The following is a 115,343-nucleotide window of genomic DNA, read 5'->3' on the forward strand; positions in this document are numbered from 1 at the left end:
GAAGGTGCTGATGAAATATTTGGTGGTTATTTGTATTTTCATAAAGCGCCAAATGCTGAAGAGTTTCATAACGAATTATTGCGTAAACTTGATAAATTGCACATGTTTGATTGTCTACGTGCAAACAAATCTATGTCGGCTTGGGGCATTGAAGCACGCGTACCATTCTTAGATAAGAACTTTATGGATGTGGCTATGCGCATTAATCCAGAAGATAAAATGTGTGGCAATGGCAAAATGGAAAAAGCTATTTTACGCTCATCTTTTGAAGGTTACTTGCCGAAAGAAATATTGTGGCGTCAAAAAGAGCAATTTTCTGATGGTGTTGGCTATTCGTGGATCGATGGTTTAAAGCAACATGTTGAAGCGCAAGTAAGCGACCAACAATTAGCGAGTGCAGAGTTTAAATTCCCATTTAATACACCAGATACTAAAGAAGCCTACTATTATCGTTGTATTTTTGAAGAAAACTTTCCGTTAGCATCTGCTGCTGAATGTGTACCTGGCGGAAAATCAGTCGCCTGTAGTACACCAGAAGCACTAGCATGGGATGCGAGCTTCGCTAACATGGCGGATCCATCAGGCCGAGCTGTGCAAAGTGTTCATAATGATAGTTACTAACACTCTATAATTAAGATACTTTATTGCACCAGAAGAAAAACCGACTTATTAGTCGGTTTTTTTGTACAAAATATACGAAATATTATAAAGTTACTGTTAACTGTAACTTATATCTAGACGATTAATTTTAATTCAATAGATAATATCCCATTGTTAGTAGGACGCTCTCTTGTCAAAACGTGAAGAACCTGAAATTCCAACGATTAATATCGACCAAGATCAAGTTAAAATAGTGCGTGAACCTGTGACTAAAACACAGAAAGCCGATAATGTCCGCACAACACCAAAAGCGACAAAGTCATCTGCTACTTTGCCAAAAACATTATTAATCTTAATGCCTTATATTGCGTTAGCGGGCACGGCTTGGTATTTCTATCAACAGCAGGTTAACGTTAACCATGTATTAGAAACAAGCGCGGGACGAATTCAACAGCTAGAAAACCAATTATCAGCTACCGGTGAAGAAATGGGTGAGTCTACCATTGCTTTAAAAGTTAAGTTAGAAGCGATCAGTGAAAAAACAGAACTGTTATTATCTGAGATGGATAAGCTTTGGGCGTCAGCTTGGCGAAAAAATCAACAAGAAATTAAAGCGCTGAATTCACAGAGTATAAAAATATCTCAACAACAAGATAAATTCGAAAATACCGTTAGCTTACAAAATAATTCAATCAGTGATTTAAAAGATAAGATCACCGCAACTGAGTTTTCAATTAACGCGGTCTCCGAACAAATGATTGCTGTGAGTAGTTTAAAAGCAGAACTCAAAAAATTATCATCAGAACTTAATACCTTAGAAGCTAATTCAAAAAGCCGTGATAAACAGCAGATGTTTACCGCAACTACAGTCAATGAATTTGATACGAGCTTGCAGTTACTCTTAGAGCGCATGGAGCGTCTAGAAGCGATATTAGCGAGTAAGTCTTAGCTTATACCTCCCCTCTGCTGATAATAGAAACGCCAAATCAATATCAAAAAGGCCGTCCACTGAAATAAGTAGACGGCCTTTTAGTTTTAAATAATTTTTATTACTAGGTGCTATTTTAAAGCCTGTGCAATATCTTTAATCAATTGCGGACCTTGATATATAAAACCGGTATACACTTGTACTAAGTTAGCCCCTGCATCCATTTTTTCTTTAGCATCAGCACCCGAAGCAATACCGCCAACACCAATAATGGGTAATTTATTATCAAGTGCTTTTGCCAGTAATTGAATTACTTCAGTACTTTTTTCTTTCACCGGTGCTCCACTTAAACCACCTTGCTCATTCCCAAAAGGTAAGTGTGATACTTGGTCTCGAGCTAATGTAGTATTGGTGGCAATGACCCCGTCAATATTATTGGCAATTAAACATTCTGCAATAGAGTTTACTTCTTCTGCATTTAAATCTGGGGCAATTTTTACTGCAACAGGTACGTATTTACCATATTGTTCTGCAAGTGCCGTTTGTTCAGCTTTTAACGCTGATAACAATTCGTTGAGTGCATCACCATATTGTAACGAGCGTAAACCAGGTGTGTTTGGTGATGAAATATTTACCGTAATGTAGGTGGCAAAGTTATAAACCTTACGCATACAATGAATGTAATCATCCTTAGCTTGCTCATCAGGTGTATCTTTATTTTTACCTATATTGATACCTAAAACACCGCTGTACTTAGCTTTTATAACTTGGTCAACGAGGTAATCAACGCCTTTATTATTAAATCCCATTCGGTTAATAATAGCATTAGCTTCCGGTAATCTAAAAATTCGTGGTTTATCATTACCCGCTTGTGGTCGCGGTGTTACTGTCCCTACTTCAATAAAGCCAAACCCCATGGCTTCAAAAGCTTTAATACATTCACCATTTTTATCAAGCCCTGCAGCTAAACCAACTGGGTTAGGAAAATTGATCCCCATAACTTCAACAGGTTTATTTGGTATGGTTTGCTTATAAAGTCTATTGAGCGGCGAAGCGCCGGTTGTTTTAAAGCCTTTAATCGTTAACTCGTGAATTACTTCTGGGTCAAATTTAAAAAATACTTTACGAATAGCTGAGTAGAACATAATACCTCTTTAATTAAACTTAATATTGCCCGTGCGAGAAACCGAACTAAACTTGGTGACAAAAAAATCCCCGCTCATGGCGGGGATCTTAACACTTATTTCACTGGGTCACAGTGCAAACTTAACAACATTAACTCTCGTAAGGCAACCGAGAACTTAGCAAACTCATGCGTTTTGCCAATTCTAAAGTCAGCCAAAATATGCTGCCAGCGCTCAAGCGGTTGAGCGCTTTCTACTAGCCAAGTTTCCAGCATTTTGTCAACGTCAGTAGAGTCTTTATTGCCACGCAAGATCACAGAAGTCAGTGAACGTTGCTGCCAATCTAGCTCTTCTCTGAATGACGCTCTTGCAAGCGCTTGCCAGTGGTTAGAAACCGGTTGAGAAGTTATTTGGTCTAAGAACCAATGTAAATCTAATCTAGCACCGAGTTTGAAGTAAAGGTCTGTGGCTAATTCAGTCGATATAGCTTCAGATTTTGAAATTTCAGCAATGTCCATTACAGAGAACAAGGTGCTCAATAATGATATTCTTAATGCAACCGAATCAGGCACACCAGCTTTCACTAAATCACTTTCCACTCGTTTAATCTGCGCAGCTTCTTTTTCAATCATGTAGCTCGTAATATTGCTTGAAAGCTCTGCAAATGTTTCATGATAAAACGCAATAGATTGTGCAATATTAAACGACTTATTACGATGACGAAGGAACCAACGCGTAGCCCGACGGACCGTTCTTCGTAATTGAAAGAGCATTTCTGTTTGAATAGAAGTAGATATTTTATTATCTAAGTCGCTGATTTGTTTCCAAACATCTGAAAGTTCAAATACCGCACTCGCCATGGTATAACAATTGGCGATTTCTGAAGTAGTTGCACCTGTTTCTTCTTTCATACGGTGCACAAAATTAAAGCCCATATCGTTACCAATGTTATTGGCTAATTGTGTCGCTATAATCTCTGCACGAAGCGGATGATCTTGCATTTGAGCACTGTAACTAGCTTGTAACTGCTTTGGAAACGCTTCAATGAGTAAACTTTGATGATATTCGTTGTCGGTAATTTCAGGACAAACAAGCTCTTCTTTAAGGACCATTTTACTGTAAGCAAGTAGCACGGCAAGTTCAGGACGTGTTAGACCTTTACCTAATGCTAAACGCTCAGCAATTTCTTCATCTGTTGGGATAAATTCTAACGCTCTAACTAGCTTGCCAGAACGGTCTAATTCACTAATAAATTGCGCTTGTTCTTTTAACTGCCCGCCGCCACGTAATTCAGTGATAGACAATGAGTGAGTTTGACGATAACAATCATCAATAACGATTTCACCTACTTCGTCAGTCATGTCATAAAGAATTTTATTACGCTGCTTAACAGTTAAATCACCGTTTTGTACTAAGCCATTTAATAGAATTTTAATGTTCACTTCGTTATCTGAACAATCAACACCGCCAGCATTATCAATCGCATCAGTATTAATTCGGCCACCTTTAGCGCCAAATTCAATACGGCCTAACTGTGTAAAACCTAAGTTACCGCCTTCACCCACGATTTTAGCTTTAAGTTCTGCACCATTAATACGTAAGGCATCGTTTGCTCTATCGCCCACTTCTAAGTGTGTTTCTTTCGAACCCTTCACGTAAGTACCAATGCCACCATTCCATAACAGATCAACCTGCATTTTTAATATGGCTTGCATTAACTCAAGTGGTGACATGGTTTGCTTTTGCGTGCCAAGCATTTTTTTAATTTGTGGTGTTAACTTAATTGATTTTGATTGGCGACTGAAAATAGCACCACCTTCAGAAATTAAGTCTTTATTATAATCATCCCACGTACAACCTGGTAAATTAAATAAACGTTCACGTTCAACGTATGAACTGGCTGCATCAGGTGTTGGATCAATAAATATATGCATATGGTTGAACGCAGCTTGCAAACGAGTATGCTTCGATAACAACATACCATTACCAAATACATCACCCGCCATATCACCTATAGCAATACAGGTGAAATCAGTTGTTTGACAGTCAACATCCATTTCGCGGAAGTGCCGTTTAACCGATTCCCATGCACCTTTTGCCGTAATACCCATAGCTTTATGGTCATAGCCGACGCTACCACCTGAGGCAAAGGCATCACCCATCCAGAAGTTATATTCGTCAGAAATAGCATTCGCGACATCTGAAAAAGTGGCCGTACCTTTATCGGCTGCTACCACTAAATAAGGGTCATCTTCATCTAAACGAACAACATTAACAGGAGGTACAATTTCACCGTCAATAATATTATCGGTAATATCTAATAAACCACGAATAAAGGTACGGTAACATTCCTTACCAGCTTCAAAAATTTCTTTTCTATCTCCGTCAGGTAATTGCTTACAAACAAAACCGCCTTTTGCGCCTACAGGTACAATAACCGAGTTTTTAACTTGTTGTGCTTTCACCAAGCCTAACACTTCTGTACGGAAATCTTCACGACGGTCTGACCAACGCAAACCACCACGAGCAACTTTACCACCACGTAAATGCACACCTTCAACTTGAGGTGAGTATACAAAAATCTCGAATGCTGGCACAGGTTGTGGAACATCAGAAATTTGTGAAGGTAATATTTTAAATGAAATGTATGACTTTTCACCTGTTACTGGGTGTGGCTGAAAATAGTTAGTACGAATCGTGGCATTAACCATTTCGACAAAGCGACGGATAATACGGTCATCATCTAAACTAGCAACACTGTCTAAAGAAGCCTCAAGGCTCGTATGAACTTTCTCAAGCGCCTTTTCATTTGACTTTTTACTTGGTGTAAAACGTAATTTAAAAAGCTTAATCAATAGTTTTGCGATACTTGGATAGCGCGCAAAGGTATCTTCAATGTAACTTTGACTAAAAGTACCACCAATTTGACGTTCATATTTGGCATAAGCACGTACAATTGATACTTCACGTCCGCCCAATTCAGCACCTAAAATTAAACGGTTAAAACCATCGTCTTCTAACTCTCGTGACCATACTTTTGCAAAGGCGTCTTGGAATAAGCTTTGAACAATTTCTAGATTGAATTTACCTTTGCCAGTTAGTAGCATTGAGAAGTCTAAAATCCAAAAAACTTCTCCGTTTTCGGCTTTTACTGCATATGGGCTTTCACCGATAACACGTAAACCAAAATTTTCTAACATAGGTAAAACATCAGACAAATGTAATGGTTCGCCCGAATGGAATAACTTTAATTTTACAAAGCGGCTGTTAGCGTCTTCTTCTTGCGGTTGATAAAACAACATTTCAAGTTGATTATCTTCAGATAAAGCTTCAAATTTTTCGATATCTACGATTGCAGTACCAGGTAAAACTTCATCTTTATAAGCTTGTGGAAAGCTAGCATATTTTCTACTTAATGCTTTACCTTTAGCTTCGCCTTTATGCGAGTTTAATGCATCGGCTAAATTATCATCCCAGCTGCGTGCAGCATGGTTTAAATTCTTTTCAATTTCTTTCACATTAATGTCTGCTTTTGTCGAATTAACTCTAACGATATAGTGCGTTCGCGCTTGTGCGGATTCTGAGAAGTAAGTCGTAAACTCAACTTCTTCATCGCTGCCTAATGCTTCTTGTAGCAATTTTTGAGTGTTAACACGTAACGCGGTGTTGTAACGTTCACGTGGCACATAAACCATACAAGAGTAAAAGCGGTTGAAAGCATCGCGGCGCATAAACAAGCCGGAATAGTCACGCTCTTGCATTTGAAAAATACCCATAACATTTTTCAATAATTCAGCAGGTGAACTTTGTAAAATTTCATCTCTTGGATATGTTTCAAGGATATTGATCAATGCTTTATAAGCATGGGTGCCAATGGCAAAACCTGAATCGTTACAAACACCCATAACTTTAGATTTAATTAAGGGTAAATCCAAAGCGCTATTAGTATAGTAAGCCGAACCAAATAAACCAACAAAACGCTCTTCGCCAATAACATTACCTTTGTTGTCAAAGCGCTTAACACCAATATAATCTAAGTGAGCTGGGCGATGTACACGCGATTTAGCATTAGTTTTTGTTAAAACTAATAGGTTTTTACCTAAGGCAATTTCCCGCGCTGACTCACTTAAACCAGACATAAGACGTTCTTTGGTACCGTCATACTGGTTCATTAAGCCTAAGCTAGATTCAACATCAGCCGATAGGGCCATATCGCCTTCTAATGTTTTAACATGATAAGCGCGGTAACCTAATAACGTAAAGTTATCTGCTAACATCCATTCTAAAAAGCTAACACTGTCTTTGTGCTCTGCTTCAGAGCAAGGTAATTTAGCCTTTTTCACCTCGTCAATAACACTACGCAAGCGTGCTTGCATTGGTTGCCAATCGCTTACCGTTATGGCTATATCGCTGACGACAGAGTGTAATTCTTTAGCGATATTTGTTAATACTTTCGCGTCATTCTGACGATCAATTTCAATAAAAAATACTGTTTCGACCGACGTTGACTTGAACGACTGATCAACAGAAGAAGAAAGCTTAGTGATATTTTGACTTTTATCACGAACTATTTTTATTGGTGAGTTCAACATTAAATGCGGTGTTAGGTTTAATCGACTTAAAGCAATACGCACAGAGTCGACTAAAAACGGCATATCTCTCACAATAATTTCGATGATGGTATGGCTAGATTTCCAACCATTTTTTGAAACCTGTGGATTAAACACTTTAATCACAGGTTTATCATCTTGATGGTCGTTTAATGTATTCCAAAGACTTAGCGTGGCACCATACATGTCACTATCATTTCTATGATCAAGATCTAAGGTTGAAATATTTTTATAAAGCAACTCTGCAAATTGCTTCACAAGCGGAGCTGTTGCCGCTGGAACTTTTTTTTGTATTAACTGTGCTACGTTCGAAAGTATCACTGAAGGTAAACCGTCTACTAACGCCATGCCTTTTTCCTTTTTGGATAAAACGCTTGAATAATTACTAATTTTTGAGTCTTGTAAAAGAATAGACTATAAACTTGATCTTATTGATAAACTCGGGCGATTGCGAGCACTATTTTAGATGCATTACTTTAAAAAGAGCTTATTTATGTAACAGACATGAAAACATTCAATTGTTTATTCATAAGTTATAAATAGAAAATGACCTTTCGGCCATTTTCTTGTTTATTTATGCATATTTATACGATCAATTAATTACAATTTATTTTCGCTCAGGCCATAGAAACGCTGCAATAGCTGGTAATACCAGCACTGCTGCAATCATATTAACTAAAAACATGAAGGTTAATAATATGCCCATATCAACTTGGAATTTTAAATCAGAGAAAAACCAGGTTGAAACACCTATAGCTAAAGTTACTCCGGTAATTAAAACTGCACTACCACGCTCTTTAAGTGCGTCAAAATAAGCACTTTGTACCGTAGCACCATTTCTCAGCTTAACACTCATAGTAGACAGGATATAAATACCGTAATCGACACCTATACCCACACCTAATGCAATAACAGGTAGCGTTGATACCGTGAGCCCTATATCGAGCGCTGTCATCAACCATTGTGCAAGCGTTGATACCACATAAAGTGGCACAACCACGGCAATTGTTGCTCTTAAGCTTCTAAAGCTCAATAAACATAAAATGATTACCGCACCATAAACATAAAGCATCATAGGGATTTGCGCTGCTTCTACCGCTTCATTGGTTGCTGCCATAACGCCGACTGGGCCTGATGCAAGCTTGAAAGTTAAATTGTCATTGCCCAACTCGCTAGCAAGCACTTTAACTTCATCAACTACTCTAGTGATTGTTTCGGCTTTGTGGTCTTCTAAAAATAAAATAACCGGCATTGCACTACAGTCACTATTGAGCAACCCACTTGAAGAAGGTACTCGAGCAATTGATTGCACTAAGGTTTGTGGATTACGCGATAAAACACGCCATTTCGGGTTACCTTCGTTATAGCCCGCGTTAACTATTTTTGCGATAGACGCCAAACTAACAGCTGACTGTACACCTGGCACATTTTCCATCCGCCATTGAAATCTATCAATAGTGTCCATACGGTCGTAGTAGGTACAGGCATCTGCGGTCGTTTCGACGATAATAGACATATAATCGACGCTAATGGCATATTTATCAGTAATTAAGAAGGTATCCTGATTGTATCGTGACTCTTCATGTAACGACGGTGCACCTGCATGTAACTCCCCTATTTTCATATTTTGGGCATTAATATATCCAACAATATAAAGTACGGCTGTTAACGCTAAGATAACCATGGCGACCTTACGTGTCGCAAATGTAGACATAAGATGCCAAATGCCATCGGCACCAGAGGACTTTTTATCTGGTGTAGTTTCTTTACTTTTTGGCACTTTCATATAAGAAACTAACAGTGGTAATAACACCAAGTTAGTTAATATGATCATAGCAACACCCAGAGATGCCGTTATGGCGAGCTCGCGAATAATGCCTATATCTATAGACAACAAGGTCATAAAACCTACGGTATCTGAAAGTAATGCTATACCGCCTGGAACTAACAAAACTCTGAAGCTTAATTGTGCTGCTTCCTTACTGGTTTTGCCACTGTTGACCATTTTGGAGACGGAGTTAATCATTTGCACGCCATGACTAACACCAATGGCAAAGACTAAAAAGGGTACCAATATCGACATAGGGTCTAAGCCAAAGCCGAGTGTCGATAACATACCTAACTGCCAAACAACGGCAATCAAGGAACATGTAATAGGTAAAATAGTTAAAGCAAGTGACCGACAAAACCAAAAAACCATCAAAGTCGTGATGGCAATAGCGATCGCGAAAAAGGTAACTACCCCTTTTGCACCTTGGGCTACATCACCCACCATTTTGGTAAAACCAATAATGTGTATTGATATTTTACCATTTTCAAATTCACCACGAATTTCATTTTCCAATTGTCCGGCGAGTACGATGCTATCGAGTTTTTCTCCGGTATTGGGGTCAATTTCCATCAACGAGGTTTTCACCATGGAGCAACTATAATCGTCAGCAACAATGCTACCAACTATGCCAGCTTTTTCAATATTGCCCTTTACAATCGCTAGACCTGCTTCATCGGGTTGAAAGTTGGCAGGAATTACCGGCCCTCCCGCGAAGCCATCTTCTACAATTTCAACAAATCGCGTACTGGGTGAAAATAAAGATTTGACCTGAATTCTGTCAACACCCGGAATAAAAAACAGTTTGTCATGCACGCCTTTTAAGGCCTTAAAGAATTCAGGGTTGAAAATATCATCACTGGTATCACACACTGAAATTAAAACGTTATTTGCACCACCAAAATTCTCCCTATGCTCAAGATAGGTCTTCATATAACTGTGGTTCAGTGGAATATGTTTGGTAAAGGCGGCATCAAGTTTAATTTGTGTTGCTTGAAACAACAGAAATATACTGGTCAGAAGAAAAAATACCAGTACAGCTAATCGACGGCGAAAGAGTGTTGCTTCTACAACATTAATAATAGAATTAAATTTCATGACAGTTACTTCGTTACGTTAATAGTTTTGATGCCAACATCAGAGACGGCAATAATCTTATTCTTATACCAAACACCTGCAATAAGTGCTTTACCATCTTTTATAATATGTTTGTGAAACGAAGCACCATCATCTCGGCTTTCTAACAATACCCCGTTATTTCCTAGTACAAATATACGGTCATCATCAGTAAGTACAATAGCACTTAATAGTGCCGTTACATGGCTATCAGTTTCCTGCCATGGCGTACCATTACGTAAACTGCGAAAAATATGCCCGCGTAAACCAACCACAAGTAAGTTGCCTATTTGCGTTCGGTTTATATCGTAAAATGACCCTGGATATATCTCATCAAGCTTCTCCCAGTTCACCCCAAAGTCATTGCTTTTAGCAATCAGGCCAATTTCCCCAGCCAGATATAAAGTACGACCATCGGCCACCACGCGATTAAAATGTGGCAAAATACTACTTTGTTCATCTAAATATGCTTTTTCGTCTTGCAGTTTAAGTTCTGCTAAGTACGCTTGATCTTCAGGGAAAAGAAATTCGTTATGATATTCAACTTCCCAATGTTTTCCGCCGTCAAGCGTTCGATAAAACAGCCCGTAAGCGCCAATGGCAATGCCACTATTTTCGTCCAAAAATAGTACATCCAATAATGGTTTCTCTACGTTTGGTAGATGCTGCTGTATTTGCCAAGATCTACCAGCATCTTTTGAAGATAAAATAGTTGCATCATGACCTACCGCCCAACCATTAAATTCATCGATAAAATAGACCGCGGTTAATGTCACTTGTAACGGTACTTTAGCTTGTTGCCACTGAACACCATCAGTGGACACTAGAATATGACCGCGTTCACCAACAGCGACTAATGTGGACTCATTAACTTTTGTAATATCAAGTAAAAGTGATTTGCTCGCCAAAGGTGCAATTATCGCGTCTTGCGGTTGCGCATTGAGAATAGGAATAGTAAGAAAACTGAGTAAAATAACGAGAAGACGCATAATTAACTATATTAGCTCCATTTATTTGGACTAAGAGGCCTACATGCCTCAAATTGATATATTAAGAAGAGTTAGCCAGAATAATATCCAGCACGTTCAAATTCTCCTCCATCTTTAGTTTAGCTAAAATCAAGAGGAATTAAAATTAAATAACCGATTGTAAACTTTAAAACAAAAACGGCTAGCACCAGCCAGCCGTTTTATCAAAGTATTGACTTATCTTCGCCCTTCACGACGTAATGCTGAGGACGTAAAATCAACGTCTTGTAAATCAGCAGAGAAGTCATACATACTTGCTTCATTATCTAGTCCCATCGCAATATAACGACGAGATTGCAAGTCATGAAATACTTCTAAAGTTGACCATTGGGTAGGTACTTCATAGTAATTAATGCCATGAGCAACACCAACACGATATAATTCATCTCGGTTATCATAAATATCGGTAACCGCTACTTGCCAGCTATCTTCATCGATATAAAATACACGTTTTTTATACGTATGTCGCGTATCAGATTTTAAGTTAGCTTCAACCACCCATACACGATGCTTTTCATAGCGCACGAGTTCAGGATTAATATGACCCGGTTGTAAAATTTGATCATATTTCAAATTATCGCTGTGTAAACGATAGTCGTTATATGGGATCAACAACTCTTGCTTGCCTTTTAATGTCCAGTTGTAACGGTTAGGTGCACCATTAAACATATCAAAGTCATCAGTTGTTCTTAAACCATCTGACGCTGTACCTGGTGCATCATATGCAACATTTGGCGCACGGCGAACACGTCGTTGACCCGTGTTATAGGTCCATGCTTGGCGAGGTGTTTTTATTTGGTCCATCGTTTCATGAACTAATAAAGCTGTACCAGCTAAACGTGCTGGCTCAGTAACTTTTTGCTTAAATTTGAACAAAATATTAGTTTTTTGAAGCTCTTCAGCTTTAACACCTTTAACGCCATACGGTATAAGTAATTGGTCGTCAAACCCCATGTAGGTATAATCACCTGACGCCGTTGGTGCAGCTTGACCACCTTCACGAACAATTTTTTCACCGCGATAGCGTAATATATGGTTCCAAATAGCTTCTAAGCCATCTTTTGGTACTGGAAATGGAATACCAACAGCTGCTTGAATAATACCATTACCGCCTTCAACTAATTCTGTTCTCGTCGCATTGTCCAAAGTCGCTTGATAAACATGCTCTGGATACGAAGCCGAACGACGAGATTGGTAAACACTCATCTTGTATGTATCAGGATAAGTTTCAAATAACTTAATTTGGCCTGGCGTTAATATACTTTTATATTCTGCAAGATTCTTAGCCGTAATGGTATACATCGCTTTATCGGCAGCAAAAGGGTCAATATGATGGTCGCCTACTTTATAGCCTGCTGGTGCTGACTTAATGCCACCGGTCCAAGCTGGAATAGAGCCGTCAGCATTCGCTGCACGTACCGCACCAAAAGGGGTTAACTCTTTTTCTAATTTAGCAGCGTCTTGCTGACTAATTTTTGCAGCAGCACCGCTTGATGCTAAAGCAACGGTTACCGCCATTGATACTAGCGTTACCTTTTTAAAGGTATTTTTAAAAATATTTCTCATGAAAGTAATCCTCATACAACTTTAAATTGAATACTTGACGTTAAATGATACGTAATCTCGATCTTCCATTTGGTTAGTAGTACCTACGCCACCAAAGAAACTGTTAAAGCTCAAGTCAGCAGACCATCGGCTTTGGTAGTCGAAACCTAAACCTAGCGATACTGACTTCCTATCTTCAACAAACAAGAATAATGGATCCGGTGTAATACCGTTAACATCATGTGAAAACACAATTTTTGGTGAAACGTTTATACCGGCAAAGACATTGTTATAATCTAGTTTACCAACAAAGCGATAACCCCATGCAAACGCAGTAGGAAATGGGTTCGTTTCTACACCGTCTTGTAAGGCCATTTCTAGGCCTTCTTTACCTGCAACACCACCATTTCTAGCAGTACCAGGACCATTTAAACGTAAAACATCTTCATCAGGCATGTCCTGAATATCGATGGCGCCCACTTCAAGTAAAGTTACAAATTGGCTTGCACCTAATGTTGGCCCCCAAAGATGAGTTAACGTCATTTGCGCTTGTAGTGTGTCAGACAAAATATAACCATTTGCACGCGTACCACCCGCAAAAACCGGCATTTGTGAAATACCATCTAGCTCATCACGACCTAAGTCATTCGCTAACTGTTGTGGCATAGCAGCAAATAGCAATTCAACATCATCTATTTGTAATGGTTCGTCTTGACGGAAAGTGACTTCACCGGCTACAGAGGTTGTACCTATAGCGGTATTAAAGCTCAAAGCATAAAGCTTAATATCTTCAATATAATCAAGTTCAACGCGAGAGAACGCTTTTAAATCTGTGTAATTGTCATGAGTAATTTCAGTTGAAACTAACATACCAACATCATGCGCTAAAGCAGCACCGGTAAAGTCAGCTGTAATACCCGAAAATACAGGACGACGACTATGGTAATTCATGTGATACAAGCTAATTTCAGTATCGTTTAAAGCCGGTAAATACCAAGAAAGTCGTAAACCATATTGGCCACCGTCTTCTGGATCATTCTCGGCGCCAGCTTCACGTAATGTTAACTTAGTTGGAAAACCGCCAACATAGGCGCCACCAGCATTAGCTATCGGTACATTACCGTTTAATATTTGTGCTCTTAAGCCATTTAAATTAGTAATTACTGAATCAAGATCCATATCTGGATTACTAGCAAAATTTAATTGTACATTGTTAAAATGACCGCCGTCACCAGCAAAGTCATTGGTTGAGAAGTAACTACCTGGTGCAGGTAAAACTGTTTTTTCCCAGCTATATTGATAAAACATTTCAACGTTAAAGGTTTCTGTGACCCCTAGTGACGCCCAAACAGCACCAAAAGGAATAAAAGCTTCTTTTAACTCAGCACCTGGCGCTTTCAAACGTGCAATATCCACCGGGTTCAGTTCACTGATACCGTGGGATATTAACGTACTTTCACCCCAACTGATCACCTGTTGACCAACACGAACAGAAAAAGGCATTTCACCAAGATCAAAATCACCGTAGACAAAAGCATCTAACAAACGAACATCGCGACACACTTGGTCACGTGCTTCATCGTCGCGACAAGGGTCATTAACTACGCCAGAAGTTGGGTTAGTCCACGCTCTATCGCCGTCCATCATTTCAAAATCGTAAAAATACATCGCGCGACCAAAAAAACCTAAGTTTTCATAACGCACGTCAAGATCATGTGAGCCTTTGATCAGTTTTGAAAAGCTGTCACCCGAGTTATAATTTAGATTACCGTTATCGCCGTTGGTTGAATACCCACCGGCGCCATCCCAGACTGTAGAAGCACTTGGATTAGCATTTAGAATTGGATGATATTGGCTAAAATCAAAGCCATTGTTTGCGTTATTAGATTTACCAACGTTATCATTCCAGTTTCTGTCTTCTACGCGCCAGCTTGTACCTGCTGAAAATGTAGAATCAAAACTGATATCGAAGTTACCTAACTGAAAGTTTTTTGCCTGAACATTAGCACTTGCTAGTGTTATCAAGGCGGCAGCTATACTCAAAGCTAATGGTTTTTTTTGTAAAACGTTGCGAAGGTTTTGTTTCATATTTTATCTCCCCAGATGTGATTCTGCATTTTTATTTTTATATGCCATTTACATGGTATGAAACAATAATTACATCATTTTGACCCAGTGGCAAGTGCTAAAACCTTTGTTAAAGCCCTTTATATTAAAGACTTGAAACAAATCAATTAGCAATAACAATAAGGCGTTTAAAACACTTGTTTTAAACGCCTTATCTTAATATGCTGCAATCTTCAAATAGTGAACAGAAATGGCAGCCGTCATACTATATGTAACTAGCTTACGACATCTTTAAATGGTCAGACCACTGTTTAAAGCAAAAACTCTAATCAAGATATTTTATCTAAAGACAAAAACTTATTGTTTTGCGTTTGTAAACAAAAATGGCCTTTTATGCCATTGCTCGTTAAATATTTTCGCAAATGCATTGCAGGAAACTCTACTTTTATCCCCTGCTCTGACCGCACAATAATAGATTGAATTTGCCCCTGATAATAGGGGAGATATTCTTGGCTAGTAATAGTCAAATTAAAATAGTACTTCATACTTTCCCTACGGTGCTAACGCAGCATCAAGCTTTTCTTTTAAATCCTTAGAAAGCTTAACTTGCTTAGAAAATTGTACAAGTTTGGTTTTAATCATTGTTTGTCTGTGCTTATCAAAAGACTTAAATTGTATCAGTGGCGTAATTAATCGCGACGCTACTTGTGGGTTAATATCGTTTAGCAGAATTAATTGGTCAATTAAAAACTGATAACCACGGCCACTCGCACAATGGAAATAACGAGGATTGTTGGCAGTAAAAGCGCCAACCAATGATCGAGCTCTATTAGGATTTTTCAAACTAAATAAAGGATGTGCGATAAGCTGAGTTAAATTTTCATAGATAGACTCATTATTAACACTGGCTTGAATCGCAAACCATTTATCCATGACCAATGAGGTATCACGCCATTTCTGTTCAAAACCTGCCATCATATCGCTAAAGTTTTCATGATGATGTTTTGCGGCACAATTAAGCACGGCGAGGCTATCTGTCATATTATTTGAGCGCTGGAACTGTGTCGTTAATAACGCTTGTTGATCACTGAGTGTGCTCAAATAAGATAAACAAATGTTTTTTAATGCTCGCTTGCCAATCGCAATACCATCACTCGCATAATCAACTTGTATATTTTGCTGATACTGCTTCAAAAATAACGGTGCTAGGGCCTGCGCTATACTTTGCTTAACGCTATCAATGGCGTCAAGTAAAGCGATAGGGTCAACTTCCTCAATGTTATCAGCTAACTCACTAAAGCTCGGCAGTGTTAATTGCTCTGCTTTAAATGCCGCAGATATATCGGCAGTTAATATTTCTCTAAACGCCTGATAGAGGTTTTCAGGTAAACTTGAGCTCGGTTGTTGCATTAACTGTGTGATATATCTTGTCAGCAATTTTTGTCCAGCATCCCAACGACAAAACTCATCATTGGCGCGGGTCATAATACATTGAAGCTCTTCATCCGACTGCACAAACTGTGTTTTAACTGGCGCAGAAAAATTCGTCAATAAAGCCAAAACAGGTTTCTGGCTATAACCTTTAAAAGTCCATGTTTGTGATTGTTCAGTCAATTGTAATAACGGCGATTGAATTTGCTGCTCGTCTAACGATATTAATTCAACGCCAACGGGTATATGTAATGTAGGTTTTTCACCATTAGTTTGGACTAAGGTTAATTTATATTCAGACAAGTTCGCATCGAAGCTTTCGCTAATATTCAATAGTGGTGTGCCTGCTTGTGTATACCAGTGTTTAAACTGACTAAGATCAACCCCTGAAGCATCTGCCATGGCGTTGATAAAGTCGTCGCATGTCACCGCCATACCGTCAAAGCGTTTAAAATATAAATCTAAACCTTGTCGAAACTTTTCAACACCTAGCAATGTATGGATCATACGAATAACTTCAGCACCTTTTTCATAAACCGTTAAGGTGTAAAAATTATTCATTTCAATTACTTTTTCAGGTCGTATAGGATGTGCCATAGGGCCAGCATCCTCGGCAAACTGCAGCGAACGTAATACACGCACATTTTGAATACGAGTGACGGCAGCAGAATGCATATCAGCACTAAATTGCTGATCTCTAAATACCGTTAGCCCTTCTTTCAAGCTCAGTTGAAACCAATCTCGGCAAGTCACCCGATTACCTGTCCAGTTATGAAAATATTCGTGGGCAATAACCGCTTCAACATTAAAATAATCAATATCGGTTGCACTGGTTTCATCAGCTAAAACAAATTTACTATTAAAAACATTGAGGCCTTTATTCTCCATAGCCCCCATATTGAAAAAGTCGACGGCTACAATCATGTAAATGTCCAGATCGTATTCGAGACCGAAGGTATCTTCATCCCATTTCATCGAATGTTTTAACGATGCCATCGCATGATGTGCTTTATTAACATTGCCTTTATCTACAAATATTTCCAAGGCAACATTACGTCCAGAGCTAGTGTTATAACTATCCTTTAACACATCAAAATCACCAGCAACTAAAGCGAATAAATAACAAGGTTTAGGAAAGGGGTCATGCCATTGCACAAAATGCTGACCGTCAGCTAAATCGCCTGCAGCAATTTTGTTACCATTTGACAATAAATACGGAAATTGCGCTTTATTGGCAATAACTTTGGTCGTAAATGTTGCCATAATATCGGGACGATCAAGATAGTAGCTTATACGCCTAAATCCTTCCGCTTCACATTGAGTGCAATAGGCATCACCTGACTTAAACAAACCTTCAAGTGCGCTATTTTCAATAGGATTAATTTCGGTAACAATTTCTAAGGTGAATACTTCCTTTTCTATCGCAATCGATAGACTAGAATCGTCAACTTTGTATTGTTCAGTTGAAAGTACTTGCTCATCTATAGCAACTGATATTAACGTTAAATGCTCTCCGTCTAACACCAATGGTTGCTCATTCGCCACGACGCGCGACATTTGCATGCGATTAGTCACACGTGTTTTAGTCTCATCAAGCTCGAAAGTGAGTGCTACGGTAGAAATAGAAAAGTTTGCTACGCTATAATCAGCTAAATAGCGTGGAAGAAAATCATTCATGCGTATCCTTAATAATTCACATTTTATCTTTACTAGTAATAGACATTAAAAAGCCTGTAGTAAACAGGCTTTATGAATATATATTAACTTTTGTTAATTTTACTCTGGTGTGGTTAATTTTTTTATCTTAAAGCCCATATAACCATATGTTATCGCTACCACAGGATTAATTAAATTAAAGAAGCAATAAAAAATATAATCATAAGATGTTAATGCCATGGCAGCAAACATAAATGCGCCACAAGTATTCCAAGGTATTAAAGGCGACGTTATCGTACCAGAGTCTTCAAGGGTACGACTTAATACAACCGGATGTAAGCCCCGCTTTTTGTATTCTTCTTTATACATTCTACCTGGCATAACAATCGAAATATATTGGTCTGCAGTGATCAAATTGGTACCAATACAGGTCGCAGCCGTACTCGCAATCAGGCTACCCGTAGTTTTTGCCCCCGCCAGTATTGCTTCGACAAATTTTCTTAACATACCTAAGTGTTCTAAAACGGCGCCAAAGCTTAATGCCGTAATTACCAGCCAAATCGTATTTAGCATACCTGACATGCCACCTCGACTTAACAATTGGTCTATTTCAGTATTGCCGGTTTCAACCACTACACCATCAAAAAAAGCAGTCCAAACCACCATAATGGTCGCTCTAGTTGACTCAATACCGTCTTGAGCCATTGATGTAATTAATTCTTGCTGAAACACTAATGCCCAAATTGCACCGATAATTGCGCCAATAGCCACAGCGGGAAACGCTGGCATTTTGTTGTAAGCTAAAACTAATAATATCACTAACGGTATTAAGTTTAATGCCGATATGTTGTAGGTGTCTTCCAACGTATTGGTTAATGACATAATACTATCCGTGTTACCAATATCTCCTGAAGAGTGATTAAAGCCAATAATGAGGAAAAGTATTAATGCGATGGTGATTGAAGGAACAGTCGTCCATAACATGTATTTAATATGTTCAAATAATTCACTTCCGGCTACAGCAGGCGCTAAGTTAGTTGTTTCGGAAAGTGGTGAAAGTTTATCGCCAAAATAGGCGCCTGATATAACGGCACCCGCAGTAACCGATGCTGATAAATCAAAACCACCTGCAATACCAATAAAGGCGACACCAACGGTCGCGGCTGTCGTCCAAGAACTACCAATACTCATGGCAACAATGCCACAAACTAAACAAGTTGCAGCATAAAACCAGCTAGGGTCAATAATTTTCAAACCATAGTAAATCATTGTAGGCACTGTGCCTGACAGTAGCCATGTACCAATTAAAGACCCGACAGCCAATAGAATGAGTACAGCGCCTAGAGATATTGAAATGCCATGGATTATCGCTTTCTCCATTGCATGCCATTTATGGCCGTTTTTTAGTCCTATCAACGCAGCGACACCAGTAGCTAAAAGTAATGCTATTTGGTTAGGTCCTGATGATGAGCTATCACCAAAAAAGGTAACACCTGTGATTAATAAACAAATAAGGACAACAATTGGAATTAAAGAGTCCAACATAGAAGGTTGTCGAATTGATTGAGGATCAGACATAGATAAATTTACACCTTATTATCTTAGTTATTATAGTGGTTAAATTATTTGTGTTAGTAAGATGCCGACAGTTCACAAAGAGTGCAAGTGTTTTCTGACAATTAGTTATTAACTAGCCCTTTGTTTATAAGGATTTAAAGAATAATTATGCAATTATTTCAGGTAAAAATTAACCATATTCTCTACTATTAAAAAGCCACCTAATAGGTGGCTTTTTATTCGCGGCAGAAAAAACAGCTATTTTTTCGCGACTTTACCCAATGAAACTAAGTCAAAAGTAATTTTTGCAGTTTCATCTAGAAATGGGTCTAGTGTTTCTAAATCTTCTGGTAAGTCATCTAAATCAGTAACTTTTTCTTTACCTAAGCTAGCAAGTCGTTCGTTAGCGCGTATTAATTGCTTAGCTTTACGGCTTTCTCTTTTTTCTTTGCGTTTAGCTAAGTTTAGCGAAATAGTTTTATCATCTTTTTCTGCTTTATATTCTGCAATATCAGAAAGCAAATAATTAAACTCTTGGTTTTGCGCTATGCGTGAACTATGCAAAGAACTTAAGTAAGTTACATCTTGGCTGATGTCATTAAGTTTGTTATAGCGTGCTTTAGGAATTTGGTCCCAAGGCAAGGCATTTTCTTCTTTACTTTCGCCCCAGTCAGCTGGATCTATCGCCGACGGAAATTCAATATCAGGTAATACGCCACGATGTTGTGTGCTACCACCATTAATACGATAAAACTTGGCAATAGTGAATTGAATGCTACCAAATGGGTTCTCGTACAAATCATACACTCGGCCTAAACCTCTATGCTGTTGCACGGTGCCTTTTCCGAATGTGTGTTCACCAACAACAACACCACGTCCATAATCCTGAATAGCTGCTGAAAATATTTCAGACGCCGATGCACTGTAACGATCAACCATAACGGTTAACGGTCCGTCATAAAAACTGATGCCGTCTTTATCACTGTTAACTTGTACTCGATTCGCGCCATCACGCACTTGTACTACTGGTCCTTTATCGATAAATAGCCCGGTCAGTAAAGTTGCTTCTGTTAACGAACCGCCGCCATTGCCACGAAGGTCAACAATGATGCCAGAAACATTTTCGTCTTTAAGCTTAGCAATTTCTAGCTTAACATCACGTGATAAATGATTGTAAAAACTAGGGATAGTGATAACACCAAGTTTTTTAGAGTTTTCATCACCCTCTTTTTCAAAATATACTTCTGATTTTGCCGCCCGATCTTCAAGTTTAATCGTATCTCGAACAATAGAGACGACTTTAATGCTACTATCATCTTCCGATTCAGCACCTAAAACTTGCAGTCTTACCTTTGTGCCCTTTGGACCTTTGATAAGTTCAACAACATCATCTAAACGCCAGCCAATAACATCAACAAACTCTTTGTCATCTTGCGATACGCCAACAATACGATCTTTAGGTTTTAATTCTTTTGACTTATCTGCTGGACCACCTACCACAACACTTTGAATAACGGTGTAATCTTCTTCTGCCCGTAAAACCGCACCAATACCTTCCAGTGATAAATTCATTTCCATTTGAAAGCGTTCAGCATTTCGTGGAGATAAATACGATGTATGCGGTTCAACGACGCGTGCAAAGCTGTTCATAACAACTTGGAATACATCTTCACTTTCACTTTGCTTTAAGCGTTTAATGGCATAACGATAGCGTTTACCTAAAACTTCTTGAATTTTTTCCCACTCTTTACCCGCTAAGGTTAAATTAAGCGCATCGTATTTAACTTTTTTACGCCATAACTCGTTTAGCTCTTCAACAGAGTTGGCCCATTCAGCATCTTCACGATCGAAATTGTAGGTTTCATCAAGGTCAAAATTAAAAGGTTTTTCGCTAGTCAGTAGGCTTAATGCATATTCATAACGCTCTAGTCTTCGCTGTAAATTAAGATTATAGATTTGATAAGCGATATCGAGTTTGCCGCGGGAAATAACGGTATCAAACTCATCGCGGTATTGCTCAAAGCTCTTAACATCAGAGGCTAGAAAGACGTTACGAGCGAAATCTAATTGCTTAATGTAACGGGCAAAAATTTGCTCTGATAATATGTCATCAATTTTTATTTGCTTGTAATGTGCTCGCGTAAACTGTGCCGTAATGCGCTTTGTTGATGTAGCATGTTGGCTTTCAGGTACTAATATCGGTAAGCTTTCATTGTCTTTACTACTTTCAGCCAGTACTGAAATACTGGCCAGTGACAATGATACCGCAACAGCTATACGACAAAATTTATGCATTCACATACTCCAAATTTATTCTGTAAAAATATTTTTAACTTGAGTTTTAACAACCATACCTGAGTTTAATTGAACACTAACATCTTTACCGGAAACTTCTGTAATAACAGCATCCATTGACGATTGTCCTAACTGCACTTTGATATTTTTGCCAACAACAACATTACTAGTTTCAACAGGTTTAAGCTTCACGGCTGTTTTTTCAACAACGCGTTTAGTTGACTTAACCGAATTAAACTTTTCTTTGCGGCTATTATCTGTAGAGTCTTTACTTACAGGTTTAGTTCCCTTAGCAGCACTACCTTTGTAAGGTTTTTTCGCTACTTTGTCTTTCGGTTTTTTGTTACCAAATTTTTCTTGGCTTTCTTTCAATGTTTTGCTGGCATAATCGGCTTGTTCTTGATCGATTTCAGCGGCATCATTTCCATCGATATCAACACGAAAAACACCCATTTTAATGGCTTTCAAATAGCGCCAGCTACTTGTGTAATGTCTAAGCGCTTGTCGTAAACGGGTTTTACTTACCGTTTCATCGCCAGTTAGCTTTTCAGCTAAATCTTGAAAAATACCAATTTTTAATGGTTTTGCAGCACCTTCAATAGAGAAGCATGCTGGAAATTTTTCAGCCAAATAGGCGATAATTTCTTTTGTGCTAATACGCTTAACTTCAGTATCAACACTTGGCGTTGCTTCAACATTGGTTGTTGCTTCAACGACTTCGTCTGCTACCACTTTTATTTCACTTTCTGTTTTATTTTCCATAAATACAACTTTTCAAAATTTTAATTCTGCTCTGCTAGATATTGTTCACGATTTTCCAACAGATGTCGGCACCAATCATAAATATCTTCACTTTCGATTTCAGCTAAGGCTTCTTGCCCTATCCACGTATCCCACACCAAAGACAACAACTGCTCTAAAATCTCTGGTGCAATATCTTCTTCTGCTAAGTCATAAACGGTATGATAAATTTCGTTAATACGCTCAGCTACTTCTTCTTCATCACCATCCCAGTCGCCTACAACAGCTTCTGAAACTAGATAGTCATGAATATCAATAAATTCTTTCATCAGTTTATCACGCCATGCTTGATCATAACATTTTCAAATAAACTAATTAACTTTTCTAAACCGATTTGATCATCAGCACTGAAACGATTAAATGCCATACTGTCGATATCAAGTACAGCAATTACCTTACCGTTTAACATTAAAGGTAATACTATTTCCGAGTTAGTGCTAGCATCACAGGCAATGTGACCGTCAAATTCATGAACATCGGCAACACGTTGTACTTTATTTTCAATCGCTGCTGTTCCACAAACGCCACGTCCAAGTGGAATGCGAATGCATGCTACTTTACCTTGAAATGGGCCAAGTACAAGTTCATCATTAATCATACGATAAAAGCCAACCCAATTAACCTCAGTTAATTGTTCAAATAACAAAGCGCTGACATTAGCCATATTAGCAATGACATCTGATTCATCAGTGATCAAGGCTTCAACTTGTGTATATAAGTCCCGATAAAAGGTATTTTTGGTCATTAATTATGATGCCTACAATAAAAAACGCATAACATACCCTGATAGCGCCTTAAATTAAAGCGCTATCAGCATCAATTAGCAATTATCTATCAATTTATTGTGCTTTAATGCTAAAAAGTAGCCTTAGCAACAAATTTTCGGACTTTTTCTGTAAAAATATCTCAATATATTTAAATAATGAGGAATACATATTCGAATAAAATTTTACATACTTTCTATGTTTGTCGTTAAAAGTTTGACGTTAAAAGTTCACGTTAGTCTGTATTAACTGTGAAGACTCCGATAAGCCATGGTTATTTTGAATTTAAATAACTTCAAGCCTCAAGCCTTAAACAAAAAAACAGCTGTATGCTAAACAACGTTATGCTCAAGTTTTGTTTTATCAACTTTACCTTACCGACTGTTTATTTCTCACGGTAAAACAAGCAAAACGGCGTTAACTATTGATCCGGCACCGTATCAAATGCCGGTATTGTTGCTATTTCGTTGATCCATGGCACCGCAGAGCGGCACCAAATTTGGCTTTTTGGCACCAGCAAGTCACGTTGTTCGATACAACCGACTCTAATGCCATAGACTCGATTCAGCGTATCAACAGATGTCGCGTAAATTGCACTGCCACAGTGTTGACAAAAGCCCTGTGCGCGTTGATTACCGTTCTCGGCCACTTTAACGTATTCTTTGGTTTTTCCTTTGGTAAAAATGAAGCTATTAGGCTCAGAAACGGCCACACTTCTAAATGCAGTACCTGATAATTTTTGACAATCATTACAGTGACATATCTTCACTTTGTTTTCATCAACTTCGGCTTCAAATGTTATTTCGCCACAATGGCAACTACCATTAATATGCATCATTATATACTTCCTATTTATTTGTACTAATATCACTCGATAGCTGAGCAATTTTATGAATTAAAACCCGTCACTCAGTTATTTATTTGAACTTTTTTACCAAACATTGAAGTAGACCACTTTATGACTACAATTTGTATGATAATTCTGTCATCGTTTATGCGTAATTAAGACAAAAACTTCCACCACAAAAAGAATAAACTAAACAGTGTTAAAACCGTCAAGCAAAACAAGGTGTAGACTTTAAACCAACCCTGCGGCTTTTGGTCATCGTCAACATCAGCGCCCATCATAACTTTATAGTTTAGCCAAGCGTATATTGGCGCACTGACAAAAGAAACGGTGGTAACAAAGTCAAGTAACGCTTTAATATCTGAGCTAAAGTCACTAATAATCCACCAACTTCCGACCACTAGTAATGCTAGCGATACAATGTAAGCTTTATTGGCTTTGTTTTTTGTCTGCTCATTTGGTTCATCACTGGCAAGCAAAACTGCACGTTTCCAGACCTGTGGAAAACCATCAGCCACCGCAAAGGTGGTAGAAAATAAGGCAATAAATGTCACCAAAGCCATAAGCAACCAGCTCCATTCACCTAAAGCTTGGCTATAAATCCCGACTAATTGTCCTGCAAATGCTGCAGCTGAATCGGCAAAACCTTCGCCTTGGCCAAACATTAATAGCGCACCTAACCATAAGAAAATAACGGCTAATAAGAAGCTGGTGAAATAACCGATATTAAAATCTAATGTGGCGTTTTTAGCTGATATTACACCTGGTTTATCCACCCGAGAGGTAGTCCAAATAGAATGCCAAACAGAAACTTCGATAGCCGTGGGCATCCAGCCGATAAGAGCAACAATAAAAGCGATACTCGCCGCTGACGTTAATGAAATAACAGGTGCTTGACCAGAGGGAGTAAAACCAAGCCGATTAACGGCAGCAAACCAAGCTATGATGCTTGATATCACTAAAATTAGCATCATCCATTTGAGTAAATTACTCAGTAATTTGTAATGCCCAATAATTAATACCGCGCAGACAATCACCAGTATCAATGCCGCCCATTGTGATAAAGATAAAATATCACCAAATAAATTCATCGCTAATGCAGCGGTAACAATAGTTACGCCTGATTGCACAAAAAACATCGTGGTAAAAGTTAACAATAAAAACAAATAGAATGCCCAGTTCCCTACCCGTTTATAACCATCAAGCAAGCTTTTACCTGTTAATCCGGCATATTTAGGGCCAAACAAAAAGAAGGGATATTTAATAACATGAGCGAGAATAATAAAACCTAGAAGTGCAAAACCAAAGTCTGCACCAGCACGTGTTGCCTGCACAATATGGGAAACACCAATGCTGGTTGCCGCCCAAACAATTCCGGGTCCTAATAGAGCGAATATTTTAGTCAATTTCATAAAAATATATAAGTAAATGTAAATTCACAATAATTTAATGTCTAAGGACGTAATGTGCAAACTATTTTTAGGGTTAAATGACGGCAATACTATTTATGATGGCTCATGCGTAGATCATCTTTTACATATACACACCAAAAACCTGTGTTGTAACGATCTGAGTTGAACTGAAATATTAATAGGATGGATGCACTCGTTAATATAACCAATTGTGATAGTCTTTTGGGTAATTATAATAACAACTGACAACAGGCTTTCATTATGTTTATTCGACTTAATAAACCCAAGCATATTGCGTTTACTCCATCATTGAAATCTTTCCAGATAAAGCACTTGGGGATGTTGTGTGCATTAAGCACCTTTTTGCCTGCTTGCGCTTCAACCATTGTAGTCCCTCCGAATGAACAATTAGTACTACGTGAGATACAGCAACAAGTCAGCGCCGAAAGACTGAAAAAAGATGTCACTACGTTAGTTGGCTTTGGTACACGTCATACCTTGTCAGAAACAGAATCAGAGACTCAAGGCATTGGCGCTTCACGTCGTTGGATTAAAGCAGAATTTGATAAAATTTCCGCCCAATGTGGTGGTTGCTTGGAAGTTATCTATCAAAAAGAAACATTTTCAGGGGAAAAGCGCATTCCCGAGCCTACCGAAGTGATTAATGTTATCGCTATTCAGCGTGGTCAACTCGATCCAAATCGTTACATTATTATGTCTGGCGATATAGATTCTCGGGTATCAGACCCGCTTGACTATACCAGTGCATCTCCAGGCGCCAATGATAATGCTTCTGGCGTTGCCGGTGTTATCGAAACAGCTAGAGTACTCTCACAACATAAATTTGCCGGTACAGTTGTATATGCGGCTTTATCAGGTGAAGAACAGGGCCTTTTTGGAGGCAAAATTATGGCCGGTATTGCTAAAAAAGAAGGTTGGCGAGTAGAAGCGGTAATTAATAATGACATGATCGGGAATATCTCCGGTATTAATGGTGTCATTAACAATACAACCGCCAGGGTATTTTCTGAAGGTGTTCGGTTTGTTGAAACACCTGAAGAAGCTCGAAAACGTCGATTTACAGGCGGTGAAGTCGACTCTCCGTCACGAAATATTGCGCGTTATATTGACCAAATTGCCGATCAATACATTCCTAATTTAGACGTTATGATGGTCTACAGATTAGATAGATTTGGCAGAGGTGGACATCACCGCCCCTTTAATGCAGTCGGTTACCCTGCTGTACGTATTATGGAAACGAATGAGCATTACGACCGCCAACATCAAGATTTGCGCACTGAAAATGGCCGAGCGTTTGGCGACGTACTTTCCGGCGTAGATTTTGATTTTAATGCAAAATTAACTTCACTAAATGCCGTCACTATGGCTGCAATGGCTTGGGCGCCACCACCACCAGCAAACACTGAAATCTCCGGTGCAGTAAAAGCGTCAACCACCTTAAAGTGGCAAAAACCAGAAGGCAAGATGGCAAGAAATTTAGCGGGCTATCGTGTACATTGGCGACTCACGACTGAGCCAACATGGACACATAGTCAATACGTTGGTGATGTGAGTGAATTTGAATTAAAGAATATTGTTATCGACAACTACTTCTTTGGCGTTAGTAGTGTTGCAAAAGATGGTTTTGAAAGCCCGGTAGTCTTTCCTGGCCCTGCAGGTTCTTTTGGTGGTTATGCCAATTGAATTAAGTAAACCTTCAAGTATTCTGCTCCATAAGCTACAAGCTTAGGTTTCTCTCTTACGAAAACGCTGTTAGCAACATTGTTCCTAACAGCGTTTTTTCAATTTTACCTTAGTAAAAAACTATGGCTTAGTTAAAACGAATCACCAGGGATACGCACCCAACCTTCCATTAAAACGCGAGCACTTCGGCTCATAATCGCTTTATTTACCGTCCACAGTGCATTAACTTTCGTTGCTTGAGCACCCACTTTAAGCGTACCTGATGGGTGACCAAAAACTACCGCTTCACGATCACCACCGCCAGCGGCTAAATTGACTAACGTACCTGGAATTGCCGCCGCAGCGCCTATGGCAACTGCCGCTGTGCCCATCATGGCATGATGTAGCTTACCCATAGATAAAGCACGTACATGTAAATCTATATCTGCTGCAGACACGGCTTTACCACTTGAGGTTACATAATCTTTAGCACCACTGACAAAAGCCACTTTTGGTGTATGTTGTCGAGCAACCGCTTCTGAAACATCATTAATCAAGCCCATTTTAATCGCGCCAGCCGCACGAATAGTTTCAAAACGTGCTAATGCTGCATCGTCATTATTTATGGCGTCTTGCAACTCTGTACCGGTATAGCCCAAATCTTCTGCATTTAAGAAAATAGTTGGAATACCCGCGCTGATCATAGTTACTTTGTATTTAGCGGCTTTAAAAGTACCAATAGCTGGCACATCAAGCTCATCAACGACATTACCGGTTGGAAACATAGCTTCTGATGGATCAACGGGCGCGATAAATTCTACCGGCACTTCTGCCGCAGGAAAGGTAACACCATCGAGTTCAAAATCACCCGTTTCTTGTACTTCGCCGTTGGTTATAGGCACACGAGCGATAATGGTTTTAGCAATGTTTTTCTGCCAAATACGCACAATACAAACGCCATTCTTTGGAATACGTGACGGGTCAACTAAGCCAGCATTTATCGCAAAAGAGCCAACAGCAGCGGTTAAGTTACCGCAATTACCAGACCAATCAACAAAGGCTTTATCTATAGCAACTTGGCCAAATAAGTAATCTACATCGTGATCCACCACGTCGCTTTTAGCTAAAATAACCGTTTTACTGGTACTTGATGTTGCACCACCCATACCGTCGGTTTGTTTTCCGTATGGATCAGGACTACCAATCACACGCAGTAGCATATTATCGCGCGCTTCTCCTGGCACTTGGCAACGCGCTGGTAAATCGGCTAGATTAAAAAAAACACCTTTTGATGTGCCGCCGCGCATATAGGTAGCAGGAACTTTCACTTGAGGTACGTGCACTTGAGGAACCTGAGACATAACAATCTCCTTTATTATTTATTTTTTATAAAAAAAGCAGTAAATAGTCGCTATTTACTGCTAATAAATCATACCCTTAAAAGCAGGACTCTGTCCCGCGTTCAAATCGGTAGCCTGGTCATGCCTATACTTCTACATAACCAAGCCCGCTATTATCAAAAATAAAGCTTTAGGTAGTAGACTCCAAGAAGTCGTTAGCAAATTTTTGTAATACGCCACCAGCAGCGTAAACAGACACTTCTTCACCCGTATCTAATCGACACTTAACCGGTATAGTCACGACTTCACCATTACGACGTGTCATCACGACTGACATCGCTGCGCCCGGTGATGTTGTACCTTCCACATCAAAGGTTTCAGTACCATCAATATTATAGGTATGACGTGTTTCACCTTTAATAAATTCAAGCGGTAAAACACCCATTCCGACTAAGTTTGTCCGGTGAATACGTTCAAAACCTTCAGAAACAATGACTTCAACACCCGCTAAACGAACGCCTTTTGCCGCCCAATCTCTTGATGAGCCTTGACCGTAATCAGCACCGGCGATAATAATCAGCGGTTGTTTACGTTCCATGTAAGTTTCAATTGCTTCCCACATGCGTGATTCAGTGCCTTCAGGCTCGATACGCGCTAATGAACCTTGCTTAACTTCACCCTTGTCATCACGGCACATTTCGTTAAACAATTTAGGATTAGCAAAGGTTGCACGTTGTGCGGTTAAGTGATCACCGCGATGCGTTGCGTATGAGTTAAAATCGGCTTCTGGCAAGCCCATTTTATGCAAATATGCGCCGGCAGCACTGTCTAATTGAATCGCATTTGAAGGTGATAAATGATCGGTGGTAATGTTATCGCCTAACACCGCTAATGGACGCATACCTTTCATGGTACGCTCACCCGCTAATGCACCTTCCCAGTATGGCGGGCGACGAATATAAGTACTGGTTTCGTCCCAAGCATATAATGGACTTTCAGCAGGCTCAAACGCACCTAAATCGAACATCGGCGTATAGATTTTTTTGAACTGCTCTGGCTTAACACATGAAGCAACGATAGCATCAATTTCTTCATCACTTGGCCAAATGTCTTTTAGCGTAATGTCATTACCGTTTTGATCTTGGCCTAAAATATCTTTTTCAATATCAAAACGAATAGTACCGGCAATGGCATAAGCGACCACTAACGGTGGTGACGCTAAAAACGCTTGTTTTGCATAAGGGTGAATTCGGCCATCGAAGTTACGGTTACCTGACAATACCGCGGTTGCGTATAAATCGCGGTCTATAACTTCTTGTTGAATTTTAGGGTCTAACGCGCCAGACATACCATTACAAGTTGTACAAGCATAACCAACGATACCAAAACCTAATTTTTCCATTTCAGAAAGCAAACCGGCTTCTTCTAAATAAAGCTTGGCGACTTTTGAACCTGGGGCAAACGATGATTTAACCCAAGGCTTACGCACTAAGCCAAGCTCATTGGCTCTTTTGGCTATCAAACCCGCCGCAACAACATTACGAGGATTAGAGGTATTGGTACAAGACGTTATAGCGGCAATAATAACTGCGCCATCAGGCATTTGACCATTGGCTTCTTGTTCTTTACAAGCGGCTAAGTCTTTAGCAATGTCTTTCGACGCTAAATCAGCTGTCGCTAAACGACGATGTGGATTAGAAGGTCCCGCTAAGTTACGCCCTACCGATGATAAATCAAATTCGATAACACGCGGATATTGCGCTTCAACTAAGTCGTCAGCCCATAAACCTGTATGTTTCGCGTAAGTTTCAACTAGCGCGACTTGTTCAGGCTCACGACCAGTAATTTTTAAATAATCAATGGTTTGTTCATCAATGTAAAACATACCGGCAGACGCACCATACTCTGGTGTCATGTTTGAGATAGTTGCACGATCACCAATGGTTAAACTTTTAGTGCCTTCACCGAAGAACTCTAAATAAGCTGATACAACTTTTTGATTACGCAAAAATTCAGTTATCGCTAAAACAATATCGGTTGCGGTAATGCCAGGTTGGCGTTTACCCGTTAGCTTTACACCAATAATATCAGGCAAACGCATCATAGATGGACGACCTAGCATAACGGTTTCAGCTTCTAAGCCACCAACACCAATTGCGATAACACCTAAAGCATCAATGTGCGGCGTATGAGAGTCTGTACCAACACAAGTATCAGGGAAAGCGACACCGTCCCGCGCTTGTATAACAGGCGACATTTTTTCTAAGTTGATTTGATGCATAATGCCGTTACCGGCAGGGATAACATCAACGTTTTTAAAAGCCGTTTTAGTCCATTCGATAAAATGAAAACGCTGTTCATTACGACGGTCTTCAATCGCTCGGTTTTTCTCAAATGCTTCGGGATCAAAACCCGGAGCTTCTACCGCTAATGAATGGTCAACGATTAACTGTGTTGGTACCACAGGATTCACTTTTGAAGGGTCGCCACCTTGCTCAGCAATAGCATCTCGCAGGCCGGCTAAATCAACTAATGCGGTTTGACCTAAAATATCGTGACAAACAACACGTGCAGGATACCAAGGGAAATCAAGGTCTTGTTTACCTTCGATAATTTGCTTTAACGCGTCCGTTAGCGCAGCTGGGTCACAGCGTCGAACCAATTGCTCAGCGAGAACACGCGAAGTGTAAGGCAATGTTTTATAAGCGCCGGGCTTAATGGTATCGATGGCTTCTCGCGTATCGAAAAAATCTATGGTTAGGCCATTATTTTTATAACCGGGTAAAGGTTTGCGGTAATCATAATTCATAATTTAATCCACATATTTGCAAAAGAGTACAACAGACTCTTTTTGAGTGATTTAATGAGTGATAAAGCCTTATCTAGTCAGATAAGGCTTTATAGGTTAGTTGCTAGAGCAGCTTACCTTTGTGCTATGGGTTGCACTTTACGTGGTTCGGCGCCAATATAATCTGCAGAAGGACGAATAATACGGTTATTTGAGCGTTGCTCCATAACATGAGCAGCCCAACCTGTTAAACGCGAACAAACAAAAATCGGGGTAAATAATTTCGTTGGAATACCCATATAGTTATAAGTAGAGGCATGGAAAAAATCAGCATTACAAAATAATTTTTTGCTGTCCCACATAAACTCTTCACAAGCCACTGAAATATCATACAAAGATGTATCACCGTTTTCTGCCGCTAACTTTTCAGACCATGCCTTAATAATAACGTTACGTGGATCTGAAGTACTATATACCGCATGACCAAAGCCCATAATTTTTTCTTTACGCTCAAGCATACCAGCCATTTGTTCTTTAGCATCGGCAGGAGACTTGAACTTTTCAATCATGTCCATTGCCGCTTCGTTTGCGCCGCCATGTAGTGGGCCACGTAAAGTACCAATAGCACCTGTAACACATGAGTACATATCAGATAACGTTGAAGCACAAACACGCGCTGTAAACGTAGAAGCATTAAATTCATGTTCAGCATAGAGAATTAATGAAACATCCATCACACGTTCATGCTGCGCTGACGGACTTTTACCACTTAATAGACGTAAAAAGTGCCCACCAAGAGAAGCTTCATCTGACGTACAGTCAATTTCTACCCCTTCATGTGAAAACTTATACCAATAACACATGATGGCAGGAAAAGCGGCTAGCAAACGGTTAGCAGCTTTATTTTGCTCGCTAAAATCATTTTCTGGCTCTAAGTTACCTAAAAATGAACAACCTGTGCGCATAACATCCATAGGATGAGCTTCTTTTGGAATAAGCTTAAGCACTTCTTTTAACGCTTGCGGTAAATCACGCATCGCAAATAAATCAGCTTTATATGTCGCTAACGCTTTTGCATTAGGTAGTTCACCATTGAAAAGTAAGTAAGCGACTTCTTCAAAAGTAGCATTTTCAGCTAAATCGGCAACATCGTAACCACAGTAAGTTAAGCCCGAGCCTGATTTTCCTACCGTACATAACGCAGTTTCGCCTGCACTTTGACCACGTAAGCCAGCACCTGATAATTTTTTCTCTGTCATCATTCTTTCCTCTTGTCCTTTAACCGTAATGAATTTACCGTTAATGGTTAAAAATTAGTTTCTTATTAATCTAGCTATTTTATTTACTTGTTTTTACCTTCAGTAAACAAGGCATCAAGTTTTTGTTCGTAATCGTGGTAACCAAGATAATCATACAAATCCATACGTGTTTGCATATTGTCAATTTCTGCTTTTTGGTCGCCATCAGCAAGTAACGTTTTATAAACCGACTCTGCCGCCTTATTCATCGCTCTAAAAGCTGATAACGGATAAAGCACCATCGCACATCCCCATTCACCCAACTGGGCTTTATTCCAAAGCTCGGTTTGGCCAAACTCGGTAATATTAGCTAATACTGGTACATCAAGTGCTTCAGTAAAAGCGCGGTAATGTTCTTCGGTTTTAACTGCCTCAGCAAAAATACCGTCAGCGCCAGCTGCCGCATAAGCTTTTGCTCGTTCTAGTGCCGCTGCTAAGCCTTCTTGAGCAAATGCATCCGTTCGCGCCATAATAAAAAAGTCTTTATCGGTACGAGCATCAACAGCAGCTTTAATTCGGTCAACCATTTCTTCGGTCGAAACAATTTCTTTATTTGGACGATGACCACAACGTTTTTGCGCTACTTGATCTTCTATATGGACAGCGGCTGCACCGGCTTTTTCCATATCACGAATGGTTTTGGCAATATTAAATGCCCCGCCCCAACCGGTATCAATATCAACTAACAAAGGTAAAGAAGATGCACTAGTAATGCGTTGTACATCAGCAATAACATCATTTAACGATGTCATGCCTAAATCGGGTAAACCATAAGAAGCATTGGCAACACCGCCACCAGACAAATAAATAGCTTGATGACCTAATTCTTCAGCCATCATTGCACAATAGGCATTGATAGTACCGACAACTTGCAGTGGTTTATTATTCACTATAGCTTGGCGAAACTTAGCACCGGGAGATAGTTGTGTAGACATTGCTTTATCCTTCTTAGTCAAGTGTATGTTGTATAAGGTAGCTTAAAATAAGCTTACCGCTATTGTTGCTGAGCAATTTTGTTTTCAATATTTTTACGCGAAGCGGCAATATGACGCCTCATTAGCATTTCGGCTAATTCACCATCACGATCGGCAATCGCTTCAATTATGCGAGAATGTTCATCAAAAGCTTTAGTGGCTCGGGGACTGTTCATGCCAAACTGGCAACGATACATTCGAACAAGGTGATATAATTGACCACACAATATATTGATCAATTGTTGATTATGGCTGCCCAAAATAACTTTATAGTGAAAGTCTAAGTCACCTTCTTCTTGATAATATGAAACACCGTCACGCAATGCCTTAGCACTTGCATGCTGCTTGAGCATAGCCCGCATTTCAGTAATTTCATCGTCAGTCATATTTAGCGCCGCTTGGCGGCATGCCATACCTTCGAGTGCTTCACGTACAACATAAATTTCTAATAGCCCAGCGATTGAGCATTCAACTACCCGAGAACCCACATTGGCTTTTCGTTCAATTAAATGACATTTTTCCAGGCGATTTAGTGCTTCACGTAAAGTAGAACGACTTATTTGGTAGTTTCTGGCCAATTCTGGCTCGCTAATTTTACTACCCGCTTTAATGGTGCCTTCAACAATAGCATGTAACATTTGCTCAAATACTTTATCTGCAGTCGTTACTGCGGCTTGTGTTGTAGGATTATCTAACGCCATTATTGTCGACACTTTTTAAAAACATTGGGCTAATAATAGCTATATATTTTAATTAGTCAATGCCAAAACATAAAATTGTCGACAATAATTATTTTTTATTCAGGGGGAATTTATAGTAATACAGTCGTAAGATGTGGAGTAATCGCCCATAAAAGTCACTGTATGAGCGCCTATTAAAGGTAAATATTGAAAACCATGATAGTATTTTGCAAGCGCCAGCTTGGCAGAAGTGAAGCGAGATAACTGTCGACAATTTTGTTGTTTAGCCAAAAAACCAATAACATACTCCGATAGCTGCTGTTATACCGGCAACATCAGCAATCAAACCACAGGCCAAAGCATGGCGACTATAGCGAATACCCACTGAGCCAAAATAGACAGCTAAAACATAGAATGTTGTTTCAGTTGAACCTTGAACAATGGAAGCTAAACGACCGGCAAATGAGTCAGCACCATGTGTATTCATGGTTTCTATCATCATCGCTCGTGCGCCAGAGCCACTTAAAGGCTTCATAAAAGCGGTAGGTAAAGCATCTACAAAGCGAGTATCACCATTAAAAAATAAAACTAGCTGTCTAATACCATCAACCAAAATATCTAATGCACCACTGGCTCTAAATACGCCAATAGCACACAGCATAGCTAACAAGTACGGAATAAGCTTAATACTGGTTTCAAAGCCCTGTTTCGCCCCTTCAATAAAGCTGTCATAAACATTGACCTGACGTTTTAAAGCAAAGAAGATGAAGCTGATCAGGGTAGTAAATATTAACAAATTCCCCATTAATGATGACTGTTGCGCTAATAACTCGGCGCTTAAGGTACTAAAATAAACCGCAATACCGCCAATAAGAGCAATACCGGCGGCTAAATATATAAAAATAACCTGCTGATATAGTTTTATTTTTTGTACAAACGCAACGACAAACAAGCCGACCAAGGTTGAGGCAAATGTTGCCAGTAAAATAGGGATAAATACATCGGTAGGATTTATCGCCCCTTGTTGGGCACGATACACAAATACTGTCACTGGAAATAAAGTAACCGAGGAAGTATTCAAAACTAAAAATAGAATTTGTGCGTTAGAGGCGGTTTCTTTTTTTGGATTCAGTAATTGTAAATCTTGCATAGCTTTTAAGCCGAGTGGAGTAGCAGCGTTATCTAAACCTAAAAAATTAGCCGACAAGTTCATCGTCATAGAGCCAATTGCTGGATGCCCTTTGGGTACCTCTGGCATAAGACGAGTAAAAAGCGGTGAAATAAGTTGTGCAAGTTTATCGATAATCCCAGCATGTTCGGCAATTTTCATCATACCTAACCAAAAGCTTAAAATGCCGATCAGGCCAATAGCAATTTCTACCGTTACTCTCGACATATCGAAAATAGCGTTTACAATTTCTTCAAAAATTAAAATTTGATCGAATACTAGCCATTGAATCATGGCAGAAATAAATGCGACGAAAAAGAATCCGCTCCAAATACGATTTAACAAATCCAGCTCTTTTAATTTTTATTATTGGAAGAAAATATCATGACATAAAAAGTGATGATTACCTAGTAATTCAACCAGTAATCAGCCGTGTGTATACGCTCTACAACCAAAAAATCCGTTTAATAAATAAATAACAAAAAACCAATAAATAAGATTAAAATCAATAGAATAACTATTTATAAAATAATTTTGCATTTATAATATCTTCCACTACACTTAACCTTGTCAACCAGTTACTCGCTTCCGTCTTAGATAGAGTGCAGATTTCCCTCTTAGATAGAGTATAGATAGTTATAACATGAGATTTTATTGTTAATTTGTATGTGGATTTTAAGGCTTTGAAGATAGTTTTATTAGTAATGAATTCGCTTACTTTCATGGTTTATTAGCGTAGGTTCAACGTAATTGAGCCATCCCCCTGAGCCCAAAACTAGCAGTAGTTTTGGGCATTTTTTTATCGACTAAAGCGAAACGGGTGCTGTTTGAGGGAACAAGCGATGAAAGTTTTCACTTGATTGCTTGGCAATTTCAGCAACAGAAGTACCACGAATACTCGCAAGATGCTTCGCAACTTCTACTACATAAGCAGGCTGATTTTGTTTACCACGATGTGGCACCGGCGCTAAATAAGGTGCATCAGTTTCAATTAAAAATCGATCAGCGGGGACCTTTTTTGCGACTTCTCTAAGCGCTGCGGCATTTTTAAAAGTGACAATGCCGGAAAAGGAAATATAAAAACCCATAGCTATCGCTTGCTCAGCCATTTCCCAACTCTCGGTAAAACAATGTAATATTCCACCCACATTTTCTGCCTGCTCAGCTCTTAAAATAGCTAAGGTGTCTTCTTGCGCATCACGCGTATGGATGATCAAAGGCTTATTCAACTGATTGGCAACACGTATATGCTTTCGAAAAGAATCTAGCTGAACGGGCTTTGTTTCTGGCGCATAAAAGTAATCAAGGCCGGTTTCACCAATAGCGATAACCCGTGGGTGTGTTGCTAAACCCTTGAGTTGCTCAGGATCTATTTCATCATCTTGATTCAACGGATGCGCACCACAGGTTATCCAAACATTGTCATATTTAGCGGTTTGCTCGGCCATGGCTGGAAAGTCTTGTAAAGTAACGCTAACACACAATAACGTATCCACTTTTTCAGCAAGTGCGGCATCAATTACATTATCTAAATTATGGTCAAATTCTTCAAGTTTAAGTCGGTCTAAATGGCAATGCGAATCTATAAACACTGGGTTACTCCGTGCGAATGTGCTTTAAATTAATATGGGAAGAATGATGTAGGTGTCTACTGTTCAACAAGAAAAATCAGCAGTATACCTGCTAATTTTCTCACATACTAAATAGTGCTTGTTAAGTTCAGCGACACCGTTTTATTTACATTGATAAAGTGGGCTCAGAAGAATTTAATAGCCGCCCTATTGATTTATCAATTTGATTACGAATATTGTCAGGGTCTTCTACAAAGCTGACACCTATACCCGCTGGCGTACCATTTTGCGCACCAATAGGTGTGATCCAAGAAACTTTGCCTACGATTTTAGACGGCTCTAATGAGTCAGGTAAACTCACGTTTAATATCACATCGGCGGCTAATTCAAAGTGCTCAGTTGTGCGAACAAATAAGCCCCCATTTTTCATAAATGGCATATATGACTGATATAAATCGCGATCTGAAATAAATTCAAGTGTAATGTGTTCCAAAATCATTCCTCTACTGTTTGCGCGTTATCTTGTAAAACAACACTAATATCTGCGAGTAGTTTTTCACTTAAAAACTGTCGATTAACTTGCACTAAGGTCTTTAACTGACCATTGGCAACTTGTACTAAATTATATACTTGCCATAACTGCTGTTTATTAATGACATTCTCTGGCTCATTAATGCTTCCCGCAGTAGGCCATCCCCACTGTTGGCGCATTAAGTTGACGAGAATCTTCTCTAGCCATCGAAAACCATCATGATGATCAACCAATATTGCAAGTATATCTGCGCGATGTTGATGAGCAAATAAATAAGCTTTGACCTTATCACGAAACGTTACAAATGCAACGCCGGTAGCTTCATCTGATAATTCACTCAGGTGACTAAGATTTACAAAAGCATCATCGCCGTGCTGACCATATTCAGCTAAAAGTGCTTTACCAACAGGTGGACGTATTTCAAATTCATGGCAACGACTAATAATAGTCGGTAGCAGTAAATCACTACTATGCGTTGTTAGAACAATAAAACTATCCGCCGTTGGCTCTTCTAAGGTTTTTAATAAAGCATTAGCCGCTGATATTGTCATGGTATCGGCATGGTTAACCAACGCTGTTTTTACTAACCCAATATGCGCCGTCTTCTCAAAAAAGTGACTGAGATTGCGAATCAACTCGACACCTATGGTCTTTTTATCTGAAACAATAGTGAGGTGATCAGGATAACTATCTTTCGCATATAACTTACAGGTTTTGCAAATACCACAAGGTTGAAGAATCAACGGTGTTGCGGCACTTTCATTTTCAGTTGCCTGGCTGGCATTATTAGGATTTCTGTCTTGTTTTACACCATGTTTTAACGCTTGTTCCAAGTCATGGCATAACAGCACTTTAATAAGCCACTGTGCAATATCTTGCTGCCCTGCACCATCAACACCCGAAATAAGTAAGGCATGAGGGAGTTTTTTTTCGCGTATTTGCCGCGATAATTGTTGTTGAAGAGCAAGTAACCAAGTTTTCATCTAATCGCCTTTGTTGGCATAAATAACAGCGTCGTGTGCTTTATTATTTTCATTTTATTGCACCGGCTATATTGAATAGCATTTATTATATCGTGTCTTATACCAAATGTAATAAGTTATTGACCAATTTTAAGCGAGGATAAATTGTTCAAGAACACATGTTTATTGTTCCAGACTAAACATAAGTACCTGCATCCCTGCAGGCAAGGCGTTTGATTGATTAGGGCATGGATGCCCGTAAGTAGAACAATGCAGGAGCAATTGTCGAGTAATAGCGGGCGTGTGTGATTGAAAACAACGCAGTTATTGACGATTTAAACCGCCTTAAAATGATCGATTATTTATTTCAATTGGTATTACTGTCGCTTTCACTAAACCAGTGAAATTGCTATTTTAAACGGCGTAACGGCAATTAATATCAAACTAAATATTAGCCATCTACAAAAATATAATTGTCAGCGTAGTCATGAAAATAAACGCTTAACAGAGCATAATTAGCGCTTAATTAGCGCTTAATTAGCGCTTAAGCATTCGATATTAAAAATAAAATGTGAGTAACAATTAACTTTGTTTAATAATTAAAGCGTCAATAACCTTAATTACATCGCTCAACACTGCATCTTTAGATTGTGATGCATCAATAATAACAAAACGCTCAGGCTGAGCTTTTGCCTGCGTTAAATAGCCATTTCTAGCCTTAATAAGAAAGTCTAATTTTTCATCTTCTAAGCGGTCTAGCCCTTCGCCGCGACTCTTTACTCTTTTTAAGCCTTCAATAGGATCTAAATCTAAAATAATATTCATATCAGGTTGAAAACCGGCTAATGCTAAATCGTTAATTTTCATAATGCTGGCGAGGTCAATGCCTCTAGCATAATGTTGAAAACTAAACGTTGCCGCGTCAAATCTATCTGAAATTACTATTTTTCCTGCTTGTAATGCGGGTTTTATTTTTTCTTGAATATGTTGTGAACGTCCAGCGCCAAATAACATTAACTCTGTCATATCACACATTTCTGGTGTTGAGGGATCAAGAATAATATGCCTGATTTTTTCACCAATTCTTGTACCACCTGGCTCTCTTGTTAAAACAACATCTAAACCTTTTGATGAGATATATTTTTCTACTTCATTAATAACCGTTGTTTTCCCAGCACCATTACTGCCATCAAAAACAACCATAAAACCTTTGTTCATACAATTTCTCAATTTCTCATTACTAAAGTAAAGCTTACAGTAGTTACAAATTTATTAAAATATTTTGAAGACTTATCCGCAGATTCTTCTGAAAATAAACATATTGTGTAATGTTTTCTTAAAACACGAATACACTTAAGTAACAAACTATTATATTTGGATTATTAAATTTTATCAGATAATTTAGTGACTATACCTAAATGAATTGCCTCACTGGTGTCGATAGCTCTCCAACAAAGCCAGTAAATACAAATCAATTAACTTGAATCGATTAACTTGAGTCAATAACGTTAGGCGTAGCATTTAATTTTTTTCATACTTTAAAATAGCTATAAACACGACAATAAAATGCGCGCCAGCCTCTCTATTCTCACTTGTAATCAGTAGCTTATCAATATTATCCCAACTACTCCCATTAACAAACTCGTTATTTTTAAATGATAGAAATAGCAACTTTAGCTGTTTACTAATTAACTGAAATCAATATAATAAAATTATGGTTATTAAAAATAAGTAACTTCTAAATGTCGAAAGTGAGTAGAGAAACAAGGAAGATTACCACTGAAGAAGCTGAAGCTTGCGCAGCGGAACCCATTCATTTAATTGGTAATATACAACCGCATGGATTCCAACTGGTTCTTGACCCCAAGACCTTACAAGTTGTGCAATACTCAGACAATATTATTAGTCTGCTCAATCAATACACTCATGATTCGCTGACCTTAAGTACTAAAATACTAGATACTACTATCTCTGATTGGCTAACATTTTCTGAGCCAGAGCTGCTAAATAAGCTCAAATATGACCGCACAATTAAGTTAGAATTAGACTCTCACGCTGTTATTGCCGGTGATATTTGGGAATGTGTTGCCTACATGGCTGGCCATTGGATTTCTTTAGAGTTCATACCATGCTCTGCTGATACTTACAGCTCCTCTATTCTTATTTCGCAAATGAATTATATGCTTGAAACTTTGCGCAAGGCACAAAACACCAAAGAAATATTTGACACTATTACCAGCCAATTTCAAGAACATACAAATTTTGATCGCGTAATGCTTTATCGATTTTTACCCGACTGGTCAGGTGAAATAGTATCCGAAGCTGTTTCAGTGCGAGAAAAGCAAAAATATATACATATGCGCTTTCCAGCTGAAGACATTCCAAAACAAGCTAGAGCTTTATATACACTGAACAAAGTTCGAGTGTTTGCCAATATCGATGCCGCCCCTTCATCGCTAATACCGGCTAAATTGCCAAACGAACAATACTTAGATCAAAGCTACTCTTTACTGCGTAACATCTCTGATATGCATAGAATTTATCTCAAGAATATGGGCGTAAAAGCGACTATCTCTCTCTCTATTTTAGTGGATAATAAATTATGGGGCTTAGTTTCTTTTCATCATAATGAGCCTAAAACGCCACCTAATCACATCGTTGCTCAGCTTAAAATCACCTGTGAATTGTTTAGCGAGATTATCTCTACGTATTTAATGCCCTCTATAAAAATGAATCAAATCACTCATTTAATGACGGTGAAGGCATGTATAGAAAACACTTTCCACAATGCTAAAATGGTGCCTGTATCACAGAGTTTATTTGAAAATTCTTTAAGAGCCATAAATCAACTCGCTGATTATGACTATCTCGGTGTTATCTACGGAGATAATTGCTACACCTTGCAACACGACGAATTTATAGTTTTAGAACGCAGAAGTATTGATGCCATAACCGCATTATTTGATGGACAAAGTGGCACTGAATATCAATCTTTTGAGCTTCACAGCGAGCATAAGAAAATACCTGGGCTTGAAAATATGGTCGGTATTTATGTTATGCGTTCAAAAATTCCAGCTGATTTTTATGTGTTTATTGGTCGTAAAGAAGTCGTCAAAACTATTATATGGGGCGGTGCTCCCAAAACGGTTGATATCGTAGTTAAAAACAACCAACGTCATCTAGAACCTCGTAGCTCGTTTGCCTTTTGGCGAGAAAAAGTAAAAGGCCAATGTGATTATTGGACCGAAAAAGACACAAAAATATTAGAGTATTTTTTTACAAATTGTAAAGATTACACCAGTGTAAAAAGTAATGAATTACTGAAAAATAAATTAGAGAAAAACGCCCACTATGACTGCCTAACTGATCTAGCAAACCGCACTTACTTAAAATGTTATATTGAAAACCTCAGCCCGATTAATTCATTCAAATACATATCACTGCTGTTTATTAATTTAGATAACTTTAAAGATGTTAACGATTTTATGGGCCATGAAACTGGCGATCGTATTCTGATCAACGTGGCTAAACGCTTAAAAGGTTGCTCTCGACCTGACGATTTAGTAGTTAGACTCGGTGGCGATGAATTCGTTATCGTGTTCACACATGATAAAGAACAAGAGTTGACATATTTAGCAGAGAAAGTGGTTAAGCGCATTGGCGAACCAATTTTCGATCATGAACACACTTATGTTATCACGCCCAGTGTTGGAGTGCTCACCAGCGATGTGCATGATATTGATTTTAACGAAATGCTTAAACGCGCTGATATTGCGATGTTTTCTGCGAAGCACAAAGGAAAAAATTGTTACCATATTTTTGATAGCAGCGATCAAGATGCTTTTAATAAAAAGGCCATATTGACCATAGACTTGCGTAAACATATCGCCAATGGGGAAATGGAAGTACATTTTCAAGCGCAATGTGATTACAATAAAAATATCACGGGAGCGGAAGTATTAGCCCGTTGGAATCATCCTAAATTTGGTTATATCAGCCCCGAAGTTTTTATTCAGATTGCGGAAGCGAATAATTTAATCAAACCGCTAACGTTAAAAATCATTAAAAAAGCCTGCCAAGACTTTTCGAAATGGCAGCTATTTGACTTAATGGCCTCTTTTGAAACGCTGTCGATTAATATCAGTCCAAGCCTGTTATTAGACCCACAGTTTCAACAAGATATACTTTATGTCTTTGCCGCTTTCCCAAGCATAAAACCACATAATATTAGACTAGAAATCACTGAGTCTATTTTCATGAAAAACCACGATTTAGCGATAGAAAACCTACAAGCCCTTCGAGATAAAGGCTTTTCTATTTCGTTAGATGACTTTGGCACCGGCTACTCTTCACTTAATTATTTATGGAAACTGCCGATTGATGAAATAAAAATTGATAAATCTTTTATCTCTAATATGACCCAAGACAATAGCCTGTTTACTATGGTCGAAAGTATTATCGAATTGTGTAAAAAACTTAAGCTTGAAGTCGTCGCAGAAGGCGTTGAAACCAACGTAGAATTTAATATATTAAAGGGCCTAGAGTGTGATACTTGCCAAGGTTTCTTTTTCTCCAAACCTATGCCTAGTGAACAATTTATAGAGACTTATATCAGCCATGCTATTACCACTAAGTGAACAATTAAAACAAGCGACAAGCCCATATCACCGTGAGCTGGATAAACTGCCTGTACTCAGAAATTTAATGTCTGCGTCGCTAAGTGCTGAGCAATATGAAGCCGCTATGCTGTATTTCTACCAGTGTTTTAATGCTTGGCAGCCCACTTTAGATGCTGCAGTAAAGCTTTTAACTCCCCCAGCCTTTTCAATTATAGACAACCAATTATCCGCCTTGAGCACAGAAACTGACAGCTTTAGCTATCAATTTAACGCAACCATTGCAGTGCCAAAACCGATCATTAGCTCTGTCGATGAATATTTAGGTTATAGCTATGTGTTAACCGGCGCTCAACTTGGCGCACGTTTTATTCTTAGAAAATTACAAAAGTCACCATTGGCTGAGCATTATGGTTTTAATTATTATGCTAATGTCAGTCAAAACACTATTGATATTAATCACTGGAAGCTTAATCTAGACGCACTTGTCAAGCAAGGTAACTGTGAACAACAAGCAGTAATAGATGCCGCTACCACCTGTTTCACACAACTCATAACATGGTTTGCTCAAGAGGCAAAAATTAGCAATAAGCAGAGTTTATCCTTGGCACACAATTAACATTTTTGTGGTTTGTGGTTTTCAGCTTACGCCATATCAACATGTGTTATGACGAAATTTGTTATGACGGTATTAAGCTTAATAGTATGAAAATAAATGATGCAATGAATGGCTTTTCAATAGAAGATTAGTCTGTATATTCCCTCCCAAAAAAAACATGCCTCGCTAAAAGCGCTGAATTAACGAGTTAAAGATCAAATGTGAGTGTTATCTACGCTGATACTTTGTTACTGCACGGTTATGATCGCCTAAATTCGTCGAAAATATATGCTCTCCGGCGCCATTACTTACAAAATATAGGTAATTGCTCGACTCTGGATGTAAAGCCGCTTGTAATGCTTGAGCACCCGGTAAAGCGATAGGCGTAGGCGGCAAGCCATTTATTTTGTAGGTATTATAAGCCGTTTTCTCACGTAAATGTGCATAGGTAATATCACCTTGGTAACGATCTCCTAAACCATAAATTACCGTAGGATCGGTTTGCAAACGCATTCTTTTATTCAAACGGTTAACAAACACAGATGAGATACGCGGATGTTCAGCGTGTTTACCACTTTCTTTTTCAATAATTGACGCCATGATCAGCGCTTGATATGGTGATTTATAGGGTAAATTTTCTGCTCTATTATCCCACTGCTCTTCAAGCAACTTTTGCATTTTTTCATGTGCACGCTTAATAATGCTGAAATCAGCCGTATTTTGGGTAAAAGCATAGGTATCTGGAAACAGCCATCCCTCGGGATTATCTTGCTCAATTGATAATTTTTTCGCTACCTCTGCGACCGATAGATTAGCAAGTTGATGAGTAATATGTTGGTGCTCTGCTAACTGCGCTAAAACTTCCTTGAATGTACTACCTTCAATAAAAGTAATAGAAAACTGATGCTCTTTACCTGATACCACCAGATTAAGTAGCTCTATCGTGCGGGTGTTCATCTTTATTTGATATGTACCAGATTTTATTTTGCTATGTTCAGCATTGAATCTAGCATAGCTACGTAACCAAAAACTATTGTCCATCCAGCCTTTATTAACCAGTTGTTTTGTGAAGGCATTAAATGAGGTGCCTGGTTTTATGGTGATAAACTCGGTTTGCTTGATGGTTAATGGTTGCTGCACTTTCATTTGTGACATTAACATCACAATAATAACGGCCAATGTACTGAGAAACACAGCGGCTGCTAAAGTATATATTGTTCGTTTAACCAACACGGGTAAGCTGAGAAATTGTTTTTTCATCTTTTTATGTTAACTTTTAGTATTTATGTGCTGGTTTTGCATGCGGGTAACCAGTGAAATATCTAATTTTTGACCGTTAAAAACCTTAACAGGCACTATACCTAAAATAGCGTTAGTTATAAACATTGCCTCAATATTATTCAATGCTTTAAGTTGATAATTACCTGGGGTAATGTCGGCATGATTTAATAATATTTTTTCACGCATTAAACCCGCGACACCGGCAGTAGTTAATTTAGGTGTTTGCCATTGCCCTGCTGCTAACCAAAATACATTAGCGCTACAACATTCAATCACATGGCCATTAACATCAGTCGCAAGCAGATCATCTTCAGGGCGTTTATCGAGCTCTGCTCTTAACATTACTTGCTCTAAACGATTTAAATGCTTTAAACCCGCAAGCATCGGATTAATACCAAGCTTTTGATCGCTAATACCAACAGATATACCGTGTTTTTGCCATTGAGGGTAGTGTGTTGGATAATCATGGACTGAAACAATCACTTTTGCTTGTTCAGCACCAATACGAGAATAACCTCTTCCACCACTACCGCAAGTAATAATAACTTTTACAATGCCAATATTAATATCGGCGCTGATGTGCGCTATGGTTTCTTTTAATGCAGATAAATCAAAACTAGGTAAGCCAAGCTGCTGGCTTTGCTGCACCAAGCGGTTAAGGTGCTGCGCCAACATAGCCACTTCGCCATTAATCACTAATGCTGTGGTAAAACAACCATCGCCATAGGCTAATCCACGATCATCAATTGAAATCGAATCAGCTACTTGTCCATCTACAAAACTTAACGCCATACTTGTCATCATTGCCATAAAAAAAGCCTGAACACTCAGTATTCAGGCTTAAGCATATGAATTCAAGCTGTATTAACATTTACAGAACATTAAATTTAATAAAGTTGTCGAACGTTAGCTAACGAATTAAACTTTTTTAAAGATTAGTGAACCGTTAGTACCGCCAAAACCAAATGAATTACACAGCACGTAATCTAAATTTGCATCTCGTGCGGTATGGGCTACATAATCCAAATCACAGCCTTCATCCGGGTTATCTAAATTAATCGTCGGCGGCACAGCACCATTAACCAAGGCTTGAATACTAAAAATAGCTTCAACAGCGCCCGCAGCACCTAATAAATGACCGGTCATTGATTTTGTTGACCCAACCATTACATCATAGGCTAAATTGCCAAATACTGATTTAACCGCATTGGTTTCAGCAATGTCACCTGCTGGTGTCGATGTGCCGTGGGCATTAATATAACCAATATCGGCGATATCAACTTTTGCATCGTTAATCGCATTTTGCATCGCTAACGCAGCACCAGCGCCATCGGCAGGGGGTGATGTCATATGATAAGCATCGCCACTCATACCAAAACCTGCGAGTTCTGCGTAAATTTTAGCGCCACGTGCTTTTGCATGTTCATACTCTTCAAGTACAAGTACACCCGCGCCATCGCCTAGCACAAAACCATCACGGTCTTTATCCCACGGGCGTGAAGCTTGTTCAGGGGCATCATTGCGCGTAGACATAGCACGCGCAGCACCAAAGCCACCCATGCCCATGGTAGTTGAAGCTTTCTCTGCTCCACCAGCAACCATAGCGTCAGCGTCACCATAAGCAATCATACGGGCCGCATGACCAATATTGTGTACACCACTGGTACAAGCGGTAACGATTGAAATATTGGGCCCTTTCATGCCAAACATTATCGATAAGTGACCAGAAATCATATTGATGATAGTAGAAGGGACAAAAAATGGTGACAACTTACGCGGTCCATTTTTTAACAGTTTAATATGATTATCTTCAATAAGGCCTAAACCACCAATGCCAGAACCCACAGCAACACCGATTCGCTGAGCATTCTCTTCATTGATCTCTATACCAGAGTCCTTGATAGCTTGCACACCAGCAGCAACGCCATATTGAATAAATAAATCCATTTTTTTGGCTTCTTTTCTAGCCATATAGTCTTGTGCATCAAAATCTTTAACTAAGCCAGCAAACCGCGTTGGATACTCTGCAGTATCGAAATGCGTAATGTTAGAAATACCACTTTTACCAAGTAGTAGGTTTTGCCAGGTTGATTCAGGGCTGTTGCCTAATGGGCTAAGCATGCCAAGACCGGTAACTACAACGCGTCTCATAAGATGTGCTGCCTCCGATAGAGTTGAATATGGTACCAATTAGACTAATTAAGTGTTTTACTTTTTTATGAGAAAAATGAATAAATACAAAGCATAAATCTAGTCAGTAGTTATTCTACTAATAAAATTAATAACGCCGTAGTTTTTTATTTTAATCATTAAAAATGTGCAGATAATTAATCAACTTGATATTAGTCGGTAATATAATTAACTGATTCAAAAACAGTGTGTCTGATTTTTGAAATGGGTTGTAATATTTTTCAAACGATAAAAACAAATCAGGCGGTAATTAAACCGCCTGAAATTAATCACATTCGTTTGTTATTACTGGTTAGCAGTAACGTAATCGATTGCTGCTTGAACTGTTGTAATTTTTTCAGCTTCTTCATCAGGAATTTCAGTATCAAATTCTTCTTCTAACGCCATTACTAATTCAACAGTGTCTAAAGAATCTGCACCTAAGTCATCAACAAATGAAGCTTCAACTTTAACTTCGTCTTCGCTTACACCAAGTTGCTCAATAGTAATTTTTTTAACGCGTTCTTCGATAGTACTCATTTTTCTTCCTTTACTAGAAAATACAATTTTTCAAAATTGTGTGTAGTTTATTCGTCAAAAGCCAACCATGCAAGCTTCTAATTTTACTTTTTTGCTGGTCTAACCTGTTGACTGTGTATAATTTATTCGAATTTAACATAAAGTAACCAAAAAAGGAGCTTATGTTAAACCATGTACATGCCGCCATTTACGTGCAATGTTTCACCCGTAATATACGCTGCTGAATCAGATGCTAAGAAAGCAACAGCGTTAGCAATTTCTTCCGGCTTACCTAAACGATTTGCCGGTACTTGTGCAAAAATGCCTTCTTTTTGCTCGTCAGTCAATGTTTGTGTCATATCAGTATCAATAAAACCTGGCGATACTGTGTTAACAGTAATGCCACGAGAAGCAACTTCTCGAGCTAAAGACTTAGTAAAACCAATTAAACCAGCTTTCGCTGTTGCATAGTTTACCTGACCCGCGTTACCCATTGTACCAACAACTGAACCAATATTGATAATACGACCATTACGTTTCTTCATCATCGCGCGCAATACCGCTTTACTGATTTTGAAGACTGACGTTAGGTTTGTATTAATAATATCATTCCATTCATCATCTTTCATACGCATCATCAAATTATCACGCGTAATACCTGCATTATTAACTAAAATATCAACCGCGCCATGTTTTTCTTTAATTAAATCAAACATAGCGCTAATTGAGGCATCATCAGTAACATTTAATACTAAGCCTTGCCCTTCACCTAAATACTCGCTGATATTAGCTGCACCGTGCTCAGATGTTGCCGTACCAATAACATTACCGCCCATCGCTTTAAGTTGTGTTGCAATAGCTTTACCAATACCACGACTTGCGCCTGTCACTAAAATGACTTTACCTTCGAATGAAAACATATAATTTTACTCTACTGATTCTAATGCTTTAGCTAACGACGCACTGTCATTAACTGATTGACATACAATGGCTTTATCAATGCGTTTTAGCAAGCCTTGTAACACTTTACCTGGGCCTGCTTCAATTGCAACTTCAATACCCTGCTGAGCTAAATACTGAATAGTTTCCGTCCAACGAACGGGACTATATAATTGTTTAATGAGTGCTAATTTAATGGCTTCAACTGAGCTTTCTGTTGCAACATCAACATTATTAACCACTGGGATTGTTGGCTCATTAAAAGTAACATTGTTAAATTCTTCAGCTAGCTTATCTGCGGCGTCTTTCATTAATGCGCAATGTGATGGCACGCTTACAGGTAATGGAAGTACACGCTTAGCGCCCGCTTCTTTACATAACACTCCAGCGCGTTCAACCGCAGCTTTATGACCAGCAATAACCACTTGGCCAGGAGAATTAAAATTAACCGCTGAAACAACCTCATTATTAGCTGCTTTTGCGCAAGCATCAATAATAATTTTATCATCTAGGCCAATAATGGCAGCCATAGCACCAACACCTTCAGGCACAGACGCTTGCATAAACTCACCGCGCTTTTCAACTAACTTAACCGCATCAGCTAAAGATAACACGCCTGCGCAAACTAACGCAGAATATTCACCTAAACTATGACCCGCTAAAAGTTTAGGGGTTGCTGATGAACTAGCATGCCATACACGCCAAATAGCAACACTTGCTGTTAATAGCGCAGGTTGAGTAAAGTTTGTTTGGTTTAATTTTTCAACCGGCCCTTGTTGAACCAGTTGCCATAAATTGTAACCTAGTGCTTCAGATGCTTCAGAAAAAGTACTTTGTACCACTTCATGTTCAGCAAAGTCAGCTAACATAGCTAAAGATTGTGAACCTTGACCGGGAAAGACAAACGCTAAATTATTTTGCATTATTTGACCTAATTATATTTAATTTACCACTGTAACCGCGTAAATCTTGTTCTGATCTGCGCCGCTGTAATTTATTAAGCTTTAATCTACCTATTTTAGGTATAACACTGCACCATCAACATTACTTATGGCACAAGCTATGTTCAAGCTTATCTTTAATTTTTGTTGGTACTTGCCGTTCAACTTCAGTAATCGCTTCAATAATAGCCGTATAAAAAGCTGTTATATTGGCATTACCATGACTTTTCACCACAATACCGCGCAATCCTATCAAACTTGCGCCGTTATACTGGTCGGGGTTCATGGGTTTAAACAGTTTTTTTAAGGTCCGAGACAACAATTTGCCCATAATTTTCGCTAAAAAGTGTTTTTTAATGATTTCTTGCAGTTGGGTATAGACCATTCTTGCCACACCTTCACAAGTTTTCAAGGCAACATTACCGACAAAGCCATCACAAACAATCACATCGGCTTTATTAGTAAAAATATCATTACCTTCTATAAAACCAATATAGTTTATATCATCATTGGCCTGTAAATAGCTGGCAGCTTGTTTAATATGATCACTGCCTTTGTTGTCTTCCTCACCCATGTTCAATAAAGCGACTTTCGGGTTTTCAATGCCGTCTACCTCTTTCGCCATGACAGAGCCCATAATCGCAAATTGGTATAAAACACTAGAATCACAAAAAACATTCGCGCCTAAGTCCAACATAAACACATGTTGATCAGGCTTATTACTCGGCAATGCAGAGATTAACGCGGGGCGTTCTACACCAGGTAATGTTTTTAAAACGAAATGCGCCATTGAAAAAAGCGCGCCAGTATTTCCCGCACTAACACAAGCTTGTGCTTGGCCGTCATGAACTAAATCTAAGGTTTTGCGCATTGAAGATTGTTTTTTATTACGCAGGGCAAAAATAGGTTTGTCATCCATTTCAACAACTTGAGTTGTCGGGAATAGGGTTATTCTTGGATGTGGATAAAATTTATTTTTTGTCAGTTCTTCAACTATGACAGATTCGTCACCGCACAGTAATAAGTGAAGATTGGGGAAGTTTTCTATTGCGAGCATTGCCGCAGGAAGTGTTACGTGGGGGCCTTGGTCGCCCCCCATAACATCTAACGCTATGGTTAGATTAATCAAGGTAATCGTTACAGATTACTTATTGATTACTTTAACACCTTTGTAAAAGCCATCAGCTGTTACATGGTGACGACGGTGAGTTTCACCAGATACTGGATCTGTTGATAAATGCGTTGTCGTTATTGCGTCATGTGAACGGCGCATGCCACGTCTTGAACGAGACTTTTTGCTCTTTTGAACTGCCATTGCCTACTCCTAAAATCGGTTATTAGCTAAATTTAACTATTTAATTTTCTTTAATATATCAAATGGATTTGGTTTTTCTAGCTCTTCAGGCAATTCCCCCCAAGTACTATCAGACGGAGCCTGACAATCTTTGATTGGATGCCTTGGAATTAATGGAATCTCGAGTAAAAACTCATCCTCCACCAACTCTCGCAAGTTAACTTCACCATTTTCATCTAATTCAATTGCGTCATAATATGACGGCAACTCTGCTGCGGCTTCAGCGTCTTTCACCGGACTAAAAGTAAAATCTACTTCTAATACCGAGTCAAACTCTTCAGTACATCGCTGACAAGTTAATGTAACCGTTGCCGATGAGTTGCCTGATATTACTACCAAACCAACTTCATCCACACTAAAATTAGCATTTACTTGTACTTGCTCACCTTGTGCATCACACACAGCAAGCAATCTATTCATCCCAGATACTTCAAAGTATCCTTCACACACTAACTTTCGCTGTGCGCTTCTGGATGGGTCTATCGTTATCGGGAGTTTAAGATTCTTCATAAGGCGCGCATAATAAAGTGCCTACCGGCTTGTGTCAAAAGAAAAATAGCTTAATTTGTTTAAAAACTCAAGATAGGCCATATATTAACAATAATCTGTTTATATTTTGAGTGATATTAATGAAAAAACTTGTTTTAGGCTCCACCTCCCCTTTTCGTAAAGAAATTTTAGCAAAACTTAACATTCCCTTTGCTTGCGCTAAACCTAATATAGATGAAACCGCGTTTGAAAACGAATCGCCTGTCGCATTGGTGCAACGTTTAGCCGTTGAAAAGGCGAAGGCCGTTGCTAACGAATTTCCTGATGCCTTAATCATAGGCTCAGATCAAGTAGCGATGTGCGACGGAGAAATTCTAGGAAAACCGCATAATTTTGAAAATGCAGTTAAGCAACTAGAAAAATTTAGTAATAAAACTGTCGCCTTTTATACCGGGCTTTGTGTCTACGATAGCGGTTTAGACTTTACAACGTCTTTAATAGAGCCCTTTTTGGTTCATTTTAATGAGCTTTCACTCAGCGACATTGAAAACTACCTACACGCAGAGCAACCTTATAATTGTGCTGGTAGCTTCAAAAGTGAAGGACTAGGTATTTGTTTATTTAAAAAACTTGAAGGTGAAGACCCAAACAGTTTAATCGGTTTACCGCTGATAAAGCTGGTTGAGTTATTAAAGCAACATGGTGTTGACGTTTTAGCTGAGCAGGCTAAACAGCGTTAAATTAGCTGTTATTAAATTGACGTCTACTATATAAGAAGTACTCTGGATAAGAATTACTCTGGTTTTTTAGCAGATAAAATAAACTGACCTAATTTACTTAAGTTACTTTAGTTACTTTAGTTACTAAAGGGATAAATAAAACTTCATCGTTTTATTTATCCCTTTAAACTTGAATTCAAATTATTCCACTCCATAATATTAAGTATGATGCCAAATAATATTAATTTAAAACGTAGCTGCTGATGTTTAAACTCTTTTTCATATTAACTGTTTTACTTACCACTGTTTCAGTAAATGAAATAGCAGTTGTAACGTTAAGTGATTTAAGTTTTAACGAAGCAAACATTGTTGAACTTGAGACTACAGAAGATGTAGATTCTGATAATCCTGCACTATTAACCCACACAGCAAATTATCTTCGTTCTTATACCTACATTAGTATTGGTTACCGCAACCCTGACATTATAGAACCCTACTTTAATAACTTTCACTCTAGAGCCCCACCATTTACTTCTTAATCAACCAAATCACATGAAAATAAGGTTTTTTGTACATTTAAAACTTGTTTAAATTAAGTGTCAGGATATTAATAAATACCCAGCGTATTCGTATATCGTCAAACTTTTTTAATAAAAAGTACAAATAGCCGACATTTTAATTCAGTAAAGATGCTCAATTCATTTTTCAACATCTGTGTATACAGTGTTAGCTATGATCAGTTTAAAAATGGTCAGTAATGACGAAATTGAGAAAGTTCGATTTAAAATGATAAAAACCAAAATATCATTCGAAAAAATACTGAATTTGGCGAGAGCATATATCCGTCGTAAAAAACTTGTTCGACCTATGCTGAAAGAAATTTTGAGGTAAATATGAAAAAATTACATTTAGTTAATTTAGAAGCAACAGACAACATTATAACACCAGAGCAATTTGAAGAAATTAACTTAGCATCACCAGCAGTAGAAATATTCACTGATTTTAAAGTCCATAAAGCGCTGATGATTGATGGCGATACGATGGCCGTAACGGCATTACAATTAATGCTAAAAACCCACGTTAGAATGAATATAGTGGTTGCTGAAAACGATGATTTTATTGGTATTATCAGTACAAACGAATTATCAGAACAGCACATTGTCGCAAAACTCTCTAAAGGTATTGCGCGCGAAGACATATTAGTTAAAGATTTGATGATCCCAAAGGCAGACTTTCATGCGTTTGATTATAGTGAATTGTTACGCGCCTCCGTTGGTGATGTTGTATCAACTTTAGAGAACTATCAGCTTCGTCACTGCTTAGTACTGGATAGAGAGAGTCATCATATACGAGGCGTTATCTCAACGAGTGATATAGCAAGAAAACTCCATATGGATTTGGATCTGAATGTTAAACAATCCTTTGGGTCAGTTTATGACGTAGTACATCAAAAAGCCAGTTCAATGTAAGTCAGCAGATTTTTCATCAGCACGGTGGGATACTAGAAAAAATAAGGCACAGTAAATGGATGATCCGATCATCCAACAACTGTGCCTTTTTAGTTTTTACGTTTATTGCTTAAACTGTTAATACTGTTTACAAAGCTAATACCGGTTTTGTCTAATGCACATCCGCTTTAGTCAATTTCTTTAACAGTTTTTCTAGCGAAGGCTCTAAAGGTGCTTCAATTTTAATTGGCTCATTACTTAACGGATGAATAAATTCAATACTAGCCGCATGTAAAAACAAACGTTTTAATCCCAAGGTTTTCATTTCTAGGTCAAAATCTTCATGACCATATTTTGCGTCACAGGCAATTGAATGCCCCTTGGTTTGACAATGCACACGAATTTGATGTGTACGTCCAGTAACAGGGAAAGCTCTAACGAGTGTGGCGTTTTTATAATGCTGAATAACTTTAAAGCGCGTTTCCGACTCTTTACCGTTGATATTGTCAACGACCACAACCCGTTCGCCTGATTTTAAATCGTTTTTCTTCAAACCTTCTGCAACACGCGTTAATTTAGTCGACCAACGACCTTTAACTAAAGCATGGTAAAATTTCTGTACGGTTTTATTTCTTAGCTGCTCGTGTAAATGACGTAATGCAGAACGTTTTTTTGCTACCACTAAACAACCAGAAGTATCTCGGTCTAGTCGATGTACAAGTTCCAGCATTCGCGCATCTGGTCGCAAAGCTCGCAATGCTTCAATCAAACCAAAACTTAAACCACTACCACCATGCACAGCCATGCCAGACGGTTTATTAATAACAATTAAGCGGTCATCTTCAAATAATATTTGCTTCTCTAAATTCGCCACTACATTTAATTGTGTAGACACCGTATTAGTGTTTTCAGAAACACGAATAGGCGCCACGCGAATAATATCTTCGTCAACTAGCTTGTATTCAGGTTTTGTGCGTTTTTTATTGACCCGAATTTCGCCTTTTCGTAAAAGACGATACAGCATACTTTTTGGTACACCTTTGAGTGTTTTCACTAAAAAATTATCAATACGTTGACCCGCATCTTCACTGTCTACGGTAATAAATCTTACTTGAGGTCTTGGGCTATCTGTCATATCTGTTTTACTAGGAACCATAATTGCCCGCAGTTTAACATATTTTTTTAAAATAACAGGCAATTAAAACGAGGATTTTATTGCCTTATCGATAAATAAAGTGTGATAATAGGATGGTTACCGCTGCATTTCAGCCGTAACAAGTAAAAAGGATGCTTTAAGCGAGACGTAAGAGGCAAATATGCGGCCACGTTAGTATTAGATAATTTTATCAAACATCATTATCGAGATACTAAAAGTAAGGCCTATTGTGAATTTGACGCGTGTAACTTGTCAAAAACAACCACATAAACATATTGTCCCGCGCAATAAAGCGATTATGTAATTAAACAGAAAGAATAAGTCACATTTCCAATCGTTAAAACATTAGAAAAACACGATAGAATTATCGAACTAACATTAACGATGCACTTTTTTTTCTGTTGCGCACAGCACACAGGCTGGGCACATAAAGAATCAATTTTACTGTGGTGTTCAACACCTCAGTTATAAAGACAATCAGAATTTTTAACAGCTTGCTGCGTAATATGGCGTAGTAAGATTGACACCCGTGAGGCTGACAAGTTGCTGTTACCATAGCGATAGATTACTTTGTGTTCTAAGCAATGGTGTGTTGTGACTAAAATGAGTCACACAAACTATGAAACGTATGTTAATTAATGCTACACAATCAGAAGAATTGCGTGTAGCACTTGTAGATGGTCAACAACTTTATGATTTAGATATCGAAAGTCCTGGTCACGAACAAAAAAAATCAAATATATATAAAGCTAAAATCACCCGTATTGAACCGTCGTTAGAAGCGGCGTTTGTTGATTACGGTGCTGACCGTCACGGTTTCTTACCGATGAAAGAAATCGCTCGCGAATACTTCCCTAAAGGTTACAGCTTCCAAGGCCGTCCTAATATCAAAGAAGTACTGCGTGAAGGTCAAGAAGTTATCGTGCAAATTGATAAAGAAGAGCGTGGCCAAAAAGGCGCAGCGTTAACTACTTTTATCAGTCTTGCTGGCAGCTACTTAGTTCTTATGCCAAACAACCCACGTGCCGGCGGTATTTCACGTCGCATCGAAGGTGACGAGCGCACCGATCTTAAAACATCACTTAGCAAACTTACACTGCCTAAAGGCATGGGCTTAATTGTTCGTACCGCTGGTGTTGGTAAAGAATATGAAGAGCTTGAGTGGGATTTAAATGTTTTAACACATCATTGGAACGCCATTTCAGAAGCCGCTGCTAGTCGCCCTGCTCCATTTTTAATTCATCAAGAAACCAACGTTATTTTACGTGCTATTCGTGACTATTTACGTCGTGACATCGGCGAAGTGTTGATTGATCGTCCTAAAATATTTGAAAGCGTTAAAAAACACATTGAAATCGTGCGTCCTGACTTTTTAAGTAAAGTTAAACTATATAGTAACGACGTACCTTTGTTCACGCATTATCAAATTGAAACGCAAATAGAAACAGCATTTCAACGTGAAGTACGCTTACCTTCAGGTGGTTCAATTGTTATTGACCCTACAGAAGCACTAACATCAATCGACATTAACTCTGCCCGTGCAACAAAAGGCGGAGACATCGAAGAAACAGCATTTAATACCAACTTAGAAGCCGCTGAAGAAATTGCTCGTCAATTACGCTTACGCGATTTAGGTGGTTTAGTGGTTATCGATTTCATCGATATGACCCCTGTTCGCCATCAACGTGAAGTTGAAAACAGAATGCGTGATGCGGTCAAACAAGACAGAGCGCGTATTCAACTAGGTCGAATTTCTCGTTTTGGTCTACTTGAAATGTCACGTCAACGTTTACGTCCTTCTATTGGTGAAACTAGCCAAGGCGTTTGTCCACGTTGTAGTGGTACAGGTCATGTTCGTGGCGTTGAGTCATTAGCATTATCGGTTTTACGTTTAATGGAAGAAGAAGCCATTAAAGACAATACACAGCAAGTACAAGCGCAAGTGCCCGTACCTGTTGCTACGTATTTATTAAACGAAAAACGTCGCTCTGTATTTCATATTGAAAAGCACCACAACGTTAACATTCTCATCATTCCTAATCCGAATATGGTAACGCCGCAATATGAAGTTATCCGAGTAAGAAAAGACGAAGGTATCGAAGAAGCCAGCTACGACATGGCTATTAAGCAAGCAGTGCCTGAAGAAGCTGTCATGCCTAAATTTGATAAAGAAGTTAATAAGCGTGATGAACCTTTACTACAAGGTATGTCTTCACCTAAACAAGCACCTAAAAAGCAAGAGCCTGTGCCTGTTGTTGAAGCAAAACCGGAAGAAAAAAGCTTAATCACGGGTGTTGTAGCTTGGGTTAAGTCACTTTTTGCTACAGAAGAAAAAGTAGAAGTTAAACCAGCGCCTGTTAAGCCACAAGAAAGCAATACTAGAAATGGTGAACGTCGTCCTCAAAGAGGCCGTCAAGGTCAACGTCGTAATAATCGTAACGACACACGTAACGAAGGTCGTAATGACTCACGTAACGAGAACCGTAATGACAAGCGTAAGCCACAAGCTGCTACTGCAGATGAAAATGCGAATAAGCAAACTACTGCTTCGCCTGCAACTGCAACAGCTAAGCCTCAAAAAGAACGAGTGCATAAGCCTAAAGAAGAAAAAGTAGCTGAGCGTCGTCAACGTCGTAATAACCGTAAAAAGGTACGCGTTAACAGTGATGTTAAAAACAATACGCATGCTGAAACTAAAAAAGTTGAAACTAACAAAGTTGAAAATATTGAAGCTCAAGCCGTTTTACCTGAGAATAATGTTGTAGAGACTAGCCAAGTTAAAACAAGTCAGGTTGAAAACACAGCGCCAGTAGAGACAATGAGTCATGTTGATAACACAACTATTGATAACGCTACGGTTGAACCTACAGCTAACACAGCGAAAGATGAACAACGCCCAAGAAGCCGTCGTTCTCCTCGCCATATGCGTGCTCACGGCCAACGTCGTAGACAGAATGCTGAAGCAAGCGAAGTTAAAAGTGAAGTGACTGAAGATCCTGTAACAGCTCGTTACCCAGAGCAAAGTACAACGTCAACTGATAACGCTTTAAATCAAGCGAATACAGCTAATGAAGTTACTGAGCCAACGCCGACTGTTGAAGACGTGCAAAAAGTTCAAGCTGACGCATTAACTGAAGTCATTAACAACCCTGAGAATGAAGTTCAACAAAACTTACCATTTGATGAGCCTCAACCATCCGTTAATACAGCTACTGAAGAAGTTAATAGCCAAGTAACTGAAACAGCAACAAGTGAAGCAGTATCATCAACAGTTGAAGCAGAAAAACCTTCAGTTGAAGAAGTTACAGCACCGGTTGCAAATGAAGTCGCAGTGAAAGTTGATAATGCAGAAAATGTAGTTAGCCAACAATCAGAAGCACCTGAAGCAGCAGAGAATGTTGAAGCACAAGTTGAAACTCAAGTAGAAGCACAAGTTTCAACCGAGCAACCTGTAACTACAGCACCAACACCTTCAGTAGAAACAGCTAAAGTAGCAGCACCGGCTATCGAAGAAATACCAGCCAATGTAGAAGCTGTTTCAGAAACAGTTGCAGAAAAACCAGCAACCGTTGATGAAAAACCGAAAAAAGTACGTGCTAAAGTTAAAAATATTAAACGTAAAGTTAGAGCTGCAGCAAATAAAACATCAGGTAAAGCATCGGCACCAATGACCAAGCCGGAAACCATTGTGAGCAATGGCGCTATTCCTCGTGATTTCGTAGCAGCTGAGCATAGAACATTACATGCCACGTCTGGTAAAACAGCCTTGGTTGCAAATGTAACTAGTCGTACTTCAGCAGGACCAACTAAACCAACACTTGTTTAAGTTGTCTCGCTACTCTTCAATATAAGTACTTGAAGAGCTTAAAAACAAAAGCCAATTGCAGAGCGCAATTGGCTTTTTTATTTCTATTGTATTCACATTACTAAAAAAGATTATTTCATAAATAAGTGATCTATTTTATACGCAGGGAAAATGGTCAGCTATAAGGCATTTATTTAATACCTATTTATAAATTATAGTGCTAAGCCCTAATTCATAACCTCAGTTTACGAAGCTAATGACTACTAGCGAGACGTTTAATTAAACCATCACTTGCATCTTCAACTAAATCTAAAACAAACTGAAATCCTTTAGCACCACCATAATAAGGGTCAGGCACTTCAGTATCATCAAAGTTTTCGGCATAATCTAAAAATAGCTCTACCTTATATTGCAAAGATTCTGGCGCCACCTTCATTAAGTCTTTCACATTGCGTTCATCCATCGCTAAAATCATATCAAATTTGTCAAAGTCTTCTACTGTGACTTTACGCGCTTTAATTTTATCGAATGAATATCCACGCGCGATGCCTGCTTTTTGCGCTCGATGATCAGGCTTTTCACGAGCATGTGAGCCAACGGTACCTGCTGAGTCTATTATTAATGACAACGCTTGTGCTTTCTGTCGAAAAACCGCTTCTGCACTTGGTGATCTACATATATTGCCCATGCACACGAACAGTATAGATTTCACCGTTGATAAATCAGTTTTATTGGTCACAGAGACATCCTTATTTTCCTTTTAAAAATTTGATAAATAATAGACTACGTAATCATTATTAAATGGCGTTTGATATAATTCAAGTATAGAAAGATTTTAACTGGCCGTTAAATGGCCAGTTTTAACCCAAATCAAGGTGTCTTCTTCAACAAAAGGCTGATGCTGGCTCAAATGTGGACTCCTGATCCAACTTCCCGCTGGATAACGGCCTAATTCATCGATTAATTCACCGCTAATAACATATATTTCTTCACCACTAAAATGGCTATGTAATATAAACTTTTCTCCAGCTGGCCAAAATACTAAAGCAACCGATTCAGTTTCAAAGTTATGCAACGGTTTTACTTTTAAATTGCCATATCCGGCTTGCCATTTTTGTTGATTGGTATCTATGCATATACGTTGATTATCTAACGGCGACATTTGATGTAATTTAACCAGTAGCTCACAGCCGTTAACACTAAATGGCGCATGCACAAACCCTTTCGGATTACGGAAGTAGCTACCGGCGGGGAAATCTCCGGTTTCATCAGAAAAAATGCCAGAAAGAACAAATATTTCCTCACCTAATGGATGATTGTGAGCGCTAAAGCTTGCACCCGCGTCATATTTCACCACACTGGTTGCGTGGCCACTTTCACTATTTTCACGCGCTAAGGGTTTACGCCACACACCAGGTAAAGGGCTTGCTTGCCAGGGTTGTTGTTCCGTGTCAATAACAACACGTTTGGTAAAATCCATATTGATCATATTGGTCTCTGCTACAGCTTGTTATTTACTAACCTAACGTTACATAAATTAATTGTAGACTATTAATCGTCTCTGTTAATGTGTGGCATTTTATGCCCTAAACTATGAATTACTTACTAAAAATAATTTTCATTACAACTAAAAACATAACTTAATGGCGATATTTCTGCTACATTATTAATAGCGTAATATTAATTATTTTTCAGAGCTATAATCTTACAAGTATTTGACAGTTTTTCTGGGCTACTAGTACAATATGGCCTCAGTCGTATAAAAATCAAGGCAATATGCAATCAGTGTCGGCTGAAATTTAACTATACCTTGTTCAACAAACAATGTTTGTCGACACTATAATACGTGAACATTAAAAATTAACGAATAAGGGACAATATCCCCTGCCATTATTATTCACTTAAATGAGTATTTATTTTTGATATTTTTTCAATTAAGCAAACAGTTTTTCACGGCGTTAATTACCGTTATCTTGCTTGCCATCTTAGTCAGTTTTGCCTGCCTAATTTATGATATTGACCAAAAAAACATAAGCGAGCTAAACAGCGCTTATACTATTAACAGCAGTTATTACATCGATGAATCTAATAATGCTGATCTTAATAATATATTAGATGATGCTAAATTTACCGACAGTAATTTAAATAATATTCCTTATGCATTAGCTCAGCAAAGTTATTGGATTAAACTTTCTCTACATTACCCTATTGGTAAAAATTCGATCACGGCCAACGCACAAAAAAGTTTTATTCAAGATAATGGTAACGAACAACTCATATTGATGGCCGAGCACAGTATGCTTGACACCTTTATCGTTTATGAACTTAGTGCCTTAAATCCACCTAAAAAAGTTCACCAAAAACTCTCAAGTCCCATTGAGAAAAGCCAAAATGTTTACCCTTATGCGAGATTACAACTCAACCAGTTCGGTCACAGTGAATACCTAATAAAAGTTAAAAACTCTGGGCCGCCAAATATCCCTTTACAGCTTTTTACCCCAAAAGACTTCGAACAACGATTACTGTTATCACAGATAATATATGGCGCATTTATCGGTATATTGATCATTATTGCCATATATAACCTAGTATTGTATTTTGCTGGCAGAGATAAAGTTTACTTATTATATATTGGTTACTTAATATCTGCTTTTACCGTACTTTCTTCATTGACAGGTTACGGTTACTTTCTTTTTTCTGTTCAGACAATGCAATGGCTCAATCACTATTTAATTTTTATCGATTTCTTACTGATTATATTTCTGCTGTTATTTACCATTTATTTTTTACGCTATGATCAGTTAAAGCATTGGGCTTACAAAGCTTCAATGATATTTGCAGTCATTGTTGGCGTACTCACGCTGTATTCACTTTCACTCAATGAATTATCGCAAACTAAGCTGTTTTTCTCATTACAGCCCTTATTTTATATCGTTGCGCTTTTCTTAATTTTTAACCGTCTAAAGCGTGACTTTTCCTGGGCACGTTTTTACTTCTTATCTTGGGTCCCCTTATTAGTTGGTGCTGTTATACAACCTATGGTGCTACTTAATCAGCTTGAATATAGCTTTTTAACAGGTCATGCATTCTTATTTGCCATTATGATTGAAGTCACCTTTATGGCATTTGCGCTCGCTGAACGTATTCGTCGCAACGAACAAGAAAAGCTAACAATGATTGCCTACCACCAAAGTAATCATTTGCCTAGACAGACCAACTTAGAACACAAAATCAGCCAGATGTTGAAAGAAGATAGCCAAGACTTTACAGTTATTGTGATAAAACCGGAACAGTTTCAACGTATCGAACTTTACATTGATGAACCAACACGTGTCTGCTTTATTCAAGACTTAAACCATAAGCTTTCCTCTTTATTTAGGTTTAATGATGCGGTGCTTGATATCACGGATCAATATGAGAAAATCTGTTACTTAGAAAACTGTAGCTTAGCTTTAGTGATCGATAATGCTAAAAATGATCAAGATATAGAATTGTTTATTACCTCAATTCAACAAGCGGCTAGTGATGCTTTTTACATTAAAAACCTTAAACTCCCCTTATCAGCTTACGTCGGCTTAGCCCAATTCCCTGCTCATGGTAGCTCAAGTTCGATCTTAATCAGCAATGCCTCAATTGCAGCAAATAATGCCGAAATCTGTCAAAGTAAGTGGGCTTTTTATGCGATGAAAGACAGCGAAAACAGCCCCTCTTCCATACAATTGGCCATTGATCTAGAAAAAGCTATAAAAAACCAAGGCTTTGAGTTGTTCCATCAACCACAAATAGATTTAAAAACCAATAAAGTCTGCAGCAGCGAATGCTTAATTCGCTGGCATCATCCTGTGCTTGGCGCAATATCTCCCGATATATTTATTTCAGTCGCCGAAGATTTTGGTTTAATGCCATCGTTAACATTATGGGTAGTAGAAACGGCATTAAGCCAGCAAGCTGCGCTAACTGAGCGCACGGGTCTTAATCATATGGTCTCTATCAACATCAGTGGTAAAGACCTTATTCAAGTAAACTTTATTGATGACATAGCCGCTATAATTGACCGCGGAGATATCAAAGCAGAAAAAATTATTTTTGAATTAACAGAATCCATTTCATTCGCTCAAAACACCATTGCCATTGGAACAATAGAAAAGCTTATTGCACTGGGTATTACCATTAGTATTGATGATTTTGGTACTGGTTATTCATCACTTTCGCAAATTAATCAATTGCCCTTCCAAGAATTGAAAATAGATCGAGAGTTTGTAGAGAATGTTTGTAGCGACAATAAGCGTAAAGTTATTGCTGAAACAGCTGTAAAAATGGCCAAAGGCTTAGGCTTAGAAGTGGTGGCCGAAGGTATCAATAGCACCTTAGACGAAGAAACTCTCCGCGGTTTTGGCTGCGATATTGGCCAAGGTTATTACTATGCTAAACCTATGTCTTTTGAGCATTATCTCGCTTGGCTTCAAGATTTATCTAATGGCCAAATACCGCCGAGTTTAGAAGGTGAATACCTTCCTGTCGAAAAGTAGCCTAACGTTTAACTTTTAAAACAGTTGGTTCTCGAGTGTTTTGCCATTAATAAGCTGGGTGTAAGCCCAATTATTTTTGGCTAAAAGTGTTAGCAACGCTACCTCAATATTTATCTGGCCTTGCTGAGTATCAATGGCCAGTAGATATTCTCTATCTTGTGTCATATCAACTTGGCTAACCCCTGGCATTTGCTTGAGTACCGACAGAATTTCGTCCTGGTGCTGTTTCATTCTCAGCGTTATAAAGCGAACATCCTCATTATTACCATGCGTTTGATGCTGCTTTAAATGACCGTTTTCGAGATAAAGTACCTGATCACATAAACGTTCAAGCTCACTAAGATCATGAGAGCTTAAAATAAAGTTAACCTCGCTTGCATGTTCCGCAACTATGGCGCGTATCTCTCTTGCATTAGCAGGGTCAAGTCCTGCGGTGGCTTCATCTAACATCACAATTTCAGGGTTGCCTAATAAAGCTTGCGCAATGGTTGCGCGTTTACGCATACCGTGCGATAACTCGCTAGGCAAACTATTAACCGCATCCGATAACCCGACCATCTCAAGCACTCTAACCGTATCGCTCTTAGCCAATTTATGACTCATCCCTTGTAAACGCGCATAAAAACTTAATTGCGTCGCAATGGTAAATCTAGGATCTAATTGCGCGTCTTGCGGTAGCGCTGACAAACGCCCGAAAAGCCCAGCATGTCCGGGTGAATGGCCTAAAATACTAATCTTGCCTGACGACGGTCGAATATAGCCACATAACAAACTAAACAAAGTCGTTTTACCCGCACCATTAGGTCCAACCAACGCAACCGGTGCGCCTTTTTCTAATGAAAAATCGACCTTATTCAATGCCGTGTTTTGACCATAATTTTTTGTGACTTGTTGAACATCGATAATTAAACTCATAATGATGCTCGCTTCATAATTAAATGGCTTGTGATAAGCAATACAACAGTCTGTATTAAAGGTAATAGGTATTGGCTAACACCGACACTGCTTTGAGACAAAACACTGCTTATTTTCTCACCTGGGAATAATAAATTGAGATAAAAGGTTTGGCCAAATTGATATTCAATAAAAGTCACCATTAAAGGCCCTAACGCAAAGAATAATGTGGCGACTACTATCGCAAGTCTTGCTGAAGTCACAAAAGTATTTAGCAGCGACATTAGCGCAATAAATGGCATAACCACGATCAATATTTCTAAAGATAACTTACTGCCAAGCAATATACTGTCAGATAACAAGCTTATATCTCGCACGCTGGCTAATATTGTGGTCGCAACCGAAGTCAATAATATTAATATCGCCATAATCAGCAATTGGCCTAAATAACGCCCCAGTACTAACTCAGCTCGGGTTGTGCGTAACGTTATAAATCTTAATGTGCCCCGTTGCTTATCTGAGCAAAATTGGTCGCTACAGACCAGCAAAGCAAAACTTGGGAAAAAATATATCGCCACCAACCAATAAATAGCGTATTCAGCTACCGGCCAATCTAACAAGGCTGAAAGTCCTAACGCACCAAATAATTTTTCCGCCATACTTTCAAATGAATGCGAAGTAACCGTCGCTGACGCTGAGCTAACAAAGTAGTAAAGAATAATAAACCAGATGGTGGCAAAGGCTAATAACGCCAATAAACCACGTTTAGTTTTAAACAAACGTACTAGTTCAAAGGTAATAATAGTAGAGATTCTAGATAGGTTGATATTCATCTGCACCGATAATTTTATAGGTTAAATACATTAAAATGAAAGCTGATAAGTTGTGAGTTTTACCCCATTAATCAATTCGGTATTATCACAACTTAAGTGAGTATTATGGTCAGTGCTAACAACTAAGTGCTAACGAGTATGTGCTAAGTATTAATTCGTTAGCACTGACCATGTTGGTTTAACAAATCACAACGCTGTAATTTATTTTAAATAACGAATTTTATCCGTGATTTAGCCCCTTTTGAGGTATCTATTTGCGGTTTACAAAATAATAGCCGCGCTGAAGGCACTTTTAATTGCTCGACCAAATGCGCTTTAAATAAATCGACACGCTGTTGTGATATTTTGCTTAAACGAGCAATATTTTCTGGTAGATGTGCTTGTGTAGCATCCTCTAATTCAATATCACTCGCGGTTGCTACAGCACAAAGCTTCACATTAATAGTATCTCTATCTTCAAGCATCACTGACATTTGGCGACTAAATTCAAGTTGCTCAGCATTTAACTCGATGGCAGTTGCCGGATAAATTAAGTCGTTAATTCTCAATTTAAGGGCAAACTCACCAGCCGCCATAGCAACTTTCATTACACTGGCATAAGGTACAAATGTTGTGATTAAGTAATCTTTTGCAGCTGACATTGTCGCTTGTTTCACAAGTAAGGTCAGTAAACCCGATAAGCCAAAAGAAGGTGAATTCGTATCACCTTTTAATGGCAATGACAGTTCAACGTTACCATCGGAATCTTTTAACATACCTAAAGCGACATTAAACGGCACACTAAACCCGTCTGATATTGCCCCTCGTTCATTATCATCAGCGGCGGTAAACTCCACACCTCGCAGTAATATATCAACATCACCATCAATTTTATTACCGGTCAAGCCCGCAGCAATAGTCAAATCAAGCTGCCCGCTTTCAATTTCATATTTTAAAGCTTGCTTAATATAGCTAGAAACGCCAGGTAAGCTTAGTTCTTTAATGACAGCGTTTAGCTTAAACTTTTGTTGCTCTGCAAACGGTACGCCGCGCCCTTTTATATCAAAGTTAGCGTATTTATCGCTTTTACCTTGCATATCCAATACGACTTCTTGCTCTGGTTTGCCGGTATCGATATCAGACAAAAGCAAATGAGTAATATTAACATTACGCTCATAATGCGGATTAACACTGCTGTCTTTAAAATCTATTTGAGCATCATCAAGTAAAGTAAATTTACCTATTCTAAATACTTGCTTAGCCGCTGTACTCGTTTCTTCTGCGACAACTGCAGGTGTTGTCGGCTCTTTATCAAGCTCAGTGCTAACGTGCTCAGTGTTATCTTGCTCAGTGCTGTCAGTACTTTGCTCAGTGGCATTACTATTTATATCACCAGAACTAGCAAAGGCAACTAGCGTAGACAATTGTTTATCTTTGTCTAATAAAACATTAGCCACAAGGCCAGATAAGCTAATGTCATTAATGGCAATAAGCTCAGGTGTATATTCGATGTTATTTACCGACAAACCACTAAAAGCGGCTAAAGCAGGCATATTTTGCTGAATATTTTTTGAAAACTGACTCTTGGCAACGTCAACACTTTCAATATTGACCTTGGCAATATTTTGCTGAAATTGCAGCGCAATATTATTCACCAATAATGCTGAAATATCAGCTAATAAAGCTTCAGTTTCTATCGATTTTGCCGCAACACCATCAACAGTAACGTTTAGCATCGCATCGACGCTGATCGGATCATTTGCAGGTAATACAACAGCTAAATTATTAGCTTGAACCTTTTGGCTCTTAATATCGATAGCAATATTATTTTGCTCTACATGCAAGCCGTCAACGCTCACCAACAAGTCATTAATATTGACTGATGTTTGCGCTTTACTGAGTGTTATATTATTGATATCAGCTTTTTTTAGCTTATCGTCAGCATTCAAAGCTGATGTTGTAGGTAACAACGACGCGGTATTTTGAATTTCAATTTTTTGTTTTTTAACCGACAGTGCTAAGCCTTCCTGGTTTAACAAAAGATCTTCAACCGACAATACCAGGGCATTAATATTGATTAACGTCTCTGCTTCGTTAATGGCAACATTGAATTTGCTGGCATAGCTAACTTTGCCATCAAGCGATAATATCGATGGCGGTAAAAATGCCTTTGCCGCACTTAATTCAATATTTTTAGCATTAAGCGCAATACTAATTTCACCTTGTTGTTTCAGTAAACTACCATCTATGGCTATTTCTATTGGTGCGCCGTTTAAATGGCTCACTAAATTTAATTTAATATCTTGAACACTTTGTGACAGTAAAATGTTCTGCAAAGAGAATGAATCTAATTGAATATTATGTTTTTGTGAAAAATACAGCAATTCAATATGGGCATCAGTCAAAGAAAACTCAGGCACAATAACTTGATATGGAAAATTAGCTTTTTCTGGCTCCACTTCAGGCTCTGGTGCCACGGGTGCAGGGTTTTCAGACATTAGCTCAAAACCGGCAATATTGAGTGACGAGTCGTTCACCGTTACAGGGATAAATATACCATTGAGGGTAAATTCTGCGACATAAATTTTATCAAAAAATAATTGGTACAAATGCACTTCAGCATTAAGGCTTTGCAGTTTAAGTGCACTAGCTTGTTCGTCAGTTTTTACTTCTAAATCGCTTATCGTTAAATGTGCTGTAAAGGGGTTATAGCGAATACTCGATGTATCAGTCAGTAGCAAAGGTTTTGGTAAACCATAAGTATTGATAACGTAGCGAATTATAGTCGGTGAAAGTAGCCAAACAAGCAGATAAATAACTAAAAAAGTGATAACTAAAATTTGAAGAAGGCGTTTAAAATAACGGCCCATACTAGATCCCTATACATTGGTGAGATAACAAGGCCGAAAACAACATATTGGCTATTGCTACTGTACTATTTTACGTAATTTAAAGGTAAAAAGGACTATCGCAACGTAAGTACGATAGTCCTTATCATAAAAAGCTTAACAAGCTACTCGGCTTTTAACAAGTCGATAAATTGCTGAGACTGCTCTATTGCGCTACTCATGTCTGCCACTAAAGACTCAACATCACGTTTAATAGTTATATACTCAACTTGTAATGCGCCAATTGCTTGGGCATTTAAGTTATGCTTAAGATATAAACTATTATCTTTTAAAGCTGATAACACAGGTGCCATTCTGTCTTTGGCTCTGTACATAGACTTAATCAAGGTTTGGTAAGTCCGTTCAGTTTTTCTCAATTTTTGCTGACTTTGTTGTTTTAAGCTGTTACTTGAATATTGTTGAATTTCTTCATTCCATTCATCGAACAATGCATCAGCAACGCTTTCAATAGCATCAATTCGAGAAGAGACTTCATCAGCTGAAGCTTTACTGGCTAGGTATTGATCATTAACCAGTTCATATTGCGCTGCTAAATCGCCGCCATCGTAACTAATCAATTGAGACAATTGTTCCAATGCAGATTTGAACTGTACCTGGGCATCTTCTTGAGACGTTTGTGCATCTTCAACTCTATCCAGCATAATATCGCGCTTGTGCACGCCTACTTTTTCCATGGCAGAATAATAAGCAGACTGACAACCAACAAGTAACACCAGCGTCATTACAACAAACGTTAATTTTGAAATCACACTATTTTGTATTTTTAAAGTTTTCATAGGTTATTACCACTGGAAAATTTTGCAGCATCAATAATTGCCCATAAATGGGTAATTCCGGCAAATAGAATCGGGAATACTAACCATGAAAGCGCCCAAAACATACTCGCAAAAACAAAAAACAAAATAGCAGCAATTATACGACCTTGAACCAGTTGGCCTAAACCCGGAATAAAAAGACTGCAAATCGCTGCTAAAACATTACCGCCAGAACCTTGCTGTGCCATAAAAACTCTCCTAAATGTAAATACTTGGTATTAATATATCGTTTAATGACAAAAGTATAGCATTAGATTAATTGGTAAGCTGCTGTTATTAGGTCAATATAATGTAAAAAAATAAGACACAACTTTACGCTTAAAATAGAAAATATTTTATACTGTTTTTTGTGAAATATTACAATAGCACCGCCCGATAACAACTAGCGCACGCTATAATATAAAAATAAATTATTTATAATCAATAAGATGGAGATTTAAAGTGAATAATAAAGTAAATAATAAAGCGAAGTAAAAGCAGAGAAATATAACGTTTAGCCATCATGAGATTTTCTGTTGAAGCCATTGAAAAAGCCAACCGTTTTCACGATTGGCTTAAATCTAAAAGCGCCATACTGGCTCAATAAACTAAAACGAAAGTCGTCTATTCAAAAATAGCTTAAAGCATGTATTCAAAAGCTTTTGTTATACTGAACAGCTAAAAGCCATGCATTACCTTCTGATTTAAACTGCCAGTCTTTATTACCCACAAAAGGACTTAATGCATCAGGCAATGCGCCTAATAAAGCGTCTTCTTCTGTAACGACAACATTATCACCATTAACATACGAAATACCAAAATCGACACTATCAGTGTCATTTAACTGGTATGTTGCACCAGCGCTGTACCAAAGCCTGTCACTATCAGGTATTGAAATTGAACGATGTTCTACAGCTGCAGATTGATCGAATGCCACACCCATTCTCAACGTTACTTCTTGATTAAGGTTATATGTTGCACCTAAAGCGAAACGATAGGTATCTTCAAAACTTTCTTGCTTTTCAAAAGCTAACTCATCGCCAGCAAAAGCTTCAAGTTTTTCAAAGCTAGACCACTGCGTGAACATTATGCTGTAATGAGTCGCCCATTGACTGGTTAATTGATGGAAACCTGAAAACTCTGCTATCGATGGCATATCAATCGTTAAACTACCGTCTTCAGTCGGTGTAGCCAAACCTGTAAATTCGCCATCAAACGCAAGCTCTACTTTGCTTCTATAAGAAATCGCGAATCTGTGATCACGATTAACTTCATAAACAGCACCAACATTCCAGCCATAACCAAAGTCGTCACCCGACATATTGACAACTTCAGTGCTCGTTGGTATTGGTGGAAACACTAAACCAACGCCAGGCAGTGTAATACCGTTTTCTAGCACCTTACCTGCATGCCTAATAAGTTCAGCTTCACCATAAACAACATTCAAGCCTAACCCTAGGCTAAGCTGTTCATTAACGCGGTAAGCGCCACTGATATTAGCATTAATGGTTTTTAAATCAGTTTTGCCACCAATAGAGCCTGCAGCATAATCGTTATCGTATTCACTTTTTAAACCATAGTTTGAATTGATCGCTAAACCATAGGCGAAAGTATCATTTACTGGATTAATAAAGTAAGCGGCAGGAATAATAGCACTGGGAACCACACCGTCTTGATCGAGTTCATTAAGGTTATATCCTTCACCAAGCAAGTCGGGGGCACTAATGCCTTTAACCTTCACGCCAGGATCAATATACGTTGCCGACAAAGACAAAGATTTTTTGTCAAATAACGCCATTGCTGCTGGATTACGTGCTAAAACAGCTGCATCATCAGCGATAACAGCATCACCAGCAAAAGCACGACCTAAGCCAGAGGCACTTGTTTCGTTTAACTGAAAAGAGGCAGAATAAGAATTAAAAGCGGCCAACGTGATAGCAGTGGCGATAATTGATTTTTGTAATGTCATACTAAGTTCTCGAAATTATGGAAAATAATGGTTTTATCGTATTGAAAATTAAAGTAATACCAATTTTATTAATATTATGCGAAAAGCGATTTACACTATGTTAATAAGTGTAACTTCAACATTATTGTAAAGATGTTAAAAAACGCAGTAATGTTGAGTTCTCACCAAGAAAAAGGATCAGAAAAATAGTGAAGTGTGATAAATGTTTAAAGCTAGAAGTAAGCAAAATAAATTTATAAAGCTTATAAAGCGTAAGGAGTAAAAATATTAACCTGCTTTTTCTTAAAGGAATATTGAGGTGTTAAAAATACAATTTACTGAACTAATCAGTGATGGTACCCGAGGCCGGACTTGAACCGGCACACTCTTACAAGCGAGGGATTTTAAATCCCTTGTGTCTACCAATTCCACCACTCGGGCAACGAGAGTATTTTTTATAGTAGAGATTGGGACCCTACTTTGATAACAAAAGTTATCAGATTTGGAGCGGCTAACGAGACTCGAACTCGTGACATTCACGTTGGCAACGTGATGCTCTACCAGCTGAGCTACAGCCGCTTCGTAGAAATTTTAAAAATACAGTTAACTGATTAAATCGTTCTAAAATCTTCTAAATCGATTTAAAACATTCTAATTCAGTAATGGTACCCGAGGCCGGACTTGAACCGGCACACTCTTACAAGCGAGGGATTTTAAATCCCTTGTGTCTACCAATTCCACCACTCGGGCATCGAGAGTATTTTTTATAGTAGAGATTGGTTCCCTACTTTGATAACAAAAGTTATCAGATTTGGAGCGGCTAACGAGACTCGAACTCGTGACATTCACGTTGGCAACGTGATGCTCTACCAGCTGAGCTACAGCCGCTTCATAGAGCTAATTTATATTAAACAAATAAGCTTTTACACATGTTCTAAAATTTGGAGCGGCTAACGAGACTCGAACTCGTGACATTCACGTTGGCAACGTGATGCTCTACCAGCTGAGCTACAGCCGCTTCATATTTTAAAACTTTCTATACATATGCCAATATGTATTAACACCCCTACTGTACTAATGAAATGGTACCCGAGGCCGGACTTGAACCGGCACACTCTTACAAGCGAGGGATTTTAAATCCCTTGTGTCTACCAATTCCACCACTCGGGCAATGTGGAGGCGGGTCCCGGAGTCGAACCGAGGTAATCGGATTTGCAATCCGGTGCATGGCCACTCTGCCAACCCGCCTTATTTCATCAACTACGAGTAAGGTAGTATTCCTTAGATTTTTCTCTTAAAGAGAAATTGGAGCGGCTAACGAGACTCGAACTCGTGACATTCACGTTGGCAACGTGATGCTCTACCAGCTGAGCTACAGCCGCTTCATCTGCTGACTCCCTGTCAACTGGAAACGCATTCTACATTGAAAAACTTATGAGTCAACCCTTTAATATCAATTTTATTTCGACTGCTCAAAAAGCGACTAATCTGGTGTTTTTTTAGCTAAATATGCCCTATTTTACGACTAATTACTTACTTAACTCTGGCCAAGCCGCTTTAAAATAAATCACCATCGACCAAAAAGTAAGCACTGTGGCAATCGCATAAAAACTAAAAGCAGCAAAAAGTAATATTTCATGCGGAAATTCAAATAAAATTAACGGTATATCATAAGTTGGATACCAAATTAATCCCATAATACCTAACATTTGTGCCGCCGTTTTATATTTACCCATTTGCGAAACAGCAATTATGTCTCTTTTACCGCGTGAAGACATAAACTCACGTAAGGCACTGATAAATATTTCACGCGCGATCATTAATATCGCCGAAATCGAAATCCACCACACTTGTAAGTCTTGGATCAGAATAACTAATGCCGCCACCACCATTAATTTATCTGCAACGGGGTCAATAAATGCCCCAAATGCCGACGATTGATTAAGTTTTCGGGCTAAGTAACCATCAAGTGCATCACTAACAGCAGCGAACCAAAAGACAACAAACGCGCCAAAATGATTCCACGATACCGGTAAATAAAATACCACGATAAAAACCGGGATTAACACAATTCTAAATAATGTAATTTGGTTGGGGATTGTCCACATAATATGTCTTATATTCTTATCGTTAACTGATCAATATTGAATTGAGCTTAAGCTCATTGAATGAATAAATACGTCAATGGGCAATATAGACATTTTACACAGATTGAAGACTAATTGTCATGCAAGGCGTCATAAATATTTTCCGCCAACACTTTACTCACACCAGGCACTTTTTCCAACGTTGCTCTATCGGCCTTTAAAACTTCTTGTAAGCCACCCAAATACTGTAAAAGTGCTTGCCTTTTCTTAGCCCCTATTCCTGGAATGCTCTCTAATGTTGACTTTTTACTGGCCTTTTGTCGTTTTGCTCTGTGCCCTGTTATCGCAAATCGATGAGACTCATCGCGTATATGCTGTACTAAATGTAAAGCCGGTGAGGTGGCAGGCAACGATATTAATTGATGACTACCCGCTAAAATTAATGTTTCAAGCCCAGGCTTTCTCGACTCACCTTTAGCCACACCAACCAATAACGGTGTTTTTACTTGATCAATGCCCGCAAAAAAATCTTCAGCCTTGGCTAACTGCCCTTTACCACCATCAATAAAAATAATGTCAGGCATTTTTTCTTCACTGGTCACTTTGCTATAACGTTTATCTAAAGCAAACGCCATAGCGGCATAATCATCGCCAGGGGTAATACCATGCACGTTATAACGTCGATAATCGCTTTTTAATGGCCCTTCTTGGTCAAACACTACATTTGACGCCACCGTTTGTTGTCCCATAGTGTGGCTAATATCAAAACATTCAATACGTGATATACCATTGGTTAATTCAAACACTTCATTTAACGCTACAAATCTCGCCTGCATTGACTCTTTATGAGAGTTCCGCGTCATTAAAGCGGTCGCCGCATTCGTACAAGCTAATTTAAGATACTGTGCACGCTCAGTGCGCACATTATGCGACATCTTTACATCATGCTCTGCTTGCTCACTAATAACCTTAACAATCTCTTGCTGACTTTCAATCGCCTCAGGAATAATAATTTCTTTTGGGATAGCGCCTAAATTCAAATCATTACCAATATAGTGTTGGCTAATAAAAGCCGCAATTATTTCCGCATCACTGGTATCTACCGGCACCGTCGGAAAATAACTTTTACTGCCTAATATTTTATGCTCTCGAACAAATAATAAATGGATACAAGCTTGAGATTTATGACGATGCAACCCTATTACATCCATTTCTGCAGCCGAGCCACTGACAAATTGCTGCTGCTGCACTTTTCGCAAGGTAGCTATTTGGTCTCTATACTTTGCCGCATGCTCAAAGTTTAAGGTTTTACTGGCGTGCTCCATGTTCTCAACCAAATGCTCAATCACTTTGTTGCTTTTACCTTTAAGAAACAACTTAGCTAGCTGAACTTGCTTTTGATAATCACTTGGCGATATTTTATCAACACAAGGTGCAGAACATCGGCCGAGTTGATGCTGCAAACAGGGGCGACTTCTGGCTCGGTAATAACTGTCTTCACACTGTCTTAGTGGAAAAAGCTTTTGCATAAGGCGCAAGCTCTCCCAAACAGCACCTACAGTCGGGTATGGGCCAAAGTAATCGCCTTTAACCTTTTTACCGCCACGGTGTAAGCCTAATTTTGGATGTTTATGATCGGTGATCAATAAGTACGGGTAAGATTTATCATCACGCAGTAAAATATTATATTTCGGTTGGTACTTCTTAATATAATTGTTTTCAAGGATCAGCGCTTCACCTTCCGTATGGGTAACGGTAACGTCTATAGCAGATATTTGTTTAACAAGAGCGCGAGTTTTATTACTACCAACATCTTTGCGAAAATAACTCGCCAGACGTTTTTTGAGATGTTTAGCCTTACCAACATAAATCACCGTTTGGGTTATATCGTACATACGATAAACCCCGGCTTGTTCGGAAACGGCGGCTAAAAAGGCTTTATGATCAAATAAAGTTTCATCATTTGATAAGATTTTCTCAGACAAGGCTAAAAAACTTCAGTTTTCAACATACCATGACGAATAGCTAAATGCGTTAACTCAACATCATTACCCACATTAAGCTTTTCAAACATACGGTAACGGTAACTGTTAATCGTTTTTGTGCTCAGTACCAATTGCTCAGAAATATTAGGTACTTTTTCGCCCCGAGTGATCATCAACATAATTTGTAGTTCGCGTTCAGACAAACTACTGAAAGGATTTTCATCTGGCGATTTAAATTGGCTTAACGCCATTTGCTGGGCAATTTCTGGTGTTATGTAGCGTTGGCCACTGTTAACAGCTCGAATCGCATTAATCATCTCATCAGGGCCAGCCCCTTTAGTCAGATAACCTGCGGCGCCAATTTGCATAACTTTTGTCGGAATTGGGTCCTCGCAATATACCGTTAACACAATAACTTTTACATCGGGTGCATAACGTATAATTTTTTTCGTCGCTTCTAAGCCACCAATACCTGGCATGTTCATATCCATCAGAACAACATTAGGCTCAATTTTACGACAAAACTGCACGGCTTCCTCGCCTGTCTTGGCTTCGCCAATTACCTTAAGTCCTTTTACTTCGTCCAGTATTTTTCGTATTCCAGTACGAACCAACTCATGGTCATCAACTAACAAAACATTTATCAACGTAGGATTACCTTATGAATACTTTATAAAAAGTAGCGGAGTTAAGACAAAATAATATAGCGATTGCGGCTTTAACACAATCTAAATTCAGCTTTTTCAAAAATTTAGTCAACTCAACCAAGCTAATTGAACGCACTAATTATAGGTCATTTTTATTCAGCCAGTTATTTAATAAGCCAATTTGACCATTTTTATACGCCGCATAAGTCAATCGAACCGCATTACTTAAAATAATACTGTCATTCCATTTTGTTTGATCGGCAATCAATTCGTAGCATTTTTGTGCTTCAGGAGAGAGATAACCACGCATTTCTTTCTTACCACGATCTTTTTGTCGTTCACGATAACGTTTTTGTTTCTCAGCATTAGTTAACGCTTTCTTTTTAATATTCATCAATAACTTACCTAGTTTAAGTTTAAAACACCATCGGTTACGCATAACCAATTCTGTCAAATTTAACCGCAATTGTTAAGTAAAATATTGAATTATTTAACTGTTCGGAGTTGTTTAGCGTACAAGTGTTCGCTAAAGTAACGTCTTTGAAATTATTAATAAATCTAAGTGATCACATGGAACAACAAAATTCGTTCTCGAAAGAAGACCTAGTAAAAGCTGGTACTGGTGAAATGTTTGGCCCCGGTAATAGTCAATTACCCTCTGACAATATGTTAATGATGGATAGAATTGTTAGCATCACAGACGATGGCGGTGAGCATGGTAAAGGCGAAATTATTGCTGAACTAGACATAACCCCTGACCTTTGGTTTTTCGATTGTCATTTCAAAGGTGACCCGGTAATGCCAGGTTGTTTAGGCTTAGACGCTATGTGGCAATTAACAGGCTTCTTCCTAGCATGGTCAGGCGGCCCAGGTCACGGACGTGCTTTAGGTGTAGGAGAAGTTAAATTCACTGGCCAAATTTTACCAACAGCTAAAAAAGTAACTTATAAAATTACGTTAAAGCGCGTAATTAAACGTAAATTATTTATGGGTATTGCTGACGGCACCGTATCTGTAGACGGCCGTGTAATTTACACAGCAAAAGATTTAAAAGTGGGTTTATTTACCGATACCACTAAGTTCTAATTATTATTGTTTAAGGTGTGTAACCAATAATGTAGGTCGGGCTTCAGCCCGTCAAAATGACGGCATAAATACCGACCTACAAAAATAACGACACCATAAAATAAAAAGCCAGCATTCAAGCTGGCTTTTGTGTCTCTAATATGACTAAAAGTCTTTTAATCTTTATACCAACCCTCCACCCAAAAGCACTAAAAGGGTATTTCACCACCGAGTGAAAGCAGCTAAAAAAGTGCAAAGAAAACCCCTTATCAACGAATTTCACTAATTTAACGAATTAAACATCTTTATCTCTAATTAGGGTAATTCGCGTAATTCGCTGACAATCCCTAAAAAACATAAAGATATTTCACCACCGAGGCACAGAGGGACTTCGTCCTACACCGAAAAATGACAAGAAAAAACCATAATCAACCAATTGCCCTAATTAACTAAAAATCTTTAATTCGATAAATTAGCTGACAAATTTTTATATTTCTCTCATTCTTTCCTCATTCACTTCTCCCTGTGAATAAATATGTTTAAATTTCACCCTGTATTGTTTTAGCCCTTATCGGTGAAGCCTTAAGCGCACATTGCCTCAGTGATAGAAGCCCAAAAACGAAAAAAGCCAGCAGTTACGCTGGCTTTGATTTATTCTTTGTTCACAACATCGTAATGCTATGAATTAACTATTAGCAATGCGCTCATCTACAACAGCAATCGCTTGATCAATTCTAGCCAATACTTTTTGTTGGTCTAACAACGCTAAAGTAATATCTAATGAAGGCGAATTACCACCACCAGTTGCAGCAACACGTAAAGGCATACCGACTTTACCCATACCTACTTCAAGTTCAGTCGCCGTATCATTAATCGCGGCATGTATCGGTGCTGCTGACCAATCAGTTAACGCGGCTAACTTCTCTTTTACCAACAACAATGGCGCTTTAACTACTGGGCGTAAGTGTTTTTTAACAGCACCGGCTTCAAGTTCAGTGAAATCTTCGTAAAAGTAGCGACTAATTTGTGCCATTTCTTTTAACGTTTTAACACGATCTGCCTGTATTTTAACTATTTCTTCAAGTGCAGGGCCATTTTCAACATTAATGCCCTGCTCTTTCATGTGCCATTCAAGATGAGTAGCAACATAAGCCGGATCTAATGTTTTCATGTAATGCTGATTAACCCAAATAAGTTTATCAGTATTAAAACCTGAAGCTGCACGGTTACAATCTTTAAGGTCAAATAATTCAATCATCTCTTCGCGAGAGAAAATTTCTTTATCGCCATGTGACCAACCTAAACGCACTAAATAATTAAGTAGCGCTTCTGGTAAGTAGCCGTCATCACGATATTGCATTACACCAACCGCGCCATGACGTTTAGATAAACGCTTGCCGTCATCACCTAATATCATAGGAATATGAGCATATTCAGGTACAGTTGCACCTAAGGCGATTAAGATATTAATTTGTTTTGGTGTGTTACTAATATGGTCATCACCACGCACAACATGGGTAACTTTCATATCCCAATCATCAACAACAACCGTTAAGTTATAAGTTGGGGTACCGTCTGAACGCGCAATAATTAAATCATCAAGTTGCTCATTACTAATCGTAATGTCACCTTTAACCATGTCTTTAATAACAACGTCGCCGTCTAACGGATTTTTAAAACGAATAGCATAAGGCTTATCTTCTGGGTAGTCAGTACGTTCACGCCATAAACCATTATACTTCTCAATTTCACCCTTCGCTTTAGCTTCCTCACGCATAGCATCTACTTCTTCAGCGGTGCTATAACAACGATAAGCATTGCCAGAAGCAAGAAGCTGCTCAATAACTTCTTTATAGCGATCAAAACGTTGAGTTTGAAAGTAAGGCCCATGAGTCCAAGGTAAATCTAACCAATTCATGCCGTCCATAATGGCGTCAACAGAAGCTTGTGTTGAACGCTCTATATCAGTGTCTTCAATTCTAAGAATAAAGTCACCGCCATTTTTTTGCGCATAGAGCCAGCTATATAAAGCAGTACGAGCACCACCAACATGTAAGTATCCCGTTGGGCTAGGAGCAAATCGAGTTGTTAAAGTCATAAAAGTCTCAATGAAATATATCTATTTGTTTAAATGAATAAATTAAACAAAGGTAATTAAAAAAGTTGCGGCATTTTATCAGGCAAGCGAAGTAAATACACCTTTTAGCATGTTAAATTTATTAGCTATCGGTAATGATAAACAAAAATAAAGCACACAAAACCATCAGTCTGCCGAAATTTAAAGCATTCAAGCTAAATAGTTAAAAAAAATATAAAAAATTACTGACTTTAGGTTGACAGCTTTTTCGATCTCCCTATAATACGCCCCCACAGAGAAGGACGATTAGCTCAGTTGGGAGAGCACCGCCCTTACAAGGCGGGGGTCACTGGTTCAAGCCCAGTATCGTCCACCACTTCGTTTGAAGTGAGGTAGATAATTTAGCGTTGGGAAAGAAATAAGGTCAACACCTTCTACTCTTTATCACCCGCGCCGAATCACTGGTTAAAGCCCAGTATCGACCACCATACTTCTCTGGAAATAAAGTTTATTAAAGATCGGACGATTAGCTCAGTTGGGAGAGCACCGCCCTTACAAGGCGGGGGTCACTGGTTCAAGCCCAGTATCGTCCACCACTTTATATAAAAAGTACTATTTAATAAGTTTAGTAGATCGGACGATTAGCTCAGTTGGGAGAGCACCGCCCTTACAAGGCGGGGGTCACTGGTTCAAGCCCAGTATCGTCCACCACTTCTTTGCCATAAAGAAGTCTAAAATAAAATGGACGATTAGCTCAGTTGGGAGAGCACCGCCCTTACAAGGCGGGGGTCACTGGTTCAAGCCCAGTATCGTCCACCACTTTTATTTTACAAATACTAAATACCTAAATATCCTAACATCTAATATCTAAAAAAGTTAAAGCACCTTCTAATCTTTATCACCCGCGCCGAATCACTATTTCAAGCCCAGTATCGTCCACCACTTTTATTTTACAAATATCTAAACATCTAAATATCCTAATATCTAATATCTAAAAAAGTTAGAGCACCTTCTACTCTTTATCACCCGCGCCGAATCACTGGTTCAAGCATAGTATCGTCCACCACTTTTATTTATATAAAAAAACCACTAAAACAAAAATAGTTAAAGCACTTTCTGCTCTTTTACCCGCGCCGAATCACTCATTTAAACCCAGCACCATTCATCAATCTTATTAAAAAATTCAATCCAATCATTACTGTTTGTATATGATTCATAAAAAACTAAATTTTTTATTACAATTAAAGCTACAAGGTTTAACTAACATTGTACCTAAAACCTAATAAATGCTAGTTTTGTGCTAATTCGACCTAAATAGGATTTTCGCGTGTTTAAACATTTATTTTCTTTGGGCTTCTTATTAATCATCAACTTAAGTTATGCAACCGAACAAAAGCCAGCAACTCAAAAACCAAACATTATTGTCATTATGACTGATGATCATGGTCAGTGGGCGTTAGGTGCATACGACAAACGCATGAAAACGCCTAATTTAGATTATTTAGCCGAACAAGGGGTGATATTCGACAATGCTATGACGCCAGCCCCTGTTTGTTCTGCCGCTAGAGCTAGTTTTCATACCGGAAAAATGCCCTCACAACATGGTGTTTACGACTTTTTATCTGAAGGTAAAGGTTACGACAATAAATGGTTGGTCGGAGAAAAGTTTCTTGGTGAAAGGTTACAGGAGAATGGCTATCGAACAGCATTATTTGGTAAGTGGCATGCTAATGAAGCTAGCCCAAAGCCCGTCGCAGGCTTTGATCACTGGCTAAGTTACGATGCGTTAAAAGTAGGTTGGAAAAACCAATACCAACACCGTGGCAATGTTTCTTTTTCACAAAACGGTAAACCTGTTGAATATACCGGGGTACAAGCAAGGTTTTTAACCGCTGAAGCGATTAACTTTATCGACCAAGAAAATAACAAACCCTTTTTTATTAACTTAAATTACGTTGAACCCCACGCTCCTTTTGAAGATCTTCCAGAGCGGCTTGTGAGTCATTACCGCCCAATTGCGCTTGAGATGATCCGCGACGGTGGTAATTCTGACCTTATGCTTGGCAGTAATTATTCATCAGTACCCAAAAACCATCCTGAAGCCCTGGCACAATACTTAGCAGCAATTAGCCTTATCGACGAACAACTTGGTCATATTATGGATGCTTTAGAGGGACGCGATTTACTAAAAAATACCGTTATTGCTTTTGTATCTGATCATGGATTATTAATGGGTCAATACGGCTTATATGGTAAAACTAATGCTTCATTCCCGTATAATTTTTATGAAGAAACCATACGTATACCTTTTATTGTTTACGGACCAGAATCTATTATCCAAGGCAAACAAACCCGTGGTGAATTTGTTGATTTATTAGATTTGCATAATACAATTTTAGATTTGGCAGGTGACAATACTTTCACCAAACAAGCAGGCCCGGGACGCTCAATTAAAGCGTTGTTAAAAGCAGAGCGTGTGAGTAATTGGAAGCGCTACCAAATAATTGAACGCGGCAATGCGCGTATGATCACCGATGGCCAATGGAAACTGGTACGTTATTACAAAAAAGACGCTAGTGTTATTGATCATTGGTACGATTTAACGCATCCCATGAAAGAGCGATTTATAACTGAGCCCCCTCGTAAAGCAATTCAATTGAAGATGACAGCTGAGCTGGAAGCGTTCTTCGAAAAATATAGCGACCCTGCTCATTCAGGTAAAAATATTTGGCAACAGCCGAGACCTAATTTCAATAGTGAAAACCTGATGAATCAATCTTTATGGCAATAGCTTTAATTATAATGTGCCTTACTCATAGCTTCTAAGGCGTAGTTTAATTGCTTAGAACGAGACTCTGATATCGACTTAATACGGTGTCAGAGTATGCTTAGTAAAGCCAAATATTGAGCGGGTTGGTAATTAAAATAGCCAGTACAGTACTAATGTATTCAGCACACACGACAGCGCTAATGAACTCAGTTATAATCCTTTTTTATTTAAATTTTTAAAGATCACCATGACTGACATTATTAATAATATTGATGTTTCAATACAACCTATCGAACTTTGTAAACTTTTAAAAATTGCCAATATGGTTAGCGGCGGTGGCGAAGCTAAAATAGTGATCAGCGAAGGTTATGTGCTATTAAATAACGAAGTTGAATTTCAAAAACGTAAAAAAGTCTACCATGATGATATTGTGGAATTTAATGGTGAAGTTATTCAGGTTAATGTAGTGAAACTTGATAAAGAAGATTTGCCTGTAACTACGAAAAAACAAACTGAAAACACCCTTAAAAAGCAGAATGCGTTTAAGAAAACTAAGAATAAAAAAACCAAAACCGATAACCAGCCACAAGCTGTTCAAGTAAATGATGCTCCCCGCTCAAAGCGAAAACCTATCTCTTTTTAAATACGACTTTATATTTTATCACTGAGATCTCTTTGTCTGTAAGGGATTAAAAGATTAAAGACTCTACCACTGAGTTCTCTTTGTTGTAAGAGATTAAAGACTAAAAGACTCTACCACCGAGGCACCGAGGCGCTGCGCGCTACACCGAGGAAAGATTAGTGACTAGGGACTTTATTGTAAGACCTTACCCTAATATTTTCTGCTCTTCTCGGTGCAGGACGAAGTCCCTCGGTGCCTCGGTGGTGAAATATCTTTGTCGTGTTTTTGCTTTTAGGTTGTTTTTTAAGGATTGTCAGCGAATTACGCTAATTTTCCGAATTAGGGATTAAAGATGTTTAATTCGTTAAATTCGCTGATAAGAATAAAGTAGGGTCAGATACTGAGCGATCCCCACAAAATATCAGAGTCTCTCAATGATATAAGCTCCACCAAATAAGTGGAGCTGCCTGACCGCTTTTAAAAACGTCTTTATCGTTAACTTTGCATACCTGTCCGCAACAACGCGCAGTCCAATAAAATGCAGCGATAGTATTGTGTCACTCTTCAAGCTGTTAGCTTGGTATTGCCTATGTTTATTCTCATTTTTTGTCGCTAATCCTATCGCCATTAATAACCAGTGCGCAATGCTTGATAATAGAATGAGTATGGATAATCTACTCGTTTTAGTTGTTTTATTGTACTCAAATCCTTGCCCGAATTGATGACTTTTCATATCTCGAAATCCTTCTTCAATTTGCATACGTAAACGATAAATTTTCATGACTCGTTTTGCTAATTGTTTCCCCTGTGGCAACGATGTAGCCAATAGCCATGGGTCGTTTCCTGACTTTCTATAAGTCTTTGAGGTTTTTGATTTCCTCGGTGCACCTAGTTGATTCATATCTTTTCTTCCTTTCTTTTTCTGCTTATAAAGTACTAATCGACATTTCAAAGGATTGCTTCTGGCAATGGTCCCAGAATAAGACGTCGGACAGGTGGTTGCCCGTTTGTAAAAATGGGTAATGCTCTGCCAATTTGAATCATCTAAACTATAGAAGTTCGGCAAACGTGCTCTTCCTACATAATCCCAGCCCCTAGCTGATACCGATCGAAACCAAGGTGTTTTAAATCCTGCATCACTGACAATAATAGGGCAGCAGTCTTTATCGATAACCTTTGCTAAATGGCTCAAAAATTTAATGTGCGTTTGGGGTTTTTCTTTAGTGCTAATGTCGTGCACTTCTTCATAAACACATATACCTCTTCCATGTGACGCTAAAGTAGCGCGCAGTAAGAAATGGCCTTTATACTCATCTAAATCGGACCAATCGACTAAGATAATCGGCCGCTTGGCTTTGCCAACCGTGTATTTGGCGAGTTCTTGGTAAATAGAAAAGGACTCATTTTGTAAATTGGTGTTAGATAACAATCTATCAGCGCGTTTTATCCGGTGCTTTTCTTTTGCTTTAGAATTTATTCCTCTACCAAGGTTAGTCACCGTGGCTGAGGCACCATTTAATAAGCTATCAACTGAACTTATTAATGAAGTTCTGCGACGGGCGTGCATTTTAGGGGTGACAAGCGTAATTGTTTTCTTCAAAATAGAGCGGACATTCATGGCGTTTCCTGGTTGTATTTGTTTGGCGATAGATCTGATCACTAAACGTCATGAATGTTCCCTGCTTTTTAAATTATTTTATTGATTCTTATCGTTTATTTGTGGGGATAGGTCAGTATCTGACCCCACTTTATATATTTTACGGTAAGATCTTACCCTAATGTTTCTGCTCTTCTCGGTGCAGGACGAAGTCCCTCGGTGCCTCGGTGGTATAATTACCTTTGTCGTGTTTTTGCTTTTTGGTTGTTTTTTTAAGGATTGTCAGCGAATTACGCTAATTTTTCTAATTTTCCTAATTTTTCTAATTTTCCTAATTTTCCTAATTTTTCTAATTAGGGATTAAAGATCTTTAATTCGTTAAATTAGTGAAATTCGTTGATAAGGGGCTTGCTTTGCTCTTTTGCACTTTTTTAGCTGCTATCACTCGGCGCTTTCATTGTGTTGTGTTCATTCTACAGAAATCACTGCTCGTTATTTACCACTATGCCACTACAATCCTACCTTATTCGATTGGCCTCTTGGAATGAGCTAAAAATGGGTTTGTTATCGCTATTCATTGCATGAATATATTTTGGATAAAAAAAAGCGATAATACCGCAGTATTATCGCTTTTATTATCAATTAGCTAACTACACGCCAATTTAGTTTTTTAAGACATTAGAACGTTACGTTTACGCCTGCGAATGCTCTACGGCCTACTAGGTCGTAAATCGCGTTAGCTGTGTAACCTGGTGCTAATTTGTCTGTTAAGTTTCTGATACCAGCACTTACTGAAACATTGTCATTTACTAGGTAATTAAATGATACGTCATGTGTTGTTACAGAACCAATATAGGCAGGAGATGTATCTTCTGCTGTGTCGCCTGTTGGAGAGATATCTAGCGTAAAGCTACGTTCGATAAAACGTGTTGACCAACTTACTACTAGGTCATCAATTTGGTAATCTAAACCGAAACGAAGTTGTAAACCTGGGTCACCTACTTCGCCATCTTGAACGTTTATTTCGTCTGGACGGTCTTGGAATTCAAATTGTTCTAGTTCAAGTAATTTACTTACCATTAGGTTAGTTTTTAACTCACCAGCAAGGTCAAAAGCACTTAGGTCTGTTTTGTATCTAAATACAGCTTCAACACCTTTAGTATTTAACGCTGCAGCATTTAAGTAACCAGAACGAACAAGTTCAATATCGTTAGTTGTTGGGTTACGGTCAATTTGACTACAGAAACCTTGGTCTGGACTACCTGTTGCATCTACACAGTTATCAGCAACATTTTGTGCTGCAACAAATGTAATCGCATCAGTAATTTCAATGTCATAATAATCAACCGTTACTGAGAAGTTCTCAATAAACGAAGGTGTCCAAACAAAACCAGCCGTCATAGACTCTGAATCTTCAGATTGTAAATCAGGGTTACCGCCTGAAAGTAAATCTACAGATACGTTATCGTTTGCTTGGAAGTCAGCAGGAATGCCTAAAGCAGCACAGTTACCAGCGCGATCTGGATCGTCTGAAATGTTATCTGCGTCACATGGATCGCTTACACGTGCAAAACCTGGAGAAACTGGATCAAAGGCTTCTGCAATGTTTGGCGCACGTACGGCTTCACCAATAGTACCGCGAATACGTAAATCTTCGAACGGTGCATACATTAAACCAACTTTCCATGCTTCTGCTTTACCCGCATGAGAGTAGTCAGCTGTACGGAATGCAGCATCAATAGTTAATTCGTGTGCGAAGTCCATATTAGCAAGTAATGGTAAGCTTACTTCTACGAAGAATTCAGAAACGTCGTATTCACCGTATGCATCAGGTGAAGCAGCACTGGTTAAGAAGCCACGCTTAGTAAATTCGTCTGTAATTGACTCTGAAGACTCTTCACGGTATTCAAAACCAGCAGCAAAACCGATACCGCCACCTTGTAACTCTAAAAATTCTGCTGTATCAAACGAGATTACACCACCAACAAATTCTTGTTTGATAGTATCTTCACGTGTTACATCTGCTGATACATAGTCACGCGCTTCTTGCGAAGAGTTTTGACCAAATGGGTTATAAGCAACACAGTTATTACCATTTACAGAAGCTGGATCTTCGTAATCATCACCTTGGGCACTTGGCACTTGGCTACGACATGCTGCTGCGCCTGTATCCGGGTCAATTACTGAGTCAACCGCGGCAACAAAGTTGTCAGGTATTAAGTCATTAAGTGTTTTACGCTCGTTAGTTGTTTCACCGTTAACGTAATACAATTCCCAATCCATAGCTGTGTCGCTTACTGAGAACTGACCTTCTAAACCGGCAGTGTATCTGAATAAGTCACGACGGTTAGCCGCAGATCGGTTACCAAGCTCATCGAAAAACTTAGCCATACCTACGTTAGTTTGGCCCGCGTCTAATAATGTTTGACGTAAACCGGCATCTAAAAATGCATTTTCTTCTACATCAATAGCAATGCTACCGAATCTAAAAGACGGTTGGAATTGTTGTACTACGTCTGAACGAACATATTTAAAATCACTGGTGAATGTGATGTTATCAGTAAGGTCATAGCTTAATGTTGAACCTACGTTAATTTTCTTAACACCTGGTGAATAGTTTTCGTAATCTTCGCCATTGAAACAGTACTGACAACCGTCAGGGAAGTTACCAAAAGCAAAACTGTTCGTTAATTCACGTTCGGTTTGAACAATAGGTTTACCTGCAGCGTCAAAAACGTAACGACCGGCAGCGCCGCCAAATGGGTTAATAACACCATTTGCATGGATCATTTCTGATGATACATTTCGTTTTCTCAAACGATCTGGAATACCGTCATCTTCACCGGTGTCGTCTGGATTTGCTACTGTTCCCCAACCTTCAAATTGGCGAATATCTGCAGACATTACTTCACCCGTACGTTCAATACCGGTAAAGAATGTTAAGTTACCTTTACCATCAGCAAAGTCTGTACCAGCTAAAATGTTAAATGTATGGTTACGCTCATTTACACCTTCAGTAGACTTAGTACCCGTTAAGTTTGCAGTAAAACCTTCAAAGTCTTTTTTCAAGATAACGTTAATTACACCTGAAACCGCGTCTGAACCGTAAATAGCAGAAGCACCACCAGTGATAATTTCAACGCGTTGAATAAGTGCGGCAGGAATAGTTGATAAATCAACCGTTGATTCTCCTGGCGTCCCAGCTACATGGCGTTTTCCATCGATTAACACGAGTGTTCTAGCTGAGCCTAAACGACGTAAATCTGCAGAACTTGTACCTGCTGCAGCATTACTATTATTGTTACCAATCAACGTGTCTGTAGAACCAATAGCCGGTAATTCACTTAAAATGCTACCTAAGTCTGGTGAGCCAAACTTAGCAATATCTTTAGCGTCAAGTACGATAACTGGCGTTGGTTGTGAAAGTTCGGTACGAGCAATACGTGAACCTGTCACTGCAATGCGTTCTACTTCGCTGGTTTCTAGGCTGGTTACTTGCTCTTCGAAAGCTACAGCAGGCATAGCAATTACGCTGCCAAAAATAGCTAGAGAAATAGCTTTTTTAATTTTTGTAAATTCTCTCATGATTCTCTCTCGTTTTTATAAAATGTATCTTGAAATTTTTTAGTGTTTTAGTGTTTTTAAATAAATCACAAAAAATATTAATAGAAATCAGCTTAAAACTGATAGCTAGCATTGAGATTCTTGTTGATACTAACATTGAACTTTACAATTTTGAAACACTATTTAACAAGCTTGTAACATATATGCAAAATATAATGTAAAGATATCAATCCAGATTTTGTCTATCACACAACAAGCTAATTGTTCATTTATTAAACAAAAATAAAATTTATACTGGCTTAATTTCTAGACCATAAGAAAGATTATTTGGCCCAATTAGTTAAAGTAATGTTAATTTATTTATGCGGTTTTCAATAATATTTAGCTATTGGGCAATTTAAACCTTTTGTGGCTGAAACTGCCCTGCTAGAATAAGCGCCATATTTTATGCTCGCTTACTAATGGAATTTTTTCTCAATGCGTACAAGCCAATATTTACTTTCAACCTTGAAAGAAACCCCTGCTAGCGCTGAAGTTATCAGTCATCAATTAATGTTACGTGCTGGTTTAGTGCGTAATGTCGCGTCAGGTTTATATACTTGGTTACCGACAGGTTTAAAAGTACTACGTAAAGTTGAAAATATTGTTCGTGAAGAAATGGAACGAGCCGGCGCATTAGAAGTGTTAATGCCAATGGTTCAACCAGCCGATTTATGGGAAGAGTCAGGACGTTGGGAAGATTACGGTCCTGAGTTATTACGTTTAAAAGATCGTCATGACCGTGCTTTTGTTTTAGGCCCTACGCATGAAGAAGTGATCACCAAACTGGTTGCCAATGAAATTAACAGTTACAAGCAACTGCCATTAAACCTGTTTCAAATTCAAACAAAATTCCGTGATGAAATTCGTCCTCGTTTCGGCGTCATGCGTGGCCGTGAGTTTTTAATGAAAGATGCTTACTCTTTCCATTTGGGCGAAGCGTGTTTGAAGAAAACCTATCAAGCAATGTTTGATGCTTACTGTCGTATTTTTGACCGTTTAGGCCTAGATTACCGCCCTGTTATTGCTGATACTGGCTCTATTGGTGGTGAGGCTTCGCATGAGTTTCATGTGTTAGCTGATTCTGGCGAAGACGATATTGCGTTTAGTGATGGTTCTGACTTTGCAGCCAATGTTGAAAAAGCAGAAGCTTTAGCACCAAGCGGTGAACGCCCTGCTGCAACTCAAACCTTAGCTGAAGTTGCCACACCTAAAGTACGCACAATAGAAGATTTAGCGAAGTTTTTATCTGTTGATGCAACAAGCACAGTTAAAACATTATTGGTGTTAGGTAGAGCGACTAAAGAAAACGAAGCACCTATTGTTGCGTTAGTATTACGCGGCGATCACCAGTTAAACGAAGTTAAAGCTGAAAACTTAGCACAAATAGCCTCACCGTTAACTTTTGCGACTGAAGAGCAAATTTTAGCTGCCGCTGGTTGTAACGCGGGTTCAATTGGCCCGGTTGGTTTAAACATTGATGTAATTGTTGACCGCAGCGCTGCGCATTTAGCAGACTTTGTTTGTGGTGCTAACAAAAATGACCTGCATTTAACTGGCGTTAACTGGGATCGTGATGCTCAAAACTATAGCGTTGCAGATTTACGTAATGTGGTTGCAGGTGATCCTAGCCCTTGTGGTCAAGGTAACATTGAAATTAAACGCGGTATTGAAGTGGGCCATATTTTCCAATTAGGTGAAAAATATGCGCAAACCATGAACTGTGGCGTATTAACAGAAGCCGGTAAAAACCAAATTTTGACTATGGGTTGTTACGGTATTGGTGTTTCTCGTATTGTTGCTGCAGCGATTGAGCAGAATCACGATAAATACGGTATTAAATGGCCTGCAGCAATAGCCCCTTATCAAGTAGCGGTTGTGCCAATGAACATGGCAAAGTCTGCTCGTGTTAAAGAAACAGCAGAAGCGTTATACGAACAACTGCAAACCGCTGGCATTGAAGTCATTTTTGATGATCGCAAAGAGCGCCCTGGCGTGATGTTTGCTGATCATGAATTAATGGGCACACCATTATTGCTTGTTATTGGTGAGCGCAACCTAGACAACCAAGAAATTGAAGTGAAGAACCGCATTACCGGTGAAAAATCGATGCTAGCCATCAGCGATGTTATGTCTTTATTCGCTTAATTATTTGGTTATATAACTTAGCGCGTTAAACTGAGCTCGTTAATTTAAGATATTGAGTTAAGTTAAAGAGTTAAGCTAAACGTTTAGTTAGATAATTTACCCGTAAATAAAGTAATAAAAATAAAAACGGCTTTGCAGCACTGCAAAGCCGTTTTTTTTTGTGTTGTTAACAGTTATTAAAGTTATTAACAGCCATTAAGTTACGTGCTGACAGGTGCTTATGCGTGAGCGTCGGCTAATGAACACCTTGAATTTAAATCGTACTCAGGTTTGCATTATATTTATATTCTTCTAGTATTGTTGGTGTTGGCAACAACACCAAGCAGGATGCTGGGTTATGGATACTTCAGGATGAAGTGCGGTGGCATGGAGCCACTACAAGGACGAATAAAACAGGGAGTGTTGATCATGGATGATTTCCTCTGTTTTCCCCCACAAACTTTCTCTACACTTTATTAAGTTTTACGTTCCAAGGTAATAATGCGTTAATGTCGAGTGTTGAGTTGGTTAATTGCTCAAGGCAATGCATGAGATAATCAAACGGGACTAAATCATTCGCTTTTGCTGTTTCTATCATCGAGTAAAGCATCGCACTGGTGTTTGCGCCATTCGCGGTGTTTGAGAATAACCAGTTTTTTCGACCAATCACAAACGGTTTCACGGCACGCTCTGCACGGTTATTGTCGATACTTAGCTCACCATTTTCAATATAACGACTGAGTTTATGGCGTTGATTTTTACAGTATTGAATAGCCTTACCTAAGGCTGTTTTGGGTGGCACGTTGGCTTTTTCTAACCATTGATAAAACTGTACGAGTATAGGCTTAGCTTTTTCCTGGCGCTGTTGATACTTTTCCTGCGCCGTTTTATCTTTTATTTGTGTTTCTAATCGATACAGCTTTTGAATATGGCTCAGCGCCATATTCGCCTTACCTGTTTTTCCTTTTGGTTGTGCGATGTCTGCTTCTTTAAATTTTCGACGCGCGTGTGCCCAACACCCCGCGAGGGTTGCTTGCGTTTTTTCATAACCCGCATAGCCATCCACTTGCAAATAGCCCGTATATCCATTGAGATAATCAACCGGACATTGCCCCGCACGACTAGATTGATAATCAAAAAGCACAATATTAGGCACATCACTGTGCACAGGCGTATCACTGCCCGTGCAGTAGAGCCACATATAGCACTTAGCTTTATCTTCATTAATCACGTTAAGCGTGGTTTCATCCGCTTGAATAACATATTGCTGTAAGAGCGTTTTCTTTAACTGTTCATAAAGCGGCTTAAATAGTTCGCTGCATTTCATCATCCACTCGCTCATCGTCTGCCGGCTTAATGCAATACCGTATTGCTTAAACAAGCTTTCTTGGCGATAAAGCGGCAATGCATATTGATATTTACTGGTGATGATTTGACTTAACAATGACGGCGTTGCAAACCCTTTAGGTATTGGGCTGAGAGGGACACGTGCACTTTTAACGTGCGTGCTAACACCTTCTTTTTCACATGTTCGACAACTGTATTTGAGTCGTACATGCTCAATCACTTTAACTTTTGCCGGAATAAACTCAAGCTTCTCACTGCGCGATTCACCCATAGGATGCAATGACTCACCACAGCAGTCACAGGTCTTTTCTGTGTCGCTTAAATCATGAATTATAATTTCACGCTCAAGCGTTTTAGGGAGCTTTTGTCTCACCGGTTTTTTCTTAACAACTGCAGGGGTTGACTCAACCGTTGCTAAAACCTCATCAAGGACGACTTCGACTTCATTAAACAAATCACCTTGTGCAGGATGACCTTCACTTCGCACACCAAAGCGTTGCTGTTGAGCAAGGCGGAACTGCTCCTCCAGAAACTGCAATCTCGCGGCCTGGTTAGCTGATTGCTTACGCTCAGCCAACAGCATCGCTTTGAGCTGTTCAATGTTATTGGGTAAGGATTGCGCGTCATCATTCATGGACTTATTTTATCAATAAATCACACTAACTTGTTGGCTTTATTAAGATTATTTCGTGATCAATAAATGCTGCTTATGATCACATGTTATAAGGCAACCGTGTCATAACGAATAGCTTGATGTCCCAGCACATCAAAGCCGTTAAACAGCCAATGCAATTGCTGCTCAGATAAATCAAGTGATGTTGAAGTAAGTTTATTGGGCCATTTAAACTTGTCTTTTTCAAGCCGTTTATACCACAAAGCAAAACCGGTTTTATCCCAATACAACACCTTAAGTTTATCTCGCCCTTTATTGCAAAACACAAAGACGCTGCCGGTTAGCGGTGATACTTGCATTTGTTGTTCAACAATCATGACTAAGCCATTGATAGATTTTCTAAAATCAACGACGTTACGATAAAGATAGACCTCTGGCACATCAACAAACATTTTCATTGGGATAACCCGCTAAGTAACTTATCCATAATGGCCTGTGATGTACTACAAAGTAGCGGTAAATCAGCAAGTGGCATGATGAGTTTTATGTTTTGCATGAGCTGATTTATCAGCTGTATCGTGTGAAGGGAAATAATGTGGCCTTGGATGACGCTGCCTTCATCACGTTGTGTGAGGTCCATTTCGCTGTGCGTACAAAGGGATGCCTGATGTAAGTAAGTCAAGCGATTACATGGCGGTTTAGCTAAACCAAAGGTGTTTGTTTTATCAACGGGGTACTGGCAATCATTAAATACTTTGTGTGTCATAAGTTACTCCAAAATTAAATTGAAACAACTGTAAGGTGAAAAGCGACTAAATATAATGTGCTATTGGGCAGACGCTCACGCTTATGCAGTGTGTGGTGCTTGTTTTTTTGTAGGTCGGACTTTAGTCCGTCAACCGCTATGTAGGCTAATGAACCTAATTTATCCCTACACATCGTCAGCGGTATGTTTTCGCTAGGTATTTATGGCTAAAACGTTTTAAGCGGTTAAATTTCATTTAACTTGATGGACTAAAGTCCAACCTACAGAGGACTTACCGGCGCTTATGCAGTGTGTGGCGCTTGTTTTTTTGTAGGTCGGACTTCAGTCCGTCAACCGCTATGCGGCTAATGAACCTAATTTATCCCTACACATCGTCAGCGGTATGTTTTCGCTAAGTATGTATGGCTAAAACGTTTTAAGCGGTTAAATTTCATTTAACTTGATGGACTAAAGTCCAACCTACAGAGGACTTACGGGTGCTTATGCAGTGTGTGGCGCTTGTTTTTTTGTAGGTCGGACTTTAGTCCGTCAACCGCTATGTAGGCTAATGAACCTAATTTATCCCTACACATCGTCAGCGGTATGTTTTCGCTAGGTATGTATGGCTAAAACGTTTTAAGCGGTTAAATTTCATTTAACTTGATGGACTGAAGTCCAACCTACAGAGGACTGACAGGTGCTTATTTAGCGTTGGGTATTCATCTTGCTTGCGGAAATTAAAGCTATTTTTATCGTAATTGCTGCTGAAAAATCACGCCTAATAACAAGATGTGGTAAATAATCACCATTTGCTATAAAAAACTTGCAACTAACTGTTTCAAAGTTAGACAATATTCGCAACAATGGATGAATTAGCAAGTTGATTAATTAGCTGCTCATTTTTATTGGTTAACATGAATAACAACAGCGTTATAAAATTTATCAGTAGCCTAACTACTGACTACATTTTATGCCTTGTCATTATCCATTTTTCCGCATGAAAAAGTAGAACGCTTAATTAATCAAATTGGTATAAGAAATTTTTATCCAATACGTGCATTCAATGACTTTAGCTTTAAGTTTATCTTCATTTTCTGTTTCTTATTAACGATTACGATTACGCTAACGTTAATTAACTTTTTATCATTTATAAGACTGCCATTATGAAAACTATCAACAAATCTTCAAAATTAAAAAATGTTTGCTATGAAATTCGCGGACAAGTTGCCGCAGAAGCCAAACGTTTGGAAGATGAGGGGCACAAAATTTTAAAGCTTAATATTGGCAACCCTGCGCCATTTGGCTTTGAAGCACCTGACGATATTTTAAAAGATGTTATTCATAATTTACCCACGGCCCAAGGTTATTGTGAGTCAAAAGGTATTTACCCTGCACGGGTCGCGGTAATGCAGTATTTTCAACAAAATGGCATTTTAGATGTCAGTGTTGACGATATTTACATTGGTAACGGTGTTAGCGAGCTTATTGTTATTGCCATGCAAGGTTTGTTAAATAATGGCGATGAGGTGTTGATCCCAGCACCTGATTATCCTTTATGGACTGCAGCTGTTGCTTTATCTGGCGGTGAGCCGGTGCATTATCATTGTGATGAAGAGAACCAATGGTTTCCAGATTTAAAAGATATGGAAAGTAAGATAACACCGAAGACAAAAGCCATTGTTTTGATCAATCCGAATAACCCAACGGGCGCGGTTTATAGTGAAGAAATACTGCAAGGTATTATCGCATTAGCGCGTAAAAATGACTTGATCATATTTAGTGATGAAATATACGATAAAATTCTTTATGACCAAGCAAAACATATTCCTACCGCGAGACTAGCCAACGATGTTTTGATCATCACCATGGGTGGTTTGTCTAAAAACTATCGTATTGCTGGCTTTCGTGCTGGTTGGATGGTGATATCGGGCCCTAAAATACATGCTGAAGATTATTTAGAAGGCTTGAATATTTTGTCTTCAATGCGCTTGTGTGCCAACGTACCTTGCCAACATGCTATTCAAACGGCTCTTGGCGGGTACCAAAGTATTAACGAATTGATTCATGAAGATGGACGCTTGCTTAAGCAGCGAAATTTGGCGCATAAAATGATCAACAACATTGATGGTCTTTCTTGTAACCCTGCCATGGGTGCTTTGTACCTCTTTGTTAAGGTTGATTTGGAAAAGTTTAACATCAGCGATGATGAGAAAATGATTTTAGATTTACTTAAGCAAGAAAAAATACTGTTAGTGCATGGACGAGCATTTAATATTAAGCAAAAAAATTATTTCCGCTTAGTGTTTTTACCTCATGTAGATGAAATGAAGCCGGCCCTAGAAAAGCTAGCAAATTTTTTCAGCACTTACCGTCAATAAATTTGTAAAAACAACTCATATTAAGGTCGAATAATGCAAAGTACTTTTCTCGCATGGATGTTCAGAATGCCGCTAATTAAACGCTGGGCTTTAATGTTTTGCGTTAAGCCAGAAAATGTTGCCGAGCATTCTCACCAAGTTGCCATTGTTGCGCATTTATTAGCGGTGATTAAAAATGAGAAATTTAATGGCGACATTAATGCCGATAAAGTCGCTACAATCGCGCTTTATCATGAGGCAAGCGAAACTCGGTTTGGCGATATAGTTAGCCCAACGAAGTATGCTAATCCTGAGATTGCTCGTGAGTTTAAAAAGATTGAATATATAGCTGAAAAACAATGTCTTGAGTCTTTACCTGAAGAATTTCAAGCGATGTTTTCCGATATAATTGTGCAAGACAATGTTGACGAGCAATACAAAAAAATTGTTAAAGCGGCTGATATTTTAGTGGCTTATATTAAAGCGCTTGACGAATTAAACCATCAAAACCATGAGTTTGACCATGTAAAAGAGCGTTTAGAATTAAAACTAGCGACACTTAAACTGCAAATGCCGGAAGTGGAATACTTTATGTCGGTTTTTCTAAAGTCATGTTCCGCAACGGTTGATAAACTCACCGAGGTGCAAACAAAAAAGTAGCCTTGTATAACTGGCAATAATTGCAGAAAATATAACTATCAGCATGGCTTTGAGCACAATTAACAATAAAGCTGTCAGCATGGCTTTGTGCACAATTAACAATAAAGCTATCAGCATGGCTTTGTGCACAATTAACAATAAAGCTGTCAGCATGGCTTTGTGCACAATTAACAATAAAGCTGTCAGCATGGCTTTGTGCACAATTAACAATAAAGCTATCACAATAACTAGTCGCAATTTATTTAATTGTGCTTGGAAAACGTAATCACATTATGATTAAGAAACATGTAGGATTTTTCTTCAACCTTGTTGCTATGGGCTTATTTATTCCGGGTATTTTATTACCTATGTTTTCACTAAACATGGCCATGACCGCCAATGTGAGTGGCGCAAAAATAACCAATACTTTAATCGATAAAAACTTGTCTTTATTGCAAACAATACAAGAGCTTTGGCAAGATGAACGCCTATTAGTAGCGCTATTAATTTTTGCTTTTTCGGTGTGTATTCCCGTGGTGAAATTTATTTTACTGACTCTCGCTTACATTAAAAAACACACCCGATTAGAAGTCATCGTTTATAACGTGATTAGCAAAATTGGTAAATGGTCAATGGCCGACGTTTTTGTTGTGGCTATTTTTCTTGCCGTGCTATCGACCAACCACGCAGAAACAGCCACTCAACAACAAATGGCAATATTTGGCTTTAAGTTAGACTTTATTGTGAGCAGCGAAACCTTATCAGCTTTAGGCCCTGGCTTTTTTTACTTCACGGGCTATTGCCTGTTATCGTTATTAGGTACCGCTATTAGCAGCAGTAGCACAAGAACTAAATTAGTATCAACACCATCTTCGGTTGAGCCATAACTAGATGAACACTGTTGAATAGTGCACATAAGTTTGTAGATAATCGCTATACTTAAACGTCTAGTAAAAGAAGTATTTTATGACCATCCAAATCATAATATGACAAATTTATTCGCCCAGTTAGGCATTAAAAATAGTGATGAGAAAATTGAAATTTCTATTGCCTTACACCGCGGTATTCCTGAAAAGAGCAGCTTGCTGACGCTGATTTTTGGAGCACGTCTCAAAAGCAATTCTTAATAAAAGCTATAGAGCTGGATTCAGATTGGAGTGAAGTGGTTGATAGCTTAGACACGCAGTTAAGAGTGTAATTCACTGACAAAAACACAACAAAATATTTCACCATCGAAGTACAGAGGGACACTGTATTACCCGAGAAGAGCCAAACACAGTTAAATAAGATATGCTCAACATTTGACTTATCATTAATCCCCTCCGGTATAGCCAGTGCTTCAATGTTAAGTCTCTAATCATTTATCATCACCATAGGTTTTAAAGTCATCCCATTGCAACTTCGCGACTGATGGCAATGGAGACTAAGTTTACATTGTGGCTGAACGATTTATTGGCAAAAAATCATCATCAAAAGCTTAAAACTTTTATCTATGGGGAACATCAGCTATCGGGAAGCTGCTAAGGGTTTTAATTGTTAAGTCATGTCCCCTGTAGTCTAAAGCATACAAAAACTTTCAGTATAAATTTTCAAATACTAATGACTTCAGTGTGGCATAAGTCTATTTGCTTTTCGGTGTTGGCCAAACAAAGGCAGTGGGCTTGGTGGCAGTTTTTTCTACTGCTGCATTCTGGGCGAGTATGCTCCTGATTAATTTCCCCGTTTCTTTGTGCTTACTACAAAATGTTTTTAGGTATAAAATTTCAACTCTACTGCGTGCCCAAGGAGTTGTGCGCAGAAATTTCAAACTTGATTTAAGACGAGGCTTATTGGTGAAACAACGAATATTAAGTAACTCACCCATCTTATCCCAACCAACTTTTTTCTCTAGTTCGGTTAAAATCTGTTCAAGTTTCACACCGTGTAGCGGATCATTACTATTATTCATAGTCTACCTAAATTCAAAAATAGCATTGTAACAAGTTTCCTAAACATTGACAGACTTATGCGTTTAACTCAGGTAAAAGTGCACGAAGAAATTTATTGGAAAGTTAATGTCTCAGCGAGTACACAGGAGTCATACACTCCAAACAGAATTGAACATCTCCCTGACTAGCCTCTTCGACACCAAAGCTGACATAGAGGCTATTAACCTTGGCAGTTATTCCAACATTGCGTTCTGGCTTAGTTGATCTAAAGCGGGCAATAAATCGATTAGCTAGAATGCATAATACCGCATGTTTTATTAACCTACTGTAAAGCTGAGTATCATGTTTTTTGTTACTAGATATCGAAATCAATAAGTATCCTATATGTTTTATTTTTTGCTACTTTTAAGCCTAGGTGTCATGTCTAAACTGGTATTAATCAAATAACGACATCGCCTCAAACGAAAACGCCTAAATAGCCTCATGATTACGATGATCATTATCGTTATGAAATGACACTTTAATTAAAGCATTTTTCGAAATTTTTTCCGGTAGATCAGCAGTGAAGTAACTACCGTCTTTACGCATCACTCTACGCCGAACTGTTGCTGTAGTATTAAATATTAATTCACCTTTCGTGGTGAATACAGCTATATCAACATGCCCTCTTCTAACGGCGAAGCTTTGCGAATATTTCATATGGCCACTCACCTTAACAACGCCATTTTGTGCAAATGCAGTAACATTAGCAATTTGCCATCGATGATTTTTTTGATTTTCAATCATCGTATTCACTGGCACGCCTGAGCAACCAGATATTACAATTGAAATACTCATTAGAAAGGGAAATAGGTAATTCATAATTATATTTTCTCTATGATGCTAAATAGCGTTGTGATTTATAAATAGGTATATTGGGGAGTGCTACTCCCCTTATTTTACTTAAAATTTCGCTTCAGAATTTACTTGAAGTATTTCACCAGACAACGACATAAAAAAATAAATGCTTTCTTTATTTACCTTATTCGATGCGCTGACAATATAGCGGTTAGCTTCTGTAGCATATAAGCTGTAATCATCAATCGATAAGTTCATCCAATTTTCATTCAATTTACCCACGTTAAAACCAAAATCTTTAAAGGTTAATTGTTGTGTAGTTTTTATCGCTATATTTATAGCGACATTAGGGCTTATTTTTCCATGGTCGCTATGCGCGAACGCTGCACTTGTATGAAATAAAAAAGTTATAAATAATGTAATAATGAGTTTTTTCATTTTGAACTCCAAAGTATTAAAGAAATTAATTTTTTAAGTTATTTGATTGCGATATAAACTGGCTTTTGTGGCGTTTATTTAAGGCCGTGTGTTAAATATTCACCTTTGACAATTAATTGTACGGTTACTGGCGCATCGGTTATGTTTTTCCAATACCAACCGTGCGAGCCAGCAAAAGGTGCAGTAAAACTGCCTTTAACTTCGGTTAAGGTCGCTATGGTATAGCTTTCAAAATAACCGCTTTTGTCACCCTTAGGTTCGCCATGTAAATCAAAGTACAAGGGAGCTCCATCAGTTATCCATTCGTAGGTTAATTTTTGATACTGCTCCATAATAAATTTGTACTCTACACCGCGCCCTGCTGGCACAATGACTTCAATTACTTCTGACGAATTTTTTAATTTTTCAGTGCCTTTTTGTGACGTTGGCACAAGATCAGTTTCTGACTTAACTTTGTTGAAAACAGTTAAGCCAAGTTTATGTCCGACACCTGTCGGGTCGATATTATATTCAGCGGGTAATATCACGGCGGTGAGTATGATGGCTGCGAAAATCACACTAAATAAGGTGTATTTTATTAGTGTTGTATTTGACAGTGTAATTGCTTGTGGCGCTTTGTTTTGCATTGTTATATCTCTTAAAATAGTTAATTACTGAGTAAAAATTAAAGCTTATTGAATTATTTAGTTAATAAAATAGCCTGTGAGTTGAAAGCCAACTAACATAAATCCGGCACTCATTAATAAGCAGTTGGTGTTGGTTGCAAAGCGATTAAAGCTGCTGTGTTTGCGCCAAAAGTTAATCACTAAAAGAATAAATGCTAGTGCGGTAAATTGTCCTAATTCAACACCGACATTAAAGGCAATTAAGTTCGGAATTAGCCCTTCGCTCGGGAGTTGAAACTCTTGTAACTTTGTGGCTAAGCCGAAGCCGTGAAAAAGACCAAAGATTAAAACCGCAAGCTTAGCGTTGGGTGATTTTCCAAAAATTCTTTTAAAACCACCTAAATTATCAAAGCCTTTATAAACCACTGACAAACCGATAATGGCATCAATCATATAGGCATTAACTTGAATATCACTGATCACGCCAAATAGTAAGGTTACGCTATGCCCTAGGGTAAACATGCTGACATACAATAAAACATCGCGACTTTTATATAAAAAGAACAACACGCCCACTAAAAACAACAGGTGGTCGTAACCTGTCACCATATGTTTTGCTCCGGTATACAAAAATGGCATGATTTGTATACCGGTATTTTCTAATAAAAATGCCCGTGTACTTTCATCTACACCATGAGCAAACGCTTCAATAGGCAACCATATGGCAAGTAAAGCAATAAAACTTAACACGCCATATCGCGGTAAAACATTAAACATTAACAGTTTCCTTAAAGTCATTTTCTTTAGTCGGTGATGCGTTGTTAGATAGCTTTTCATCACGATGAAGCAAGCGATATAAAGCAGGGAGAACAAATAAGGTTAAGATGGTAGATGAAATCACCCCTCCGATAACCACCGTAGCTAGTGGGCGTTGAACTTCTGAGCCAATACCTGTATTTAGCGCCATAGGTACAAAGCCTAATGAGGCAACAAGTGCGGTGGTAAGTACTGGACGAAATCTGGTCAATGCGCCTTCTATAATTGCGGTATTTAACACCGCACCTTCACGGCGTAGTTCCCGTATAAAAGACACCATGACCAAGCCATTTAAAATAGCGATACCTGACAATGCAATGAAACCAACGGCGGCTGAAATTGAAAAAGGTATATCTCTTAATAACAACGCAAATATGCCGCCAGTTAAGGCTAACGGAACGCCAGTAAAGATGATCATAGAGTCTTTAAATGAACCTAATGCTAAGAACAGCAAACCAACAATCATGACCAAAGTAATAGGTACAACAATAGACAAACGCTCAGATGCTGATTGAAGCTTTTGATAGGTGCCACCATATTCAATCCAATAACCAGAAGGTATTTCTACCGATTGATCAATTGAAGCTTGAATATCTTGAACAAATGAACCTAAGTCTCTGCCCCTTACGTTTGCCGTAACAACGACTCGGCGTTTACCATTTTCTCTATTGACTTGGTTTACACCTTCTATCAACTCCAGCTCTGCAAGTTCTTGTAATGGCACGGCACTGTTATTGCGCAGTTGTATTGGTAAATAAGCTAACGCATCTACGTCAGTTCTCAGGTCTTCAGGCATACGCACCACAATGTCTGATCGTTGATCACCTTGATAAAACTTGCCCGCAATGGTGCCACCTAATGCGGTTGCTAATTGCTCTTGGAGTTGCTTAACGCTTATGCCATATTTTGCCAATTGAGCAAGTTTTGGGTTAATTGTCATCATGGGTAGACCCGTTGTTCTTTCTACCTGTATATCAGCAACGCCTTCAACATTCTCAATAGCGGTGTTTATGCTATTACCTAACGCACTTAAGGTTTCAAAGTCATCGCCAAACACTTTTATTGCTAGCTCTGCTCGAACTCCCGCAAGTAACTCATTAAAACGCATCTGTATCGGTTGTAAGAATTCATATCGATTACCTGGCACAGGCTCAACCACTGCTGCTAACTCTTCGACAAATTGTGCTTTAGGTTTATTGGGGTTTGGCCATTGACTGCGAGGTTTTAAAATAATAAAGTTATCGGCAACACTTGGTGGTACGGCATCTGTTGCAACATCGGCGGTGCCAATTTTTGCAAATACACGTTCAACTTCAGGCATTTGATTTATTTTTTCTTCTAAGGTTTTTTGCAACGCAACGGCTTGCGACAATGAAGTACCCGGAATACGCAAGGCATGCATTGCGATGTCGCCTTCATCAAGGTTTGGCACAAATTCACTACCCAGTTTGTTGGCAGATAAGCCCGCTAAACCGACAAGTGCTACCGCGAACAATACAACGAACCAGCGAGCTTTAAGTGCAAGCGTTAACGAGGGGCGATAAAGTGCCAATGATGATTTGATTATGATATTTTCTTTTTCTTTAACGGGTCCTTTGAACAAAATAGCAATGGCTGCTGGCACAAAAGTCACGGATAAAAACATTGCGCAACATAGGGCTATGACAACGGTTATCGCCATTGGATGAAACATTTTCCCTTCTACTCCCGTCAGCGCAAAAATAGGCAAATATACGGCAGTGATAATAAATACACCAAATAATGCTGGGCGAATAACTTCTTTGGTTGCTTCATATACCAGTGCTAAGCGTTCATTAACGGGCATAGTGCGGCCATTAGCAGAAGCTGAACTGAGCTTTCTTAAACAGTTCTCAACGATAATAATGGCACCATCAACGAGTAGACCAAAATCTAACGCCCCTAAACTCATCAGATTGGCGCTAACGCCTGCTTGTACCATGCCTGTTACGGTCATTAACATAGCAAATGGGATAACCGCAGCAGTAAGTAAGGCAGCTCTCATATTGCCTAACAATAAAAACAGTACGACAATAACCAGCAGCGCCCCTTCAAGTAGGTTCATCTTGACTGTATCAAGTGTTTTTTCTACTAATTTAGTACGATCATAAACAGCGGTAACCGTAATACCTTTGGGTAAAGTGGTTTTAACTTCTTCTAACTTAATGCCTACGGCTTTAGCGACATTTCGGCTATTTTCACCAATGAGCATGAAAACCGTACTCATCACCACTTCTCTGCCGTTTTGGGTTGCTGCACCTGTTCTTAATTCTTTGCCTTCTTGTACTTTAGCGACATCAGAAATTCGGATCACACTACCGTCGCTAGTGCTAACAGGTATATTAGCGATGTCATCCAAACTTTCTGCTTGTCCGGGAATACGCAATAACCATTGAGCGCCGTTTTTCTCTATAAAACCGGCACCTTTGTTATCATTGTTATTTTCAATTGCTTGAATAATATCTTGTTGGTTAACCCCAAATGCCAATAGTTTTTTCGGCTCAAAGGCAACCAGTATTTCACGTTTAAAACCGCCAATAGGGTTAACTTCTACCACACCTTGTACTTGCATTAATTGAGGTCGAATGATCCAATCGTGAACTGTTCTCAAATCTGTGGGCGTTATCAACGCACCATCATCATTACGTGCATTTGGCTCTGCATCCACGGTAAACATGAAGATTTCACCTAAGCCAGTTGCTATTGGCCCGAGCTCTGGTTCTAAGCCAAAAGGTAAATCTGATTTTGTCGACACTAAGCGTTCATTCATTAATTGTCTGGCAAAATAGATATCCGTTTCATCACTAAAAATAGCGGTAACTTGCGATAAGCCATAACGTGAAACAGAACGCGTACTTACTAAATTAGGAATACCGGCCAATGCAGTTTCTAATGGATAAGTAACGCGCTGCTCTACTTCAAGCGGCGTGTATCCCGGGGCTTCGGTGTTAATCATCACCTGAACATTAGTGATATCTGGAACGGCATCAATGGGTAACTTAGTAAAGTTCCATAAACCCAGCCCTGCAAAGGCGAGTACAGCCAACATAATAATTGAGTTTCTACGAATAGAAAATCTGAGTAAATATTCGAGCATTATTTTTCCTTTAGCGGTAATACTTTTAACTAAACTGCAAAATTAAAAGTAAACCCTTAGTGATCGTGTGATGCGCCAGATTTTTCAACATCGGCTTTGAGGATGTAACTATTCTCTGTGACATATTCAGTGCCTGCGGATATACCGCTTAACACCTCAATTTCATCACCCACTGCGCGGCCTAATTCAAGCATTCTTACTTCATATTCATTGCCAACCTTGGCATAAACCACGGTAAAATCGCGAAAGCTCTGCAAGGCATTACGCTTTACTGCCATTGCTACGTTATATGTGTCAATTTCAATTTTTGCGGTGGTGAAAGCGCCTTCAGATAGTAATGAGTCACTGTTGTTCACTAAAACACGAAACAGCTTTGCCTGATCTGCTCTAACTTTTAATACCCGGCTATCTATTTCTCCTATTAGCTTCCCTTTAACACCATTAACGCTCAATGTTACTTTTGCGCCGATGTTTACTTTAGCTAAATCCATTGGGAACACGGCTAGCTCTGCCACTAAAACCTTGTCATTGGTTATCGAAAGTAATATTCGATCATTGGATTGTTCACCAGAGGTAACATTAACAGCACTGACAATGCCACTTTTAGCCGCTAGTACCTGATAAGACTGCAAACTTTCATTACTTTCTACGGTGAGCAATAATTGCCCCTGCTTAATGGCGTCACCTAGTTTGACGTGTACTTTTTTAACTAAACCATCAAAACGTGCATAAACATTACTGGTAGCGTCAGCTGGTAACTTAAGGTTGCCAAACACTTCAATGGTTTCGTGAAATGTTGCTGGGCCAACATTCTGAGTTGTAATCTCCATTGCTTGCGCAATATCTGCTTCGATACGCGTTCGACCTTCAAAATTGTCATATTCCCAAAGGTACGTTTCCCCTTGATATTTAGCGGTTAGCGCAACAGTAAATGAATGTGGTTCGTAAATAACCGTATCTCCACGAAGATACTGACCTTCTTGAAAAAAGTTTATGTCATCAATCCCGTCACCTAATCTGATCAGTTTTACATTCACTGCTACTTTCGCTGGATCAATCGCTTTATTACCCGTTGTTGCCCAAACGCGAAACTCGGGTGGAACACCGGTTTCAAAAATAGCGAGTTCAATAGCAAAATCATTTTTTCGAAGCATTCGACCAAGATTGGGACCGTTTTCTGGTTCGGCTTCTTCAACCTTTTGCTCTGAAACGGCAAAGCTGGAAAAACTTGCACTTAAGCTTACAAAGCACAGAGTACTTATTAGCGTTAATATTTTAAATGTTGGTTTCATGATTATTTCTCGTTACTTTTTTTGTTAAAATCTGCATTGAAATGAGCATTATTGATTTGGTTATTGGTTTGGTTATTGGTTTGCTTATCGGTTTGATGAATAGCAACTAAGGACGCACCTGTTAAGCGCTCTATTTCAATATTATTTAAATGTGCACTTTGATAGGCGTCTATTAAATCTGATTGAGTATTTAATAACTCTTGCTGAGTATTCATCCATTCGGTATAGCTATACATACCAACTTTGTAGGCTTTCTCTGCTTCGATAAAGGCTTGTTCTAATACTGGGATTAGGTTTTCAGTTACCGCATGAATAACATGCTGACTATGTTTCATTTGCTCTATCAGCACATATAACTGTGTATTTAGCCTATGCACCAAAGCAAGTGACTCTGCCGCTAATTCACTTTGCGTAGCACGTAAGGCATTTATTTTCCCCTGATTCTGGCTTCTGTCACCAAAAGGTATTGAAACACCAGCAACTAGACCAAAATCATCGGTTGTTTCGTAACGACGAAAGCCCGTTGAAAATTTCCATAGCGGTTTAGTTTCGATCCGGGCTAGTTCAATTTCTGACTGGGCAATCCGTTGTTTTGTAGCAAATAGGCTTATAGCAGGTAATTTTTTAATCTGCGTAAATAAAGCGTCAACATCAGCGCTATTGTTTAAAGCTATGTTTGGTAGAGATAATAATGAGCCTATAATCTTTGTTTCTTTATATTGCTCGGCTTGCCCCTGTCCTTGCCATTGAGCTAATAACTGATATTTACTGGCATCAACTTCATGATTTAAGTCTTCAACAACTAATGCTCTTTTAGCAACTTCAGCTTTTGATTTTAGTTTATCCACTAACGAAGACTTTCCTGCTTTCACTCGTTGCGTAACAGCTTCAAATGAGCTATTCGCTTGATGTAAGCTCAATTTAGCTAACTTAAGTCGCTCTTCATTAACCAATACTTGGATAAAATACCTTGCTGTTTGCGCGGCTAAATCTAGCGCTTTAATTTCCCGTTCTAATGCAACCGTTGCACCTTGAACTTTAGCGTTCTGCACTCTACTTTTCGCTAGCGAGTTATCTAAAACCCAAGAGATAGAAAGTGTCGATTGCGCACTTTTAAAACCGCCATGATCACCCGTCCCCATAGCATCCTCAATCGTGAGTCCTATTTCAGGCCTTGACTGAATACCTGCTTGTTGTACATAGCCTTGATATATATCAGCTTGATTAGCGAACACCTTCAATTCTGGGTGCATGTTCATTGTTTGAGATATTGCTGTCGACAAATCAATTGATTTCAGTGTGTTCACTTCTGAATATGCATAACCTGAAAGCGCTAAAGTAAACATGAATACAGTAGACTTATACTTAAAATAGCGCCTTGATAAAAACCGATTGACGATCGGTTTTTTGTGTGTGAATGGTACAGTAAATCGTTTCATTTTTATTACCTTGGTGGTCTTCTAACTGATGATTTTAATGATTGAATAGCGTTTCAATAACATGATGGAGGCTATCTACAGATGTTGTGGACATAATAGATAAAATTATTATGGCCAGTAAAACCACTTTCATTGGAAAGGGTTTGAACTGATTATCGCTGAGTAAGTGAAGTACTCGCTGTTCAATTGATTGCCTACAGAAATGCACTAACAATTCACTTTTGTATTGTTCATGAATAGAGTATTGAGCCGCTAACTTAGTAAATCTGACTAAGGTACTCGCAACATCGTTAGCTTGTTGCTGGCTTTTGACAAAAAATGAGTCGGCAGCTTGCTCAATAGCTATTGCCATCATAGATTTCAATATTTTATTAACGGTTGGCGTAAAGTAAGCAGTGAAAAATGAAAATATCCATTTTTTTATTGGGTCTGCATAGTGTATATGTGCAAGTTCATGCTGAATGATTATTTCAATGTCATCTGAATCTAATTGCTCTATTAAACCTTTAGATATAAAGCATGATGGTTTGAATAAGCCTCCCGTGAACGCTGTCGGAATCGATGAGTCTATTATAAAAACATCTTCACTCTTCTTCGTTGCTAAAGCTCGCAGCAAGCTTATTTGATGATGATTTTTGTAAGCGACTATTATTTTTCTAACCGCAATATAAAGACTAAAGCTAATAAAAATAATCAGGCTGATACTGTGCCAGCTTAAAAAATAAAATATATTAGGGTGATGCCAATGAGCTAATTCTGTTAACCAGACAAAAACAGCCCCTGATTGGAAAAAAGGACTAAAAAATAGCGTAACAGTTAGGGCAATAATCCAAGGTGAAAGCACACATAACCAAAGTAACGATTTGCGTGTAGAAACGGTATAACTCTGAATTTTATTTTTTATTGACCAAAAAAATATCGACACAAAAACATTGGCCACAATAAAAGCAAGCACAGTAATCGTAAGTAGATTAAATGCTAACGCCCATTGGCCATAAATCATTTCTCAGCCTTTGCTTGTAATTTTTTACGCTGTTGCTCAATCATAGCTTCTAACTTATCCAGCTGCTGCTCATCGAGATCAGACGAAATTGAGGAAAAAGCAGCAACAACACTATTTTCATCTTTAGTTACAAAATCATGAGTGACATTTTTGATCAGTCGACCTATTAACTCTTGGCGTGCAACCTTAGGGAAGTATTGATAAGCGTGGCCGCTCTTTTCTCTACTTAACAGGTCTTTTTTAAATAAGCGATCTAGCGTACTTTGAATAGTATTAAGTGACCCGCCTCGATTTTTTTCAAAATAGCTGAATACCTGTTTTGCATCGGCAGGCTGATTTTTCCATAGATATTCTAAAACTTGTTTTTCTAATTCACCAAGTAACATAAATTTAATCACCTTTTTAAAGTACGGTGATAATGCCACAGCAAAAACCGACTATCAATCGGTTTTTAATAAATAAAAATTTGATTATTAACTTTATGCCGCTTTTTTGCCTTAAGAGCCATAGGGAACTGCACCTATTTTATCATTAATTTATGCTTATGAATGTCCGCCTGATCGCATAGCTTTTAGCAGTCGACCACTCAAAACCTGATTAAACATCACCATGACTGGCTCCTGCCCTACCAAAGCGGTCGGTTATGTAATTACATTGGCATCACAACAATGCGTTACGAGCCGCCTTTCATGGTTAACTATTACAGCAGTCCTGTCCTTCCTGAATTGGTGGGCATTGAACAGTTCCATAAGAGCAGTAAACGCAGCAATCACCTTTTAAAGGTTTTAATAATACTTTGCATGACTCACATTCATAGAACCATTGACAGGCGTTGGTTGGCATTTCTTCTGTTTTACTATGTCCACACTCAGGACAGGTTATTGTTGAGTTCAATTCTACACTTTGCATGTTCGCTCCTTTGCAGGTTTTACAATATCTAATAATATAATACTGACGATATGTTCATTAAACTATACCAAAGCTTTACAACTAAGGGCTGCCATCGAAATCCGACCCGTGCCAACTTTATCGATTAATTTGTTTATCAGCTAGTGTCATTCCTAAGTTATTTTTAGTCATGTTAAACTCCTTATATAAATGTGGAGTTAACAATTACTTTAATAACAGCGCTTTGAAGTATTCCTCCTTTATTAAATATGTGAAATAATCAATCGCTTCTATATGTAGGCTTACCATTGCGGTTTCCCCCATATTTACCGAGTCATAAATCGCAGTAAGTTTGCGACGGGATCAATATTTTTCAAGTTGAAGATATGCTCTTAAAAGTGTCATCAACACCGATGTGACACACGTTTAATAGAAAGTCTTTGTGAATTTAAAGATAAAGTGGATGAGTAGATTATGAAATTTTTACACACGATGGTTCGTATTAAAGACCTAGATAAATCATTAGATTTCTATGTAAAGCATTTAGGCTTAATAGAAACTCGACGAGTTGATGTACCTAAAGGGGAGTTTAGCTTAATTTTCTTAGCGACAGAGCCAGGCGCCCCTGAAATAGAGCTTACTCATAATTGGGACTCAAAAGAAGAATACACGGTTGGCAGAAATTTCGGTCATTTAGCCTTTGAAGTTGATGATATTTATGCCCTGTGTGAAAAGCTAATGGCCGCCGGTATCACCATTAATAGACCACCACGATGTGGCCATATGGCATTTGTTAAATCGCCTGATAATGTGTCAATTGAATTGCTACAAAAAGGTGAACACCTAGCGCCGAAAGAACCATGGTTAAGCATGGAAAACTCAGGTAGCTGGTAATTTTTCTATCAACATACTTCTAGCAACTTTCAGGCTAATGATTACGTTAGAACAGTATGAGTTTAGGCTTTATAAATAACTAAAAACCAAAGTTATCATACTTTGGTTTTTAGTAAGCCCCATCCCCTACAATGCTCATATATTGCGATAAAGAATGCGATATAAAATGCGATATAAAATGCGTTTTATATCAAGATTACGTTTACGCTACCGGATCAAGCGTTGAGCTTAAATAACGTATAAAGGCTTTACTGGCGTTAGAAAGAGAGTGATTTTTTTTCCATGCTAAGCTTAATTTAAATTCTATTTTTGGCTCAAAAGCTATCGATGTCATTTGCTGATCATTTTGTAAAATACGTGATAAACAAGTGGTAATACCGACTTCATTGCGCACTAATGACTTTTGCAGCTCAATAAGATTTGTTTCCATACGTATGTCTAAGTCTACATGATGTTTTTTTGAATATTGGCTAACCACTTCACGTAAAAAATACCCTTCATGGAATAACACAAGTGGCTGCTGACAAAATTGTGCAAGTGAGATAGTTTGCTCTGTAGCAAGCTCGTGTGAACTTGCCATACCGGCCACTATTTCCTCATTAATAAGTTCAGTGTAACGTAGCTGTGGGTTCTCTAAGTCTCCACGTATTAAGGCTAAGTCAAGCTCACCATTGAGCAACATTTTTTCAAGCGCAGCAGTACCTTGGTCGACTAGTTGTATTTTTATTTTTGGATACTTTTGCTTAAACTCTGTTAATACTTTTGGAAAGTAATAAGAGCCCATCATAGCGGAAACACCAAAACGAATGGCGCCTTGCCCTAAATTTTTTAAGTCTTCTAGCTCTAATTCCACTTGTTTTACTTGGCTTAATAGTTGAATTGCCCGTTTATTCAATACTTCGCCTTCGGCAGTTAATAACGCATTTTTTTCTGCACGGTTGATAAGTTTTAAGCCAACTTCTTGTTCGAGCTTTTGAATGGCAATAGTCAAGGCCGGTTGAGCAATACCAATTTTGAGTGCTGCTCTTGTAAAGTTACCTACTGCGGCCAATTGACAAAAATACTCTAGACGTTTTAAATTCATATTATTGCAAGCTATAAGTAAAAGTTATGAAAAATATAATAACTATATATTATATTTATTTTATGTTTAGAGATAGAGTACAGTCATAAAATAAATGCTTACTGCACAACTATATAAAAAGAGTAATTCTATGAACCATAAATTAACCCCATTTAATTGGCAAGACCCGATGTTTCTTGATAGTCAACTTACCGAAGAAGAACGAATGATCCGTGACTCTGCTCATGATTATTGCCAAGCAAAGTTGCTGCCACGTGTGCTTGAAGCCAACAGACATGAACATTTTGATCGTGAAATTATGCGTGAATTAGGTCAATTAGGTTTATTGGGTGCTACTTTGCCTGCTAAATATGGCGGCAGTGAAGTCAATTATGTCAGTTATGGTTTAATTGCGCGTGAAGTAGAACGTGTAGACAGTGGTTACCGCAGCGCAATGAGTGTGCAATCTTCACTGGTAATGCACCCAATATATGCTTACGGCACTGAAGAACAACGCATGAAGTATTTGCCTAAGCTTGCTTCGGGTGAATGGGTCGGTTGTTTTGGTTTGACTGAGCCTAACTCAGGTAGCGATCCTGCCTCAATGACCACACATGCCAAGAAAGTTGACGGTGGTTATCGTTTAACCGGCAATAAAATGTGGATCACAAATTCTCCTATTGCCGATGTTTTTGTGGTGTGGGCAAAGCTCGATCGTAAAATTCGTGGCTTCGTGTTGGAAAAAGGTATGGCAGGTTTATCTGCCCCCAAAATTGAAGGTAAATTTTCATTACGTGCCTCAATAACGGGCGAAATTGTGATGGATAACGTTTTTGTACCTGCTGAAAATATGTTCCCAGAAATTACCGGCTTAGCAGGACCTTTTGGTTGTTTAAATAAAGCACGCTACGGTATTGCTTGGGGCTCATTAGGCGCGGCAGAGTTTTGCTTTAACTCGGCAAGAAACTACACCTTAGACCGTCAGCAATTCGGACGTCCTTTGGCTTCAAATCAGCTGATTCAAAAGAAACTGGCTGATATGCAAACTGAGATATCTCTTGGTTTACAGGGGTGTTTGCAAATGGGTCGCTTAATGGATGCCGATCAATGTCCGGTTGAATTAATTTCCTTATTAAAGCGTAATAATTGTGGCAAGTCTCTTGATATTGCTCGTGTTGCGCGTGATATGCATGGTGGTAATGGTATTAGTGATGAATTTGGCGTAATTCGCCATATGATGAATCTTGAAGCGGTTAATACCTATGAAGGTACACACGATGTGCACGCGCTAATATTGGGTCGTGCCATTACAGGTTATCAGGCTTTTTGCTAATGACTAGCGCATTAGGGAACATAAAAGTTGTCGATTTAAGCCGCATTTTAGCGGGGCCTTGGGCTTCGCAAATGTTAGCTGACATGGGCGCAGAAGTGATAAAAGTGGAGCGTCCTAAAAAAGGTGATGACACGCGTTTTTGGGGTCCTCCTTTTATCAAAGAAGCGAATGAAGAACAGCCGCCTCAGGCCGCATATTTTCACTGTGTAAATCGTAATAAACAGTCTATTGCGATAGATATTACTCAGCAGCAAGGTCAACAAGTGATTAAAGATTTAATTGCTCAGGCGGATGTGCTCATTGAAAATTATAAAGTCGGTGGACTAAGCAAATATGGCCTAGATTATGATAGCGTAAAAGTGATTAATCCCCGCTTAGTATATTGCTCTATTACTGGCTTTGGACAAAGTGGCCCCAGCGCGCATAAAGCCGGTTACGATGCCATGATACAAGGCGAAGGTGGCTTGATGAGTTTAACGGGTGAGCCCGATGGAATGCCGATGAAAGTCGGTGTTGCGCTGGTTGATGTTATGACAGGCTTGTACAGTTGTAATGCTATTTTGGCTGCACTCATGGCACGTCATCAAACAAATGCAGGTCAACATATCGATATTGCCCTGTTAGATGTGCAAGTAGCTACCTTAGCTAACCAAGGGATGAACTATTTAACAACAGGTAAAAATCCACAAAGACTGGGTAACGGACACCCGAACATTGTGCCTTATCAAACTTTTGCGACGCAAGATGGCAGCATTATTCTAGCCATTGGCAATGACAGTCAATTTGTTAAATTTTGTCAGGTTGCTCATTGTGCGGAACTTGCTGAAAACGCATTATTTGCCACAAATGCTCAACGCGTTATTAACCGAGATAAACTCATTCCAATTATCGCGAGTAAACTTGCTTCATATACAACGCTTTGGTGGATTGAACAACTTGAGTCAGTCGCAGTACCTTGTGGCCCAGTTAATACCTTAGAGCAGGTTTTTGACCACCCGCAAATTAAGCACCGCGAAATGGTTAGGCAAGTGAGCAATCAACAAGGTGAGCTTATTAACACCATAGCATCACCTATAAACCTCTCGGCGACACCATTACAATACAACAGTGCTTCACCTGATTTGGGGCAACACAGTCATCAAGTGTTATCTTCCCTACTTAACTACAGTGAAGATACTATTAGTAAACTCTTTGCCAACGCCACGGTCAGTTAATAAAACAAATTTTGAAGTAAAAAAAAGACCAACTTAAAATAAAGTTGGTCTTTTTAAACATTATTTAATTTTTATTAATCGTTAATCAATCCCAAATTCCCTTGTGCTTCAGCCTTTGTCTTTTCAGCCGAATTAATCGCTAATTCACCAATAAAGAGAGTAACCGCAACACCAATAAACACTGACCATTGCATACCTTCTTCAGGAGAATAAATAAATAACACAATCGCAAAACTTAAGACGGCTATACACGAATAAGCAGCTAACCGTGCAAATAATAATCCACCAGGTATTTTATATGGGCGCGAATGATTCGGATGTTCTACACGGGCTTTCACAAATGCGAGTAGCATACCGATATAAGGCAGCATAAAAATAACCGCGCTAAAAGCAAATAACGACCAAAACAAATCTTCATTCGAACCGGCTAGCACACCGTAAAGCACGATGGTACCTGTACTGACTAATCCCATCATAATACTCGCGCCTAAAGGGGTGCCAGATTTTTTACTCATTAAGCCGAAAATAGCCGGTAGTTCACCGGTTTTAGCGGCTTCTGCAGCAGCACGATTACACCCTAATGCCCAAGTTACACCATTAGAGAAAAAGGTAAACAATGCCATAACACCCAGTGCCATCGCAAAGGTTTGTCCAGCAGGCGATTGGCCAAATAGAAGATATAAGGTGTCCATTAACCCTTCAACAAGATTAATGTCTTGAGCAGGAATGGCGGCTAACATTGCAACAGTTCCTAATACATAAAGTACAATAATAATAAGCGCAGAAATGAGTACGGCTTTTGGCATATCGCGCGCGGGGTCTTTCATTTCTTCACTACTAGCGCTGACTAATTCAAAGCCTAACATGCCGTAAATAATAGCAGGAATATATTGAAAACTGGCTTGCCAATCAGGTTTAAGTGCTGCCATGGTAAATTCATTAGCCATGCCATGTTCATCGACGTAGTTAAAGGCACCAACAATAATAACAATAAAGATAACAATTTTAAAAATAGCACCGGTATCAGGTATCAGTTTCCCAACATCTAAACTAACAATATTGACAATGACCGTAATCCAAGTAAGTAAAAGTCCAATACCTATTTGGCCATAAAGACTTAAGTCAGGAAAAAACATTTGCTTAAATATACCGGCAAATAAAATAGAAATAGCCGGGATCCACACTGCAGTGTTAATCCAGTAACTCCAGGAAGCTCGAGCTGCCCAACGACTACCATAAGCAGTTTTAACCCATGCGTATATGCCACCTTGTGCGGGGTATGAACATGACATTTCAGCACTAATTAGTGCGAAAGGAATAAAAAACACAACGCCAAGAAATAACCACCAAAATATGCTAGATACCCCAACTGATGCGGCTGAAGCTAAAGTATCTAAAAGCAGAATGGCAGATACGGTAAAAAGCACCAGATCTTTTTTCCCCAATATTTTTTTTGTCATAAATCTTTCTCTTCTATGAAGTTAATTAGTTATCGTCGACTGACTTTAGGTTGTTCTAATAAAAATAGTCGATTAACTATTTATAGTTATATTTTTGTTAGTCATTCAGTCTTACATAAAAAAGCGATGATTAAGTTACCCCTATAGGGGGATATTTAAAGAGTAATATTTTTACAAAAACTTCGTTTTATAGCCCAATATTCATCCTTTATCTAACTCTAACGCGATAGGGGTATGTTCGGTTATCTGTAATTTACTTATTCTAAATTTGAATAAAATTGAAACAAAAACATAATAACAATTACATACACAGTGTCTAACGCTTTTGAAGTTAAGACGCAGTGAAATATAAACTTAAATATACACTTAAATATAATAGGCCTAACTATGAATCTGAAACCCGCGCTCATTGCTCCTCATTTATTTAAACTATCGCCATTAGTTCTGGCTTTAGGTTTAAACAATGCAGTAGCAAGCGAAATAGAAGTTATCGAAGTTCAAGTGCAAAAACGTACGCAGTCTGTGCAAGATGTTCCGGTCGCCGTATCAGCCTTTAATGGTGACATGATGGATCAACTCCGTATTGAAGACGTGCGCGGCTTGGTTGATTTAACACCTGGCTTTAACGGTAAAACAGAAGATAGCTTTATTGATGCGCTTTCAATTCGTGGTATAGGTACCAATGACTTTGGTATCGGTGGTGACCCTTCAGTTGCTATTTTCACTGATGGTTTATGGTCAGGTCGTAATGGCGGTGTTCAAATGTCATTTTACGATATGGAACGTGCTGAAGTCGTCAAAGGTCCACAAGGTACTTTATTTGGTCGTAACGCTATCGCGGGTGGTATTAATATTACTACCAACAAACCTATTTCTGACTTTGAAGCAAAAATAGGGGCAACAGTTGCCCAATTTGATACTCAAGAAGTCACCGGTATGGTGAATATACCTTTATCTGACAATTGGTATTTTCGAGCAGCAGGAAACTTTATTTCTAAAGGTGCTTGGTTAGAAAATGCTGCCGGTGGTGGTGATCTTGGTGCTAGTGAAATAAGCTCTACGCGTTTATCACTTCGCTACGAAGGCAACGACATCGATGCAGTTTTTCGGGCAACCTATGAAGACAGAGAACAAGACCCTTCTATATATTGGACTGAGGTAAATGGTGTAGCCCAAGATAAAGTAGATATAGATTACGGTAAAAACAAAGGTTATGACCGTGGTGAAATACTTTCATTACAAGCTAATGTAGAATTCACTTTATCTGATGAGTATTTACTAACCTCAATTACTGGTTACAAGACTTACGATTTTAATTATTTAGAAGATTTTGACGCCCAACCAGTACTTATTAATAACTACGGCCAAGATCAAACAGTTGATTATGCTAGCCAAGAATTAAGATTGAATTATCAAGGTGACGGTGCAATTAATTGGTTCATAGGCGCTAGTGTGTATCAAGAGGATATTGATGCAACTTTTATTAACTCTTACGATGAAGACGCTTTATGTACGGCAGTTTCTCTGACCGATTTTGCCGATTTTGATGGCCCAGCAGCAGGCTGTGATGACGCTAACTGGGAAACTTATTGGGAAGATGATATCAACCCTGCTGACATCTTGGCTAATAAAGCTGAAACCAATATTAATGAATTAAAAAATACAGGTTGGTCAGTTTACGGTGATATTACTTGGCAAGCTACCGAGAAACTCGACTTAACTCTCGGTGGTCGCTACACCAGTGACACTAAAGATATGAGCATTGAAGTGTTAGACTCTGGCGGTGCATTGGGAAATACTTTTGTATTTGAATGGTACACCGATGGCGCAGTTCAGGCGAAAGATACTTGGTCAGACTTTACCCCACGTATTGCTGCAGTTTATGAACTAAATGATAATGTAAACTTGTATGCTAATGCCGCAAAAGGTTACAAATCAGGTGGCTATTCTACATTTGGTATTGATAACGACGGTTCACAAGAATACGGTGGCCCTCTAGCAGCAGGTAGTGTACCACTTGCCTTTGAACCAGAAACTACCACAAGCTATGAAGTTGGTGCTAAAATGATGTTGCTAGACAACTCTATGCGACTTAACCTTGCTTACTTCACCTATGATTACCAAGATTTACAAACCATCATCTTTGAAAGTGGTTCACAACTCGTTAAAAACGTGGGTGAAGCTAAAAACCATGGTATAGAAGCGGATATTC

Annotated in this window: 87 protein-coding genes, 12 tRNA genes and 1 pseudogene (2 of these 100 only partly in view); 26 read left to right on the forward strand and 74 right to left on the reverse strand. The window is 38.7% G+C overall.

What is annotated here, in order from left to right; translation table 11 throughout:
* Together asnB and A3Q33_RS19020 are read left to right on the forward strand one after the other, a co-directional pair.
* Nucleotides 1-621: the 3' portion of an asparagine synthase B gene (asnB, locus tag A3Q33_RS19015; RefSeq protein WP_081181443.1), read on the forward strand. Its footprint begins 1,044 nt before the window's first position; 621 of the gene's 1,665 nt are visible here — the last part of the coding sequence; its start codon lies beyond the left edge, outside the window; it ends in the stop codon at nt 619-621.
* A gap of 169 nt (nt 622-790) precedes the next feature.
* Nucleotides 791-1,549, forward strand: coding sequence for a hypothetical protein (locus A3Q33_RS19020; protein ID WP_081181445.1), 759 nt, complete (start codon nt 791-793; stop codon nt 1,547-1,549).
* Nucleotides 1,550-1,659: 110 nt separating this feature from the next.
* On the opposite strand, the gene pyrD is transcribed toward A3Q33_RS19020, so the two are convergent.
* The 15 genes from pyrD to A3Q33_RS19095 all read right to left on the reverse strand — a co-directional run bounded on the left by pyrD (nt 1,660) and on the right by A3Q33_RS19095 (nt 25,609).
* Nucleotides 1,660-2,673 carry a quinone-dependent dihydroorotate dehydrogenase gene (gene pyrD, locus A3Q33_RS19025; RefSeq protein WP_081181447.1) on the reverse strand — a complete coding sequence of 338 codons (1,014 nt, stop codon included), beginning with the start codon at nt 2,671-2,673 and terminating at the stop codon, nt 1,660-1,662.
* Between the two features lie 95 nt (nt 2,674-2,768).
* Nucleotides 2,769-7,610, reverse strand: coding sequence for an NAD-glutamate dehydrogenase (locus A3Q33_RS19030; protein ID WP_081181449.1), 4,842 nt, complete (start codon nt 7,608-7,610; stop codon nt 2,769-2,771).
* 259 nt (nt 7,611-7,869) lie between these two features.
* Nucleotides 7,870-10,188, reverse strand: a complete 2,319-nt coding sequence (locus tag A3Q33_RS19035) for an efflux RND transporter permease subunit (protein WP_081181451.1) — start codon at nt 10,186-10,188, stop codon at nt 7,870-7,872.
* Between the two features lie 5 nt (nt 10,189-10,193).
* Nucleotides 10,194-11,195 carry a WD40/YVTN/BNR-like repeat-containing protein gene (locus A3Q33_RS19040; RefSeq protein ID WP_081181453.1) on the reverse strand — a complete coding sequence of 334 codons (1,002 nt, stop codon included), beginning with the start codon at nt 11,193-11,195 and terminating at the stop codon, nt 10,194-10,196.
* A gap of 216 nt (nt 11,196-11,411) precedes the next feature.
* Nucleotides 11,412-12,800: a DUF1329 domain-containing protein gene (locus A3Q33_RS19045; protein ID WP_081181455.1), complete on the reverse strand. Its 1,389-nt coding sequence runs from the start codon at nt 12,798-12,800 to the stop codon at nt 11,412-11,414.
* A gap of 21 nt (nt 12,801-12,821) precedes the next feature.
* A complete protein-coding gene (locus tag A3Q33_RS19050; RefSeq protein WP_081181457.1) occupies nt 12,822-14,867 on the reverse strand; it encodes a DUF1302 domain-containing protein in 2,046 nt (681 codons plus the stop codon).
* Between the two features lie 308 nt (nt 14,868-15,175).
* On the reverse strand, nt 15,176-15,391 hold the full coding sequence (locus tag A3Q33_RS19055; RefSeq protein ID WP_081181459.1) for a DUF2835 domain-containing protein: 216 nt from the start codon (nt 15,389-15,391) through the stop codon (nt 15,176-15,178).
* Nucleotides 15,392-15,398: 7 nt separating this feature from the next.
* Nucleotides 15,399-17,954 (reverse strand): aminopeptidase N, encoded by a 2,556-nt coding sequence (pepN, locus tag A3Q33_RS19060; protein ID WP_081181461.1) that lies wholly within the window; start codon nt 17,952-17,954, stop codon nt 15,399-15,401.
* Between the two features lie 99 nt (nt 17,955-18,053).
* Nucleotides 18,054-19,511, reverse strand: a complete 1,458-nt coding sequence (gene nhaC / locus A3Q33_RS19065) for a Na+/H+ antiporter NhaC (RefSeq protein ID WP_081181463.1) — start codon at nt 19,509-19,511, stop codon at nt 18,054-18,056.
* A 237-nt stretch (nt 19,512-19,748) separates the two neighbouring features.
* Entirely contained in the window at nt 19,749-21,785 is a 2,037-nt protein-coding gene (gene prc / locus A3Q33_RS19070; protein WP_081181472.1) for a carboxy terminal-processing peptidase, read from the reverse strand.
* Between the two features lie 15 nt (nt 21,786-21,800).
* Complete coding sequence (gene proQ, locus A3Q33_RS19075; RefSeq protein WP_081181474.1) at nt 21,801-22,547, reverse strand: RNA chaperone ProQ; 747 nt, start codon at nt 22,545-22,547, stop codon at nt 21,801-21,803.
* Nucleotides 22,548-22,567: 20 nt separating this feature from the next.
* Complete coding sequence (locus A3Q33_RS19080) at nt 22,568-22,855, reverse strand: hypothetical protein (protein ID WP_081153772.1); 288 nt, start codon at nt 22,853-22,855, stop codon at nt 22,568-22,570.
* Nucleotides 22,855-23,331: a free L-methionine (R)-S-oxide reductase MsrC gene (msrC, locus tag A3Q33_RS19085; protein ID WP_081181476.1), complete on the reverse strand. Its 477-nt coding sequence runs from the start codon at nt 23,329-23,331 to the stop codon at nt 22,855-22,857. The genes A3Q33_RS19080 and msrC overlap by 1 nt, the downstream gene beginning before the upstream one ends.
* Before the next feature lie 440 nt (nt 23,332-23,771).
* On the reverse strand, nt 23,772-24,188 hold the full coding sequence (locus tag A3Q33_RS19090) for a GFA family protein (protein WP_353615510.1): 417 nt from the start codon (nt 24,186-24,188) through the stop codon (nt 23,772-23,774).
* 164 nt (nt 24,189-24,352) lie between these two features.
* Nucleotides 24,353-25,609: an NRAMP family divalent metal transporter gene (locus tag A3Q33_RS19095; protein WP_081181478.1), complete on the reverse strand. Its 1,257-nt coding sequence runs from the start codon at nt 25,607-25,609 to the stop codon at nt 24,353-24,355.
* Between the two features lie 339 nt (nt 25,610-25,948).
* Here A3Q33_RS19095 and A3Q33_RS19100 point away from each other — a divergent pair, with 339 nt between their 5' ends.
* Complete coding sequence (locus A3Q33_RS19100) at nt 25,949-27,313, forward strand: M28 family peptidase (protein WP_081181480.1); 1,365 nt, start codon at nt 25,949-25,951, stop codon at nt 27,311-27,313.
* Nucleotides 27,314-27,444: 131 nt separating this feature from the next.
* Here the strand turns inward: A3Q33_RS19100 and prpF are convergent, their stop codons facing one another.
* From prpF to tmk, 10 genes are all read right to left on the reverse strand, one after another.
* Nucleotides 27,445-28,653 (reverse strand): 2-methylaconitate cis-trans isomerase PrpF, encoded by a 1,209-nt coding sequence (prpF, locus tag A3Q33_RS19105; RefSeq protein ID WP_081181482.1) that lies wholly within the window; start codon nt 28,651-28,653, stop codon nt 27,445-27,447.
* A 169-nt stretch (nt 28,654-28,822) separates the two neighbouring features.
* Nucleotides 28,823-31,441 carry a Fe/S-dependent 2-methylisocitrate dehydratase AcnD gene (gene acnD, locus A3Q33_RS19110; protein WP_081181484.1) on the reverse strand — a complete coding sequence of 873 codons (2,619 nt, stop codon included), beginning with the start codon at nt 31,439-31,441 and terminating at the stop codon, nt 28,823-28,825.
* Between the two features lie 113 nt (nt 31,442-31,554).
* Nucleotides 31,555-32,679: a bifunctional 2-methylcitrate synthase/citrate synthase gene (prpC, locus tag A3Q33_RS19115; protein WP_081181486.1), complete on the reverse strand. Its 1,125-nt coding sequence runs from the start codon at nt 32,677-32,679 to the stop codon at nt 31,555-31,557.
* An 83-nt stretch (nt 32,680-32,762) separates the two neighbouring features.
* On the reverse strand, nt 32,763-33,653 hold the full coding sequence (gene prpB, locus A3Q33_RS19120) for a methylisocitrate lyase (protein ID WP_081181488.1): 891 nt from the start codon (nt 33,651-33,653) through the stop codon (nt 32,763-32,765).
* A gap of 59 nt (nt 33,654-33,712) precedes the next feature.
* Nucleotides 33,713-34,393, reverse strand: a complete 681-nt coding sequence (locus tag A3Q33_RS19125; RefSeq protein WP_081181490.1) for a GntR family transcriptional regulator — start codon at nt 34,391-34,393, stop codon at nt 33,713-33,715.
* Nucleotides 34,394-34,655: 262 nt separating this feature from the next.
* Nucleotides 34,656-35,885 carry a spore maturation protein gene (locus tag A3Q33_RS19130; protein WP_081181492.1) on the reverse strand — a complete coding sequence of 410 codons (1,230 nt, stop codon included), beginning with the start codon at nt 35,883-35,885 and terminating at the stop codon, nt 34,656-34,658.
* Between the two features lie 461 nt (nt 35,886-36,346).
* Nucleotides 36,347-37,132, reverse strand: coding sequence for a TatD family hydrolase (locus tag A3Q33_RS19135; protein ID WP_081181494.1), 786 nt, complete (start codon nt 37,130-37,132; stop codon nt 36,347-36,349).
* A 145-nt stretch (nt 37,133-37,277) separates the two neighbouring features.
* Entirely contained in the window at nt 37,278-37,604 is a 327-nt protein-coding gene (locus A3Q33_RS19140; RefSeq protein ID WP_155866811.1) for a PilZ domain-containing protein, read from the reverse strand.
* Nucleotides 37,605-37,606: 2 nt separating this feature from the next.
* Nucleotides 37,607-38,626 carry a DNA polymerase III delta subunit-related protein gene (locus tag A3Q33_RS19145; protein WP_081181498.1) on the reverse strand — a complete coding sequence of 340 codons (1,020 nt, stop codon included), beginning with the start codon at nt 38,624-38,626 and terminating at the stop codon, nt 37,607-37,609.
* A gap of 561 nt (nt 38,627-39,187) precedes the next feature.
* The gene (tmk, locus tag A3Q33_RS19150) at nt 39,188-39,823 is read right to left on the reverse strand and encodes a dTMP kinase (protein ID WP_081181500.1); all 636 of its coding nucleotides are present in this window, start codon (nt 39,821-39,823) and stop codon (nt 39,188-39,190) included.
* 524 nt (nt 39,824-40,347) lie between these two features.
* Here tmk and A3Q33_RS19155 point away from each other — a divergent pair.
* Nucleotides 40,348-43,242, forward strand: a complete 2,895-nt coding sequence (locus tag A3Q33_RS19155; RefSeq protein ID WP_081181501.1) for a bifunctional diguanylate cyclase/phosphodiesterase — start codon at nt 40,348-40,350, stop codon at nt 43,240-43,242.
* Nucleotides 43,223-43,840 (forward strand): biliverdin-producing heme oxygenase, encoded by a 618-nt coding sequence (locus A3Q33_RS19160; protein ID WP_081181502.1) that lies wholly within the window; start codon nt 43,223-43,225, stop codon nt 43,838-43,840. The genes A3Q33_RS19155 and A3Q33_RS19160 overlap by 20 nt, the downstream gene beginning before the upstream one ends.
* A gap of 207 nt (nt 43,841-44,047) precedes the next feature.
* Here the strand turns inward: A3Q33_RS19160 and mltG are convergent, their stop codons facing one another.
* From mltG to yceD, 9 genes are all read right to left on the reverse strand, one after another.
* Nucleotides 44,048-45,079, reverse strand: coding sequence for an endolytic transglycosylase MltG (gene mltG / locus A3Q33_RS19165; RefSeq protein WP_081181503.1), 1,032 nt, complete (start codon nt 45,077-45,079; stop codon nt 44,048-44,050).
* A 9-nt stretch (nt 45,080-45,088) separates the two neighbouring features.
* Entirely contained in the window at nt 45,089-45,910 is an 822-nt protein-coding gene (pabC, locus tag A3Q33_RS19170) for an aminodeoxychorismate lyase (RefSeq protein WP_081181505.1), read from the reverse strand.
* A 108-nt stretch (nt 45,911-46,018) separates the two neighbouring features.
* On the reverse strand, nt 46,019-47,251 hold the full coding sequence (gene fabF / locus A3Q33_RS19175; RefSeq protein ID WP_081181507.1) for a beta-ketoacyl-ACP synthase II: 1,233 nt from the start codon (nt 47,249-47,251) through the stop codon (nt 46,019-46,021).
* A gap of 324 nt (nt 47,252-47,575) precedes the next feature.
* The gene (acpP, locus tag A3Q33_RS19180; RefSeq protein WP_077286054.1) at nt 47,576-47,809 is read right to left on the reverse strand and encodes an acyl carrier protein; all 234 of its coding nucleotides are present in this window, start codon (nt 47,807-47,809) and stop codon (nt 47,576-47,578) included.
* 164 nt (nt 47,810-47,973) lie between these two features.
* Complete coding sequence (fabG, locus tag A3Q33_RS19185; RefSeq protein WP_081153808.1) at nt 47,974-48,708, reverse strand: 3-oxoacyl-ACP reductase FabG; 735 nt, start codon at nt 48,706-48,708, stop codon at nt 47,974-47,976.
* Nucleotides 48,709-48,714: 6 nt separating this feature from the next.
* On the reverse strand, nt 48,715-49,650 hold the full coding sequence (gene fabD / locus A3Q33_RS19190) for an ACP S-malonyltransferase (protein WP_081181509.1): 936 nt from the start codon (nt 49,648-49,650) through the stop codon (nt 48,715-48,717).
* A 121-nt stretch (nt 49,651-49,771) separates the two neighbouring features.
* Nucleotides 49,772-50,767, reverse strand: coding sequence for a phosphate acyltransferase PlsX (plsX, locus tag A3Q33_RS19195; protein ID WP_231295872.1), 996 nt, complete (start codon nt 50,765-50,767; stop codon nt 49,772-49,774).
* A 45-nt stretch (nt 50,768-50,812) separates the two neighbouring features.
* Nucleotides 50,813-50,983: a 50S ribosomal protein L32 gene (gene rpmF, locus A3Q33_RS19200; protein WP_081153814.1), complete on the reverse strand. Its 171-nt coding sequence runs from the start codon at nt 50,981-50,983 to the stop codon at nt 50,813-50,815.
* A gap of 36 nt (nt 50,984-51,019) precedes the next feature.
* Nucleotides 51,020-51,532 (reverse strand): 23S rRNA accumulation protein YceD, encoded by a 513-nt coding sequence (yceD, locus tag A3Q33_RS19205; protein ID WP_081181513.1) that lies wholly within the window; start codon nt 51,530-51,532, stop codon nt 51,020-51,022.
* A 119-nt stretch (nt 51,533-51,651) separates the two neighbouring features.
* On the opposite strand from yceD, the gene A3Q33_RS19210 reads away from it, so the two are divergent.
* From A3Q33_RS19210 to A3Q33_RS19220, 3 genes are all read left to right on the forward strand, one after another.
* Nucleotides 51,652-52,251, forward strand: a complete 600-nt coding sequence (locus A3Q33_RS19210; protein WP_081181515.1) for a Maf family protein — start codon at nt 51,652-51,654, stop codon at nt 52,249-52,251.
* A 242-nt stretch (nt 52,252-52,493) separates the two neighbouring features.
* Complete coding sequence (locus A3Q33_RS19215) at nt 52,494-52,769, forward strand: hypothetical protein (protein WP_081181517.1); 276 nt, start codon at nt 52,494-52,496, stop codon at nt 52,767-52,769.
* Between the two features lie 354 nt (nt 52,770-53,123).
* Nucleotides 53,124-53,699: a CBS domain-containing protein gene (locus A3Q33_RS19220; protein WP_081181519.1), complete on the forward strand. Its 576-nt coding sequence runs from the start codon at nt 53,124-53,126 to the stop codon at nt 53,697-53,699.
* A gap of 151 nt (nt 53,700-53,850) precedes the next feature.
* On the opposite strand, the gene rluC is transcribed toward A3Q33_RS19220, so the two are convergent.
* Entirely contained in the window at nt 53,851-54,813 is a 963-nt protein-coding gene (rluC, locus tag A3Q33_RS19225; RefSeq protein WP_081182804.1) for a 23S rRNA pseudouridine(955/2504/2580) synthase RluC, read from the reverse strand.
* Between the two features lie 640 nt (nt 54,814-55,453).
* On the opposite strand from rluC, the gene rne reads away from it, so the two are divergent.
* Nucleotides 55,454-58,660, forward strand: a complete 3,207-nt coding sequence (gene rne / locus A3Q33_RS19230) for a ribonuclease E (protein ID WP_196798010.1) — start codon at nt 55,454-55,456, stop codon at nt 58,658-58,660.
* 232 nt (nt 58,661-58,892) lie between these two features.
* Here rne and A3Q33_RS19235 read toward each other — a convergent pair whose 3' ends face one another.
* Nucleotides 58,893-59,327, reverse strand: coding sequence for a low molecular weight protein-tyrosine-phosphatase (locus tag A3Q33_RS19235; RefSeq protein WP_081182809.1), 435 nt, complete (start codon nt 59,325-59,327; stop codon nt 58,893-58,895).
* A gap of 147 nt (nt 59,328-59,474) precedes the next feature.
* A complete protein-coding gene (locus A3Q33_RS19240; RefSeq protein ID WP_081181521.1) occupies nt 59,475-60,128 on the reverse strand; it encodes a cupin domain-containing protein in 654 nt (217 codons plus the stop codon).
* A 430-nt stretch (nt 60,129-60,558) separates the two neighbouring features.
* Between A3Q33_RS19240 and A3Q33_RS19245 the strand changes: the two genes are divergently transcribed.
* Entirely contained in the window at nt 60,559-63,168 is a 2,610-nt protein-coding gene (locus A3Q33_RS19245) for an EAL domain-containing protein (protein ID WP_081181523.1), read from the forward strand.
* Between the two features lie 15 nt (nt 63,169-63,183).
* Here A3Q33_RS19245 and A3Q33_RS19250 read toward each other — a convergent pair whose 3' ends face one another.
* The 18 genes from A3Q33_RS19250 to A3Q33_RS19335 all read right to left on the reverse strand — a co-directional run bounded on the left by A3Q33_RS19250 (nt 63,184) and on the right by A3Q33_RS19335 (nt 75,638).
* On the reverse strand, nt 63,184-64,083 hold the full coding sequence (locus A3Q33_RS19250; RefSeq protein ID WP_081181525.1) for an ABC transporter ATP-binding protein: 900 nt from the start codon (nt 64,081-64,083) through the stop codon (nt 63,184-63,186).
* Nucleotides 64,080-64,895, reverse strand: a complete 816-nt coding sequence (locus A3Q33_RS19255; RefSeq protein ID WP_081181527.1) for a hypothetical protein — start codon at nt 64,893-64,895, stop codon at nt 64,080-64,082. Before A3Q33_RS19255 ends, A3Q33_RS19250 begins: the two co-directional genes overlap by 4 nt.
* Before the next feature lie 206 nt (nt 64,896-65,101).
* Nucleotides 65,102-67,744, reverse strand: coding sequence for a DUF748 domain-containing protein (locus tag A3Q33_RS19260; RefSeq protein ID WP_081181529.1), 2,643 nt, complete (start codon nt 67,742-67,744; stop codon nt 65,102-65,104).
* Between the two features lie 143 nt (nt 67,745-67,887).
* Nucleotides 67,888-68,559, reverse strand: a complete 672-nt coding sequence (locus tag A3Q33_RS19265) for a DUF2959 domain-containing protein (protein WP_081181531.1) — start codon at nt 68,557-68,559, stop codon at nt 67,888-67,890.
* Nucleotides 68,556-68,786, reverse strand: coding sequence for a hypothetical protein (locus A3Q33_RS19270; RefSeq protein ID WP_081181533.1), 231 nt, complete (start codon nt 68,784-68,786; stop codon nt 68,556-68,558). Before A3Q33_RS19270 ends, A3Q33_RS19265 begins: the two co-directional genes overlap by 4 nt.
* A 443-nt stretch (nt 68,787-69,229) precedes the next feature.
* The gene (locus tag A3Q33_RS19275) at nt 69,230-70,546 is read right to left on the reverse strand and encodes an outer membrane protein transport protein (protein WP_081181535.1); all 1,317 of its coding nucleotides are present in this window, start codon (nt 70,544-70,546) and stop codon (nt 69,230-69,232) included.
* A gap of 333 nt (nt 70,547-70,879) precedes the next feature.
* Nucleotides 70,880-70,966 (reverse strand) — tRNA-Leu (locus tag A3Q33_RS19280).
* Nucleotides 70,967-71,028: 62 nt separating this feature from the next.
* A tRNA-Gly gene (locus tag A3Q33_RS19285) sits at nt 71,029-71,104 on the reverse strand.
* 84 nt (nt 71,105-71,188) lie between these two features.
* A tRNA-Leu gene (locus A3Q33_RS19290) sits at nt 71,189-71,275 on the reverse strand.
* Between the two features lie 62 nt (nt 71,276-71,337).
* A tRNA-Gly gene (locus tag A3Q33_RS19295) sits at nt 71,338-71,413 on the reverse strand.
* Nucleotides 71,414-71,467: 54 nt separating this feature from the next.
* Nucleotides 71,468-71,543: transfer RNA gene (locus A3Q33_RS19300), tRNA-Gly, on the reverse strand.
* Between the two features lie 65 nt (nt 71,544-71,608).
* A tRNA-Leu gene (locus A3Q33_RS19305) sits at nt 71,609-71,695 on the reverse strand.
* A gap of 4 nt (nt 71,696-71,699) precedes the next feature.
* Nucleotides 71,700-71,773 (reverse strand) — tRNA-Cys (locus tag A3Q33_RS19310).
* A gap of 58 nt (nt 71,774-71,831) precedes the next feature.
* A tRNA-Gly gene (locus A3Q33_RS19315) sits at nt 71,832-71,907 on the reverse strand.
* A gap of 147 nt (nt 71,908-72,054) precedes the next feature.
* Nucleotides 72,055-72,633: a CDP-diacylglycerol--glycerol-3-phosphate 3-phosphatidyltransferase gene (pgsA, locus tag A3Q33_RS19320; RefSeq protein ID WP_094122833.1), complete on the reverse strand. Its 579-nt coding sequence runs from the start codon at nt 72,631-72,633 to the stop codon at nt 72,055-72,057.
* A gap of 110 nt (nt 72,634-72,743) precedes the next feature.
* Entirely contained in the window at nt 72,744-74,507 is a 1,764-nt protein-coding gene (gene uvrC, locus A3Q33_RS19325) for an excinuclease ABC subunit UvrC (protein ID WP_231295873.1), read from the reverse strand.
* A gap of 92 nt (nt 74,508-74,599) precedes the next feature.
* Nucleotides 74,600-75,244 (reverse strand): UvrY/SirA/GacA family response regulator transcription factor, encoded by a 645-nt coding sequence (uvrY, locus tag A3Q33_RS19330; RefSeq protein WP_081181537.1) that lies wholly within the window; start codon nt 75,242-75,244, stop codon nt 74,600-74,602.
* A 139-nt stretch (nt 75,245-75,383) separates the two neighbouring features.
* Entirely contained in the window at nt 75,384-75,638 is a 255-nt protein-coding gene (locus A3Q33_RS19335; RefSeq protein WP_172820659.1) for an anticodon-binding domain-containing protein, read from the reverse strand.
* Between the two features lie 176 nt (nt 75,639-75,814).
* On the opposite strand from A3Q33_RS19335, the gene fabA reads away from it, so the two are divergent.
* Nucleotides 75,815-76,330, forward strand: a complete 516-nt coding sequence (gene fabA / locus A3Q33_RS19340) for a bifunctional 3-hydroxydecanoyl-ACP dehydratase/trans-2-decenoyl-ACP isomerase (protein ID WP_081153845.1) — start codon at nt 75,815-75,817, stop codon at nt 76,328-76,330.
* Between the two features lie 664 nt (nt 76,331-76,994).
* Here fabA and gltX read toward each other — a convergent pair.
* The gene (gltX, locus tag A3Q33_RS19345) at nt 76,995-78,407 is read right to left on the reverse strand and encodes a glutamate--tRNA ligase (protein WP_081181540.1); all 1,413 of its coding nucleotides are present in this window, start codon (nt 78,405-78,407) and stop codon (nt 76,995-76,997) included.
* A 279-nt stretch (nt 78,408-78,686) separates the two neighbouring features.
* On the opposite strand from gltX, the gene A3Q33_RS19350 reads away from it, so the two are divergent.
* The 6 genes from A3Q33_RS19350 (at nt 78,687) to A3Q33_RS19375 (ending at nt 81,799) form a co-directional block, all read left to right on the forward strand.
* A tRNA-Val gene (locus A3Q33_RS19350) sits at nt 78,687-78,762 on the forward strand.
* A 144-nt stretch (nt 78,763-78,906) separates the two neighbouring features.
* Nucleotides 78,907-78,982: transfer RNA gene (locus A3Q33_RS19355), tRNA-Val, on the forward strand.
* A gap of 39 nt (nt 78,983-79,021) precedes the next feature.
* Nucleotides 79,022-79,097, forward strand: a tRNA-Val gene (locus A3Q33_RS19360).
* A gap of 32 nt (nt 79,098-79,129) precedes the next feature.
* Nucleotides 79,130-79,205 (forward strand) — tRNA-Val (locus A3Q33_RS19365).
* 508 nt (nt 79,206-79,713) lie between these two features.
* Nucleotides 79,714-81,177, forward strand: a complete 1,464-nt coding sequence (locus tag A3Q33_RS19370; protein ID WP_081181542.1) for a sulfatase family protein — start codon at nt 79,714-79,716, stop codon at nt 81,175-81,177.
* Between the two features lie 226 nt (nt 81,178-81,403).
* Nucleotides 81,404-81,799: an RNA-binding S4 domain-containing protein gene (locus tag A3Q33_RS19375; protein WP_081181545.1), complete on the forward strand. Its 396-nt coding sequence runs from the start codon at nt 81,404-81,406 to the stop codon at nt 81,797-81,799.
* Between the two features lie 400 nt (nt 81,800-82,199).
* Here the strand turns inward: A3Q33_RS19375 and A3Q33_RS19380 are convergent, their stop codons facing one another.
* Nucleotides 82,200-83,438: an IS4 family transposase gene (locus tag A3Q33_RS19380; protein ID WP_231295619.1), complete on the reverse strand. Its 1,239-nt coding sequence runs from the start codon at nt 83,436-83,438 to the stop codon at nt 82,200-82,202.
* Between the two features lie 615 nt (nt 83,439-84,053).
* Nucleotides 84,054-86,960 carry a TonB-dependent receptor plug domain-containing protein gene (locus A3Q33_RS19385; protein ID WP_081181549.1) on the reverse strand — a complete coding sequence of 969 codons (2,907 nt, stop codon included), beginning with the start codon at nt 86,958-86,960 and terminating at the stop codon, nt 84,054-84,056.
* 456 nt (nt 86,961-87,416) lie between these two features.
* Here A3Q33_RS19385 and A3Q33_RS19390 point away from each other — a divergent pair, with 456 nt between their 5' ends.
* Nucleotides 87,417-89,126 (forward strand): proline--tRNA ligase, encoded by a 1,710-nt coding sequence (locus tag A3Q33_RS19390; protein ID WP_081181551.1) that lies wholly within the window; start codon nt 87,417-87,419, stop codon nt 89,124-89,126.
* 445 nt (nt 89,127-89,571) lie between these two features.
* Here the strand turns inward: A3Q33_RS19390 and tnpC are convergent, their stop codons facing one another.
* The 3 genes from tnpC to A3Q33_RS19405 form a co-directional block, all read right to left on the reverse strand.
* On the reverse strand, nt 89,572-91,086 hold the full coding sequence (gene tnpC / locus A3Q33_RS19395) for an IS66 family transposase (protein WP_081177979.1): 1,515 nt from the start codon (nt 91,084-91,086) through the stop codon (nt 89,572-89,574).
* An 86-nt stretch (nt 91,087-91,172) separates the two neighbouring features.
* Complete coding sequence (tnpB, locus tag A3Q33_RS19400) at nt 91,173-91,523, reverse strand: IS66 family insertion sequence element accessory protein TnpB (protein ID WP_081177981.1); 351 nt, start codon at nt 91,521-91,523, stop codon at nt 91,173-91,175.
* Nucleotides 91,520-91,831, reverse strand: coding sequence for a hypothetical protein (locus A3Q33_RS19405; protein ID WP_081177983.1), 312 nt, complete (start codon nt 91,829-91,831; stop codon nt 91,520-91,522). The genes tnpB and A3Q33_RS19405 overlap by 4 nt, the downstream gene beginning before the upstream one ends.
* 1,142 nt (nt 91,832-92,973) lie before the next feature.
* On the opposite strand from A3Q33_RS19405, the gene A3Q33_RS19410 reads away from it, so the two are divergent.
* The 4 genes and pseudogenes from A3Q33_RS19410 (at nt 92,974) to A3Q33_RS19430 (ending at nt 96,004) form a co-directional block, all read left to right on the forward strand.
* Nucleotides 92,974-94,188 carry a pyridoxal phosphate-dependent aminotransferase gene (locus A3Q33_RS19410; protein ID WP_081181554.1) on the forward strand — a complete coding sequence of 405 codons (1,215 nt, stop codon included), beginning with the start codon at nt 92,974-92,976 and terminating at the stop codon, nt 94,186-94,188.
* Nucleotides 94,189-94,221: 33 nt separating this feature from the next.
* The gene (yfbR, locus tag A3Q33_RS19415) at nt 94,222-94,827 is read left to right on the forward strand and encodes a 5'-deoxynucleotidase (RefSeq protein WP_081181557.1); all 606 of its coding nucleotides are present in this window, start codon (nt 94,222-94,224) and stop codon (nt 94,825-94,827) included.
* A gap of 272 nt (nt 94,828-95,099) precedes the next feature.
* On the forward strand, nt 95,100-95,693 hold the full coding sequence (locus A3Q33_RS19425; protein WP_081181562.1) for a paraquat-inducible protein A: 594 nt from the start codon (nt 95,100-95,102) through the stop codon (nt 95,691-95,693).
* 99 nt (nt 95,694-95,792) lie between these two features.
* Nucleotides 95,793-96,004: pseudogene (locus tag A3Q33_RS19430) on the forward strand (DUF2789 family protein).
* A gap of 423 nt (nt 96,005-96,427) precedes the next feature.
* On the opposite strand, the gene A3Q33_RS19435 reads toward A3Q33_RS19430, so the two are convergent.
* From A3Q33_RS19435 to A3Q33_RS20910, 11 genes are all read right to left on the reverse strand, one after another.
* Nucleotides 96,428-96,754, reverse strand: a complete 327-nt coding sequence (locus A3Q33_RS19435; protein ID WP_081181565.1) for a VF530 family protein — start codon at nt 96,752-96,754, stop codon at nt 96,428-96,430.
* A 451-nt stretch (nt 96,755-97,205) separates the two neighbouring features.
* Nucleotides 97,206-97,529, reverse strand: coding sequence for a hypothetical protein (locus A3Q33_RS19440; RefSeq protein ID WP_155866812.1), 324 nt, complete (start codon nt 97,527-97,529; stop codon nt 97,206-97,208).
* Between the two features lie 147 nt (nt 97,530-97,676).
* Nucleotides 97,677-98,009 (reverse strand): DUF6488 family protein, encoded by a 333-nt coding sequence (locus A3Q33_RS19445; RefSeq protein ID WP_081181570.1) that lies wholly within the window; start codon nt 98,007-98,009, stop codon nt 97,677-97,679.
* A gap of 74 nt (nt 98,010-98,083) precedes the next feature.
* Nucleotides 98,084-98,635 (reverse strand): hypothetical protein, encoded by a 552-nt coding sequence (locus A3Q33_RS19450; RefSeq protein ID WP_081181573.1) that lies wholly within the window; start codon nt 98,633-98,635, stop codon nt 98,084-98,086.
* Nucleotides 98,636-98,692: 57 nt separating this feature from the next.
* A complete protein-coding gene (locus tag A3Q33_RS19455) occupies nt 98,693-99,391 on the reverse strand; it encodes a HupE/UreJ family protein (RefSeq protein ID WP_081181575.1) in 699 nt (232 codons plus the stop codon).
* Nucleotides 99,384-102,545: an efflux RND transporter permease subunit gene (locus A3Q33_RS19460; RefSeq protein ID WP_081181578.1), complete on the reverse strand. Its 3,162-nt coding sequence runs from the start codon at nt 102,543-102,545 to the stop codon at nt 99,384-99,386. Before A3Q33_RS19460 ends, A3Q33_RS19455 begins: the two co-directional genes overlap by 8 nt.
* 56 nt (nt 102,546-102,601) lie before the next feature.
* A complete protein-coding gene (locus A3Q33_RS19465) occupies nt 102,602-103,837 on the reverse strand; it encodes an efflux RND transporter periplasmic adaptor subunit (protein ID WP_081181581.1) in 1,236 nt (411 codons plus the stop codon).
* Between the two features lie 2 nt (nt 103,838-103,839).
* Nucleotides 103,840-105,183: a TolC family protein gene (locus tag A3Q33_RS19470; protein WP_081181584.1), complete on the reverse strand. Its 1,344-nt coding sequence runs from the start codon at nt 105,181-105,183 to the stop codon at nt 103,840-103,842.
* A 127-nt stretch (nt 105,184-105,310) separates the two neighbouring features.
* A complete protein-coding gene (locus tag A3Q33_RS19475) occupies nt 105,311-106,279 on the reverse strand; it encodes a M56 family metallopeptidase (protein WP_081181587.1) in 969 nt (322 codons plus the stop codon).
* On the reverse strand, nt 106,276-106,665 hold the full coding sequence (locus A3Q33_RS19480; protein ID WP_081181590.1) for a BlaI/MecI/CopY family transcriptional regulator: 390 nt from the start codon (nt 106,663-106,665) through the stop codon (nt 106,276-106,278). Before A3Q33_RS19480 ends, A3Q33_RS19475 begins: the two co-directional genes overlap by 4 nt.
* A 307-nt stretch (nt 106,666-106,972) precedes the next feature.
* The gene (locus A3Q33_RS20910; RefSeq protein ID WP_081181592.1) at nt 106,973-107,188 is read right to left on the reverse strand and encodes a GDCCVxC domain-containing (seleno)protein; all 216 of its coding nucleotides are present in this window, start codon (nt 107,186-107,188) and stop codon (nt 106,973-106,975) included.
* A gap of 453 nt (nt 107,189-107,641) precedes the next feature.
* Here A3Q33_RS20910 and A3Q33_RS19490 point away from each other — a divergent pair, with 453 nt between their 5' ends.
* Nucleotides 107,642-108,061, forward strand: a complete 420-nt coding sequence (locus tag A3Q33_RS19490; RefSeq protein WP_081181594.1) for a VOC family protein — start codon at nt 107,642-107,644, stop codon at nt 108,059-108,061.
* Between the two features lie 202 nt (nt 108,062-108,263).
* On the opposite strand, the gene A3Q33_RS19495 is transcribed toward A3Q33_RS19490, so the two are convergent.
* Complete coding sequence (locus tag A3Q33_RS19495) at nt 108,264-109,145, reverse strand: LysR family transcriptional regulator (RefSeq protein WP_081181596.1); 882 nt, start codon at nt 109,143-109,145, stop codon at nt 108,264-108,266.
* Nucleotides 109,146-109,275: 130 nt separating this feature from the next.
* On the opposite strand from A3Q33_RS19495, the gene A3Q33_RS19500 reads away from it, so the two are divergent.
* Nucleotides 109,276-110,457, forward strand: coding sequence for an acyl-CoA dehydrogenase (locus A3Q33_RS19500; protein ID WP_081181598.1), 1,182 nt, complete (start codon nt 109,276-109,278; stop codon nt 110,455-110,457).
* Nucleotides 110,457-111,671, forward strand: coding sequence for a CaiB/BaiF CoA transferase family protein (locus A3Q33_RS19505; protein ID WP_081181600.1), 1,215 nt, complete (start codon nt 110,457-110,459; stop codon nt 111,669-111,671). The genes A3Q33_RS19500 and A3Q33_RS19505 overlap by 1 nt, the downstream gene beginning before the upstream one ends.
* 74 nt (nt 111,672-111,745) lie before the next feature.
* Here A3Q33_RS19505 and A3Q33_RS19510 read toward each other — a convergent pair whose 3' ends face one another.
* Entirely contained in the window at nt 111,746-113,131 is a 1,386-nt protein-coding gene (locus A3Q33_RS19510) for an APC family permease (RefSeq protein ID WP_081181603.1), read from the reverse strand.
* Nucleotides 113,132-113,518: 387 nt separating this feature from the next.
* Between A3Q33_RS19510 and A3Q33_RS19515 the strand changes: the two genes are divergently transcribed.
* Nucleotides 113,519-115,343: the 5' portion of a TonB-dependent receptor gene (locus A3Q33_RS19515; protein WP_081181605.1), read on the forward strand. 464 nt of this gene lie beyond the right edge of the window; 1,825 of the gene's 2,289 nt are visible here — the first part of the coding sequence; the start codon lies at nt 113,519-113,521; its stop codon lies beyond the right edge, outside the window.

The sequence above is a fragment of the Colwellia sp. PAMC 21821 genome (assembly GCF_002077175.1).
Lineage (GTDB): Bacteria > Pseudomonadota > Gammaproteobacteria > Enterobacterales > Alteromonadaceae > Cognaticolwellia.

What these genes read in the sequence shown, in the direction of transcription:
- pyrD (WP_081181447.1), bottom strand. Translation starts at nt 2,673, where the DNA reads ATGTTCTACTCAGCTATTCGTAAAGTATTTTTTAAATTTGACCCAGAA.
- A3Q33_RS19030 (WP_081181449.1), bottom strand. Translation starts at nt 7,610, where the DNA reads ATGGCGTTAGTAGACGGTTTACCTTCAGTGATACTTTCGAACGTAGCA.
- A3Q33_RS19035 (WP_081181451.1), bottom strand. Translation starts at nt 10,188, where the DNA reads ATGAAATTTAATTCTATTATTAATGTTGTAGAAGCAACACTCTTTCGC.
- A3Q33_RS19040 (WP_081181453.1), bottom strand. Translation starts at nt 11,195, where the DNA reads ATGCGTCTTCTCGTTATTTTACTCAGTTTTCTTACTATTCCTATTCTC.
- A3Q33_RS19045 (WP_081181455.1), bottom strand. Translation starts at nt 12,800, where the DNA reads ATGAGAAATATTTTTAAAAATACCTTTAAAAAGGTAACGCTAGTATCA.
- A3Q33_RS19050 (WP_081181457.1), bottom strand. Translation starts at nt 14,867, where the DNA reads ATGAAACAAAACCTTCGCAACGTTTTACAAAAAAAACCATTAGCTTTG.
- A3Q33_RS19055 (WP_081181459.1), bottom strand. Translation starts at nt 15,391, where the DNA reads ATGAAGTACTATTTTAATTTGACTATTACTAGCCAAGAATATCTCCCC.
- pepN (WP_081181461.1), bottom strand. Translation starts at nt 17,954, where the DNA reads ATGAATGATTTTCTTCCACGCTATTTAGCTGATTATAGCGTAGCAAAC.
- nhaC (WP_081181463.1), bottom strand. Translation starts at nt 19,511, where the DNA reads ATGTCTGATCCTCAATCAATTCGACAACCTTCTATGTTGGACTCTTTA.
- prc (WP_081181472.1), bottom strand. Translation starts at nt 21,785, where the DNA reads ATGCATAAATTTTGTCGTATAGCTGTTGCGGTATCATTGTCACTGGCC.
- proQ (WP_081181474.1), bottom strand. Translation starts at nt 22,547, where the DNA reads ATGGAAAATAAAACAGAAAGTGAAATAAAAGTGGTAGCAGACGAAGTC.
- A3Q33_RS19080 (WP_081153772.1), bottom strand. Translation starts at nt 22,855, where the DNA reads ATGAAAGAATTTATTGATATTCATGACTATCTAGTTTCAGAAGCTGTT.
- msrC (WP_081181476.1), bottom strand. Translation starts at nt 23,331, where the DNA reads ATGACCAAAAATACCTTTTATCGGGACTTATATACACAAGTTGAAGCC.
- A3Q33_RS19090 (WP_353615510.1), bottom strand. Translation starts at nt 24,188, where the DNA reads ATGATGCATATTAATGGTAGTTGCCATTGTGGCGAAATAACATTTGAA.
- A3Q33_RS19095 (WP_081181478.1), bottom strand. Translation starts at nt 25,609, where the DNA reads ATGAAATTGACTAAAATATTCGCTCTATTAGGACCCGGAATTGTTTGG.
- A3Q33_RS19100 (WP_081181480.1), top strand. Translation starts at nt 25,949, where the DNA reads ATGTTGTGTGCATTAAGCACCTTTTTGCCTGCTTGCGCTTCAACCATT.
- prpF (WP_081181482.1), bottom strand. Translation starts at nt 28,653, where the DNA reads ATGTCTCAGGTTCCTCAAGTGCACGTACCTCAAGTGAAAGTTCCTGCT.
- acnD (WP_081181484.1), bottom strand. Translation starts at nt 31,441, where the DNA reads ATGAATTATGATTACCGCAAACCTTTACCCGGTTATAAAAATAATGGC.
- prpC (WP_081181486.1), bottom strand. Translation starts at nt 32,679, where the DNA reads ATGACAGAGAAAAAATTATCAGGTGCTGGCTTACGTGGTCAAAGTGCA.
- prpB (WP_081181488.1), bottom strand. Translation starts at nt 33,653, where the DNA reads ATGTCTACACAACTATCTCCCGGTGCTAAGTTTCGCCAAGCTATAGTG.
- A3Q33_RS19125 (WP_081181490.1), bottom strand. Translation starts at nt 34,393, where the DNA reads ATGGCGTTAGATAATCCTACAACACAAGCCGCAGTAACGACTGCAGAT.
- A3Q33_RS19145 (WP_081181498.1), bottom strand. Translation starts at nt 38,626, where the DNA reads ATGAAAACTTGGTTACTTGCTCTTCAACAACAATTATCGCGGCAAATA.
- tmk (WP_081181500.1), bottom strand. Translation starts at nt 39,823, where the DNA reads ATGAACAAAGGTTTTATGGTTGTTTTTGATGGCAGTAATGGTGCTGGG.
- A3Q33_RS19155 (WP_081181501.1), top strand. Translation starts at nt 40,348, where the DNA reads ATGTCGAAAGTGAGTAGAGAAACAAGGAAGATTACCACTGAAGAAGCT.
- A3Q33_RS19160 (WP_081181502.1), top strand. Translation starts at nt 43,223, where the DNA reads ATGCTATTACCACTAAGTGAACAATTAAAACAAGCGACAAGCCCATAT.
- mltG (WP_081181503.1), bottom strand. Translation starts at nt 45,079, where the DNA reads ATGAAAAAACAATTTCTCAGCTTACCCGTGTTGGTTAAACGAACAATA.
- pabC (WP_081181505.1), bottom strand. Translation starts at nt 45,910, where the DNA reads ATGGCAATGATGACAAGTATGGCGTTAAGTTTTGTAGATGGACAAGTA.
- fabF (WP_081181507.1), bottom strand. Translation starts at nt 47,251, where the DNA reads ATGAGACGCGTTGTAGTTACCGGTCTTGGCATGCTTAGCCCATTAGGC.
- acpP (WP_077286054.1), bottom strand. Translation starts at nt 47,809, where the DNA reads ATGAGTACTATCGAAGAACGCGTTAAAAAAATTACTATTGAGCAACTT.
- fabG (WP_081153808.1), bottom strand. Translation starts at nt 48,708, where the DNA reads ATGTTTTCATTCGAAGGTAAAGTCATTTTAGTGACAGGCGCAAGTCGT.
- fabD (WP_081181509.1), bottom strand. Translation starts at nt 49,650, where the DNA reads ATGCAAAATAATTTAGCGTTTGTCTTTCCCGGTCAAGGTTCACAATCT.
- plsX (WP_231295872.1), bottom strand. Translation starts at nt 50,767, where the DNA reads ATGGGGGGCGACCAAGGCCCCCACGTAACACTTCCTGCGGCAATGCTC.
- rpmF (WP_081153814.1), bottom strand. Translation starts at nt 50,983, where the DNA reads ATGGCAGTTCAAAAGAGCAAAAAGTCTCGTTCAAGACGTGGCATGCGC.
- yceD (WP_081181513.1), bottom strand. Translation starts at nt 51,532, where the DNA reads ATGAAGAATCTTAAACTCCCGATAACGATAGACCCATCCAGAAGCGCA.
- A3Q33_RS19210 (WP_081181515.1), top strand. Translation starts at nt 51,652, where the DNA reads ATGAAAAAACTTGTTTTAGGCTCCACCTCCCCTTTTCGTAAAGAAATT.
- A3Q33_RS19215 (WP_081181517.1), top strand. Translation starts at nt 52,494, where the DNA reads ATGTTTAAACTCTTTTTCATATTAACTGTTTTACTTACCACTGTTTCA.
- A3Q33_RS19220 (WP_081181519.1), top strand. Translation starts at nt 53,124, where the DNA reads ATGAAAAAATTACATTTAGTTAATTTAGAAGCAACAGACAACATTATA.
- rluC (WP_081182804.1), bottom strand. Translation starts at nt 54,813, where the DNA reads ATGACAGATAGCCCAAGACCTCAAGTAAGATTTATTACCGTAGACAGT.
- rne (WP_196798010.1), top strand. Translation starts at nt 55,454, where the DNA reads ATGAAACGTATGTTAATTAATGCTACACAATCAGAAGAATTGCGTGTA.
- A3Q33_RS19235 (WP_081182809.1), bottom strand. Translation starts at nt 59,327, where the DNA reads ATGGGCAATATATGTAGATCACCAAGTGCAGAAGCGGTTTTTCGACAG.
- A3Q33_RS19240 (WP_081181521.1), bottom strand. Translation starts at nt 60,128, where the DNA reads ATGATCAATATGGATTTTACCAAACGTGTTGTTATTGACACGGAACAA.
- A3Q33_RS19250 (WP_081181525.1), bottom strand. Translation starts at nt 64,083, where the DNA reads ATGAGTTTAATTATCGATGTTCAACAAGTCACAAAAAATTATGGTCAA.
- A3Q33_RS19255 (WP_081181527.1), bottom strand. Translation starts at nt 64,895, where the DNA reads ATGAATATCAACCTATCTAGAATCTCTACTATTATTACCTTTGAACTA.
- A3Q33_RS19260 (WP_081181529.1), bottom strand. Translation starts at nt 67,744, where the DNA reads ATGGGCCGTTATTTTAAACGCCTTCTTCAAATTTTAGTTATCACTTTT.
- A3Q33_RS19265 (WP_081181531.1), bottom strand. Translation starts at nt 68,559, where the DNA reads ATGAAAACTTTAAAAATACAAAATAGTGTGATTTCAAAATTAACGTTT.
- A3Q33_RS19270 (WP_081181533.1), bottom strand. Translation starts at nt 68,786, where the DNA reads ATGGCACAGCAAGGTTCTGGCGGTAATGTTTTAGCAGCGATTTGCAGT.
- A3Q33_RS19275 (WP_081181535.1), bottom strand. Translation starts at nt 70,546, where the DNA reads ATGACATTACAAAAATCAATTATCGCCACTGCTATCACGTTGGCCGCT.
- pgsA (WP_094122833.1), bottom strand. Translation starts at nt 72,633, where the DNA reads ATGTGGACAATCCCCAACCAAATTACATTATTTAGAATTGTGTTAATC.
- uvrC (WP_231295873.1), bottom strand. Translation starts at nt 74,507, where the DNA reads ATGTACGATATAACCCAAACGGTGATTTATGTTGGTAAGGCTAAACAT.
- A3Q33_RS19335 (WP_172820659.1), bottom strand. Translation starts at nt 75,638, where the DNA reads ATGAATATTAAAAAGAAAGCGTTAACTAATGCTGAGAAACAAAAACGT.
- fabA (WP_081153845.1), top strand. Translation starts at nt 75,815, where the DNA reads ATGGAACAACAAAATTCGTTCTCGAAAGAAGACCTAGTAAAAGCTGGT.
- gltX (WP_081181540.1), bottom strand. Translation starts at nt 78,407, where the DNA reads ATGACTTTAACAACTCGATTTGCTCCTAGCCCAACGGGATACTTACAT.
- A3Q33_RS19375 (WP_081181545.1), top strand. Translation starts at nt 81,404, where the DNA reads ATGACTGACATTATTAATAATATTGATGTTTCAATACAACCTATCGAA.
- A3Q33_RS19385 (WP_081181549.1), bottom strand. Translation starts at nt 86,960, where the DNA reads ATGAGAGAATTTACAAAAATTAAAAAAGCTATTTCTCTAGCTATTTTT.
- A3Q33_RS19390 (WP_081181551.1), top strand. Translation starts at nt 87,417, where the DNA reads ATGCGTACAAGCCAATATTTACTTTCAACCTTGAAAGAAACCCCTGCT.
- tnpC (WP_081177979.1), bottom strand. Translation starts at nt 91,086, where the DNA reads ATGAATGATGACGCGCAATCCTTACCCAATAACATTGAACAGCTCAAA.
- tnpB (WP_081177981.1), bottom strand. Translation starts at nt 91,523, where the DNA reads ATGAAAATGTTTGTTGATGTGCCAGAGGTCTATCTTTATCGTAACGTC.
- A3Q33_RS19405 (WP_081177983.1), bottom strand. Translation starts at nt 91,831, where the DNA reads ATGACACACAAAGTATTTAATGATTGCCAGTACCCCGTTGATAAAACA.
- A3Q33_RS19410 (WP_081181554.1), top strand. Translation starts at nt 92,974, where the DNA reads ATGAAAACTATCAACAAATCTTCAAAATTAAAAAATGTTTGCTATGAA.
- yfbR (WP_081181557.1), top strand. Translation starts at nt 94,222, where the DNA reads ATGCAAAGTACTTTTCTCGCATGGATGTTCAGAATGCCGCTAATTAAA.
- A3Q33_RS19425 (WP_081181562.1), top strand. Translation starts at nt 95,100, where the DNA reads ATGATTAAGAAACATGTAGGATTTTTCTTCAACCTTGTTGCTATGGGC.
- A3Q33_RS19435 (WP_081181565.1), bottom strand. Translation starts at nt 96,754, where the DNA reads ATGAATAATAGTAATGATCCGCTACACGGTGTGAAACTTGAACAGATT.
- A3Q33_RS19445 (WP_081181570.1), bottom strand. Translation starts at nt 98,009, where the DNA reads ATGAAAAAACTCATTATTACATTATTTATAACTTTTTTATTTCATACA.
- A3Q33_RS19450 (WP_081181573.1), bottom strand. Translation starts at nt 98,635, where the DNA reads ATGCAAAACAAAGCGCCACAAGCAATTACACTGTCAAATACAACACTA.
- A3Q33_RS19455 (WP_081181575.1), bottom strand. Translation starts at nt 99,391, where the DNA reads ATGTTTAATGTTTTACCGCGATATGGCGTGTTAAGTTTTATTGCTTTA.
- A3Q33_RS19460 (WP_081181578.1), bottom strand. Translation starts at nt 102,545, where the DNA reads ATGCTCGAATATTTACTCAGATTTTCTATTCGTAGAAACTCAATTATT.
- A3Q33_RS19465 (WP_081181581.1), bottom strand. Translation starts at nt 103,837, where the DNA reads ATGAAACCAACATTTAAAATATTAACGCTAATAAGTACTCTGTGCTTT.
- A3Q33_RS19470 (WP_081181584.1), bottom strand. Translation starts at nt 105,183, where the DNA reads ATGTTTACTTTAGCGCTTTCAGGTTATGCATATTCAGAAGTGAACACA.
- A3Q33_RS19475 (WP_081181587.1), bottom strand. Translation starts at nt 106,279, where the DNA reads ATGATTTATGGCCAATGGGCGTTAGCATTTAATCTACTTACGATTACT.
- A3Q33_RS19480 (WP_081181590.1), bottom strand. Translation starts at nt 106,665, where the DNA reads ATGTTACTTGGTGAATTAGAAAAACAAGTTTTAGAATATCTATGGAAA.
- A3Q33_RS20910 (WP_081181592.1), bottom strand. Translation starts at nt 107,188, where the DNA reads ATGCAAAGTGTAGAATTGAACTCAACAATAACCTGTCCTGAGTGTGGA.
- A3Q33_RS19490 (WP_081181594.1), top strand. Translation starts at nt 107,642, where the DNA reads ATGAAATTTTTACACACGATGGTTCGTATTAAAGACCTAGATAAATCA.
- A3Q33_RS19495 (WP_081181596.1), bottom strand. Translation starts at nt 109,145, where the DNA reads ATGAATTTAAAACGTCTAGAGTATTTTTGTCAATTGGCCGCAGTAGGT.
- A3Q33_RS19500 (WP_081181598.1), top strand. Translation starts at nt 109,276, where the DNA reads ATGAACCATAAATTAACCCCATTTAATTGGCAAGACCCGATGTTTCTT.
- A3Q33_RS19505 (WP_081181600.1), top strand. Translation starts at nt 110,457, where the DNA reads ATGACTAGCGCATTAGGGAACATAAAAGTTGTCGATTTAAGCCGCATT.
- A3Q33_RS19510 (WP_081181603.1), bottom strand. Translation starts at nt 113,131, where the DNA reads ATGACAAAAAAAATATTGGGGAAAAAAGATCTGGTGCTTTTTACCGTA.